The 104,658-nt window shown below is 41.6% G+C and carries 96 protein-coding genes, 1 tRNA gene, 2 rRNA genes and 1 pseudogene (2 of these 100 cut by a window edge); 35 read left to right on the forward strand and 65 right to left on the reverse strand.

Going from position 1 to position 104,658, the window contains the following annotated elements:
• Window positions 1-401, forward strand: partial view of a polyamine aminopropyltransferase gene (locus tag AC3KVK_RS14455; RefSeq protein ID WP_490311764.1) — the end only. It extends 1,114 nt beyond the left edge of the window; only the last 401 of its 1,515 coding nucleotides appear in the window; the start codon falls outside the window, past its left edge; its stop codon occupies window positions 399-401.
• A gap of 165 nt (window positions 402-566) precedes the next feature.
• Window positions 567-2,408 carry a cation:proton antiporter gene (locus AC3KVK_RS14460; RefSeq protein WP_490311763.1) on the forward strand — a complete coding sequence of 614 codons (1,842 nt, stop codon included), beginning with the start codon at window positions 567-569 and terminating at the stop codon, window positions 2,406-2,408.
• 62 nt (window positions 2,409-2,470) lie between these two features.
• Here the strand turns inward: AC3KVK_RS14460 and metL are convergent, their stop codons facing one another.
• Both metL and metB read right to left on the reverse strand, forming a co-directional pair.
• Complete coding sequence (gene metL, locus AC3KVK_RS14465; protein WP_490311762.1) at window positions 2,471-4,816, reverse strand: bifunctional aspartate kinase/homoserine dehydrogenase II; 2,346 nt, start codon at window positions 4,814-4,816, stop codon at window positions 2,471-2,473.
• Window positions 4,817-4,821: 5 nt separating this feature from the next.
• Window positions 4,822-6,081, reverse strand: coding sequence for a cystathionine gamma-synthase (gene metB, locus AC3KVK_RS14470; RefSeq protein WP_490311761.1), 1,260 nt, complete (start codon window positions 6,079-6,081; stop codon window positions 4,822-4,824).
• Window positions 6,082-6,318: 237 nt separating this feature from the next.
• Between metB and metJ the strand changes: the two genes are divergently transcribed.
• Window positions 6,319-6,642, forward strand: coding sequence for a met regulon transcriptional regulator MetJ (metJ, locus tag AC3KVK_RS14475; RefSeq protein ID WP_490311760.1), 324 nt, complete (start codon window positions 6,319-6,321; stop codon window positions 6,640-6,642).
• A 281-nt stretch (window positions 6,643-6,923) separates the two neighbouring features.
• Here the strand turns inward: metJ and AC3KVK_RS14480 are convergent, their stop codons facing one another.
• Window positions 6,924-7,766 carry a 23S rRNA (adenine(2030)-N(6))-methyltransferase RlmJ gene (locus AC3KVK_RS14480; RefSeq protein ID WP_490311759.1) on the reverse strand — a complete coding sequence of 281 codons (843 nt, stop codon included), beginning with the start codon at window positions 7,764-7,766 and terminating at the stop codon, window positions 6,924-6,926.
• 286 nt (window positions 7,767-8,052) lie between these two features.
• Between AC3KVK_RS14480 and AC3KVK_RS14485 the strand changes: the two genes are divergently transcribed.
• The 8 genes from AC3KVK_RS14485 to AC3KVK_RS14520 all read left to right on the forward strand — a co-directional run bounded on the left by AC3KVK_RS14485 (window position 8,053) and on the right by AC3KVK_RS14520 (window position 13,820).
• Window positions 8,053-8,283 carry a DUF904 domain-containing protein gene (locus tag AC3KVK_RS14485; protein ID WP_490311758.1) on the forward strand — a complete coding sequence of 77 codons (231 nt, stop codon included), beginning with the start codon at window positions 8,053-8,055 and terminating at the stop codon, window positions 8,281-8,283.
• Entirely contained in the window at window positions 8,283-8,567 is a 285-nt protein-coding gene (locus AC3KVK_RS14490; protein ID WP_490311757.1) for a cell division protein ZapA, read from the forward strand. The genes AC3KVK_RS14485 and AC3KVK_RS14490 overlap by 1 nt, the downstream gene beginning before the upstream one ends.
• Before the next feature lie 121 nt (window positions 8,568-8,688).
• Window positions 8,689-8,961, forward strand: coding sequence for a hypothetical protein (locus AC3KVK_RS14495; protein ID WP_490311756.1), 273 nt, complete (start codon window positions 8,689-8,691; stop codon window positions 8,959-8,961).
• 4 nt (window positions 8,962-8,965) lie between these two features.
• Window positions 8,966-9,991, forward strand: a complete 1,026-nt coding sequence (locus AC3KVK_RS14500; RefSeq protein ID WP_490311755.1) for an MBL fold metallo-hydrolase — start codon at window positions 8,966-8,968, stop codon at window positions 9,989-9,991.
• A 93-nt stretch (window positions 9,992-10,084) separates the two neighbouring features.
• Window positions 10,085-11,614 (forward strand): LysM peptidoglycan-binding domain-containing protein, encoded by a 1,530-nt coding sequence (locus AC3KVK_RS14505; RefSeq protein ID WP_490311754.1) that lies wholly within the window; start codon window positions 10,085-10,087, stop codon window positions 11,612-11,614.
• Between the two features lie 61 nt (window positions 11,615-11,675).
• A complete protein-coding gene (locus AC3KVK_RS14510) occupies window positions 11,676-12,155 on the forward strand; it encodes an FKBP-type peptidyl-prolyl cis-trans isomerase (protein WP_490311753.1) in 480 nt (159 codons plus the stop codon).
• Between the two features lie 62 nt (window positions 12,156-12,217).
• Window positions 12,218-12,946 carry an SDR family NAD(P)-dependent oxidoreductase gene (locus tag AC3KVK_RS14515; protein ID WP_490311752.1) on the forward strand — a complete coding sequence of 243 codons (729 nt, stop codon included), beginning with the start codon at window positions 12,218-12,220 and terminating at the stop codon, window positions 12,944-12,946.
• A 13-nt stretch (window positions 12,947-12,959) separates the two neighbouring features.
• A complete protein-coding gene (locus tag AC3KVK_RS14520) occupies window positions 12,960-13,820 on the forward strand; it encodes an amidohydrolase family protein (RefSeq protein WP_490311751.1) in 861 nt (286 codons plus the stop codon).
• 41 nt (window positions 13,821-13,861) lie between these two features.
• Here the strand turns inward: AC3KVK_RS14520 and AC3KVK_RS14525 are convergent, their stop codons facing one another.
• From AC3KVK_RS14525 to AC3KVK_RS14540, 4 genes are all read right to left on the reverse strand, one after another.
• Window positions 13,862-15,037 carry a mandelate racemase/muconate lactonizing enzyme family protein gene (locus AC3KVK_RS14525; protein WP_490311750.1) on the reverse strand — a complete coding sequence of 392 codons (1,176 nt, stop codon included), beginning with the start codon at window positions 15,035-15,037 and terminating at the stop codon, window positions 13,862-13,864.
• A gap of 49 nt (window positions 15,038-15,086) precedes the next feature.
• Window positions 15,087-15,854: a class II aldolase/adducin family protein gene (locus tag AC3KVK_RS14530; protein WP_490311749.1), complete on the reverse strand. Its 768-nt coding sequence runs from the start codon at window positions 15,852-15,854 to the stop codon at window positions 15,087-15,089.
• A gap of 163 nt (window positions 15,855-16,017) precedes the next feature.
• Window positions 16,018-16,341 carry a c-type cytochrome gene (locus AC3KVK_RS14535; protein WP_490311748.1) on the reverse strand — a complete coding sequence of 108 codons (324 nt, stop codon included), beginning with the start codon at window positions 16,339-16,341 and terminating at the stop codon, window positions 16,018-16,020.
• 220 nt (window positions 16,342-16,561) lie between these two features.
• On the reverse strand, window positions 16,562-17,098 hold the full coding sequence (locus AC3KVK_RS14540) for a DUF2058 domain-containing protein (RefSeq protein ID WP_490311747.1): 537 nt from the start codon (window positions 17,096-17,098) through the stop codon (window positions 16,562-16,564).
• Between the two features lie 171 nt (window positions 17,099-17,269).
• Here AC3KVK_RS14540 and AC3KVK_RS14545 point away from each other — a divergent pair, with 171 nt between their 5' ends.
• Window positions 17,270-18,412 carry an MFS transporter gene (locus AC3KVK_RS14545; RefSeq protein WP_490311746.1) on the forward strand — a complete coding sequence of 381 codons (1,143 nt, stop codon included), beginning with the start codon at window positions 17,270-17,272 and terminating at the stop codon, window positions 18,410-18,412.
• Here AC3KVK_RS14545 and AC3KVK_RS14550 read toward each other — a convergent pair.
• Window positions 18,370-18,873, reverse strand: a complete 504-nt coding sequence (locus AC3KVK_RS14550) for a YbaK/EbsC family protein (protein ID WP_490311745.1) — start codon at window positions 18,871-18,873, stop codon at window positions 18,370-18,372. The two genes, AC3KVK_RS14545 and AC3KVK_RS14550, sit on opposite strands and share 43 nt — an antisense overlap.
• Before the next feature lie 10 nt (window positions 18,874-18,883).
• On the reverse strand, window positions 18,884-19,087 hold the full coding sequence (locus AC3KVK_RS14555) for a hypothetical protein (protein ID WP_490311744.1): 204 nt from the start codon (window positions 19,085-19,087) through the stop codon (window positions 18,884-18,886).
• Between the two features lie 417 nt (window positions 19,088-19,504).
• Between AC3KVK_RS14555 and AC3KVK_RS14560 the strand changes: the two genes are divergently transcribed.
• Window positions 19,505-19,580, forward strand: a tRNA-Ala gene (locus tag AC3KVK_RS14560).
• A gap of 102 nt (window positions 19,581-19,682) precedes the next feature.
• On the opposite strand, the gene AC3KVK_RS14565 is transcribed toward AC3KVK_RS14560, so the two are convergent.
• From AC3KVK_RS14565 to AC3KVK_RS14575, 3 genes are all read right to left on the reverse strand, one after another.
• Window positions 19,683-20,285, reverse strand: coding sequence for a response regulator transcription factor (locus tag AC3KVK_RS14565; RefSeq protein WP_490311743.1), 603 nt, complete (start codon window positions 20,283-20,285; stop codon window positions 19,683-19,685).
• Window positions 20,278-21,375, reverse strand: a complete 1,098-nt coding sequence (locus tag AC3KVK_RS14570; RefSeq protein WP_490311742.1) for a sensor histidine kinase — start codon at window positions 21,373-21,375, stop codon at window positions 20,278-20,280. Before AC3KVK_RS14570 ends, AC3KVK_RS14565 begins: the two co-directional genes overlap by 8 nt.
• Before the next feature lie 88 nt (window positions 21,376-21,463).
• Window positions 21,464-21,793, reverse strand: a complete 330-nt coding sequence (locus AC3KVK_RS14575; RefSeq protein ID WP_490311741.1) for a DMT family transporter — start codon at window positions 21,791-21,793, stop codon at window positions 21,464-21,466.
• A 159-nt stretch (window positions 21,794-21,952) separates the two neighbouring features.
• On the opposite strand from AC3KVK_RS14575, the gene AC3KVK_RS14580 reads away from it, so the two are divergent.
• From AC3KVK_RS14580 to AC3KVK_RS14595, 4 genes are read left to right on the forward strand one after another with little or no spacing between them, the layout of a single operon-like run.
• Window positions 21,953-22,819, forward strand: coding sequence for a DMT family transporter (locus AC3KVK_RS14580; RefSeq protein WP_490311740.1), 867 nt, complete (start codon window positions 21,953-21,955; stop codon window positions 22,817-22,819).
• Window positions 22,816-23,538, forward strand: coding sequence for a glycerophosphodiester phosphodiesterase (locus AC3KVK_RS14585; protein WP_490311739.1), 723 nt, complete (start codon window positions 22,816-22,818; stop codon window positions 23,536-23,538). Before AC3KVK_RS14580 ends, AC3KVK_RS14585 begins: the two co-directional genes overlap by 4 nt.
• 60 nt (window positions 23,539-23,598) lie before the next feature.
• On the forward strand, window positions 23,599-24,114 hold the full coding sequence (locus AC3KVK_RS14590) for a hypothetical protein (protein WP_490311738.1): 516 nt from the start codon (window positions 23,599-23,601) through the stop codon (window positions 24,112-24,114).
• Window positions 24,115-24,165: 51 nt separating this feature from the next.
• A complete protein-coding gene (locus AC3KVK_RS14595) occupies window positions 24,166-25,371 on the forward strand; it encodes a methyl-accepting chemotaxis protein (protein WP_490311864.1) in 1,206 nt (401 codons plus the stop codon).
• 20 nt (window positions 25,372-25,391) lie between these two features.
• Here AC3KVK_RS14595 and epmA read toward each other — a convergent pair whose 3' ends face one another.
• Both epmA and efp read right to left on the reverse strand, forming a co-directional pair.
• Entirely contained in the window at window positions 25,392-26,360 is a 969-nt protein-coding gene (gene epmA / locus AC3KVK_RS14600) for an elongation factor P--(R)-beta-lysine ligase (protein WP_490311737.1), read from the reverse strand.
• A 60-nt stretch (window positions 26,361-26,420) separates the two neighbouring features.
• On the reverse strand, window positions 26,421-26,990 hold the full coding sequence (gene efp, locus AC3KVK_RS14605) for an elongation factor P (RefSeq protein ID WP_490311736.1): 570 nt from the start codon (window positions 26,988-26,990) through the stop codon (window positions 26,421-26,423).
• A 40-nt stretch (window positions 26,991-27,030) separates the two neighbouring features.
• Here efp and epmB point away from each other — a divergent pair, with 40 nt between their 5' ends.
• A complete protein-coding gene (epmB, locus tag AC3KVK_RS14610) occupies window positions 27,031-28,041 on the forward strand; it encodes an EF-P beta-lysylation protein EpmB (protein ID WP_490311735.1) in 1,011 nt (336 codons plus the stop codon).
• A gap of 4 nt (window positions 28,042-28,045) precedes the next feature.
• Here epmB and AC3KVK_RS14615 read toward each other — a convergent pair whose 3' ends face one another.
• A complete protein-coding gene (locus AC3KVK_RS14615) occupies window positions 28,046-28,249 on the reverse strand; it encodes a hypothetical protein (RefSeq protein WP_490311734.1) in 204 nt (67 codons plus the stop codon).
• A 69-nt stretch (window positions 28,250-28,318) separates the two neighbouring features.
• Here AC3KVK_RS14615 and AC3KVK_RS14620 point away from each other — a divergent pair, with 69 nt between their 5' ends.
• Both AC3KVK_RS14620 and AC3KVK_RS14625 read left to right on the forward strand, forming a co-directional pair.
• Complete coding sequence (locus AC3KVK_RS14620; protein ID WP_490311733.1) at window positions 28,319-28,621, forward strand: prephenate dehydrogenase; 303 nt, start codon at window positions 28,319-28,321, stop codon at window positions 28,619-28,621.
• Between the two features lie 90 nt (window positions 28,622-28,711).
• The gene (locus AC3KVK_RS14625) at window positions 28,712-29,029 is read left to right on the forward strand and encodes a hypothetical protein (protein ID WP_490311732.1); all 318 of its coding nucleotides are present in this window, start codon (window positions 28,712-28,714) and stop codon (window positions 29,027-29,029) included.
• 33 nt (window positions 29,030-29,062) lie between these two features.
• Here the strand turns inward: AC3KVK_RS14625 and AC3KVK_RS14630 are convergent, their stop codons facing one another.
• Both AC3KVK_RS14630 and AC3KVK_RS14635 read right to left on the reverse strand, forming a co-directional pair.
• Entirely contained in the window at window positions 29,063-29,551 is a 489-nt protein-coding gene (locus AC3KVK_RS14630) for a DUF3016 domain-containing protein (protein WP_490311731.1), read from the reverse strand.
• Window positions 29,552-29,692: 141 nt separating this feature from the next.
• Window positions 29,693-30,106 (reverse strand): hypothetical protein, encoded by a 414-nt coding sequence (locus AC3KVK_RS14635; RefSeq protein ID WP_490311730.1) that lies wholly within the window; start codon window positions 30,104-30,106, stop codon window positions 29,693-29,695.
• A 278-nt stretch (window positions 30,107-30,384) separates the two neighbouring features.
• Here AC3KVK_RS14635 and ahpC point away from each other — a divergent pair, with 278 nt between their 5' ends.
• A complete protein-coding gene (ahpC, locus tag AC3KVK_RS14640; RefSeq protein WP_086744077.1) occupies window positions 30,385-30,954 on the forward strand; it encodes an alkyl hydroperoxide reductase subunit C in 570 nt (189 codons plus the stop codon).
• A 56-nt stretch (window positions 30,955-31,010) separates the two neighbouring features.
• Window positions 31,011-32,572: pseudogene (gene ahpF / locus AC3KVK_RS14645) on the forward strand (alkyl hydroperoxide reductase subunit F).
• A gap of 53 nt (window positions 32,573-32,625) precedes the next feature.
• Here the strand turns inward: ahpF and AC3KVK_RS14650 are convergent.
• The 27 genes from AC3KVK_RS14650 to AC3KVK_RS14780 all read right to left on the reverse strand — a co-directional run bounded on the left by AC3KVK_RS14650 (window position 32,626) and on the right by AC3KVK_RS14780 (window position 63,255).
• Complete coding sequence (locus AC3KVK_RS14650) at window positions 32,626-33,054, reverse strand: hypothetical protein (protein ID WP_490311729.1); 429 nt, start codon at window positions 33,052-33,054, stop codon at window positions 32,626-32,628.
• A gap of 145 nt (window positions 33,055-33,199) precedes the next feature.
• On the reverse strand, window positions 33,200-34,642 hold the full coding sequence (tldD, locus tag AC3KVK_RS14655; protein WP_490311728.1) for a metalloprotease TldD: 1,443 nt from the start codon (window positions 34,640-34,642) through the stop codon (window positions 33,200-33,202).
• Window positions 34,632-35,459, reverse strand: a complete 828-nt coding sequence (locus tag AC3KVK_RS14660; protein ID WP_490311727.1) for a carbon-nitrogen hydrolase family protein — start codon at window positions 35,457-35,459, stop codon at window positions 34,632-34,634. The genes tldD and AC3KVK_RS14660 overlap by 11 nt, the downstream gene beginning before the upstream one ends.
• The gene (locus AC3KVK_RS14665; protein WP_490311726.1) at window positions 35,456-39,229 is read right to left on the reverse strand and encodes a YhdP family protein; all 3,774 of its coding nucleotides are present in this window, start codon (window positions 39,227-39,229) and stop codon (window positions 35,456-35,458) included. Before AC3KVK_RS14665 ends, AC3KVK_RS14660 begins: the two co-directional genes overlap by 4 nt.
• 32 nt (window positions 39,230-39,261) lie before the next feature.
• Complete coding sequence (gene rng, locus AC3KVK_RS14670) at window positions 39,262-40,734, reverse strand: ribonuclease G (RefSeq protein ID WP_490311725.1); 1,473 nt, start codon at window positions 40,732-40,734, stop codon at window positions 39,262-39,264.
• Entirely contained in the window at window positions 40,734-41,324 is a 591-nt protein-coding gene (locus tag AC3KVK_RS14675; protein WP_490311724.1) for a Maf family protein, read from the reverse strand. Before AC3KVK_RS14675 ends, rng begins: the two co-directional genes overlap by 1 nt.
• Entirely contained in the window at window positions 41,324-41,803 is a 480-nt protein-coding gene (mreD, locus tag AC3KVK_RS14680; RefSeq protein WP_490311723.1) for a rod shape-determining protein MreD, read from the reverse strand. The genes AC3KVK_RS14675 and mreD overlap by 1 nt, the downstream gene beginning before the upstream one ends.
• Window positions 41,796-42,635: a rod shape-determining protein MreC gene (mreC, locus tag AC3KVK_RS14685; RefSeq protein ID WP_490311722.1), complete on the reverse strand. Its 840-nt coding sequence runs from the start codon at window positions 42,633-42,635 to the stop codon at window positions 41,796-41,798. The genes mreD and mreC overlap by 8 nt, the downstream gene beginning before the upstream one ends.
• Window positions 42,635-43,678: a rod shape-determining protein gene (locus AC3KVK_RS14690; RefSeq protein WP_086744067.1), complete on the reverse strand. Its 1,044-nt coding sequence runs from the start codon at window positions 43,676-43,678 to the stop codon at window positions 42,635-42,637. The genes mreC and AC3KVK_RS14690 overlap by 1 nt, the downstream gene beginning before the upstream one ends.
• Before the next feature lie 161 nt (window positions 43,679-43,839).
• Window positions 43,840-45,804, reverse strand: a complete 1,965-nt coding sequence (locus AC3KVK_RS14695; RefSeq protein ID WP_490311721.1) for an SUMF1/EgtB/PvdO family nonheme iron enzyme — start codon at window positions 45,802-45,804, stop codon at window positions 43,840-43,842.
• Between the two features lie 146 nt (window positions 45,805-45,950).
• Window positions 45,951-50,078, reverse strand: coding sequence for a LamG-like jellyroll fold domain-containing protein (locus tag AC3KVK_RS14700; RefSeq protein WP_490311720.1), 4,128 nt, complete (start codon window positions 50,076-50,078; stop codon window positions 45,951-45,953).
• Window positions 50,053-50,529 carry an agglutinin biogenesis protein MshP gene (locus AC3KVK_RS14705; RefSeq protein WP_518526917.1) on the reverse strand — a complete coding sequence of 159 codons (477 nt, stop codon included), beginning with the start codon at window positions 50,527-50,529 and terminating at the stop codon, window positions 50,053-50,055. Before AC3KVK_RS14705 ends, AC3KVK_RS14700 begins: the two co-directional genes overlap by 26 nt.
• Before the next feature lie 7 nt (window positions 50,530-50,536).
• On the reverse strand, window positions 50,537-51,370 hold the full coding sequence (locus tag AC3KVK_RS14710; protein ID WP_490311718.1) for a prepilin-type N-terminal cleavage/methylation domain-containing protein: 834 nt from the start codon (window positions 51,368-51,370) through the stop codon (window positions 50,537-50,539).
• Window positions 51,370-51,957, reverse strand: coding sequence for a type IV pilus modification PilV family protein (locus AC3KVK_RS14715; RefSeq protein WP_490311717.1), 588 nt, complete (start codon window positions 51,955-51,957; stop codon window positions 51,370-51,372). Before AC3KVK_RS14715 ends, AC3KVK_RS14710 begins: the two co-directional genes overlap by 1 nt.
• The gene (locus tag AC3KVK_RS14720) at window positions 51,944-52,420 is read right to left on the reverse strand and encodes a type II secretion system protein (protein ID WP_490311716.1); all 477 of its coding nucleotides are present in this window, start codon (window positions 52,418-52,420) and stop codon (window positions 51,944-51,946) included. Before AC3KVK_RS14720 ends, AC3KVK_RS14715 begins: the two co-directional genes overlap by 14 nt.
• A 7-nt stretch (window positions 52,421-52,427) precedes the next feature.
• Window positions 52,428-52,922 (reverse strand): prepilin-type N-terminal cleavage/methylation domain-containing protein, encoded by a 495-nt coding sequence (locus tag AC3KVK_RS14725; protein WP_490311715.1) that lies wholly within the window; start codon window positions 52,920-52,922, stop codon window positions 52,428-52,430.
• 33 nt (window positions 52,923-52,955) lie between these two features.
• Window positions 52,956-53,537: a type II secretion system protein gene (locus AC3KVK_RS14730; RefSeq protein WP_490311714.1), complete on the reverse strand. Its 582-nt coding sequence runs from the start codon at window positions 53,535-53,537 to the stop codon at window positions 52,956-52,958.
• A 135-nt stretch (window positions 53,538-53,672) separates the two neighbouring features.
• Complete coding sequence (locus AC3KVK_RS14735; RefSeq protein WP_490311713.1) at window positions 53,673-54,176, reverse strand: hypothetical protein; 504 nt, start codon at window positions 54,174-54,176, stop codon at window positions 53,673-53,675.
• Between the two features lies 1 nt (window position 54,177).
• Entirely contained in the window at window positions 54,178-55,398 is a 1,221-nt protein-coding gene (locus tag AC3KVK_RS14740) for a type II secretion system F family protein (protein ID WP_490311712.1), read from the reverse strand.
• Between the two features lie 6 nt (window positions 55,399-55,404).
• On the reverse strand, window positions 55,405-57,123 hold the full coding sequence (locus AC3KVK_RS14745) for a GspE/PulE family protein (RefSeq protein ID WP_490311711.1): 1,719 nt from the start codon (window positions 57,121-57,123) through the stop codon (window positions 55,405-55,407).
• Window positions 57,120-58,205: a tetratricopeptide repeat protein gene (locus AC3KVK_RS14750; RefSeq protein ID WP_490311710.1), complete on the reverse strand. Its 1,086-nt coding sequence runs from the start codon at window positions 58,203-58,205 to the stop codon at window positions 57,120-57,122. The genes AC3KVK_RS14745 and AC3KVK_RS14750 overlap by 4 nt, the downstream gene beginning before the upstream one ends.
• Entirely contained in the window at window positions 58,202-59,104 is a 903-nt protein-coding gene (locus tag AC3KVK_RS14755; protein WP_490311709.1) for an ExeA family protein, read from the reverse strand. Before AC3KVK_RS14755 ends, AC3KVK_RS14750 begins: the two co-directional genes overlap by 4 nt.
• The gene (mshL, locus tag AC3KVK_RS14760; RefSeq protein ID WP_490311708.1) at window positions 59,105-60,796 is read right to left on the reverse strand and encodes a pilus (MSHA type) biogenesis protein MshL; all 1,692 of its coding nucleotides are present in this window, start codon (window positions 60,794-60,796) and stop codon (window positions 59,105-59,107) included. It lies immediately after the preceding gene.
• Window positions 60,780-61,109: a hypothetical protein gene (locus AC3KVK_RS14765; protein ID WP_490311707.1), complete on the reverse strand. Its 330-nt coding sequence runs from the start codon at window positions 61,107-61,109 to the stop codon at window positions 60,780-60,782. Before AC3KVK_RS14765 ends, mshL begins: the two co-directional genes overlap by 17 nt.
• Complete coding sequence (locus AC3KVK_RS14770; RefSeq protein WP_490311706.1) at window positions 61,087-61,737, reverse strand: agglutinin biogenesis protein MshJ; 651 nt, start codon at window positions 61,735-61,737, stop codon at window positions 61,087-61,089. Before AC3KVK_RS14770 ends, AC3KVK_RS14765 begins: the two co-directional genes overlap by 23 nt.
• Window positions 61,734-62,327, reverse strand: a complete 594-nt coding sequence (locus AC3KVK_RS14775; RefSeq protein WP_490311705.1) for a PilN domain-containing protein — start codon at window positions 62,325-62,327, stop codon at window positions 61,734-61,736. The genes AC3KVK_RS14770 and AC3KVK_RS14775 overlap by 4 nt, the downstream gene beginning before the upstream one ends.
• On the reverse strand, window positions 62,311-63,255 hold the full coding sequence (locus AC3KVK_RS14780; RefSeq protein WP_490311704.1) for a hypothetical protein: 945 nt from the start codon (window positions 63,253-63,255) through the stop codon (window positions 62,311-62,313). Before AC3KVK_RS14780 ends, AC3KVK_RS14775 begins: the two co-directional genes overlap by 17 nt.
• Before the next feature lie 108 nt (window positions 63,256-63,363).
• On the opposite strand from AC3KVK_RS14780, the gene AC3KVK_RS14785 reads away from it, so the two are divergent.
• On the forward strand, window positions 63,364-64,263 hold the full coding sequence (locus AC3KVK_RS14785; RefSeq protein ID WP_490311703.1) for a 1-aminocyclopropane-1-carboxylate deaminase/D-cysteine desulfhydrase: 900 nt from the start codon (window positions 63,364-63,366) through the stop codon (window positions 64,261-64,263).
• On the opposite strand, the gene AC3KVK_RS14790 is transcribed toward AC3KVK_RS14785, so the two are convergent.
• The 4 genes from AC3KVK_RS14790 to AC3KVK_RS14805 all read right to left on the reverse strand — a co-directional run bounded on the left by AC3KVK_RS14790 (window position 64,260) and on the right by AC3KVK_RS14805 (window position 69,053).
• A complete protein-coding gene (locus tag AC3KVK_RS14790) occupies window positions 64,260-65,957 on the reverse strand; it encodes an EAL domain-containing protein (protein WP_490311702.1) in 1,698 nt (565 codons plus the stop codon). The two genes, AC3KVK_RS14785 and AC3KVK_RS14790, sit on opposite strands and share 4 nt — an antisense overlap.
• 100 nt (window positions 65,958-66,057) lie before the next feature.
• Window positions 66,058-66,870, reverse strand: coding sequence for an ion transporter (locus tag AC3KVK_RS14795; RefSeq protein WP_490311701.1), 813 nt, complete (start codon window positions 66,868-66,870; stop codon window positions 66,058-66,060).
• 110 nt (window positions 66,871-66,980) lie between these two features.
• The gene (ssb, locus tag AC3KVK_RS14800; protein ID WP_490311700.1) at window positions 66,981-67,667 is read right to left on the reverse strand and encodes a single-stranded DNA-binding protein; all 687 of its coding nucleotides are present in this window, start codon (window positions 67,665-67,667) and stop codon (window positions 66,981-66,983) included.
• A gap of 18 nt (window positions 67,668-67,685) precedes the next feature.
• Window positions 67,686-69,053, reverse strand: coding sequence for an MFS transporter (locus tag AC3KVK_RS14805; protein WP_490311699.1), 1,368 nt, complete (start codon window positions 69,051-69,053; stop codon window positions 67,686-67,688).
• A gap of 283 nt (window positions 69,054-69,336) precedes the next feature.
• Here AC3KVK_RS14805 and uvrA point away from each other — a divergent pair, with 283 nt between their 5' ends.
• Genes uvrA through AC3KVK_RS14820 form a run of 3 tightly spaced genes read left to right on the forward strand, consistent with a single transcriptional unit; the run spans window position 69,337 to window position 74,064 of the window.
• Window positions 69,337-72,156 carry an excinuclease ABC subunit UvrA gene (gene uvrA, locus AC3KVK_RS14810; RefSeq protein ID WP_490311698.1) on the forward strand — a complete coding sequence of 940 codons (2,820 nt, stop codon included), beginning with the start codon at window positions 69,337-69,339 and terminating at the stop codon, window positions 72,154-72,156.
• 24 nt (window positions 72,157-72,180) lie between these two features.
• The gene (locus AC3KVK_RS14815; protein ID WP_490311697.1) at window positions 72,181-73,158 is read left to right on the forward strand and encodes a hypothetical protein; all 978 of its coding nucleotides are present in this window, start codon (window positions 72,181-72,183) and stop codon (window positions 73,156-73,158) included.
• 9 nt (window positions 73,159-73,167) lie between these two features.
• On the forward strand, window positions 73,168-74,064 hold the full coding sequence (locus AC3KVK_RS14820) for a TraB/GumN family protein (protein ID WP_490311696.1): 897 nt from the start codon (window positions 73,168-73,170) through the stop codon (window positions 74,062-74,064).
• Window positions 74,065-74,090: 26 nt separating this feature from the next.
• Here AC3KVK_RS14820 and AC3KVK_RS14825 read toward each other — a convergent pair whose 3' ends face one another.
• A complete protein-coding gene (locus AC3KVK_RS14825) occupies window positions 74,091-74,480 on the reverse strand; it encodes an acyl-CoA thioesterase (RefSeq protein WP_490311695.1) in 390 nt (129 codons plus the stop codon).
• Between the two features lie 23 nt (window positions 74,481-74,503).
• Here AC3KVK_RS14825 and AC3KVK_RS14830 point away from each other — a divergent pair, with 23 nt between their 5' ends.
• A complete protein-coding gene (locus AC3KVK_RS14830) occupies window positions 74,504-75,214 on the forward strand; it encodes a 2OG-Fe(II) oxygenase (protein ID WP_490311694.1) in 711 nt (236 codons plus the stop codon).
• A gap of 3 nt (window positions 75,215-75,217) precedes the next feature.
• Here the strand turns inward: AC3KVK_RS14830 and AC3KVK_RS14835 are convergent, their stop codons facing one another.
• Complete coding sequence (locus AC3KVK_RS14835; RefSeq protein WP_490311693.1) at window positions 75,218-76,168, reverse strand: tetratricopeptide repeat protein; 951 nt, start codon at window positions 76,166-76,168, stop codon at window positions 75,218-75,220.
• Between the two features lie 301 nt (window positions 76,169-76,469).
• Here AC3KVK_RS14835 and AC3KVK_RS14840 point away from each other — a divergent pair, with 301 nt between their 5' ends.
• Window positions 76,470-77,072, forward strand: coding sequence for a response regulator (locus AC3KVK_RS14840; protein ID WP_490311692.1), 603 nt, complete (start codon window positions 76,470-76,472; stop codon window positions 77,070-77,072).
• Between the two features lie 132 nt (window positions 77,073-77,204).
• Here the strand turns inward: AC3KVK_RS14840 and AC3KVK_RS14845 are convergent, their stop codons facing one another.
• Together AC3KVK_RS14845 and AC3KVK_RS14850 are read right to left on the reverse strand one after the other, a co-directional pair.
• Window positions 77,205-78,443, reverse strand: coding sequence for a cysteine desulfurase-like protein (locus AC3KVK_RS14845; protein WP_490311691.1), 1,239 nt, complete (start codon window positions 78,441-78,443; stop codon window positions 77,205-77,207).
• Window positions 78,444-78,455: 12 nt separating this feature from the next.
• On the reverse strand, window positions 78,456-79,088 hold the full coding sequence (locus AC3KVK_RS14850) for a 2OG-Fe dioxygenase family protein (protein ID WP_490311690.1): 633 nt from the start codon (window positions 79,086-79,088) through the stop codon (window positions 78,456-78,458).
• 314 nt (window positions 79,089-79,402) lie between these two features.
• Here AC3KVK_RS14850 and AC3KVK_RS14855 point away from each other — a divergent pair, with 314 nt between their 5' ends.
• On the forward strand, window positions 79,403-81,859 hold the full coding sequence (locus AC3KVK_RS14855) for an alpha/beta hydrolase family protein (RefSeq protein ID WP_490311689.1): 2,457 nt from the start codon (window positions 79,403-79,405) through the stop codon (window positions 81,857-81,859).
• Window positions 81,860-82,001: 142 nt separating this feature from the next.
• Window positions 82,002-82,709 carry a response regulator transcription factor gene (locus AC3KVK_RS14860; protein ID WP_490311688.1) on the forward strand — a complete coding sequence of 236 codons (708 nt, stop codon included), beginning with the start codon at window positions 82,002-82,004 and terminating at the stop codon, window positions 82,707-82,709.
• 29 nt (window positions 82,710-82,738) lie between these two features.
• Here the strand turns inward: AC3KVK_RS14860 and AC3KVK_RS14865 are convergent, their stop codons facing one another.
• From AC3KVK_RS14865 to AC3KVK_RS14900, 8 genes are all read right to left on the reverse strand, one after another.
• On the reverse strand, window positions 82,739-84,451 hold the full coding sequence (locus tag AC3KVK_RS14865; RefSeq protein ID WP_490311687.1) for a tetratricopeptide repeat protein: 1,713 nt from the start codon (window positions 84,449-84,451) through the stop codon (window positions 82,739-82,741).
• Window positions 84,452-84,524: 73 nt separating this feature from the next.
• The gene (locus AC3KVK_RS14870; RefSeq protein ID WP_490311686.1) at window positions 84,525-86,048 is read right to left on the reverse strand and encodes a YifB family Mg chelatase-like AAA ATPase; all 1,524 of its coding nucleotides are present in this window, start codon (window positions 86,046-86,048) and stop codon (window positions 84,525-84,527) included.
• Between the two features lie 34 nt (window positions 86,049-86,082).
• Entirely contained in the window at window positions 86,083-86,697 is a 615-nt protein-coding gene (locus AC3KVK_RS14875) for a trimeric intracellular cation channel family protein (RefSeq protein ID WP_490311685.1), read from the reverse strand.
• 94 nt (window positions 86,698-86,791) lie between these two features.
• A complete protein-coding gene (leuD, locus tag AC3KVK_RS14880; protein ID WP_490311684.1) occupies window positions 86,792-87,388 on the reverse strand; it encodes a 3-isopropylmalate dehydratase small subunit in 597 nt (198 codons plus the stop codon).
• Window positions 87,385-88,788: a 3-isopropylmalate dehydratase large subunit gene (leuC, locus tag AC3KVK_RS14885; protein WP_490311683.1), complete on the reverse strand. Its 1,404-nt coding sequence runs from the start codon at window positions 88,786-88,788 to the stop codon at window positions 87,385-87,387. The genes leuD and leuC overlap by 4 nt, the downstream gene beginning before the upstream one ends.
• A gap of 54 nt (window positions 88,789-88,842) precedes the next feature.
• Window positions 88,843-89,919 (reverse strand): 3-isopropylmalate dehydrogenase, encoded by a 1,077-nt coding sequence (gene leuB / locus AC3KVK_RS14890; RefSeq protein ID WP_490311682.1) that lies wholly within the window; start codon window positions 89,917-89,919, stop codon window positions 88,843-88,845.
• Window positions 89,916-91,463, reverse strand: a complete 1,548-nt coding sequence (gene leuA, locus AC3KVK_RS14895) for a 2-isopropylmalate synthase (RefSeq protein ID WP_490311681.1) — start codon at window positions 91,461-91,463, stop codon at window positions 89,916-89,918. Before leuA ends, leuB begins: the two co-directional genes overlap by 4 nt.
• Before the next feature lie 397 nt (window positions 91,464-91,860).
• Window positions 91,861-92,985 carry an EAL domain-containing protein gene (locus AC3KVK_RS14900; RefSeq protein ID WP_490311680.1) on the reverse strand — a complete coding sequence of 375 codons (1,125 nt, stop codon included), beginning with the start codon at window positions 92,983-92,985 and terminating at the stop codon, window positions 91,861-91,863.
• A 282-nt stretch (window positions 92,986-93,267) separates the two neighbouring features.
• Here AC3KVK_RS14900 and AC3KVK_RS14905 point away from each other — a divergent pair, with 282 nt between their 5' ends.
• From AC3KVK_RS14905 to AC3KVK_RS14920, 4 genes are read left to right on the forward strand one after another with little or no spacing between them, the layout of a single operon-like run.
• On the forward strand, window positions 93,268-93,573 hold the full coding sequence (locus AC3KVK_RS14905; RefSeq protein ID WP_490311679.1) for a winged helix-turn-helix domain-containing protein: 306 nt from the start codon (window positions 93,268-93,270) through the stop codon (window positions 93,571-93,573).
• Between the two features lie 6 nt (window positions 93,574-93,579).
• Entirely contained in the window at window positions 93,580-94,176 is a 597-nt protein-coding gene (locus AC3KVK_RS14910; RefSeq protein WP_490311678.1) for a PepSY-associated TM helix domain-containing protein, read from the forward strand.
• 9 nt (window positions 94,177-94,185) lie between these two features.
• The gene (locus AC3KVK_RS14915; RefSeq protein WP_490311677.1) at window positions 94,186-94,683 is read left to right on the forward strand and encodes a DUF2271 domain-containing protein; all 498 of its coding nucleotides are present in this window, start codon (window positions 94,186-94,188) and stop codon (window positions 94,681-94,683) included.
• Between the two features lie 8 nt (window positions 94,684-94,691).
• Entirely contained in the window at window positions 94,692-95,504 is an 813-nt protein-coding gene (locus AC3KVK_RS14920; RefSeq protein ID WP_490311676.1) for a DUF4198 domain-containing protein, read from the forward strand.
• A gap of 45 nt (window positions 95,505-95,549) precedes the next feature.
• Here the strand turns inward: AC3KVK_RS14920 and AC3KVK_RS14925 are convergent, their stop codons facing one another.
• From AC3KVK_RS14925 to AC3KVK_RS14935, 3 genes are all read right to left on the reverse strand, one after another.
• Window positions 95,550-98,660: an efflux RND transporter permease subunit gene (locus AC3KVK_RS14925; protein WP_490311675.1), complete on the reverse strand. Its 3,111-nt coding sequence runs from the start codon at window positions 98,658-98,660 to the stop codon at window positions 95,550-95,552.
• 9 nt (window positions 98,661-98,669) lie between these two features.
• Window positions 98,670-99,887 carry an efflux RND transporter periplasmic adaptor subunit gene (locus tag AC3KVK_RS14930; protein WP_490311674.1) on the reverse strand — a complete coding sequence of 406 codons (1,218 nt, stop codon included), beginning with the start codon at window positions 99,885-99,887 and terminating at the stop codon, window positions 98,670-98,672.
• A gap of 70 nt (window positions 99,888-99,957) precedes the next feature.
• On the reverse strand, window positions 99,958-100,314 hold the full coding sequence (locus AC3KVK_RS14935) for a hypothetical protein (protein ID WP_490311673.1): 357 nt from the start codon (window positions 100,312-100,314) through the stop codon (window positions 99,958-99,960).
• A gap of 210 nt (window positions 100,315-100,524) precedes the next feature.
• Between AC3KVK_RS14935 and AC3KVK_RS14940 the strand changes: the two genes are divergently transcribed.
• On the forward strand, window positions 100,525-101,424 hold the full coding sequence (locus tag AC3KVK_RS14940; protein WP_490311672.1) for a DMT family transporter: 900 nt from the start codon (window positions 100,525-100,527) through the stop codon (window positions 101,422-101,424).
• A 438-nt stretch (window positions 101,425-101,862) separates the two neighbouring features.
• Here AC3KVK_RS14940 and rrf read toward each other — a convergent pair.
• Window positions 101,863-101,977, reverse strand: a 5S ribosomal RNA gene (gene rrf, locus AC3KVK_RS14945).
• 130 nt (window positions 101,978-102,107) lie between these two features.
• Window positions 102,108-104,658 (reverse strand): 23S ribosomal RNA (locus AC3KVK_RS14950) (it continues 333 nt past the right edge of the window).

The raw sequence follows: 104,658 nt of genomic DNA on the forward strand, positions 1-104,658 counted from the left end.
CAATCAGCTTAGCACGCTTGTATAGTCAACAGTTTTACTTGCAACTTAAAAAGCGCCTACCCGATCATGGGATTTTGGTCACTCAAGCTACGAGCCCATTTTTTGCTAAGCAGGCTTTTTGGTCAATTAATAATACTCTTATCGCTGCGCAATTTGCCCGTGTGGCGCCTTACCATGTCAATGTGCCCTCATTTGGTGAATGGGGATTTGTCATGGCCTGTAAGCAACGTTGTCTTCCGCCAAAAACTCGTGATTTAACAACGCGCTTTTATCAACCCAAAATAGAACCACAATTGTTTATTTTCCCTACGGATTTGCAATCCGGTCAAGAAGCAATCAGCACCCTTGATGAGCCTAACGTTTTATACTATTACCTCAAAGGGTGGCGATATTGGAATTAATCACGCAAAAAGTGGCTTTTAAGTAAAAATACAATTTATTCTTCTAAGTAATGTGACTTTCGATTGCATTAAAACGTTATCTGAAGTAATTATTTTCCCATATTTTTCGCAGCCCTATCATCTGCGTCTATATTCAAAGTATATTAATTTGGAGTGTAAGTTTTAATGTCTGCCATTTACCTTGCTGGGATTGCATTGTGTTCTGTATTAGCACAATGGCTTGCTTGGACTGTAAAAGTTCCTGCTATCCTCTTTCTACTTCTAACTGGCTTGCTCTTAGGGCCGGTGTTTTCAGTACTTGATCCTGATGCAATATTCGGGGATTTGCTCTTTCCCGTCATATCACTTTCTGTAGCGGTTATCTTATTTGAAGGATCCTTAACACTTCACTTCAAAGAACTCAAAGGGATCGGCAAGGTTGTGCGCAACTTATGCTCGATAGGCATGATAGCAACCGCAATTATTCTTGGCTTTGCCTGTTATTTACTACTCGAGCTTGATTGGCGAGTGGCCGCTGTTATTGGAGCGGTGTTGGTTGTGACAGGCCCCACGGTTACTGCACCTTTGCTTAACACGATGCGCCCGACTATTGAAGTCGATAGAATTTTACGATGGGAAGGCATCGTCATTGATCCTATTGGTGCCTTATTCGCGGTCTTAGTATTTGAAGCTGTCATGCTAGCAGGGCAAAGTGGTGTATTCAGTCATACGCTCGTGGCATTAATTAAAACCGTTGGTGTTGGCTTATCCATTGGTATTGCTGCAGGACTCATTACGACGAATCTCATTCGCCGAGAATGGCTACCTTATGAATTACATAAATTTGGTGTACTTGCTTTAGTCTTAGTCAGCTTTAGTGTGTCTAATGCGCTAAGCCATGAGTCTGGCCTTTTAGCTGTAACTGTATTTGGTATTTACTTAGCGAATCAAGACGATCTTGAACTGGACTCTATTTTAGAGTTTAAAGAAGATTTATCTCAAATCTTAATTTCAACGTTGTTTATTTTATTGGCAGCGCGTTTACAACTTGCAGACTTAATGCTGTTAGGCCCAAGTGTCGTTATCTTTTTATTAATCGTTCTTTTTGTTGCTCGACCAATATGTATCGCAGTTTCAACCTATAACTCAGATCTTCCTTGGCGTGCGCGTGCTATTTTAGCGTGGATCGCTCCTCGAGGAATAGTTGCTGCAGCCGTCGGCTCTGTTTTCGCACTAAGTATGGCAAAAGCGGGCATTGCTGATGCTCAAAAAATAGTCCCTATAATTTTTACCGTCATTATAGTGACTGTTGTTTTACAAAGCCTGACCGCTGTCCCGGTTGCTAAATTACTAAGAATGCGTCAACCCAAGCCATCTACTGTATTAATAATTGGTGCAAACCATTTAGCTCGTGCGATTGCAAAAGGCCTCCAAGATCAAAAGATTGATGTGTATCTTTCCGATCCTGCTTGGGAAAACTGTCGTATGGCAAGAATGGATGGACTATCTTGTTATTATGGTAATCCGCAATCAGAGCACGCTGAGCGCTACTTACCTATGTCGAATTTAAAAACGGTGTTGGGACTGTCACCAAATCGCCACCACAATGCACTGGGTGTTCAGTACTTTTCTCACATGCTCGATGAGAAAAATGTCTACTCGCTTAAATCTTCTGATGTACATGCAAAGGCAAATAAAGACAGCGCAACGTTCTTGTCGAGACAAATTTTGTTTGGCGATCAAGCTTCTTATGCTCGATTAAGTAGCATGATTGCGAAGGGCGGAAAAGTAAGTGCAACCAAAATTGCCGAAGCCTTTTCTTGGCATGACTATTTAGAAATCAACAAAGAAGCAGTCCCATTGTTTATCTTACGCATCGATAGTGAAGAAGATATTCAGTTAATTCCTTTTACACCTAATATGGAGCGCTCGCCTGAAACCGGCGATATGATTGTAGCAATGCAACCTGCGAAAATGTCAATTTTAAAGGAACCAGTCAGCCGAACGCCTGTTAGTTCAGAGTCATAATAAAAAGCCCGCTTTATTAGCGGGCTATTTGCATCTCAATCAATGAGTTAATTGCATAGGCCTTATTTCGCTAACGATTTGCTCAACCAGTATAAATCTGAGTGGATACCCGCTGCTGTCACTTCCTTACCAGCTCCTGGACCTTGAATAACAAGAGGGTTGTCTTGATACCACTGACTATTAATAACAAAAATATTATCACCCGGTTTTAAAGTTGCGAGTGCATCATCCTTTACGACTGGCTTGAGCCCTACTTTGGCCACCCACTTATCTGCGGTTAATTCAAGCTCTGCAGCATAGCGTAGCACTTTATCTTGTGCCGCCGCCTGAGCGGCTAGTTCACTTACATATTCATCTAGTAGCGCTAAATTATTTATAAAGAAATCCCAATCACCATCAATTAATGCCTGTGGCATCAACGGGCTCAATTCAATATCATCTAGATTTAACGTTAATCCAAGTTCTCGAGCCAATATTAATAATTTCCGCTGTACATCACGGCCGGATAAATCTTCCCGGGGATCCGGTTCTGAATAACCCATCGCTTTAGCCTGCATAACCAATTCAGAAAATGCCTGGCTGCCATCATAATGTGCGCATAACCACGAAAGAGTTCCCGAAAAAACCCCAGTTAAACGTTCGACTTTATCACCTGAATTCAGCAAGTCATTCAAAGCAAAGTTTATCGGAAGTCCCGCTCCGACAGAGGTATTATAACGCCATTGTAAATTTCGCAGTTTTAAATTTTCTTGTAGTGCCTGATACCAAGTAAGCTCAGCTGTACCTGCATACTTATTTGCACAAATTAAATGGCATCCCGCATCAACAAATTGTGGATATAACTGGCTAAACGATTCACTGGCTGTAATATCGATGACGACTTTATGCTCGTAATCTAATTCAGCTAAGTGATTGACCAATTCAGCACTGTCAAATGCAACTGACTGACTTTGCCATATGTCAGTCCAATTTTCGGGGTTGAGTCCACTTGGATTAAATAGCATATGCTGACTACGAACCAGCCCCACTAATTTAACTGGTAACAATTGATTTAAGCGAAGCAACTGTTTTTCAAGCTGCTCTATAAACACAGCGCCCACATTGCCTAAACCAGCTACAACAACAGCAAGCTCTTGTGACACACTGACAAGCTGATCATGTAAAATCGTTAGCCTATCTGTATCGAGTGGCTGCTCACATAATAAAATACAGTATTCATCATGTGAAAACACAAAACGTAGCGTAACATTATTGTCGGCTAAAATTGCCTTCGCTTGTGTTGCTAGTGCATGACCTGCCCCTTGCTCACATACTATTGCGATACCTGATACGTTTGACTCCACCAAATTGCTTCGCCCAGAAAGCAACGCTGAGATTTGATTGCTATGTTGTGCAGGGACCAATAAAAACGTGTCTGCACCCTGCGTGAAATGATGTAATGCATGCTGGATAACACGGCTTAATTCACCCACTTCACCTTCATGTAGATCAGCTACTTTTAAGAGATCGTAATTATCAAGATTCGTTATAAATCGTTTTTGTTTCGCTAACCCTTCTGTGACGATTTCGGTTGCAGCACTACTACTATCAAAGCTGCTGCGAACAACTAATTTAATCGAAGTGCCTTTGAGCGGAGTTAAGGTTTTAGCATGAAGCACAGGATTTCCAAGCCGAGCGAGTAAATTAGCCTGAGCACGGCAAATTTTTCCATATCGGATCGCCCGTTTTACCTTACGAGGATCGGTCGAAAAGACTCCTTGAGTATCAGTCCAAATAGACACACTCTGTGCATCAATATAGCGAGCCAACAACGTCGCGCTGTAGTCACTGCCATTTCGCCCTAGCGTCACTGTATTCCCTGCTTCGTCCGCAGCAATGAAACCCGTAACAACATTGTACTGCGCTAATTCTAGTTGCTGACATGCTTGCTGATTTTTATCATGCTGTAGCTGGCCATCAACCAAAGTGAGTAACTGCCTTGCATCAAATGCTTGCGCGTTTGCATTTAGCTGCTTGAGATAGTGAGCCAGCAACCTTGCAGACCATAGTTCACCATGCGCTAAAAGTTGCGCTTCTTGTAGGTGTGCATTGCTGATTTTTTGAGATATTTCGCTTAATTCACTGGCCAATGCCACAAGGACAGGTTGTTGAAATGGCGCAACTAATAATTCTTGTATTAATTCACTTTGATGCTGCTCAAGCAGTGCTAAAATATCTGCTAACCCTTGCTGATCTTGTTGCACGTAACTTTGCCAAAGTTTAACTAAGGTATCCGTTGTTTTACCTGCTGCCGAGACGACAATAACATCTCCTTCAGATGCTTGGCTAAGAATAATATTTGCAACCGCATGATAACGATTAGCACTACTTAAACTCGACCCACCAAATTTATGAACTGCTCTACTCATTTTAATTACCATAATGCGACATGTGCAGGGCTAACAAAGTTAGCACAGTTATCGTCTGTTTGTTTGTTGTCTGAAGTTTCACCAATACGGGATGCTGGTTGATTTTCTCCTGGGCGAACTTGTTCAAAATTACGCTCAAGATCTGCCAATAGGTCATTAGCATCTTCAATCCCTACAGAAATACGGATAAGTGTATCACCCACACCAGCTTCAAGACGCGCTTTAGGATCCATACCGGCATGTGTCATAGTTGCAGGATGACAAATAAGGCTCTCTACGCCGCCTAAAGATTCAGCTAACGTGAAGTGCTCACAGTTTGTTAAAAACCGTGCTGCATCGTTAATATCGCCTTTTATATCAAAACTCACCATGCCACCAAAGCCTCGTTGCTGTTGCTTCGCTAATGCGTGCTGAGGGTGTGATTCTAATCCGGGGTAATACACGCTTTTGACGTAAGGGCTTCGCTCTAAATACTCTGCGATTAAAAATGCATTTTGTTCGTGTTGTTTAATACGAACATTGAGTGTACGGATGCCACGCAGTGTTAAGTAACTGTCAAAAGGCGCACCAGTAATGCCAATATTATTTGCCCACCAGGCAAGCTCTTCACCTAACTCGGCAGTTTTCGCAATCACTGCACCACCGACCACATCAGAGTGACCGTTAATATATTTGGTTGTTGAATGTACAACGATGTCGACGCCAAATTCGATTGGGTTTTGTAAAGCTGGAGATAAAAAGGTGTTATCCGCAGCGACTAATGCACCACTATTTTTTGCCGTCTCAACCACTTTGGCAATATCAGTTAACCTGAGTAATGGATTGCTAGGTGTTTCAATCCAAATCAGCTTAGGTTTAAGCGCTTCAATTTCTGCAAAGCTTTCATCAAGAGTAAAATTAACCACCTTTAATTTTAGGAGTCCGCGTTTTTCTAAACTTGTAAATAAGCGATAACTCCCACCATAACAATCATGTGGGATCACAAGCGTGTCATTGCTAGACAATAGTTGAGTTACCAAGTGAACTGCCGCCATCCCTGTTGCAGTGACGATCCCTTTCGCCCCACCTTCAAGCTCAGCCAACGTCTCAGCTAAAATATCGCGCGTTGGATTACCACTACGACCATAATCGTAAGCACGCTTAGTATCAAAATCAGCAAAAGAGTAAGTCGTTGATAAGAAAAGAGGAGGAACAACTGCGCCATGATGTTTATCGGCTTCAATTCCTTTACGGACTGCGATTGTCGCTTTTTTAGCTTTGTTCATTTTAAAACCTGCAAACAGTTAGATGTTTAGACGTCTAAAAGGTTAGAGCACCCAGGTCGAGAAGTCAAAACATTTATACGTCTAAATAGCTAAATAAATGATAATTGACTATATATTTTAAACCGATAAAATTTCGCCACGATAAAGCCAATAACTAAAAATTATAGATAATATTTTTATCTTCAGACTAATTCATTGGCAAACAGGCACGCAGTTATTAAAAGGCAATCTAAACTTATGGCAACAAAATGGAATGGTGAATACATTCACCCTTACGCAGAGCACGGTAAAAAATCAGAGCAAGTGAAAAAAATCACCGTATCTATCCCGCTAAACGTGTTAAAAGTATTAACAGATGAGCGTACTCGTCGCCAAGTGAACAATCTTCGCCATGCCACAAATAGTGAATTACTTTGCGAAGCATTTTTGCACGCATTTACAGGCCAACCGCTGCCAAATGATGAAGATCTTAGAAAAGACAACCCTGAGCATGTTCCAGCGGAAGTGCGCGCAATTATGACAAGCATGGGATTAGACTTGCCGATACTCGAAGATGAATAAAAAGCCTCGAAGTTAATTAATGCCATTTACTCTAGGTGAATGGCATCGTTTCTAAAAATAATCTCCTTATCTTTTCTTCAGCGTACGTAAAAAGTATTTTACAGTCTTGATTCTAAGATCAGGAATTAGCTCACTCTATTTTGGAATTGCGACATAGTTAGACGATGTCAATTCTACTTGAAACTCCATAAGTAGTTCAGAATCACCATAGAAATTCAATTGGTCAAGTGAGTTGTTAATTTTCCCCCCAAGCTCTGGAAGCTACTTTGCCACGTTAATGGTCACTCAACTACGAGCTGCTCTGAACGATAAAAGCCATCCTCATCACTGAGCAATTGAACCAGCTCTGGTAAAACTTCATCCATCGTCTTTTTAAGTGTCCAAGGAGGGTTGACTACGATCATTCCTGAAGCCGTCATACCAAATTCATCACTGTCGGCGCTGGTTGCCAACTCAAAAACACTAATATTACGGATCCCTGAATCAGCTAGGCGTTGCTCCATACGATCAATTCGTTCGCGTTGTACAACCGGATACCAAATCATGTAAGTGCCACTTGAAAAACGTTTATGCGCTTTAAAAATCGTATCGACAACTTTGTCATAATCAGACTTTATTTCATATGGAGGATCCATTAAAACACAAGCACGACGTGAAGCTGGTGGCACTAATCCAATCAGCCCTTTAAAACCATCTTCAAATTTTACTTTCACATTTCGTTTGCGATTAAGGTTTTCATCAAGGCGTTTAATATCTTGCGGGTGAAGCTCAAATAACCAAGATTTGTCGATTGATCTTAAGACAGCATCTGCCACCGCAGGTGAACCGGGGTAACATGTTAGGCTATCAGCTCCTAAGTTAAAGTTTTTAATTAAGCCGACATACTTTTCAATGGCTTTATTCACTCCTTGATAATGCCAAAGTTTTGCAATGCCTTGCTCAAATTCTTGCGTTTTTTGCGCCTCTTCAGAGGCAAGTGCATATAACCCAGCACCAGAATGCGTATCAATATAATCTAATGGCTTATCTTTTTGCGTTAAGTACTCAAGCACCTCCCGCAAAACCAAATGTTTAATGACATCTGCAGGGTTACCTGCGTGAAAAGAATGACGATAGCTCAGCACAATCAAACCCCATCTTAAAATCAATTTTGCGCAGTGAAACACATGGTCAAAACAATAGCAAATAAATGTCAGAAACGACGGCTAAAATGAAAATAAGCATATTACTGAGGGCAATTATCAACCAAAAAAAACTCGCCTCCCACTCTCTTATCATGAAATCAACCAAGTTGAGGTTGGGTTACAAAAAAAAGACTAATAATCCATGGATTAAAGGCAATAGCTGTAGTATTCGCTGCTTATTTAGATTAAATTGCACTTTTATTATAACCAGTTTAAAGAGCGCATTATGTCAGACAACACTCTTCACCAACTCGAACAACTGATCAACCAATTAATCGAGCAAAATAACACCCTTAAGCAACAGGTTGTGGATCTAAAGCAACAAAACACGCAACTTATTGATGAGAATGAAACCATGCAGCTTGAAGCTCTAGAAAGCGATGAAAAGCAAAAGCATGCAGCACATACATTAGAAAACCTGTTAACTAAACTACAAAACGCACAACAGGCTAACTAATGTCTGCCACCGATCCGAAAGGTATCGTGGTTGACTTAATGGGCCAGCAGCATCAGTTTGCTTGCCCTGAAGGCCAAGAAGATGCCCTTTTACAAGCAGCCAGTTTACTTAACGATAAAGTTGAGGAAATCAAGCAGCGTAGTGGGATCCGCAACAATGAGCGTGCTTTATTAATGGTCGCGCTCAATTTAAGCCATGAATTAATGGTCGCTAATACCGCGTTATCACAACACAATCAGCACTTAGCTAACCTCGTTTGCACTCTGACTGATCATCTTAAATAAATAATACTGGCAGATTATTTACTGGTAATTATTGTTCAATTAGTTTAAAAAAGAATCACTTATTCTTTCTCTCTACTAATCAATGGTCTCATCTAAACGCATCTTAGGTATAAAGTTCATTATGGTCAGTATTATTTTACTGACCATTTTGTTCAAAGATGCCACTTTTTTTGCCCACTTACTTAATTTCAAAGAAGCGGCTAATCTACGTAAGTTGCAACTATTTGGTGCCGTGCTCATTATGGGCTGTATTTTTCTCGGTTATTCATTGTTGAGCTTGAAACATCAAGATGCGAAACGCTTAACCTTGTACTTTTTCATGGCCGCGCTTTTTATTGTACTGCCACTCGTACTGGCAAGTTCACCATTTGCCATGTTACATTTTTTTGAATAACGCTATGGCCCATCTAATTTTAAGAGTCACAGCTGTGATTTTGATGCTTAACTCCTCTCTTAGTTCAGCCGATGTTCAATGGCACTCCCTGGATGACCATACTGTCTTCGTGCAACAAGCAGAGAGACTCAAGTATTTTGACTCGAATCAAGTCATCATCTCAGGTACGCAATGCCTCGCAATTTTCGATGCCAGCGGCGATTTTTATCAAGTCGAAATGATGGCCAAAAAGATTAAACAAAGCTTTAAACAACCCGTTTGTTACTTAATTGCAAGCCATCATCACGATGACCATTTATTAGGCATGGCCGTTTTACAAAAAGTTTTCCCAACTGCAAAACTGATCACCCACCAAACTCTAAAAGAGACCTTCTCCGTTTACCAAGCAGCCCTTGAAAAAAAGCTGACGACATACCAACAATCAATCTCTCTCAATGAGCAGCGCTTACAAACCCTTGAGCCCTCACTCCAAAGTGAATGGCAAGAAAAGTTACAACAAGCTAAACGACGCTTAAAACGTTGGCAAACACTCACACTAAACCTTCCTGATATTGCGATCAGCACCGACACTCAACTTGATTTAGGTGAGCTAATTATTCAAATCCAGCCAAAAACGACGCATACAGACGGAGATTTAATGGTGTATCTACCGCATTCTCACACATTACTTGCCTCAGACATTGGTGATTTACTTCCCTACCTTGGTGATGCCAACGTTCAGCAAACCATTAAAACCCTCAATACCCTTCTGAGTTCCGCTATCGAAATACTGATCCCGGGTCACGGTGATCGCGCTTCCAAAGAACAACTTAAGATAACCCTATCATTTTTAAACGCCATAAATGACCACGCCTTAGCTGCAGTTAACAAAAATCTCGATGAACAAACGATGTTAGACAGCTTTCCATTTGTACCATCCACAGAGCTCGTTAACACTCCCTTGGACGAAAAGGCTTATAAAATTTTTGTTGAGGCTGGATTAAAACAAGCATATTCACAACATAAAAGTCTGACGAATACAAAAACCTAACGATTCATTCATACTTTATATCAACACAAAAAGGAAAGTTGCCCTGTTTTAAACTAACCTTAAGCTAGCAATGCCCAAAAGAAGTACTCTCCTATGACTCAATTGCTACAAATGCGACACAACCTAACTTTAGTACTCTGTTTAATTTCACTTGCTGCATGCCAAAGCACACAATCGACTCATGATGCTTCACTCGCAACGACTCAGCCAACTTTAGAACCCGAAAGAGTTGCTATGCTTGTGCCACCAAAGATGCCAATGCCCGCTGTCACTTCACCGACTGACACAGCGAAACCTCCTAGAACTAAAGTAACAAAAATAAAAACAGTTCGGCCCTATGAGGTGAGTAACTTGTGGCAGCGCATAACAATGCAATTCAAATTAACGGTGCCAAGTAACAGCACAATCAAAAAGCGGATCAATTGGTATCGTCAGCATCCTAATTACATGGATACCATTTCAAAACGAGCACAACCTTTCCTCTATCATATCGTTAAAGAAATCGAACAACGCAAGCTACCACTTGAATTAGCTCTCTTACCTATTGTTGAAAGCGACTTTAATACTAAGGCCTATTCCAGTGAGGGAGCGGCTGGCATTTGGCAATTGATGCCAGAAACCGCCAAGCACTTTAAATTAAACCGTGAGACTTGGTACGATGGACGTTTAGATACTCAATTATCCACCCATGCCGCCCTTGATTACCTCGAATACCTCTATAAAAGGTTTAATCACGATTGGTTATTGGCCATTGCTGCCTATAATAGTGGCGAAAGTCGTGTCTTAGCGGCGATTAAAAAAAATCGTAAAGCGCGAAAAAACACTGACTTTTGGTCACTAAAATTACCAAAAGAAACCACGAACTATGTACCAAGGTTATTTGCATTAGTCGAAATCGCGAAAAAAGATGGGGCAAAAAAGTGGCCTGTTATTGCCAATAAAGCAAACACAGTAACGGTCGATATTGGCCAACAGTTTGATATGTTAATCGCCGCGAAACTGACTAAAACAAATATGAAAACCCTCTACCAGCTCAATCCCGCCATTTTAGGCGAAAAAAGCGCAGAAAACGGGCCGTACACCTTACAAATCCCCATCGAAAAAGCACGCTATTTTGACCAACGATACGTGCATCACTCAGAAATATTGGGCATCGACCATTATCAAGTGCAGAAAAAAGACTCGCTCTATCAACTCGCAAAGCGGTTTAATACGACCATTGAGCAACTTAAAGAGCTTAACCAACTCAACTCTGACGTAATCAAAATAGGTCAAACGTTAAAGCTTCCAGCCTTAGAACCCATTCCACTGACGATCAACTATCAGATTAGTCCGTTTATAATGAGAAGCGCCCCACCAGAAAAGATCAAAGTCAGTGTTAACTACACCGTTAAGCCCGGGGATACCCTCTGGAAAATAAGCCGCTTATATAATGTCAATCATCGAGAACTTGCAGAATGGAATCAGCTCAATAGCCAAGCCGCATTAAAGCTAGGCAAGACACTCACTATTTGGCTAGAGCAATCACCTTTAAGTTCACCGCCTGAACCGCCAACACAAAAAAGCCTCCTGACTGACCCAACATTATTATTACAAAAGGTAACCAGCATAAATCCAAGCTAGAGACTTCGTTATTTTTGGGCTTTCTTGTACACTACGCTCCTGTCCAACGAAGAGAATTAATATGTCTATTAGCAAAAATTCGGTAGTCGAATTTCATTACACCCTAAGCGAAGCCGGTCAAGAAATTGAAAGCAGTACGCAATCCGAACCTTTAACTTACTTACATGGCCATGGTGCGATGCTTCCTGGCCTAGAAAGTGCTATTGAAGGTAAATCAGTCGGTGATAAATTTGAAGTGACCCTTAGCCCTGAGGAGTCGTATGGCGAGCGCCGTGACGATGCAATCCAGCGCATCCCTCTTAAGCATCTCCAAGGTGCAAAAGTATGGAAGCCAGGAATGACTGCGCTCGTCGAATCTAATCAAGGTCGCCACCAAGTGACCATCGTTAAAGTAGGTCGCTTTAATGCTGATTGCGATTTAAATCATCCTTTTGCAGGAAAAACACTGACTTTTGCAGTTGAAATTGCATCAGTACGTGAAGCAACTGAGGAAGAACTAAGCCATGGTCACGTGCATGGTAAAGGTGGATGTGGGCACTAGATTCCGCATTCTTGGAGCCAGTATCGTGTATGCTGGCTTAAGTCTTACTGCAGAGAAAAAAAATGAAAAAAGTCGCGGTTGTTACAGGCGGTTCCAAAGGAATAGGCCTTGCCATTGTCGAAACCCTACTGGCTAAACACTTTCAGGTATTCAATCTAGATATCAGTGCGAGTCATTCTGGTCAATTTATCCACTGTGATGTCAGTGATATGACGCAAGTTGAGTGCAGTATTCAGCAAATTGTCGCTCAGACTGGGCGAATTGACTGCTTAGTCTCTAATGCCGGTATTCATATGAGTGCCAATATAGAAAATACCAGCGAAGAAGAATTAGATCGTGTTTTTGCCCTTAACGTTAAAGGTGCTTACGCTGCAATTAAAGCGTGCCTACCAACAATGAAGCAACAAGGCTCCGGCAGCATCATTTTAATTTCCTCTGATCAAGCTCTCATCGCTAAATCAAACTCCTTTGCTTATAACTTATCAAAATCAGCATTAGCTTCCATAGCAAAAACTACAGCGCTAGATTATGCCGCGTTTAATATTCGCGCCAATGCCGTTTGCCCTGGCACGATAGAAACACCGCTATATCATAATGCCATTGATAAATACTGTGCTCGTTCAGGTGCAGATAAAACTAAAGTTCACCAAGAAGAAGCGGCTCTGCAACCATTAGGTCGCCTAGGTCAACCTCAAGAAGTTGCTAACTTAGTTGCCTTTTTGGCCTCTGATGAAGCGAGTTTTATCACAGGCAGTTTACAGGTGATCGATGGTGGATATACCGCACAATAAGCAACCCAAAAAAATGGATTATCAATATATCATTGATCCTCACGTGCATTTTTTTGCACTTGAGCAGGGTGACTATCATTGGCTAAAAAGCACACATCCACCTTTTTGGCCTGATAAACACCTCATTCAAAAAAACGTGTCTGATATCAATCTCACTTTAGGCCCTGCATTACGAATAGCCGGCGTAGTGCATATTGAAGCTGGGTTTGATAACGAACACCCGGAACGTGAACTCACTTTTTTGAGCGATACAGTCAAATGCTTTTCTCATAAAGCCATCGCCTATCTCGATATCACTCTTGCGCCCGCTTTATTTAACGAAAAAATCACACGCTACAAAGCACATGATAATTTTATAGGGATCCGCGATATTACCGAGGGTAATGAAGCAATAAGGCTACATCATCCGAATGTACTGACAAACTTAACACTGTTAGCGCAAGAAAGACTGATCTTTGAAGCACAATTTGAAATAGCGAATTTAGCAACGACACAAAAGTTACACGCTTATTGCGTCGCACTGCCAAAACTGCAATGTGTCATAAATCACTGTGGCTTAGTGACACCTGATTCTTTTACATCATGGCAAATAGCAATTGTTTCTCTAAAAGAGCTCGATAATCTATGGATAAAAATCAGTGGCTTTGAGATGGCACAAAGGCAATTTATGCCAGCATGGGTGCAAACGGTCACCAATGCACTACTACAAACTATGGATAGTGAAAAACTGATGTTTGCCAGTAACTTTCCACTTTGTTTATTGAGTCAATCTTACCAGCAACTATGGCAACTTTACTCTGAACTAACCTTACCTGATCACGCATGGGCTTTGATGAGCTACCGTAATGCGCAGCGTCTTTACCAACTAGCATAAAAAAGCCAAACGCTAGGTTTGGCTTTTACAAAGTGAAATCTTTACTTAATTTCTACGCGCTGAGAGCGCATGACGACTTCGTCGTTCAGCTCAATCCCAATGCCTGGTTCTTCCGATACTTCAAAGAAGCCATTTTTCGGCTGTGGATCTTGTAGGCATAGCTCTCTATTCCACTTTTTAATGGCATAAGTGTGATGCTCATGAATCAAAAAGTTTGGTATGGCTGTTTCTAAATGCAGTGAGGCCGCTGTTGCGACAGGTCCACCACAAACATGCGCCTGAATACGCACATCAAAAATATCAGCGTAGTCACATACCTTTTTCGTTTCTGTAAAACCACCACACAAACCTAAGTCTGGTTGTAAAACATCGATACTCTGATCTTCTAAGTATGGACGTACGCCCCAACGGTTATATAAACGTTCGCCACCCGCAATCGGTACCGCAACTTTATCGGCGACTTTGGCATGCAAAGAATGGTTCAAATAATTCACCGGCTCTTCGTAATACATACAATCAAATTCTTCGGCAATTTCACCTATTTGAATCGCTGAGGTTGCACCAGGTAAGCTATGGCATTCGAAAATAATGTCGACTTCATCTCCAACCGCTTCGCGGATAGCTTGCATACGGGCACGATATAGCTTCATTTCTGCTCGAGAAATAATATTAGTACGATCGTAATAAGTATTTCCGTGTTTATCATATTGGATCGGATCAACTTTAACGGCATCGTACCCTTGCGCAATCGCCTTTAACGCTGCTTCAGCATATTCTTGCGGTTGAACCAAAGCTTTAAATTCGTCATCCCAGTCAAATTGAAGCTGCGAAGCATACGTACGCAGTTTATCATTAACTTTGCCGCCTAGTAGTTGATACACAGGTAAACCCAACGCTTTACCTTTGATATCCCACAAAGCGGTATCAATCGCACTCATCGCAGCGTACACCACCGGCCCACCGCCTAACCCCCAGAAGCTTTCACGCAACATACGCGACCATAACTTTTCAGTTTGAAATGGGTCATGACCAATTAAAAAGGCATCTGCCATTTCTTTAATCATTGCAGCAGCGGCACTATGACCTAAGTCATAGGCTAAGCCTGCTTCACCGACACCTGATATACCTTCATCAGTATGAATACGAACAAATACAGGGGTCCATGCAGGGCGATCTGGGCAATGGATATCAAACACTTCGACGCGATTAACTTTCATATCAACTCCAATTGGTGATATTTAAAAAATAAGGCTTTGAGTCATTTAACTAAGCAACAAAGCTCGGATCTAAACGGTATGCTTTTCTGAGCATAGCTGGCCAAGCTTTTTGGCCTCCGGTCGTGCCACTATGAACGACTTTGGCCTGTTTATAGATATTATCTAATATAGGCTCTGGAACACGAGTTGCTTCTTGACCGGTCGATTGCAATAACAATTGTACTTCACAGGCTTTTTGTAAATCATAAAAACGCATGAACGCATCGCCAATAGTCGGCCCAACCGTTAAGCCACCATGATTCACTAACAGCATGTGATTATTATCAGCTAAATCATCTTGCAAACGTTTACGCTCCTCATCATTCACCGCCAATCCTTCATAATCATGATAAGCAAGTGATGAAAGCGAAAACATCGAGTACTGACTATAAGGCTGTAGCCCTTCTTTTAATGTTGCAACCGCGATGGTCTCTTTGGTATGTAGATGAATGACGCAATGTGCATCTTCTCGCACTTCATGTATCGCACTATGAATGGTAAATCCAGCAGGATTAATCGTATACGGAGACTCATCGACTACATTGCCAGCTAAATCAACTTTGACTAAATTTGAGGCCGTAATTTCATCAAATGATAACCCAAATGCATTCACTAAATAATGATCTGTGCTCGGCAACCTAGCTGATAAATGCGTATAAATTAAATCACCCCAACCAAAATGTTCTACCAAACGATAACAAGCAGCCAAATCAACACGCAACTGCCACTCTTGTTCTGACACTTTGTTTTTTAAACTAAATTCAGGTAATTCAAACATAAATTGTTCTCGTTCTGCTGATTATTCTTGTAAGGATTATAACGTGATTGCTAAACCTTAAATAGAAGTGTAGAAGTCTAAATTAAGAAATGTGTGGATTCAATGATCTTCGACAATAAAAAAGCCGCAATTGCGGCTTTATATATACTTATGGTGTGAGCGTTTATTTTACTGCAGCCAAATACGCTGCAATTGCATCAATCTCGTCATCTGAGACATTAGCAACCATGGCTTTCATCGCTATAGACATGCCATTAGCACGCGCACCTGATTTAATATCTTTCATTTGCGCAGCTAAATACTCTTTATTTTGGCCATTTAGTTTTGGATACAAAGGCATAATTGGTGCTTTACCATCAGCACCATGACAAGCCATACAACCTTTAGATGTGTATAGCGCGGCACCATCTGCTGCAACAGCAGATTGCGACACTAAACCAGCTAAGGAAAAAGCTGTACCCGCTAAAATTTTTGTCATTTTTTTCATTGCTTTTTACTCTTCTGTTTGACGGAAATATGATGTATTAGAGTGTAGTCCAATACTTAAAACACAGTTAAGCATAGATAATAAAACTATACAAAAAATACCAACTTAACATGTGAAGACGCTTCTATTGGTATAGAAAAACGATATAAAACGCCCATCAATCATAAGTACTACCAAAGCACAGGGAGCCTGGTTTAACTCCCCCTCTTAATACAGCTCACTACCAAATAAGATCGTCTGGTACTTCAAAATCAGCATACGGATCATCTTGATTTTTTTCTTCGTTTTCGGTGACATGGAACACAATGTATTTCTCATCAACTTCAGCAATTTTACGCGCTGGTTCATCTTCTAGCACATAAAACTTGTCTTCAAAAACACAAATTGCTAAACGGCCACCCGCCAAAGCCTTTTGAGTAACCGCATTGACATCTAACTCTTTAATTTTATTTAAGTAGGTAAAATTAAAAGTCACTTCTCCGCGAATACTGTCTTGATTATTACGCTGCAAAATTTGCTTCACACGAGCTATTTGCTCTTTATCTTTTTGCTCGGCTAACTTCGCTTTATTGAGTTCTTCCGCTTTTTGCTGCTGCTCTTGACGTGTTTTTTGAATGTGTTTTTCTAGCTCTGAAGGGTTGCTAGTTGCCCCTTTTTTCTTCTTTTTTTGCTGTTTGCGTTTTTCAGTTTTAGCTACTTTCATTTTATGCTCAGTCGTCAGACCTGATTTTAGTAGCTGATCTTGTAATGAACCCATAACCGTCTCTCATCAACATCTTAATGACGTTTATTTTAATAATGCTCTATGCGAATGAACAGCTTTATATCGGCGATTTTTCATAAAATACTGATCAAAATCCAACCTAAAGAACAAATCTCGAGGCATAATGGCAAAAACCTTCACTTTCAATGTATCAAATGGGCTGCTATGCCGTTTTATCAGTTATTAATTAGTTCTGTGGTTATATTTTTTGTTTTGTATGCTCCGCAGCCTCTTATGCCGTTATTAAGTGAGCAATTTAAAGTATCAGCGGCATCTGCTGGCAGCTTAATGACCGCCACCATGATACCACTGGCGATTGCACCATTATTTTATGGTGTTTTACTTGCCAAAGAAAACCCATTAAAGATACTCAAACTCAGTATGATTGGCTTGGGTTTAAGCTGCCTATTCATCCCGTTTATTACTGAATTTAATCATTTATTTATTATTCGTGTTTGCCAAGGGTTAATACTTCCCGCAGCTTTGACATCCATGACAACCTATATCGCTTCCCGCTACAAAGGCTATGAGTTGCAAAAAAAAATGGGCATGTATATTGCCAGCACCATTGCAGGTGGTTTTTTTGGCCGAGTCATTTCAGCCAGCTTCGCTGAATTTTTTACCTGGCAGGATTTTTATACCGTCATTGCTTTTTCATTACTGGCGCTCGCGGGATGTACGGGCATGAGTAAACAACCTAAAATACAGGCAACAAGTTCCATTTTAGCCCACTTAAAAGACATTAATAACTCAATAATGCTAAAAACTTACAGCGCGGTTTTTTGTATGTTTTTTTGCTTCACCGCTATGTTAAATTATCTACCTTTTATACTTAGGGATAATTTTAATATTCAAAGTACGCAGCAAATTGGCTTCGTTTACATTGGTTACTTGCTTGGCGCACTCGCCTCTTTATTAAGCCCTTGGCTAGTCAAGATCAGTACAAATACTTTTAAGCTCTTAACCGGTGTTTTTATCTTTTATAGTTTTTCAATTTTATTAATGGTTCCGGCTCATTTTATAAGCTTTATGTTTGCATTTACCTTCTTTTGCGGTGCAATGTTTATCATTCATTCCACGGCAGCACCGTTAATAAATAAAATAAGTCGCGCCAGCCCAAGTGTTACGAATGGCGTCTATGTTTCTTTTTATTACAGTGGGGGAGCGTTAGGCTCTTATTTGCCTGGGTTAATATATCAGCATTGGGGAGGGAACTATTTCTTACTCGCTATTATGTTTATTTGTATGATTGGAGGGTGTTTGATTTACAGTGCACGCTCAGGCACAGAAATTTCCTCAACTACATGACCTGTAAGCGTAAAAATTTGCTCTAACTGCAATTTCGCGACAATCCAAGTTCGGTCATTCACAAAAGGATGACACTGAAATAAGTCATTATTGTGCCAAATCTCAGTATCGAGCAATACAATTACCGACTTGCTCGAATTATTCAACACCGCCAGCATCGATACACACCCAGGTTCAACACCTAAATGGCGCCATAAACGTTCAGCTGAAGCAAAACCAAGTCGTGATTGATCTATTTGCTTCGACAGCTTTTTCAAATCAACTTGTTTGTCTGGGCGCGTAATAAGTAAAAAGTGCTCACGACCATAGTTATCACGCAAAAACAAATTCTTTAATCGAGTTCCGGGGCGGTTCAACGCTAAAACATCAGCTTGCTTACAATCAGCTAACGGCGGGTGAACTATTTTTTCGCAATAAAATTGCTGCTGTTCAAAGAAAGATTCTAGATCGATAGGCTGCATATCAATGATATTACTTTAAACAGCGGCCACTTAAGCGAACACTATATTCTCGCCACAACACTTCCTCAATCGTATGCTTTGCCTCACAGTACTTTTGCGTTTTCAATTCTTTTTCGAGTAAGAGAACAGCTTCATCTTCCAGCTGCATTTTTAGCTCAGGCGAATCATCAAACACATCTCGACTCATCATTTTTTTGTATTGGCTGCGGGTCATGTCTTTATCAAACTTAATCAGCTCACTTGACGTTGGCTTAACCGACACCAAAAACGAAAAAAGTTTGTCACCCGATTCACTGGTCGCTGAAGCAAACTTCTGATTTTTAATTATAAAAGGTTCAGGCTCTACGTTATTAACGCAGGCAGTTAATAAAACACTGAGAAAAATAATAAAATATTTGATAACCCATCCCTCTCGACGCTTAGATATCCTTGTAATATTGCAAAATCCTACCACATGTTATCAGTCATAGCTTGCTTTGCCCTGAGAACTGCATAACTTTGTACATAAAAACAGCGAACAAACGTTATTTTAATATTTTTTACTTATTTGGATTAAAAACGGCTTGACGGTTTTTATAAACGTCATTATTATTCACCCCGATTTCGAGCAACGCTCGAAAGAAGGAAATGTGGGGCTATAGCTCAGCTGGGAGAGCGCCTGCCTTGCACGCAGGAGGTCAGCAGTTCGATCCTGCTTAGCTCCACCACTTTCTTTCTTATCTATAGTAAAATATCCAACCTTATTTATTCTCTTTGATTACACGCTTTCGTTAAAAATAACTTCGCATATGCAAGTTGATTTTCTGTGTTTAAAGCCAGCCTTTTTGCCTTGCAATACGCGCAGCATCTACGCGATTAGTCGCATTAAGTTTAGAAATAGCTTCAGATAAATAATTACGAACAGTCCCTTCAGATAAATACAACTGAGCGGCAATTTCAGCTGTTTTTAATCCATCTGCGGCCAATTTTAATGCCTTACGCTCTTTTTCTGTCAGTGGATCACGATCATCCAATGCATTTATGGCTAACTCAGGATCGATAACCTTATGCCCTTTCATTACCTTTTTTATCGCCTCAATTAAATACTCACTGGGCGCTTCTTTAAGCACAAAACCTTTAACGCCCGCCCCCAATGCTCGGCGAATATATCCAGCTCGAGCAAAAGTCGTCATTATTATGGTATTTAAATCCGGATGAGAGTGGGCCAACTTTTCAACCAGTTCGATGCCCGTGCATTTGGGCATTTCTATATCCGTTAAAACAAGATCTGGCTGTAACGTTTCAATTTTTATCAGCGCATCCAAGCCATTTTCGGCTTCTCCAACGACTGTAATTGTCTCATCCAACCCGAGTAATGCACTGATTGCACCTCGAACCAAAGCCTGATCTTCGACAACTAACACCTTAATCACTGCGTGCTCCTTGTTTTAAGCTCATCATCAACGTCATCCCATTAACAGTGTTAATTTCAACACGGCCAAAAAATTGCTGACAGCGTTCTTCAATGCCTTTTAGCCCATTACCTCTAATGAATTCTTCTACGATACCATCATCAGCAATCGATACATTTACTTCATTATTTTTGCTTTCAACATTAATCGTGACGGTATGACCATTGCTATGACGCAAAATATTCGTCACTGCTTCCCTTAAAATCAGAATCAAGCCCGATTCTAATTTAGCATCGCGAAGAACCCCTTTGGTAGTAACCTCAACCGCAAAACCTTCACTTTCTAATTGCAGGCGCAGCTTGTGCAATTCATCATTTAAACCTGTGAGCTTCAGCCCAGAAACAGCCTGCCTAACCTCACTGAGTACTTGGCGTGATAGTTCAGCTACGGCATTTATTTCAGTTTGTGCCAAATCGAACTTATTAGCTTGGCAAAACTTTCCAGCTAACTCGGCTTTTAATGCTATAGAAGACAAAGAGTGGCCGAGCAAATCATGTAAATCACGTGCTATGCGTTCTCGTTCTGCAATGGCGGCTAATTGTTCAATTTGCGATTCACTCTGAGCCTCTTTTAACTTATGGATCCGAGTTTGCCGCTCAGTCATACCAAAAAAGAATAAACCAATGCTCACAAGCAAGGACGAAAGAAGGAAAGGAGTATCATTAATGATAAATAAATTTGCCGCAGCGATAATACTCAGTACTACACCAACAAGACCTTGCCAAGCATGGCGTTTACTAAAGTTAAACCCGCAAAAATAAGCCGCGAATCCAAAGAAGGATTGTGTACCTGGTGTCACCACCGACCCAAAAACAGATACCATAAGAATTCCCACGATGGGAATAGACGCTTTCGTACCGCGACAGTATACGCCCCAACTATAAAAACCTAAGAAAAAACAGTAAATAACAATATTTAAGGCGAGCCCGATTGCATCAAAGTGCGACCAGTTGAATGCTAAAGGCAAAAAATAAAAACAAGAAAAAACCAATGAACCCCAATACCAGTAAGGGTTTCCATCATCGGCTAAGCTTTGATTGAAATTTTGCATAGTCAGTTACTCATCCTATATATTGCAGAAAGTTAAAACAAAATCTCTGCCTCACATAAAAATACCACAGCACCACATATACCAGCTATTAACTTTTACTCATTAGCTTCAAACCAGTAATCCCAATAATGATCAAGGCGATACATATAACCTGACCGAATGTCATCGCCTCTTTAAACCAAGTAAAACTAACGATAGCAACCCCTACCGCACCGACTCCTACCCAAATCGCATAACTTATTCCTAGCGGAAGAGTTTTCAGTGCATAAGATAGAAACGCAAAACTCAACCACATGGCGCCAAACGTGACAACAGATGGCCCAAGCTTGCTAAATCCATCGGAGTACTTCATAGCGATAACCCAAACAATTTCCAATAGACCCGCAATTAACAAACACACCCACGCGATTTGATTCATCTTAACTCTCCTTAACTAAGTAAGATGATTATCAGTACTCATAGCAGTTCTTGTTAGTCATAACTGTCATCATATTGTACTGACAAATGTCATAAAACAGCTTGGGTTCAGCTAACTAGATGATAAGATGATATCAACGACTTCAATTAGATAGCTAACATGCACGCTCAACAGCAAAGCTTACTTTTTTTACATATTGCCGTTTTTTTATTTGGTGGCACTGCCCTATTCGCCAAACTCATTAACTTACCCGCAATTGATATTACGGTTTATCGCACGGCTATCGCGAGCGTGAGCCTAATGCTTTTAATGTGGCTCACCAAAAAAAGAATCAAGCTCAATTCATCGTCAGACTATGGCATCGCTATTTTACTTGGAATTATCATTGGCTTACATTGGATCACTTACTTTGGAGGGATGCAGTTAGCTGGTGTGACTGTGGGGGTGATTGCCTTTTTTAGTTACCCTGTTATTACTGTTTTTTTAGAACCATTAGTAAATAAATCGACTCCTCGGCTAAGTGATTTATTAAGCGCTGCGGTTGTGATTGTCGGTATTTATTTGCTTATCCCCAGTGCTGATTTAGGCAACGATGTTACTTTTGGTATTATGCTTGGCGTCATTTCCGCATTCTTTTTTGCCACACGTAACATCTTACATAAAAACTATTTTTCTCAATATTCAGGTCCTCATACTATGCTTTACCAAACGTTAGTGGCCTGTTTGATGCTTTGCTTATTTGTTGAAGTGCCGCCAAGTGATGTTACGAACTATGACTGGCTACTCTTAATGCTTGTCGGCATCGTATTTACCGCCGCGCCGCACTCATTATTTGCTGCTAGCCTTCAAAACTTGTCTGCCACAACCGCAGGGCTAATTTCTTGCTTACAACCCCTATACGGTAGCGTGCTCGCCTTCTTAATCCTCAAAGAGCAAGCTAATTGGCAGACAATTGTCGGGGGCATATTAGTTATCAGCGCTGCATTTTATGAAACGTGGTCAGTCTCTAGGAATAAAAGAAGATGATGAAAGTGTTCGCTCACCGTGGTGCAAGTGGCAATCACCCTGAAAACACGCTAAGCGCATTTCGCCGCGCCCTTGAAATTGGTGTCTGTGGCATTGAAGTTGACGTTCAAAGTTGCCTCGATGATTATGTCATTATCCATGATGCATGGCTTGATCGAACCACCAATGGCACCGGTAGAGTGAGTGATAGCTCTCTAAAAGCAATCAAGAGTCTCGATGCAGGTTTAGGGCAACAAGTACCAACCTTAGATGATTTTATAAAATGCACTCAAAACCAAGTCATACTGAATTTAGAACTAAAAAATACGTTTCATTTAGATGTATTAGTTAATAAATTATTGGCTGCTGTTGATGCTCAATTAGTTAGCCAAGAAAATTTACTGGTGTCCTCATTTAATCACCACCACTTGAAAGAAATTAAGCAACAACTACCTTGGGTAAAAATAGGCGCCCTCACCAGCTCGCTCCCTCTAGGTTATGCTCAGTTTGCCAGTGAATTAGATGCATATAGTGTCCATGTCGATAAAGATTTTGTGAATGCAGAATTTGTTGCAGATGCCCACCAGCGAGGCCTTGCGATTTACGCATACACGGTTGATAAGTATGACGATGTAAAACGTATGTACCAATTAGGGATTGATGGCATATTCAGTAATTTCCCCAGCAAGACTAAATCATTTATTGAACTCACTAACTTGAATAATACTAAGCATGGCTAATACTTAAACTCAATGCATTAAAACCTTCAAAATAAAGAGGGTTACCTTATTGGAGTTTAAATGAATGAGCTTGATGATTTCTGCTTTCGTTTAGAAACACACCGCCTTCTTCAGCTTTGCCGAGCACAAATGAAACTCAGTTTACAACAAAGTGATACCGATGTTTCTCAATTGACAGATAGCTTTCAAAATTTAGTCAATTTGTGCCCACAATTAGAATCAATTGTTAAACGTTTAGATCTCTCTAGTGATGAAGAAATTGAAGCTCTACATAAAATAATGAGCACACAAGTAACGCAAAGTATCATTGCCTTCCAGTTTTATGACCGCCTTTCTCAGCAATTGAACCATGTCATTGATAATTTGGATTTACTCGGTAAATTAATTCAAGATAATGGTACTTTAGCCGATGATAATAAATGGCTAGAATTACGCACTCATATTCTAGCCAGCTACTCGATGGCATCTGAACATGTGATCCATCAAGCCATTATGTCAGGAAAAGGCATTGATGAAGCATTAAGCCTGCATCAAGCGTCTGTTGATGAACAAGACGATGAGATTGAACTATTTTAAATACACATCTCTGTTTTAGTAAAAATAGGTAATGAAATGGCAACGGGATTTATGAATTTGTATCAAAAGATAGAACAAACTTTTTTTTTCACCCTTTCACGAAAAATCTTTGGTAATCTGAGTTTTGTTTATTTTTTCCAACTCATTACTCTAGCCTGGCTGTACGATTCTTTACGTCAACAAAATGAATCTATGGTACTTTTTTGGCTACTCTGCGCACTTGTAGGTGGTGTCTTCTTTTTCACTCTTTTTTACTTACGATTCTTAATTGTTCGCCCAATTAAAGCCATGCGAGACGCTCTACAGAACATAAATAACCAACAAGCCGACCTTGCCAGCCATTTACCTCAATTTACTTTTGATGAATTTAGAGAGCTGAGTGAGCAATACAATACGTTTGTTTCACGGTTATCGGGCATTTTAAAAAATACTTATAAAACAGCCGAGTCGGCCACAAAAAGTAATTTAAGTGTTAATGAATCCATGGCTATTACTGCGCAACTTGGCGAACAACAAACACAAGTGAGCGAAGCGATTTTTGCAACCTCCGCTGATGTCACTCAAAGCCTCGAACAAATTGCAGGCAATACAGATCAAGTCTTCGGTACGAACAAAGCCAATCTAGCCCGTATTCATACTTCTGCGCATTCATTGCAAAGTATTGTCAGCCAAGTAAGTCAAATTACCCTATTGTTAAACAGCTTTTCTCAAACCATTGCGGGTTTAAAACAAAACTCAGAAAATATTCGCAGTATTTTGAAAATGGTTGAAGAATTTTCAGACCAAACCAACCTATTAGCATTAAATGCCGCCATTGAAGCCGCTCGTGCTGGTGAAGCTGGTCGAGGATTTGCTGTCGTCGCGGATGAAGTCCGTACATTATCAGTGAAAGTAAACGACGCAACTCGTCAAATTAGTGAATTTATCAATCAAATGAATCATCTAGTAAGTGAAACAAATCAAGAGTCAGAAAAGTTAATTGCGCAATCAAGTGGGGCCGAGCAAGCCATCGCTGATACTTCAGCTGTCTTTGATGAGATGGTCATTGAGTTTGAAAATAGCCAACTACAATTGCAAAACATTGTCGATGCGGTTCATTTACTAGAACAAACTCAACATCAAACTCACCAACATGTTGAGCAAATAGTCTCATTACGTCAAGAGGCCAACCAACAAATCGCGGCTACAGTGGCAGATAACCAACTCCTGATGAAAAAGACAAGTGAAACACAACAAGAGCTGCAACAGTTTATCTAAATTGTTGCTGCTCTTGAGTACTAGGCGCGAGTCACATCAAAGCTCAATACTTCTTTGATATCTGTACATTCTAATGCGAGCATTATTAACCGATCGACCCCAATGGCCACACCTGCGCAAGGTGCTACACCGCTTTCAAGGGCTGCGATTAAGTTGTGATCAATCGGCACTTCATGAATTCCAGCAGCACGGCGTTTTGTGTTATCGGCCTTAAAACGCTTTAGTTGCTCGGCGGCATCAGTTAATTCATGAAACCCATTGGCCAATTCCATATTTTTATAATAAAGCTCAAATCGCTCAGCAACTTGATTATCTTCTGGGCATAGCTTTGCTAATGCCGCTTGTGAAGCTGGAAAATGATAAACAAAACACGGGACTGTTTGCCCTATTTGTGTTTCGACACACATGGAGAATAACAGCTGCAACAAGATATCGCGATCTGTTTCATTTTCAGCGATTTCAGCAAAACCTTGTGCTCGGCATATCTGCTGTAATTGAGCCAAATCCGCACTAAGAGGGTCAATATTTAAAACGTGCTCAAACGCTTGCTTGTAAGTGAGGCGCTCGACCTTTTTTGTGCCTAATACCACGGTTAGCAACTCTGAAATTTCATCCATCAAATCAAAGTGATCAAACCCAGGCCGATACCATTCAAGCATCGTAAATTCAGGGTTATGGTGGCGACCCGCTTCTTCGTTGCGAAAGGCTTTGCACAGTTGGTAGATCGCGCCAAGGTCTGCGGCTAATAACCGCTTCATAGCAAATTCTGGCGACGTTTGTAAATACAGAGTCAGACCTTGGGCAAATCCAGGCCCTACAAATTCTGTAGAGAAACTACTCAGGTGCACATCTGTAACACTCCCCTGAGAAAGGAGCGGAGTATCGACCTCTAATACATTACGCTGATAAAAGAACTCTCTAATTTGACGGATAATCGCTGCACGCTGTCGTAAATGCTGATTTGAACTACTTGGTTGCCATTGCTGCATAAACTGCTTCCATAAAAAATCCCAGCCAAAGCTGGGACTTGTTATATCAAATAATGAGGTTTATTTACCTACGCGACTCACATATTCACCACTGCGAGTATCAACTTTAATCACTTCGCCAATCTGCACGAATAATGGTACACGTACCACTGCACCTGTGCTTAAAGTAGCCGGTTTACCACCTGTACCTGCGGTATCACCTTTAAGGCCTGGATCAGTTTCTGTGATTTCTAATTCTACAAAGTTAGGTGGAGACACTGCGATTGGACTGCCATTCCACAACGTAATTGTACAAACGTCATTTTCGACTAACCATTTAACATTATCACCTACAGCTTTTTCGTCAGCTGCAATTTGCTCGAATGTCTCATTGTTCATGAAATGCCAGAATTCACCATCTGTGTATAGGTAACCTAAATCGGTATCCATGACATCAGCGCCTTCGACAGAATCACCCGACTTAAACGTTTTTTCTAACACTTTACCAGAGATCAATTTACGGATCCGCACTCGGTTAAACGCCTGACCTTTACCAGGTTTAACCATTTCATTTTCTAAAATGTTGCATGGCTCACCATCCATCATTATTTTTAGACCAGCCTTGAATTCGTTAGTGCTATAATTCGCCATCGTGTCCTCTATCAATAAAATTCGAGTAATATACCGGCCTATGATACAAACAATTGAAGCAAATTTGCATACTGACTGGCAAAAAGAATTAAGTTTAGCTGTTTCTGAGCCTAAAAAGCTATTAGAAATGCTCGATATTGACAGTAATATGTACTTAGAAGATGCTGAGGCACGTTCTTTATTTGCTATGCGAGTCCCCCTTCCCTTTATTGCCAAAATGGAAAAGGGAAATTTTAACGACCCCTTATTGCAGCAAGTACTACCATTACGCCAAGAGTTTCTTAAAAAAGAGGGGTATAGCGCCGATCCACTCAAAGAACAACAAAATGAAGTGCCAGGCTTACTCCATAAATATGCTTCGCGGGTACTGATTATTTTTAGGACTGGTTGTGCGGTCAATTGCCGTTATTGTTTTAGACGTCACTTTCCGTATCAGGATAACCATTTGAACAAACGCGCGATGCAAGAACCCCTTAATTACATCGCTGCTCACCCGCAAATTAATGAAGTGATATTAAGCGGTGGCGATCCATTGATGGCTAATGATGAGCAACTGGGTTGGTTTATCAGTGAATTAGAAAAAATCAGCTCAGTGACACGATTACGAATTCACACACGACTTCCTGTTGTCATACCTAATCGCGTCACAGAACAGCTTTGCCAACTACTCAAATCAACACGCTTAAAGACCGTATTAGTCACGCATATCAATCATGCCAACGAAATTGATACAACTCTAAAACACAAGCTCGCAAAGTTGAAACACGCAGATGTGACTTTGCTCAATCAAGCTGTTTTGCTCAAAGATATAAACAGTACCGTTAACTCGCAAGTCGAGCTAAGTGAAGCGTTATTTAGTGCGGGGGTACTACCTTACTACTTACATTTACTAGATAAGGTTGAAGGCGCCAGCCATTTTGAAATAACTGACGAACAAGCAAAACAATTAATGAGAGATTTATTAACTCAACTACCTGGTTTTTTGATCCCAAAATTAGTGAGAGAAATAGGGGGGGAAAAAAGTAAAACACCGATAGATCTAGGACTTTAATACACTAAACCCATACATCAACATTTGCACCGAGCGTTGCTGAAGGTGGACTACTTGGCATATTAGCCATTGTCTGAGCTGACGCTTGAAGCAAAGCCAGAGCCGCTTGACCTTCAAGTTTCTGGTGAGATTTACTCAAAGCTGCGGTATAAACTGCCGCTCCTTCAGAGTTATTCATCGGTACCAAAGAATTTGAATTAATATTCATATCACACTGACTTTTTAGTTCTTAACCTTTATTATAGCGACCGATTTCAAACAAACTTTAGGGTTAATAATGGATTCCATCATTGAGCAGTTAAATAACAATTTAAAGATTGTTTATCGTCAAGCGTTAGACGCAGACCTACAATTAGATGAGCTTGCAAAACAAGGTAAAGGGAAGTTTGCAGCTTTATTTGCAAAAGATTCAGCGTTTACCGTCGAAGCCAAACGCTTTAAGCCCTACGTACTTGATGTTGCCACTGATGTCGAAGCATTGAGCCAGCAAGAAATGCTCGATCAGGAACAGTTAAAAACTGCGGTATTGAAATTACAACAATTACACCGTCTGCTGAGTGATTTTAAAACGGGTCTATGATTATTTTTGAACTTTCATGGCAGTAATGACATTTACTGCCTATACTTAGCTTCACTTATACGAGAGTCTTAATTCGTGTAGGAGGCTCAAATGAACACCTCTATTTCTCCTAATAGCAACACTGCACAAAGCGTCACTTCTGAGCGTTTGTCACTCGTTAAGAATGAAGTTACCACTTCGCTCAAGGACTCCAAATCATTAACTACTGATACAGTCTCCATTTCTGAACAAGCGAGTGATTTACAACGCCTCCCCCAAGAAATACCCTCTTCAACCAATGACAACAATTCAGAACCAGGTAATGAAGTTGTTAGGGTCAGCTCAACCATTGGGCAATCGAGTACTCAAGGACAGCTCAATACAGATCAAGCAACTAAGCTCTACAACGAAATAGCGGCACTGTTATAAGTGCCGCTATTTCGTTGTAGAGCTAAAAAGCTGTTATTGAGCTTTAGGTAAAAGTTCCGCATCAAACCACTCGGTTATCAAACGCTTCTCATAATAAAACTCTTCGTCTCTACCACGTTTAGTTTTATCCATAAAGCTCATATCTTTAAGTGATACATCAGCTTTATCAACCAATTTTCCAGCACTATCAGTCAGCACATAATTAAAATCAACTCGAGGAAAAAAGATGGGCTTCACTATACGTAGCTCGCGACTGCCAGAAAAGTTCACATCACCAGCTAGGTCGATATCTGTTACTTTAACCCCCAACTTATATCCTTCAGGTAGTTGCTCAGATAATTTCATAAAGTGCTTCTCAAACTGGCTTTGAATACGCTTGTGATAAGAACCACGTACTTCATTACTCGGTCTAACATCTCGGAAATCTTTTAAATCTCCCCAAGAGACCGACGCCTCACCGGCATTAACAAAAAATGGGCTAGACATCGCAATCACACAGAATAATTTTTTTAAACCTGTCATGTTTATCTCCAATCACTTTAAATCTTATCAATACTATAAACTCAATTAACTTAACAGCTTCTGAATAAATAAGCATCCGTCAATTCTAAGCATAAAAAAACGGATCAACGATCCGTTTTCAGTGCAGGCTTTTAAGGTACATTAGTTCAGCGCTAAAGGAAACAGCTCTGCAATCGACTCTTTTAAATCACCTGTCATATCACCAATAAAGCAAACTTTTGATTGCTCTGGGACTTTCGCTAAGATCTCTTCTATTTGGTCCTTAATAGGGCCATTCTCGATTTTAAGTTCTTCTGCAAAATATTGCTCTTGCTCAGGTTTGATGCGTGTTAACGCTTCAAACGCGCCTAAACCGATGGGTGTAAACATAATCTCATTATTTTCAACCACCCCACCAGATAAACAACAATACACTTCTTTGTCATCCGCAATCGTATGATATACATGATATTGAATATCACCCTGATGCTCTTGCATACCTAGCATGGTGAGTATTTCTTGGTTTGTCTCTTGACTTGCAGTTACGCCAGTCATTAATTCACTGTTAATTTGCATATTGCCTCCACTTGGCCAATTTATTGTCACTCTCATTTTATTAAACAAGAAGTATGCCAAGAGTATTTTTTGAACAGGTTGGTTTTGTAAGTATAGTATTTTTAAGCAAGCTGACCAGAAAGAAGCCATTATTTAGCCACTCTCGCTATAAACCATCAATTTTTTAGAACACAACGATTCAATCAATCAATTTTACCAAGCAAACTAAATCTCATATTCTTTTCATCACAGCAGCACAACTGCTTCACAATTTAATAAACCTTGAAAAGGATAAAACAATGAATACAACTTTAATCAATACAAAGCTTCTACCATTTAACGCTATGGCTTATCACAATGGTGATTTTAAAGCCCTTACTGAGCAAGATTTATTAGGAAAATGGTCAGTCGTGTTTTTCTACCCAGCTGATTTCACTTTCGTTTGCCCTACTGAGTTAGGTGACTTAGCTGACAACTACGCAAAACTGCAAGAGCTTGGTGTTGAGGTTTACTCGGTTTCAACCGACACCCACTTTGCACACAAAGCATGGCATGACTCGTCAGACACAATCGGAAAAGTGCAGTTCCCGATGATTGGCGACCCAACAGGACGCATCACACGCAACTTCGGCGTAATGATTGAAGAAGACGGTTTAGCACTTCGCGGTACTTTTGTACTTAATCCAGAAGGTGAAATAAAAATCATCGAAACTCACGACTTAGGCATTGGCCGCTCTGCTACTGAGTTACTTCGTAAAATTCAAGCAGCACAGTATGTTGCCGGCCATGACGGCGAAGTTTGCCCAGCATCATGGCAGCCAGGCGAAGAAACTCTCGCTCCATCATTAGATCTAGTTGGCAAAATCTAACTTAACATATGCAGCCAAGTTGGCTTGGCTGCGCTTTTTCTCTCAAGGAGGTCATCATGTTAGACACTAAGATAAAATCACAACTTCAAACTCATTTTTCGGCTATTTCACACCCTGTTCAATTGGTGATTAATCTTGATGAGAGTAAAAAATCCATTGAACTACAACAATTAGCAACGGAGCTCAGTGAGCTCAATTCATTTCAATTTCAACAACACAGCACTCTGATCGACGCGCGCCGATGCTCTCGGTTTTAGGGCAACACAGTGAAATTAATTTTGCGGGTGTCCCTATGGGCCACGAGTTTACCAGTTTAATTTTGGCCATTTTGCACAGTGGTGGCCATATCAGCAAATTAGAGGCCGATCAGATCGCTCAAATTCAATCTCTTAAAGAGGAATTGAACTTTGAGGTATATATTTCTCTCAGTTGCCAAACATGCCCAGGTGTAGTCCAAGCGTTAAACAGCATGGCAGCAATCAACCCAAAAATTAAAGCCACCATGATTGATGGCGCTCTTTTTCAGGATGAAGTACAGCAACGCAACATATTATCTGTGCCTGCAGTGTACTTAAATGGTCAACCTTTTAGCCAAGGAGCCATTTCTATGACTGATATTTTAGTTAAAGTCGATTCATCCAGTGCAGAAAAAACCGTTGAGAAACTTAATCAGAAATCGCAATACGATGTGCTTATTGTAGGCGCCGGCCCAGCAGGTGCAGCGGCAGCGGTATATTCTGCGCGTAAAGGTCTCAAAACAGCCCTAGTAGCAGAAAAGTTTGGTGGTCAAGTGACTGAAACATTAGGTATTGAAAACTTTTTGTCCGTAAAAGCAACTCAAGGCCCTCAATTAGTTGCTCAACTTGAAGAACATGTTCGCGATTATGATGTTGATTTAATTACACACCAAAAAGCCCAAGCGCTGCGAGCTGAAAACGGTTTGACTCTTGATCTAGAAAGTGGCGCGCAGCTAACGGCTAAATCAGTTGTTGTAGCAACAGGTGCGCGGTGGCGTGAAATGAATGTGCCCGGTGAAAAAGAATACCGAGGACACGGCGTTGCATATTGCCCTCATTGTGACGGCCCTTTATTCAAAGGAAAACGTGTCGCCGTTATAGGTGGTGGTAACTCAGGCATTGAAGCTGCGATTGATTTAGCCAATATCACTGATCATGTCACTGTTCTTGAATTTGCCGCTCAACTGCGTGCCGATGCCGTATTGATAAAAAAAGCACGGAGTCTAGGTAACATCACCATTATTACTCAAGCACAAACGACTGAGGTCTTAGGTGATGGTAATAAAGTCACTGGCTTAGCGTATCTTGATCGCGCAACGCAACAAACACACCATCTTGAGCTTTCTGGTATTTTTGTACAAATTGGTTTATTGCCTAATACAGACTGGCTAAAAGGCACTCTGACACTTTCTCCACAAGGGGAAATAATAACCGACAACCATGGCGCAACTTCTATGCCTGGAGTTTTTGCAGCTGGAGATGTCACCGATACACCATACAAGCAAATTATTATTGCGATTGGCAGCGGTGCAACAGCCAGCTTAGGTGCCTTTGACTATCTTATTAGGCACGATGGAAATACAACTGAATTCGCAGCTTGATGTTTAATACACCCAATCAAGCTGAGTCTCCAAAGCCGCAATAGCGGCTTTTTTTACAGCACTACACTCGCACTATAGGCCACGCCTTCACAGCTCAATTGCCGCTGGCAGCCACTCTTGCGCAGTTGGCTACAGTGCTCGAGTACCAACGCATTTGCACCAAGATTGTACGCTTGTATCTTGAGCTCTTTAATCAACTTATTTTGGACATTATGCACACGTTGTGCCGAACTTAAACACGCCTCAGTCGCGATAAACCCCATTTTTATCGCACCAAGCTGCTGTGCGGCATACGTATCAGGCAACACAACTAAATTAGATGGCTTAAACACCACCTTTATGCTCTTTTTCGGCTTAGAAATAGACTGCTTAGAAGGCTGTTGGGTTGGTAATACCTGACCTTTTGACTTTGGCACACTTGGGGCTACGCACGCAGATAAACTCAAGAAACTAATACCCGTCCATCCCCATCGATACCACATTTTGACTCTCTTTTATTTAAAAATCATATGGTAACAAAAGAGATAACCCTTGTACTATATTGGTTACAAAATAAATCCCACAAAAAAACGACCGATATTTACGGCCGTTTCTCATTAAGATCTAGGGTCTGAGTTAAACGTGCAATTAAGCCGTTCCACCCACTGTTAATTCATCAATGCGTAAGCTGGGCTGTCCGACACCAACAGGGACACTTTGCCCATCTTTACCACAGACCCCCACGCCCTTATCTAGCGAAAGATCATTCCCCACCATGGAGATCTTCTGCATGACTTCTGGGCCATTCCCAATCAAGGTTGCCCCTTTAATTGGCTGTGTAACTCGACCATTTTCGATTAAATAAGCTTCGGAAGCCGAAAAGACAAATTTCCCTGAAGTAATATCCACCTGCCCACCACCAAAGTTAGCAGCGAAAATGCCTTTTTTAACACTTGAAATTATCTCTTCTTGACTACTTTGCCCAGCAAGCATGTACGTATTAGTCATGCGAGGCATAGGTAAATGCGCATACGACTCGCGACGGCCATTTCCTGTTGGAGCCACTCCCATCAGTCGGGCGTTGAGTTTATCTTGCATGTAACCTTTGAGGATACCATTTTCAATCAATACATTATAAGCTGCTGGCGTCCCTTCATCGTCGATATTAAGAGAGCCGCGACGATTTGCGAGTGTGCCATCATCAACCACAGTACATAATTGCGAAGCAACTTTTTTTCCCACTCGACCACTAAATGCAGACGCTTCTTTTCGATTAAAGTCACCTTCTAAACCGTGACCAACAGCTTCATGTAACAGCACTCCCGGCCAACCGCCACCCAACACAACTGGCATTGCACCTGCTGGCGCATCAATCGCATCCAAATTAACTCGAGCTTGGTGAATAGCATCTTCTGCGTATCCCATCCAGCGCGGCTTACCTGCGTCTAATTCATAAAAATATCCGTAATCTAATCGTGCACCACCACCAGCTCCTCCTCGCTCACGGCGTCCATTTTTTTCTAATAACACCGAACAATTTAAGCGAATTAAAGGGCGCTGATCAGTAGCAAACGTACCATCACTGGCTGCAACCAGTACTTCTTCATAAACGGCAGATAAAGACGTCACCACTTGACTTGCTTCTGGGGCCAGCTGACGAATATATTGCTCAATTTCTCGGAGTAATTCGACTTTTTTGTCATCCGACATGCTTGAAATAGGTTTTGCAGCAGCAAATTGTAATGGGCTTTCGATTTGAGAAAAAACTTGTACGGTTTTATTTTGCCCTGCTTTTGCAATACTTCTTGCCGCTGCTGCGGCTTGATTAAGTGCCTCTAAATTGATCGCATCAGAATACGAAAACCCGGTTTTCTCACCACTCACCGCGCGCACCCCTACGCCGCGCTCAATATTGTAGGAGCCCTCTTTAACTAAGCCATCTTCTAACATCCATGATTCGTGATAACTCGATTGAAAATATAAATCTGCATAGTCAACCTGATGCTGATGAATAAACGCTAAGGTTTTTTCTAAGTCTTCACGGCATAGCGAACTATTTTTTAACAGGTTATTTTCGACTTCAGAATTCATTTTTTAACTCACATGTGAACTTAGTGTGTGAAATTATAGGCATTTTTGCTCGAACTTGCTCTAGCATTGTCCTATCTAGGGTATGGTAAATTAAACCACGTTGTGTTTTATTTTCTGCCACGATGTCGCCCCAAGGTGAAACAATAACACTGTGACCATAAGTATGACGGCCATGGCCGTGATCGCCAACTTGCGCAGCAGCCACAACGTAACATTGAGTCTCAATCGCTCTAGCACGCAAGAGTGTATGCCAGTGAGCTTCACCTGTCGGGCATGTAAATGCACTTGGCACCAACAAAATTTCAGCTCCTTGTACGCGCATTTTATTATATAGCGCAGGAAAACGAACATCATAACAAACAGAAAGCCCGATCTGGCCAAAAGGAGAATCAACGACCACCACATCCTTTCCTGCCGCGGTATAGCGCGATTCAAGATACTGACCTGTGCCATCAGCCACTTCAACATCAAACAGATGCATTTTGTGATAACGACCAACGATTTCACCCTGCGAATTAAATAACAAAGAAGCCGCCCAATGCTGCGTATTAGAAGCGGATAGAGGGAGTGTTCCTGCTGACAACCAAATATTGTGTTGTGCGCAGAGTGCCGCTAACTGTTCAATCAATTGCTCAGCTTGCCCACTGTTGGCTAACTGCAGGTTTGCATCAGCAGCTCCAGCAAAGCAGGCAAAACCCTCGGGTAAACAAAGCAGCAAAGGTCGCTCAGTCGGCAAGGTTAAACATTGCTGTTTTAGCTCGTCGATATTTTGTAACACATCCGGGCCCGATGTCATTTGCAGACATGCGATAATCATGGCTGATTCTCTATCATTGTTGGCTCGTTTGCAGCCTGTGGCAACGCCACTTCACGGCTTTTTCTTCCAAGCTCGGTGACGATTGGATCGTCCATCGTGCCGTTAATTTTAAAGTTAATCTCAGAAATAACTCGCGCAGAATGAATGACTTTATCAATGGCCAACGCCGCCAGCCCAGTGACTGGGTTCACCATCCAAGCAACAATAACCGGAATACTTGATGTCACTTCTGGGGCTACAGCCAGATCATAATCAATCTTTTTAGTGTTAAGGTCTGCATAGCCTTGTATGCTTATATCTGCAGGGACACCATCAATCTTAGTATCTGAAGTTCGGGCTATGCCCTTCTCTATCTGCAAGCTTCCTTTTAAGCTGTTATAGAAAAACCCTTTAGCAAACACATCTCTAAAATCTAGCTTCAGCTTACGCACCAAAGAATCGAGGCTTAACAATGAAAACACCCGCGCTCCGCCATCGCTGACTTCACTTAAATGCCCTTCACCTAAATCAAGCTTTAAATCGCCAGACAAACTTGCGGTATTAAATTCATAAGGCGTTCCTAGCCAGCTTAGATTCAGCGATGCTTGTGCACGAGAATCTTTAATAGATGATGTTAAGTCAAATTCATCAAACAGCTCACCAATATCATTACTCGAAAATTGCCCTGATATCGAGGTTTTACCGGCACGCCACTCGCCTTTTGCATTCAAGGAATGCTCTGTTTTATCAATAATCAAATCACTAATTAAAATACCATCTTCACCAGGATCTAAATTTAAAATCACTTGATCGAGTTGATAGTTATCCACTTTGCAATCCGCGCAATTAAAACGAATCGAGGGCAGTGATTTTAACCAGTCTGTATTGGTATCTAGTGGTTGTGGCGTCTCAGTGCTTGGTAAATTAATCCTCAAATAATCTGCTTCTACATAAATTGGGCGCTGGGCGAGTACTTTTGGCATGCTCACCTCAGCACGCAGCTCTTTTGCCATCAGCTTTAACTGTGTCGATTGGTCAAAATTATCTAACTTAAAATCCAACTCGTTAAAAACAATCCCAGATAAATCGACAACTCCAACATTACCTTGAATTTTACCTAAGCTTGGCATAAACGAGCCTTGCTCTGAGCCTTGACTCATTTCTATTAAGTGATCAATAAACGGGATCCACTGGTTCAAATTTGCATGAGGTAATGCAACAGTGACATCAAAATCTTGTTGATTAATTCCTAAATCATCTTGCGCGACCACTAAATGGGCTCGAGTAATTTTACCTGTATCATTAGCTAAAAAGCCGTTGAAAAATAGTTTGTCATCGAGACCTATTCGAATGAGATTTGAAATTTCATCACCAATAATAGTGCCATTTAATTGCCACTGTTGATCCGATGATTTTGCATACGGCGGGGGCAATAAACTGGTTAATCCCTCAAGGTTTGAATGTATCGTCGCTTGATAATTAAACCCTGACTCTGGAAAAGTTAGATCTAAGTTAGCTGACAAAGGTAACTGATCTGTCAAATAACCCGAAAGTAAACCACTGCCTTTACTAATAAACTGCTCAACAGGCCAATTTGCTTGCAACCCTACATTTAATTGATACTCCTTACCCTTTTGCTCTCCATTGACAGAAAACGCTACAGGTAAACCCAGCCAATTCGCAGTGGCATCAAGTAATGTAATCTGATCATTTTCAAATCTAAGATTACCCTTCACTTGGGTTAAAGGTAATCCAGGTTGGCTGATATATATATCTGCCGCATTGAGGTCAACAGTCCCGCTTGCGATGACTTGCGGATTGTTTAAACCTATTGCTAAATGCACATTACCTTTAACGACCCCCTCTCCTTGGACAATGTTTAACACTGAACTTAACGGGTTTGCTAATGGAGTTTCATCAAAGAAAGGAGCCAATTTTTGTGCTTGTGTCTGTGTATTAATATCCACCGTTAATAACGATGCATTGGCCAAATCAGCAAGACTAACAGTGACTGATTGGCCGAGCGCTAAATTGACCAGTTGCCCTTGCTGACTATAAATATCCATTCGCTCGCCAGTAAACACCAACTCAGCGACTAAATCAGTTATGGTGGGCCAATTTGGCTGGAACTTAAACGCTCCGTCAATCACTTTAGCACGTACCTCAAACTTGCCGTTATTGTCTGTATAAGGGAAGTCCGTGAGCAGGCCTTGCCATAACAATCGCGCTTTTTCGACTTGTCCACCTTTTATGGCGCCATTTAAGTAGTCAATTGTGCCTTGAGGCATGTAACCTCGCGGATAATACTGCCGCGCGAATGTCGCTTTCGGGCCCATCAATTCAAGATATAAATCAATTTCTTTTTCTTGGCCCAAATATAAAGCGAGCTCAGCTCCTAATGATAAATCTGCATTATGTAACCAAATATTGTCACTTTTAACATGCCACCCGGTTATTTGCTTATGTAGATCAAAATCTAGATTCAGTTGCTGATAAGCAATCGCTTGGCTAAAGATATTACCCGTTAATAAATAATTGTCTTCGCCACTTATTTCGACTCGACCTCGGTTTGGGCTAAGGGTTAGTTGAAGTGATAAGCCTTGCATGCCCGGAATATCATCCACATTATTCCAACCGAGCTCGGCTCCCGTTAGGTGCGCCAGCCAATCCGATTCATTTTTAAATCGCAAATACGTTTGCTCAAGCATACCGCTTGGTTGACGGGCTATGATTGCTTGTAAACTATTGCTCGGCTCAAATTGCGCTACTTGACGGAGTAAAGCCAAATTTAAATGACTGACTTGTGCTTGAAAACCTTGTGGAGATTTCGCTAGGTGCCCCCCTAAATCTGGCCACGCTTTTTGATTCGTGCTGAGCTTTAAATGTGAGCTATCGAGCTGCCACCCACCTGATTTAGGTTGCCAACGAAGGCTTCCTGATTCAATTGCTAAACGCTGTTCTTGCTTTTGGTATTGCCAAGCAAGGCTGCTTGGTTGCCATTCAAGTTGTAATGACTTAACCATTTGCTCATCAATTCGCGCCCATAATTCAAAATTAACATCTGATTTGAGTTTAGTTATATGCTCTGGTGTAATTTCAGTTAACAAAGGCGCAAGGCTCAACGCTTTTCCGGCAATATATAGCTCACCAAAAGCAGTGGAAAATTGCTCGCCATATAAATCGAAAATCACATCTAAGGAGTTTTCAGCGATACCAGGCAGACTAATTCGACCTTGCCCTTGGTGTTTTTGATCTTTATTTTGCCAACTTACTTTTTCTATCGCGATGGACCGTCTCTGGCCATTTTGTAAATAGATTTCTAATAAACTATTTTCTAAAGCAAAGTGCCCAATATTACCGAGAAATAGTCCTTCAATTAAATCGAGCTCAGAAGAGCCACTCACATCTGTCTTCTCAGACTGCTGTTTAAGTAACTCAGCAGTATTAACAGAAGCTGTCACCCCGTTTAAAACAAAGTAACTTGAACGGACTTGACGATCGAGCAAAGACTGCCAAAGATTAATATGTAATCGAGTTTCAGCGATCAACAAATCAACTGGGGCAATGTCGTTGGGTTGGAAAGAAATATTTTCCAATACCAGTGCTGGTCCTGTATTTTGCCATGCAGCAGTAATACGGCCAATATACAATTCGACTCCAAACTGCTGAGCAATTAACGCCTCAAAGTCTGATTTATATTGGTTAGCATAAGGTAAACTGTATTTCAAAATGGACAGCAGTACAGCCAGCAACACCAAAGTGATTGCTGTCACTTGCCAAATTTTTCTCAAACAAAAAAAACACCACTTTGAAATTTTTTGCACTACATCATTACCACATCAAATTGCTCTTGATTATACAAACTCTCAATCTGTATTTTGATAGGCTTACCGATAAATAGTTCAAGTTCAGCCAAATTGTGATACTCATCATTCAACAATGCTTCACTGACCGCCTGCGAGGCATATACAACAAATTTATCGGCTGCATACGCTCGATTGACTCGGACTATCTCACGTAAAATTTCATAACAAACGGTTTCGACTGTTTTAAGCGCTCCGCGGCCGTCACATACCGGACACACCCCACATAAGATATGCCCTAGGCTTTCACGGGTACGTTTTCGAGTCATTTCAACTAAACCAAGTGCAGAAAAACCATTGATATTCGCTTTTGCACGATCTTTTTGCAAAGCAACCTCGAGAGAGTGCAACACTCTACGTTTATGCTCTGCTGTGGTCATATCGATAAAATCGATAATAATAATGCCGCCTAAATTGCGCAATCGTAATTGACGGGCGATTGCTTGAGTGGCTTCAGTATTGGTATTAAAAATCGTTTCTTCTAAATTACGATGGCCTACAAAAGCTCCTGTATTGATATCAATGGTCGTCATCGCTTCGGTTTGATCGATGATCAAATACCCACCAGACTTTAATTCAACTTTACGTTTAAGGGCTTTTTGTACCTCATTTTCCACATCAAAAAGATCGAAAATGGGTCGCTCACCTGGGTAATATTCTAAGGTCGGGGTCAGCTCAGGGACGAACTCTTCAGTAAACTCTTTGAGTTCCATAAAGGCAAGTTTTGAGTCAACACGGATGCGCTCCATATCTTCACCGACATAATCTCGTAAAGTACGAAATGCTAAGGTCAAATCACCATGAAGTAAAACTTCTTTACGGGCCGCTTTGCGTCTAGTGACAATTTTTTGCCACAGTTTTTTCAAAAACTTCGCATCATGGGCGAGTTCAACTTCACTCGCCCCTTCCGCTGCAGTGCGAACAATAAAACCGCCTTCTTCATCGTTGTATTCGGCGACAATCTCTTTTAAGCGTTTTCGTTCTTCATCCGTTTCTATTCGCTGACTCACACCAACATGTGTTGCATCAGGCATAAAAACTAAATAACGTGATGGAATAGTAATTTCAGTGGTTAAACGCGCTCCTTTGGTACCGAGCGGATCTTTAACTACCTGCACTAGAATGTGCTGCCCTTGACGAACTAACTCACGAATATCTTGAACTTTTTTTATTGGTTGCTCATCAACACCCTCAACAATTGAGGCACTATTGACGATATCAGAAGCATGTAAGAAAGCAGCTTTATCGAGACCAATATCTACAAATGCAGCTTGCATACCCGGTAAGACTCGACTCACTTTACCTTGGTAGATATTACCGACAATCCCTAAATTTCCAGCTCGTTCATGCTCAACTTCTTGTAGTACACCATTTTCAATCAGCGCTACCCGTGTTTCATTTGGCGTGACATTAATTAATAACTCACTGCTCATTACTTAGCTCCTACCAATGATGATGTCTGTTCAAAGCGAAGTAACAATTGCTCAGTTTCATATAAGGGTAGACCGACAACAGCAAAATAGCTCCCATTTAGCTGGCTTACAAATCGCCCACCTAACCCTTGGATACCATATCCACCCGCTTTATCTTGCGGCTCACCTGAATGCCAATACTCGGCAACTTCAGTATCCGATATAGCTCGAAACGTCACGTCCGTGACCACAACATCTGTCAAAGCAAGTTCACTGTTCGCTACTGAAATAGCGGTCATGACTTGATGAGTTTTTCCAGCTAACAACGCCATCATTTTCGCTGCATCTTGCTGGTTTTTTGGCTTACCTAAAATAAGGTTATCCACTACGACAATGGTATCCGACCCTAAAACAGGGCGATCATCATACCCCAATTCCACCCCTGTTTGTGCTTTCAACTGAGCTAAACGCGCCACATGATCATGAGGAGTTTCATTGGGTAAAGCTGATTCATCCGCGTCGACACTAAATTGCAAAAACTCAACATTAAGTTGAGTAAGGAGTTCCCGACGACGAGGTGAAGCTGACGCTAAATAAATAGGTTGAAGCATTAACGGATCCTAAAATTACGTCGATATTTACGCAACAACAAGAATATCCATGGCCAACAAAGTGCACCTGTTAGCACGGGCCATAAGTATTGCGGTAAAAAATAAATATCAATCAGAAAGTGGCTTAACCAAAATTGAATCAAGTGATAAAGCGCTAAAAATAAGGCGATTAAAAAAGCTTGCTGCCATACTGAAAAATTGCGAATTTTTTGATAATTACTGGCTGTTATGTAAATGGAAATCGAATAGGCCATCGAATGCACGCCAAGTGGTGAACCCAAAGCTAAATCCATCAGTAGACCAGTTAACCAAGCGACTCCAATATTGACCCGATGCGGTAACGCAATAGACCAATACATAAGCACTAATAAAACCCAATCAGGCCGAAAAGCTTCAAACGCAATTGGCAATGGTACCAAAGCCATCACTAAAGCAGAAAAAATTGAAAAACTGATCAGCCAAAAATGTCGACTAGTCATTTAATTCGGCCTCATCAGATTGCCATAGCAATACCAGTAAACGTATACGATCTAATTGCGCCACGGGTTCTGCAAACACCTGAGCAAAAGGTTGCCCTTCATCTCGAGTAATCTTAGTCACGGTAGCGACAGGGTAACCTTCAGGAAAAACACCGCCTAAACCCGAACTGTATAAGATATCACCAATCCGGATATCCATACTGTGAGGTACATGCGAGAGCTTAACTTGGTTAATTTTACCGATACCTTCAACCACAGTACGCACATTATTTCGCAAAATTCGAACCGGAGTTGCATGCATAATATCAGTCATCAACAATACCCGGCTCGTGGTACTCCCAACCTGCGTCACTTGACCCACAATACCCATTTCATCAACCACAGCGACACCCTCAATCACCTGATCAAGTAACCCTTTATTAATGACCACTTGATGGCTATATGGATTGGAATGAACCGACAATACTTGTGAAACGAGCTTTTTATTCTCTTGTACTTTTGATGAGCCCAACAAAGCTCTTAACTTACGATTTTCTTGCTCAAGAAAAGCAAATTGTTGCAGTCGTTCACTTTGTAGCAGTTGCTGAGTTTTGAGTTGTTCGTTTTCTTGATTTAGAGATCGGCGGCTTTGCAAGTTTTCCGATCCCCAACTAAAAAGTTCGTAGGGAAGATTCGCGAAATAAAACAGCGGACTTACAATGGTATTGAGACTGGTCCGAATGGCTGAAGCACCGTCAGTATAACGATCGCCAAACATTAAAGCCGCACTCAAAACAACTGCGATAATTAATCGCAGATGTAAAGGTGCGCTTCTTCCAAAAAGTAAATTCATCAGTCGTAACTAAAAACATCACCACCATGCATATCTATCATTTCGAGTGCTTTACCACCACCACGCGCAACGCATGTAAGTGGATCATCGGCAACCACAACTGGGATCCCTGTTTCTTCCATTAATAAGCGATCAAGATCTCTTAGTAATGCTCCGCCACCTGTTAATACCATACCGTGAGCAGAAATATCTGAAGCCAACTCTGGCGGTGACTGTTCAAGTGCCACCATAACAGCACTCACAATGCCTTGTAACGGCTCTTGCAATGCCTCTAAAATCTCATGCGAATTAAGCGTAAATGAGCGAGGTACACCTTCAGCTAAATTACGACCTCGGACTTCAATCTCTTTGATATCATCAGTCTTAAACGCTGAGCCAATTTCATGTTTAATACGCTCAGCCGTTGCTTCACCAATTAAACTACCAAAATTACGACGTACATAGTTAATAATCGCTTCATCAAACTTATCACCACCAATACGCACTGATGATGAATAGACAATTCCATTAAGCGAAATAATTGCCACTTCGGTGGTACCGCCACCAATATCAACAACCATAGAGCCCGTTGCTTCAGAAACGGGTAGACCAGCACCGATTGCCGCAGCCATTGGCTCTTCAATTAAATAGACTTCTCGTGCTCCAGCACCCATGGCTGACTCACGAATGGCTCGTTTTTCAACTTGAGTTGCGCCACAAGGAACACAAATCAATACTCGAGGACTTGGACGCAAGAAATTATTGTTATGAACTTGTTTTATAAAGTGTTGTAACATTTTTTCAGTTACATAAAAATCTGCAATAACCCCATCTTTCATCGGGCGGATTGCTTTAATATTGCCCGGCGTTCGCCCCAGCATTTGTTTCGCTTCATGGCCAACAGAAGCGACGCTTTTTGGACCGCCAGGTTTGTCATGGCGAATTGCAACCACTGAAGGTTCGTTAAGAACAATCCCCTGCTCTTTGACATAAATTAACGTATTGGCTGTACCCAGATCTATGGATAAATCATTTGAAAAAATACCGCGTAGTTTTTTAAACATGGAACTGGCTAATCCTTGTATTTTCTTGTTCTTAGTGTCTGCGCTAACTCTACCAACGACTCTTTAAATCAGCAAGAATTACTACCAAGTTAACACTATTTTTTTGAAATATGAGTGCTCAATCGCAACAAAAAGAAACGGGAGGCTTAGCCTCCCGTCTTTTAGCGTTCTCTGACTAGTCGAAAGCCAATATAATTGGCCCTAAAATCGGTCGATAAAATAAGGCGTGTGGATGAGCGAGCTAAACTCGGTGCAAAATTCCATGCCCCACCCCGAACAGCAACATCGGATTGTGCTGCCGTTTTTTGGGTCCACTCCCAAACATTGCCAACCATATCGTATAAGCCGTATTCATTTGGTTGAAACGAACCAACTGGTGCAGCACTTTGGTTCGACCATGCACTGCCACACCATCCGCAATTGGCTAAATTACTGCCTATATCATTTCCCCAAGCATAATCACTACTAGACCCCGCACGCGCTGCATATTCCCACTCAACCTCAGTAGGCAAACGATATTGCTGTCCTGTTTTAGTGGTCAACCAATCAGCAAATGCTTTTGCATCGTTATACGTGAGGCAAACAACCGGAAAATCATCACTTTGTTCATAACCTGGGCTTTTCCAGTTTAATCCAGGTTCCCATACAGGCTCACCATTTAAGTAATATGCGCAACCTTTACCAGTCTCGGCTTCAGTGGTGTAATTAGATTCAGCGATAAATGTCTGATATTGCCCAACTGTTACTTCTTTTTTATGCATCACAAACGAATCACTGAGGATTTTGTTTGCTACCGGCTGCTCATTCGCTAATCCATTTCCGGTTAAATCACCCATTTCAAATTCACCCGCAGGGATCACCACCATATCAGATGAAGTATCTGCAACAGCATTCAATACAGCTGGGGCAGCAACGACCTGAGTGAGTTCAGAAGATTCTTTGCGAAGGTTTGCACGAATGGTGCGGGTACTGCGTAAATTGACCGTTTGGCGAAATGGCTGATAACCCACTTTACGGATTTCAACTTCATGTAAACCTTGTGGCAATTCAACTTGAAGCTTAGTCGAGCCATAACTGACGCCACCGATAAACACTTCATCATCAAATACATTAGAGCGCAATGTTAATTCATGGCGAAGTGACTGTTCTGGCTTCGGTAATACAGAGATTTGAGGTTGCGCGTAACTTTCTTGCGATGCTTCAGCAGGCATATCGCTAAAGCTTACGACTGGAACTGAGTAACTTTGCCCGACAGTTTGCTGATAAGTGTTCCCAATAGAAGCCGCGCCGTATTCACCACAAAAACGATTGTCTAAGTTTAATAGTTGGCATAACCGGCCATTATTAACCGTACCTCGCATTGCAACGCTCAAGTTAACGTTATAGTTTCCTTGCCCACTAAACTCACTCGACACAACATGACTACTTAATACTTGCGCTTGCGCTCCTGCCATGTTTCGTTTGGGTTCAACCGTTCTAATTTCGCTTAGATTAGCAAAGATTTGATCCATAAAACGCTTGGTTGCTTTTTGTAACCCTAAATGCTGGCCTCGCTGCTCACAGGTTGCTAACGTTTCGGTACGTTTACAGTTAACTGTGTGAGTCACCTCAACGGTGCCTTCTCGAGTAAACTCGTTGCGTAAGCGCTCAATTCTCGCGGTATTACGCTGCTCTTTAAGGCCTTCTAAAACGTTCAAAAGAGCATGTTTCGATACGCGTATTTTTTCTATTTCTTTACGGTGAGATGCTATCGCCGACAATTGCAGCGCGATATCATCTTTATTCTGTTTATGCTGTCCAATTGCATCTTGATAACGCGTTTTCGCCTCGCCAATATCGATAGAAGGATCTTCAATCATACGACGATACATATCATTCATTGCATCAAGCGCTTGGTTTTTTTCTTTATCAAGCTTACTTGAACGGGCTCTTAGCAGATCCAATTGCTGCTGCAATTGACTCTCTTCTTTTAAGTGCTTTTCTAGTACATCTGTAAAGTTGTCAAATTCAGTTTGCTTAATAGAGATATCAGATTCAATACTAGAAACTGTATTCCCATCCTGAGCTTGAACATTCAATGCTAATAAACTGATTGATATTAATATAGATAAAGGAGCTAGTCGCATACATTCCATTCCCAAAACGGCCGATTTTTGGTTCTTATTGTTTTTTATTCTAAATTGCCCTTTATGCTATGGAGTTGCAAGGCAAAATACAAGCATTGTTCAATTTTTCAATTAATTTTAGCTAGCATGTAGTTATACCACGAGATTTAATTAGTTTCACGCCAATAAATCACTCGGTCATTCCCTCGGTATCGTCCAAACTGAATTTGGCTTCGTGGATTTAGCTGAGAGTTATCACCTAACCAGTCATACTGCAGCCATACAGGCGGGCTGGCATACTCTAAAATAAACACACCTCCTTGGTCTTGCGAAAGCGGGGTCACAAAGATGCCTTGACCGGCCTTATATTTCCCCGAAACAAGCTCATAAGGACTTACTCCTTGAAGGGAAAAAGAAAGCGTGGGGCTTACTGGTGATATTTGGCTTATATTTTGTTGGTATACGCTACAGTTATCATCTAGATTAAGTCGCCATTGTGTTGTATCCCAATATTCTGCTTTAAGAGGAATTTGTGTTGGATTGAATGCTGACCCATACGTATCTTCTAATACCAAACGGCCATATTTAAACTCAAGCGGATCTTCATTCAACTTAACGCTGTTGCAAGTACTGGGCACATTTAAATGACATGGTTGTCCGAAGTCATTTGTTTCATAATCTTCATCCAGCCCCTTCAACTCTGTGAATGAAGAGGTTTCATTGTCTTGAACCGTGATAACAAACTGCACAGCTGTAAATGGCCCATCGACGACTGAGTCTCGCTTAAGTACAAAGTCACTTTGATCCAGTAGATACTCACCTGAAATCCAACTACCTTGATCTGCTTTATCCACTAAGCGACTTACATTACTGCTATCCTCGAAATCACTGTGAGATTTATACTGAGGAGTAAGCTCATTATTTTCTAGTTTCATTGTCACATCAGCTTTAGCAAGTGTACTCGTATAATTTTTGGTCACCAATATATTATTTGCAGCATCACTAAGTGCTTTAACTTTAAACGCCGCTCTAAAAGGCTGCTCTAAATAAGTAAACTTCGAGCTGCACATAGCTATTAGCTCGACAGAGCTACTTTCAAGGTAAAATGCAGCTGGAACAAAACGCCCGACATGATCAACGCCACCACTTATCACATCTGCATGTCCTAAATATCCTGCACTAGCAACAGCTGCATCTAAGCCAATGATCCCAACCTCACTCCAAGTTGCATTAAACGCAGCTTCGCCATTATTAAACACAACACCGGTTGCGTCAGGACTAAAGCTGCCAAGCTCTCCAGCATTTGGAAACTCCAAATTATGATTCAGACTAAGCAAACCTGGAGTAATATCGGATGAATGAAAGTTTTGTGTCGTCACACCATTTTTATTAACCGCAGCAATCGTCACAGGAAACGCTTGATTGGTTTTTTTAAAAACAGAACTACTTGCATCGACTGCATATGAATTATCAGAGGGAGTGTGCCCATCTTCTAGGCTAAATTCAAAACGATCAGGTCGCACTACAAATTCGTTTGACGTGCCTTGCAGCACAGCGCCATTAGCAACCGCTTTTTGCACATCAAGACTAATTTCACCAGCATCAGGATAAACATTGCTAAGCATCGCCAAATTGTTATTTGAGGGATCAAAATTAACTGACACTGTCACAAACGTTGAGTCATTTAAACTGACCCCATTACTCTGGAAATTCATCGCACTATCACTACTACATGCGCTGGGCGTCGTACAATTTACTTTCAACTGCACTTGTTCAGGCCCACTCAATGCCGACTGGCAAACGCCAGTCGTGGTATTTTTTTCAACAACTTTTAAATAACTGGTAAAATCATATCCAGCAATTTGGTTCGGTAATAAGCTATTATCATTACCGTTCACAAACTTAAATCCAGAGTCCTTAAACTCAGTCGCACACTGCGATGTTTCACTCCCAGCTATAAAACAACGTACATCTGATGTCGGCTGCAAGTTCGTCAAGGTGTAAACCACACTCTGTGGTTGCAGGTAATTAATCGCTAAATTAGTCTGATCGGAAAATGAAAAAGCATCAGATGGCGTCCAAGTAGCGTGGGTATTTGGGGTTGCTACGATTTGACCGGTAACATTATTTGCATATGGCGTTGTACATGTTGCATCTGCGCATGCTTTGAGTACAACATTCGTCGCTTCACAGGTTAACCCTGCCGCGCTGGCCAACTCAATCCGATAATGATCTATAGACGGATTAAGGCTGCATGCATGAACTTTTCGCATATCTTCTTGTACTTTTACTTGCGTTAATGCACTTGCATATATTTTTACTTCGTCGATTTTCCCTCTAAAACGGCGGTTATTCAGTACGCCGCCACATGAGTTACTACCTGCTGTTGCTGTATCAATTCCTATATAAAAGTCACACGGTGTTTCAAATAAGCCATCGGACCAACTACTTGATGCGACTAAATTCCCATTGATATACATACGCTGCGCGCCTGCTTGGTATGTGACCGCCACGTGAGACCAAGCATTTAAACTTAAAGGGACATTACTCGTCAGTGTATGGGATTGCCGATTATCATTAGTCCACCACCAAAATAGTCGCTCTTGGTTGTTCATATGAAACTCAAAGTGTTCATCTTTTGAAACCAAAGTTTGCAACTCATTTTGCTCTCTAGTTGGGTAAACCCAGGCACTGACGGTTAGTTTTTCTTGGTTATAGTCATTGCTATCGTTGACTCGAGCATAACTACTACCATCTAATTCTAGGTACTTACAGGTGCTGTCAGGTGCTTCTGTATAAGCAGGATCAGGATTGGTCTGACTATATGTTAACGTGCCAACCCCCGTTAAATTATTGATTAACTCTTGAGATGAATCATTTAAGTTATCTTCGAACTGATACCAACCAATCAAACATTCTGGCGCTTGATGTGCTGTAGTACCATCATAGCTATTTCCTACACTTTGATTATCAAAAACAAATGCCGCCTCAGCTAGAGAAAGTGAATCATCAAAAAAGACCACTTCATCGATAAAGCCGATATAGTTTTGCCCACCGATCACCCCACTGGATGAAATCGTTTGACCTAATGTCATTTGGTTGATTGAAAGTGGGCCTGCAGTTAAGTCGGTGCATTCCGATATTGCGCCGTTGATATAAATACACACATTTTGCTGTTCGACTGACACAGCTAAATGCTGCCATCCATTTGTACTTATTGGATTGAAGTACCAGTATGATTGACCATTCAAAGTTATTTGCGGATAAAAAGAATTTTGCCATTGTCTTAATTCAATTTTAAATTCCGAACCATTGGCAGGGTTCGTTGCGGCAAGCACCGTCTGCAATGCTTGTGTATCAGAAAAATCTAACCACATAGAGACCGCAAAACTACTTCTTCCTTGCAACATGTCTACATCTTGAAAAGCAAGATAATCACTACTGGTATCAGCACTCATATCAGCACTGTAATGGATCACACCATTACTATTTTCTCCAACATTAGATAATTGTCCCAGGTAACCATTAATCAAATCTGTCACCGTTGAGCTGCCCACATCAAAGCACAAATCAAGTGGATAATGCGCATTGGCAACACCACCTCCATGAACAACCGCAGGCACATCATCACAATGAGGAGAAACAGCCCAACTTGACCCAGGATTTAAATAAGTAATCGTGGCGTCTTGCGCTATATTAATCCCGCCACCAGCAACAACACTGCCAGTGATTTGAACATTTTCACCTAAACTTACTGCGCCTGTTGCATAAATAAAAACATTAGGCTCAATCACCACATCACTGTTAATTGAAAGTGAACCATTAACATAAATAAATAAATCAAAGGCTCCATTTTGATTATTAATACTATTGTTAATAATAAATGACCCGAATGAATAAATTCTCGAGTCCTCTCTAATTCTGAAGGTTTGATTTGGGTTAGCAGATAACCCTCCACCACCATTATAGAAATACTCCCCTTCTATGCGTCGATTATTACCGACCACTCTCGCCGGGGGATAGCTAAAAGGCTCAATTAATTCAGAATTAGTACCGGTAGCTGTACATGTCGCATTATCACAGCGAGCACTCGAATGGGCGCTGATATTGACTGTTGTTAAGGGGTTTGAATTTACAACAGTCACATCGCTGCTTAAGGTAATTGTCTGATTATTAAAAGTGGCTAAACCTGAAGGAAATAATGCATCACATTGTGGCAATGCAAAAAGGAGCCCACTAGCTAAACTCGAAAAAATGAGCAATGAAAGATTAATTAATCGTTTTAGCTTCAACACTTAACGCCCTCTGAGTTTGCCAAAAGTCTTTCCGACAAGCTTGTCCTATTGCACAATCATTCACTTTACACGTCGCTGTACTTGTAAGCCGGTAAACAGTCACTTGAGAAAGCGAAAGATTAAAATCGTCCACTGGGCCCACTTGCTCGCACGCTAATACGACATGACAGTTTGCTAAGGCCGGTGAAGTCAAATCAAAATTTGTTGTCATTGGGCAGCTCCCTGATCCAGAAGGCCCTCCTAAGGGAAACATCTCATTCAAACCTCGTTCCAACCCACTTTGCGCCGCTAAAAAAGCTCGAGCACCATAATATTCAACTGCATTATTATTCGCAGAGTTAGACATGATTTTCACAATTGCCAACCCAAGACCCAGCATTAATATAGCGATAAACATTGCTGTCAGTAACATACTTCCACGATGCTTAGAGAGCAATTTTGAATAATGCATAGTCTGATTATGGCACATTAGGCAAATGGATCTCATGGTTAAATGATACTGGCTCTGAATTTGAAAACCCCATTTCAACCTGAATATTAACGATCGAATTACGGGTTAAGCTCGCCGTTTCATATTTGAATACAGGGTTCAACGATACCGTATTTCGAATATATTGAGCTAAAAAGTTCCCTTGGACTCCATTTAATGTATGAGTGACGATATTTGGAACAGGTTGAGTATTACTAAAACCATACCCTTGATAACGATATATTTTTTTATCTTCTAAACAAAACGACACAGGCCCACTACTTGGTAAAACATACACACGTTTAGCTGGTGAGCTAGCACTAAATCCAAAGTCAACTTGCCACTTATCTGGTTTTGTCGAGACTGTTTCTTCCGTTACTTGGATAATTCTCCGACGCTTTCCCTGCGAGAGGTCAAACACATCATCCGCTGTTAACGCATATATACTGGCCCAATCATTAACGCTTGGACTTTGCGCTGCATCAACGACCGTCATCTCACCACTTTGAGACGTATCCATCGGTAAGTTATTGGTGTAAATAGTACTACTTGAAAACGGAACAAACTCTAAGCATTGTGTGCTAATACAAAGATCTCCCGGTTGGTTCGTACAACTTAACCTCACCGAACCAGGTGCAGCATGGCGTAACTCTTTGCTCAAACGCGTCATTAAAAAACGAGCCTGAGACACGACTTCGTCACGTTCAGTGCTATCTGCATAAATTTGCGCCCCAAAGCTCAAATACTGCACAGTCCCAACAGAGATAATGCCCAATATCACAATTACTAAAATAAGCTCAACTAATGTAAACCCTTTGGTCATCAGTAATTCCCCCTATACGCAGAAAACTGATACAACTGGTTATTACTGGCTAGTATCTCAATAGTGATTAACTTCGCTATTTTACTACTACTGCTCCCTGTATTGTTATAATTATCATCATAAGCAACTGATACAGATAAACTGAACCCTCTGTAATAATCATCAGGAAGACTAAAGAAAGCGGCAAACTCAGCATCAGAGCCTAAAGATAAATTGTGATAGTCATCAACATCATTAAATGTCGTACGATCCTCTATGCTGGTACCAGAACAAGCAGGCGCTGCTTGTGTGGCATCGACACAATCAGGACCAAAGCTAACAGATTCAGTACACATAATTGCTTGCTCACCACATCGAAACCAAGGTGAATTGCGCTGCGAGCGTTGATCAAACGACTTAGCTAATATTTCATTCATCAGCGCTTGGCCTAATGCAGTCGCCCTGATTTGTACGACGGGATCTGCGCTCTGCCTAGCTTGAGGGGCAAGCAAACCTGTAATAATTGTCAAAGATGTAGTCAGTACCACGATACCGATAATCAGCTCAACCAAGGTAAATCCGGTATTTTGATGCTTATTCACAGCCATAGATCGCACCTTCACTATTGATACAGATGTCAGCTTCACCCATATCGATACGGCATCCATTGTCACAACTTGGGCTTGCGTTTGTTCGCCCTAAACTATCAAACTCTATCACAGTAAATGAGTTGCTATTGGTATCGGTTGTTACAAATCGGACATCCGTTCGTGCAACATCAAGTTCAACAACTAAGTAATCGGTATTGTTTTTATCTGCTGTATTTGTACATGTATCAACAGGTGGGGGAGCCATTAAAGTTGGCGTAATAATAATTTTATGGCAAGTGGCACCAGTATTTTGCATGGCACGGAGTTGCATAGTGCGCAATACCGAAAGGCCTTGATCGCGAGTAGTATAAGAATCAAAGATACTTGGACCAAAAAATTTGGGCAGCACCGTCACCGACAGTGTGCCCAAAATAACTAACGTAATGATCAGCTCAACTAACGAAAAGCCGCGAGCTTTCATTGGTACTCTAACAACCTGTATATGTACCAGTCACAGTCGCTTTAGTTGTTGCGTTTAAAGCTGCTGTATAGGTGATATAACAAGTGCCTGCTGGCGTGTCATCAGATGCAGTTAAACCGTTTGGAAAAATTTCAATTTTCGCCGCTGCACCACCAGCTGCCGCTGTCGCTTTAAAATCAAAGTCCCCATTTATTCCATCAGCGTTCAAGTTTATTTCCATCGCAGCTTCTAACGCTGCTTCTGTAGCTTGAGGGTAACCAAAGTCTGTCGTAATCCCTTCTACTGTTTGCGCCGCTAACTTATGTTTGCCTGCTATAACGGCTTTACCATAAACGATATTGATTGAACCATCTAACGCGCCTTTAACACCTTGAAGAGCTGACTCTTGGGCATCGCCCTGAATGTCTAAAAACTTAGGAGATGCTGTGACAGCTAAAATACCTAAAATAACAATCACAATGATCAATTCGATCAGAGTAAAACCTTGTTGCTTCTTATTCATAACGACCTCTAATTAAAATTTAACTGTTACTAATTATTGATTAAAAACGGTGACTTGTCCTGTTGAAGGCAAATATGTAAAGCCTCTAAAATTTCCTGCTGCAGGTAAGGGTCCATTCGGTGGAATTGTGGTATCAATTGAACTGCTTAAGTAGTAGATACATGTATCTGTTGCACCATCTGCGCGGACAAAATAGCGATTTGCTTGAATGTCAGTCAAAACAGCGCTAGTCGTATTAGGTGGTGTACTTTGTAAAATAGTATCAAATACTTGCTTACACTTTGTAGCATTCATTTGATTAGCTCGAGTATCTGTCTGTGTGCTGTCTGTAGTCGGGTAACCTATGGAATTATCAATACCAATTGTTACTGTGTCATAAGTTATAAATGCTGCGTTCCCTGTACCCTGCGGACGTCCATCTAACTCCCATTGAGAGCGCACAAGCCCTACCGCCGCAGCAAAACCACCTGCCATCCCTTCAACAGAAGCATCCTCTGCTTGCTCTGTTACATCCAAAAAGCGCGGTAATGCGGTTGCAGCTAATAACCCAAGAATAATGACGACTATGACTAACTCAATAAGGGTAAAGCCTGATTGTTTATTCGTTGTTTTCATAACATTCCTATTAATAGAATACAGTGTCTTATATTAAATCTAACTTAAAGACTGTGTTTAGTTCAATTACTTATTATAAGTTATTAGTTTAAATTACTTTTATTTCTACTTTCTTTAGAAGATTCTAACTTACTTTCACGGTATTGGTAATAAAAATACATTTCCAGCAACACTGTCATAGACTAGAAAGTGGTGCTCAGTCACTTTGTATCGACAACCAACGGCTTCTCCTTTAATTTGCATGACATTCGCTAACAAAGATACACTCCATGGCTGCGATTGCACACTCACCCATAACTGTTGGCAGTTAAAGTTCTCTCCTTCGAGTAAACCAATCACATAACCGCGCTCATTGACCCGAAAACTTATGGAGCCCTTTTTATCTAATTGACTCCCTTCAACAATATCTAATGTGACGCTCGCGCGTTTAGCTTGCAACCATTTACTTCGAATCGCACTCACTGTCTGTTGAAACTCAGCTACAGACCTATCACGATTAACGACATCGATTGATTCCATCAATGACGTCACTTTATCTGCGAAAGCACCAAAAAAAATCGCAAATATAATCAATAAAATAACCACATAATACAGCTTAGCATTTGACGTTTGCTTTTCGTCATTATCACTTCGCTTCATATTAACGCCCTTTGATTGCAGACATCATATCCCACATTGGCGTAAAAATACCCAAAGCTAAAACCAACACCATCACAGCCACGGCAGAAATAAGAATGGGCTCTATTTTGGCCGTCAGGCTTTTTAAATCAAAATCCACTTCTCGCTCATAAAACTCAGCTGACTCTTGGAGTAATTCGTCCACTTGACCCGTTTCTTCACCTACGGAGACCATTTGTAAAACTAGCTGTGTAAACAAGCCACTATTGCGCGAGACCCGTAACAAGCTTTCGCCTTTTTCAATCCCACGGCGCATGTCGATCACTTTAGACTCCATGTAGCTATTATCAACCGCCTCAGACACTAAAGTTAGCCCGGTCGTCATAGGTACCCCTGCTTTTAAAATCATGGCAAAGCTGCGGCTGTAGCGAGCTAAAAGTGAACGCTCTATAATTGACCCTACTAAAGGTAGTTTTAGTTTTATTCGATCCCATTTCAAACGCCCCGCTGATGTCCGAATATAATTTCGGATACCTAAAGCGCTCGCTAACATCGCGATAATCAATAAAAGCCAATAATTTACAAAGAAATCAGATGTATTTATCAATATGCGGGTCATTAAAGGCAACTCAGCATGGAATTTACTAAACATGTCGGCAAAAGTCGGAATTACAAAAATATTTAAAATAAACATCGCCGCAACCAATGCGAGTATCACAAAGGTGGGATAACGCATCGCCGATTTAATTCGTTTACGGGTTTCTTGCTCTCGTTCAAAATATGTTGCCAGCTGTAAAAATGCATCTTCAAGCTTACCGGTACTTTCTCCCACCACGACCAACGATATCATTAAGCGACTAAATATTTTCTTGTGGCTAGCCATTGCACTGGATAAATTACGGCCTTGTTCTAATTGTTTAGCCAAATCATTGAGTGCTTCAGAGAAGCGTTTATGGGTGGTGGTATCGGCCAAGCCAACTATTGCACGAATAATCGGAATGCCAGCCTTAAGCAGTGAGTACATTTGCCGGCAAAAAATAATCTGTTCATCAAGCCCCACTTTTGGCTCAAAGTACTGCATGAAATCAAACGCATCACCATCGCCTTTAGTTTCAACAATACTCATAGGAATAAAGTCTCGCTTGAGGATCGAATCCGCTGCAGCTGTTTGATTGCTAGCCTCAACCACCCCTTGATGTAACTTTCCTTGGCGATCTTTAGCTTGATATTTGAACATTGGCATCGACGATTAATTACCTATTATTTCAGGTAGACCTTCTGAAACCCTAAAGACCTCATCCAGTGTCGTGATCCCTTGTGCTGCATAATCAAGTGTCATCAATGCCAGCGGTTCAAAATCAGGGTTATCTTTAGCAGCTTGTGCAAAAGCTTGTGTATCAGCAGCTCTAAGGGCATCCATCATGGGCTCATTCATTTCTAACAACTCAAAAACACCAATTCGCCCTTTATAACCGGTGTAATTACAGGTTGAGCAACCTTTACCAACACTAAAAGTTAAGGGTTCTGCCGTGCCTCGTTTTAAATACTTCACCCAGGCGAGTTCTTGCGTATCTGGTGTGTATTCTGTGCGACAATTTTCACATATCCGTCGCACTAATCGCTGGGCAATGATAGAACGTAATGAGCTCGCAACTAAATATGAAGGAGCCCCCATATCGATTAAACGCATCGCACTGGTAATTGCATCATTAGTATGCAGCGTAGAAAGCACTAAATGGCCGGTTAATGCGCCCCTTAAGCCAATCTCGACCGTTTCCTGATCGCGCATTTCCCCAACCATAATCACATCAGGATCTTGTCGAAGCGTGGTACGCAATACGTTTGCAAAGTGCAAACCTATTTTAGGGTTAACTTGCACTTGATTAATCCGCTTTAAACGATACTCGACGGGATCTTCAACAGTAATAATTTTTGTACTCGGCTGATTGAGTTCGCTTAATGCACCATATAGCGTCGTTGTTTTACCTGAACCTGTCGGGCCGGTAACCAAAATCATGCCATGCGGGCGCTTTAGGGTTTCACGCATTCTGCGCAACATTTTTGCTGGCATGCCTGTTTGATCTAAAGTCAGTAATCCAGCAGATTGATCCAACAATCGCATTACTACAGACTCGCCATTTTGAACTGGCATCGTCGACACACGAACATCGATACTGTGATTTTTAACCTTAATATTAAAGCGCCCATCTTGCGGCATTCGTTTTTCAGAAATATCTAGCCCTGACATAAGCTTAAGTCTTAAAACTAACGCAGCTGCAATCGCAACTTGGTCAAGGGTATTTTCATGCAAAATGCCATCGATCCGCTGACGAATACGCAGTAACCCTTCATCAGGCTCAATATGGATATCGGAGGCGCGCATTTGCACAGCATCTTCAAAAATTGATTGCAGTAATTTAACAACGGTGACATCGGATGCATCATCATCTAGGGCATTAAGATCAAAGTCTTCACCTTCTTGATATTCCTCTTCAAGCTGTGAAGCGAAGTTTTCAATGTCTTGAGTACGACGATATAAACTATCAAATGCTTCCATCATTTGACTTTCTTGAACCACTGCCAATTCGATTTGCTTAGGCGCAATAATTGGCGCGATCTGATCCAGGCCGCTTAAGTCAGCGGGATCACTCATCCCTAGTAAGATCGATTCGCCACGATCTTCAATCACAAGAGCACGGTAACGGCGGGCATACACTTCGGGTAATATTTTGGCAACCTCAGGGGCTATACGCTGCTGAGAGATATCCAAAAATGGGACATTTAATTGCTGAGCCAAAAAGCGCAAAAGTTGTGGCTCGCTCAGCATTTTCAGTTCAATTAATGTCGATCCTAGCTTACGACCTGAGGACTTTTGCGCCTGCAAAGCAGCTAACAACTGATGCTCTTCAATAATGCCTTCATGGACAAGCAAATCACCCAATCGCATTTTCAACCTTGGTCGAATCATAATCGTCCTCCTAAATACTCAAGACGTTTTTCAGCGTGACTGCGTGAGTTTGGAGATAACCCCCCTAACTCTAAAGCCGTCATATAAAAACGTCGTGCATTACTTTGCTCTCCAGCCGCATCAGAAGAACTGGCTAATGCAAGCCACCATTTTGCCTGATCGGGTTGAAGCTGAGTTAACTTGCGAAAACTAGACAATGCAATCGCGTTTTCATTCAATTGCTGTGCAGCTGTACCTTTTAGAATCCAATAATCTATATTCGCATGAGCGTCATAAGAAGAACTTAAAATAGACATTACTGACTCATAACTTTGCCGTTCGACTAGAATTTTTGCTAATAAAATACGCCAGCGCATCACATCAGGATTCAGTGATAATCCATGCCTTAAAATAGCATCGGCTTGGGCTAATTGTCCCCGACCATAATAAGCTGCTGCCAATAAACTTCGGGCATCGATATGCATGGGCATCAGTGTTAACGATTTATCTAAATCTCGGATCGCATCATCGACTAAACCAAATTTGAAAGACTCTTTTCCTTGAGTAAACCACTCTTCAGCCCGTTCTCTTGTAGTTAGGCGAGTAACTTGAATGCGAGCTTCGGGTTGCGGCGTAAGTTGTTGAATGTGCGCTGCAATGGCCGCGGTCTGTTTTTCTTTGCTAGGCACAGTTGGTACATTTTTCGTTTTAACAATCTGTTCTGCTGAGCTCAAGTTGGTTTGCACATCTGAAGTTTCGAGCACTACAGTATGGTTAGGCTCTTTCTCTACCTTGCTGGATGACAATATTAATGTAGCCGGTTCTGATTGTTCCGCTTCTAAGGCTGGTTTCGCTAAAGTCTTGGGTGCTACTTGCTGCACAGCTTGAGATAAGCCAATTACTTTAGATGATTCTGAAAGCTTACTTGGAATAAATAAATAGGCCAAAATTAAACAAGCAAATAAAAACGTCCCGAGAAGACCCACTTTTATCCAGAGTTGTGTATCGACAATATTCGCCACCTCAACTGTCGGCCCAATTGGCAATTGAGTCGTGTCTTCGCGTTTCTCAATATCTTTGAGCATTTTATTAATCACACTCATAGCATTTGCCTCCAAAACCAAAGACCTGCTATCGCAACTACAACACAACCGCTTGCCATTAGCCCCCACTTAAAATGTGATGATGTTTGCGTACAATCTTCTGTATCAGCAATCGCATGGTTAACATGCTTTATCGTCAATTGTTCTTCACCTTGACCAAAAGCCTGTAACAGCACCTTATGGCATAACAAGTTAACCAATCTCGGAATCCCTCGGCTTGCTTTTGCAATCTCTAGTGCACAGCGTTGATTAAAAAGTGAGGCTTTAGTCGCTCCCGCCACTTTCAAGCGGTGCTCTATGTAGTACACCACTTCAGCTTTGGTCATTGGCCGTAATTGATATGAAAAACTAATACGCTGACGAAGCTGGCGTACACGTTCATGAGACAAGCGTTGATCAAGTTCGGGTTGTCCAAATAAAACCACTTGTAAGAGCTTCTTTTTTTCTGTTTCTAAATTAGTAAACAAGCGCAACGCTTCTAAGGCATCCCAACTTAAGCTCTGCGCTTCATCGATGATCAAAATAACGCTTTTCCCTGCCCCTTGTAGCTGAAGCAATTTATGCTCTATTTTTTGGGTCAGTGCTTGCTGATCTAGATTTGAATCGTTGGTTAGCCCAAGCTCTGTTGCAAATGCCCAACGCAACTCATCAGGATTTAAATAAGGATTAGGTAAATAAGCAACAACAGCGTCGCTTGGTAAACTATTAAGTAACTTGCGGCATAATAAGGTTTTACCTGTGCCGACCTCCCCGGTTACTTTGATAAACCCTTCTCCCATTTTCAATGCTGTAAGTAACACTTGCATGGCTTCATTATGAGGTTTTAAAGCACAAAAAAACTGCGTATTCGGCGTCAGCGAAAATGGCATTTCATGTAAAGAAAAAAACGTTAAATACATTTAATTTGAATACCAACTTTTAAGCAGCTTCATTGAGCGCTGCTGTTGCTGTTGCCAGGTGTCAGCCATCACAACGGTGGGCTTAATTAAAATAACTAACTCTTTTTTATTTTGACGTTTGCGAACACTTTTAAATAAGTTGCCTAACATCGGAATATCTCCGAGCAACGGTGTTTTTGATTCTTCATCACTGGTCACGGTTTGCATTAACCCTCCGATGACGACTATTTCACCACTACCCGCTCGTATAACTGTATCTGATTCTCGGATATTGCTTTGTGCAAGCGGTAAAACAAACTCTTCATTGTTAAGTGTAATTACTTTGCGCTGCTCTTCCGTTTCAGTGACCGATGGGTGGACATGTAAAATAACCGAACCAAACTTATCGATTTGTGGAGTAACATCCAAGGCAATCCCCGAGAAAAATGGCGTCAGAGAAATTTCGGGTGTCGTGGTTGTCGCATTGCCCGTTACCGTTGTACTAGAGACTTCGGTCACAAAATATTCATCTTGCCCAACTTTTATGACCGCTTTTTGATTGTTTGTTGCTGTCACGCGCGGGTTTGACAACATTTGCACATCGCCTTGTGTTGAAAGTAAATTTACAACACCTGAAAAATCTGCATTTTTAAAAACAACATTAGTAATACCACCCAAACCCGCAGAAATCGTGTTACCGATTTGACCTGCAGCCGAGGTACTAAAATTAAAGTCTGTACTGCCTATATGACCTAGCACTTCACTCCAATTAACACCTTGTTGATAGTCGTCTTTTAAAGTTACTTCAATAATTTTAGCTTCAAGAATCACTTGTCTTTGCAGGCTTTCTTCACTTTGGCGTAAAAACTCTTTCATCGCCGCTATTTCGCTTGGTAAAGCGTGTACAGTCACTAAACTAGCCTGCGGGCTGACGATAATATATCGCCCTTTGTCTTTACCAACGAGCGATTCGAGTGCTTTTTTCAAATCGGTCCAAAAGTCAGACTCTGAAGAAGTTTGAATACTGGCACCATTGATCTGCATATTATTGCCGCCACCAATGCTGTTACCATTACTACCATTATTGTTATTACTATTATTTTGGTTAAACCCTTGTGAACCAGAGTTTGAAGAACCACCATTACCGCCTTGATCAAATTGGCTTACGCCACCAGCAACCACACTGACAGTCGAAATACCCGTTCGCTTCATCATCAAATAATTGACTGGTATCGACTCTGTTCGCATTCGAGCAGGCAACACCTGAATAATTTTTCCTTCTCGGAAGACATCAAGTGGATACATCCGAGTAATAATTTTAATCACTTCGTCGATTGTGACATCTTTCAGGTTCAAACTGATATTGCCTTCGACTTCAGGGTGCAGTGCCACACTGTAAGGAGTACCATCTACAAGACTGGTAAAGAAATTGCGCACGTCAATTTCATTCGATGCTATTTCAAACCGCTTTAGCTGTAATTCATTTGGCGCAAATAAATCTGAATTCACCGACGAGAGCAATTCAGCCGTTAGCCCGTCAGGCATCGCATTAGAACGTGTTTCAATGGGAGGTTGCTGTGGATCAGCTGTGAGTTCTTCGCTGATATGAGGGCGAATATCTTGCTCTTTCTCTGTCAATTCACATGCCGAGAGAAATGACAAAAGTAAAGTGGCACTCGCAAGCTTAAATGATTGATTAACGTTTAATTTCATGAGGATATAATTCTAATTTTAGTTGTTCGTTACCACGAGTTAAATAAACAGCACGCTGAGTGATTTTAGCGACCACATAGTCACCTAGCTGTTCCCCTTGCTGATAAATTGTCCCTGACACAATCGCTTTATAATGGCCGTTATGATGTATCAAAGACTCAAGCCGCCATGTCGTTTTGCCTTTATTGACTAGCTGCTTGCCCACTCCTTGAGATAAAAAGCGCGGTTGCGTAGGATCAGCTAAGTTCTGTGCGCTTAATGGAGCTGACATCAACAACATGACTGATACACTAAATAGAAATAAATTTTTCATCAGCACTGACCGTTGCAATAATTAATGTAAGTTGCGCATCTGGATGCTCTAGCACCTTGTACTCAAAATCTTTGATAAATAACTTTTCTTCCACATTTTGAACCTGTTCAACATATTTCAAAAGAGAGAAAAAGTCGCCCTGTAAACTAAGTACCATAGAGTGCTCATAAAACACGTTAACGGACTGTTCGCCTTCACCCACCGTAATACTCTTTACGGGTTCCAACTTAAATGACACTAGCGATACTTTGCTGTTGTTTACTAATATTTTTTTCAGCACCTTTGCCATTTTATAAGGAGGAATAAACCCTTGGCTAAAAACCTGTAGTTGCTGGTCAACTTTACTTAATTGCTGCTTAGCTTCTTCAATTTTAGTCCGTATTTGTCTGGTATAATCCTGTAGTAAAGCATTTTCAAACATTTCTATTTGTTGACGATTATTTTCAATAGCCTGCTTAGTAACCACCAAGCTTTTTGATGTTTGAACATATTCTTGATACATCGGATTGATCAGAAAAAAGCCGAACAGATAACAAATCAAAAACAACCCAACACCTAAAAATAGATACTTCTCTCTTAACTGTAACTGCGAAAACTTATCAGACCATGCTATCCATTGCTCTTTCATGGCTCAGCCTCATGCTCATTACCGGCAACTGTAAACGATGCAGCGCCATTTTGTTGCTCAAACTCCATCACTGAAAATGATTGACCAGAAAAAAAGTCTGATTGTTTTAAGTTATCCAACCAATGTGGCAGCGCGCTTGCGTTTTTCGCAACCCCTGCCAACTTAACATTGCCATGACTAATCTTAAATTCAGTTAACCAGATACGATTATCATGAAAACGAGCTAAATCAGTCATCACATTCGCAAAATAAACGGCATCAGCCTCACTACGCTGCGAAATAAAATCAAACATTAGTTTTTTCTGTTCGATTTCATTTTCAATAATATTGAGCTCCTGAGCTAATTTACTTTTATTTTGCTTTTCATCTAATTGAGCTTGAAGCTGGCTTAATGATGTTTGTTGCTGATCAGCGATCACTTGCTCAGCCTTGTGTACTTTTTTTATCTTTAAAACCTGAGTTGTTAATATTGAACTCATCACAGACATAATGACCAATACAACAGCGCAAATAATCAATAACTTTAAAAGAGAAAGCGGATCTTTTTGAGGTCTTAGCTCAGGCAAATATAGATTAATGCGACTCTTCATTACCACCCTCGATTAATTCCGCCGCTGCGGCAATTGCAAAATGATACAAGTCTTCATGCCCTTGGCATATTGGTAACTCAGATTTAAAAACATGCACTTTGACTGGGAAATATTGACCTAATTGCGCCACAATGTCAGCTAAGCAGGCACTGGGTAAACGAATTAAAATCGACTTCAACGGTGGTTGTTTTAATTGACTCTCAAAAAAATCAATTGAACGCTGCACCTCTAAACTGAGCGAGTCTAACATCCCATGAGCTAAGTCTTCTAAGTTCATGTCACTTAAACGGCTAAATCCACGTAAGCGACGAGAAAACAAAACACTTCCATCTCGAATAATTAATAAACTAGGTTCTTGACCACTCTCTTGGCAAATAATCAAATTCGCAGCACTTTGCCTCCCCACTAAGGCTGCTATAATCATTTCTTCACAAGTCAATAAAGCTAATGGCACATCAGATTGGTTCACCACATCAATTAGTGGCGAAATTAAACTGCGGTTACTCACAAAAACGCTTATTTTTTCTAAAGCGCCTTGTTTAATGGGGTTATCAATATAGTCAGCAACAATATCTGCAGGGCTAATAGTGACTAAATCTTTCACCATCCACTGTAATGATTGTTGAATTTCACTTTCTGTCAGCTGAGGTTTATCTATCTGCACTAATTGATACATATGGCTAGGCAATACCACTGCCGATTGCCCCTGATATTTATTGAGTTGCTGCAAACAGTCAGACATGGCTGTGAGTAAATCAGCCTCACTTTGAAAAGTTTCAGTAACTTTTTGTTCAACCACCCATTGTTCTTGTGTTTGTACTAAACACACAGCACTGATTTGTAGATGTTGAACAACCAAGCCAACCATCGCTTCAGGATGTTTATTGATCTTCAAAAATGGTAAGCGGTTTAGCAGAGTTTTTATCATATAATTATTATAAAATATGCTGATATCTTAAATTATCAGTTATTTAGCACACTTAGCAAGTTTATTACCGTGTTAAGTGCATTAAGCCATCCAGAGTCAGTGCAATTAATGAATATTAGTCTTCCAGAGTCCCCATTACAAACACTTAAACATCCTCTCTTAACACACCATAACGTAACACTCAGCGTGAAAAGAGATGATCTGCTCCATCCCATCATTAGCGGCAACAAATGGCGAAAACTTAAATATAATTTAATCTCAGCACAAAATGAGGGCGATAAACATCTACTCAGCTTCGGTGGCCCTTTTTCTAATCATTTACATGCATTAGCCGCAGCAGGACGAATATTTGGCTTTAAAACTACAGCGATAATCAGAGGCCCAGAACTCGATCATCACAACCCGACAATCCGATTTTTACGCGCATGCGGTATGCAATGCTACGCCATTGACCGACAGACCTACAGATTACGCAATACACCAGAATATCTATCGCAACTAAAAGAGCAATTTGGACCTGTCTTTATTATTCCTGAAGGTGGCAGTAACCACTTTGCGATACAAGGGGTCAAGGAACTGGCAGCTGCACTCCCACAATTTGATCACCTTCTTACACCAGTTGGCAGTGCGGGCACTCTTGCAGGGTTAATCGAAGGCGCACATCATGAGCAGTACGTTTTAGGTTTAGCTGTTTTAAAACAAGCTGATTATTTAATTGAGACAATCAAGACGCTAAGCCCTAAGGCACACGCACAGTCAAACTGGCGCTTAATCACTGATTATCACGGAGGTGGGTACGGACGATTCACTCCTGAACTATGGCAGTTTTGCCAACAAATGCGGAGCGACTATTGTTTGCCACTGGAGCCCATCTATAGTGGCAAACTGTTTTATGGTCTATTTCAATTGATTGCACAAGGCTATTTCAAATCTGGCAGTCAATTATGCGCAATACACACTGGTGGATTACAAGGCTTAGCAGGACTGAGATATTGCCAACGGATCTAAACCTGACTGAATAACGCTAATTGTTGCAAAGGCTCTGAAAAATAATGCCCTTGTGCGCCCGTTACTCCTAGCTTAGTTAAAATATCTAATTCAGCTTTAGACTCAACGCCAGTGGCATACACTGGTATATTCTGCTGAAGTGCCACTGCAATAATTTTTTTCACACTATGTTGTTTTAATACATGGTGTTCAATTTGGTGTATCAAGCTCAAATCCAGTTTTAACCCTATCACATTTAACTGGGTCAATTGGGTCTTATATTTAAACTCACACTCAATATTATCCAGCACAATCGCTACTTTAGCTTGCGCTAATAGCTGAATTGCTTTTAACAATTCGATGGATTGCCCTGATAAATCCTGTAAACTTATTTCAAATGCCACACGGTGTTCAACACGCTCAGTAGCGAGCATGTTTAGCAACTGACTTAAATGAGACACATCAAGCAAACTCGCATGATTAATATTAATACTCACTCGATTGTATCCAGGTTCATTTTCTATAATTTTTATTGCATTGCTCAGTACCTTTAAATCTAACGCCCGTTGATCAGTTAAAGATACGACACTCGCCAAAAACTGCTTGGCACACAGCAAACCTAATTCTTTATGCCTTAACCGCAACAACGCTTCATGTTGTAAAATTTCACCATCCGCAATAGAAAAAACGGGCTGAAACAAAAATAAATACTGCTTTTTATCAATGATTTCCATCACTTGTTTAGCACAAAGCGTTAACAAGTGATTATGGGTATGGTTATAGGTCAAGCGATAATAATGTTGCCACGAATTAGTACGGCTAACCGCTAGTGCAGCTTCAGCCAACTGATAAACCAATGCTTGATCAATCGTTTCATGGGCTTCAGTTCGGTAGTTGCACAAGCCCAGTTTCACATCTGCGCCTAACAACTCTTTGTTATACCCTCCCGCTATATGCGAAATTAAACCATGCAATTTCTTTTCAATATTATTCAGTAACACTAAGCTAATTTTCGCTAATGTAAGAGTTATACGGCCAGAGGGTAGACACTTCATTGACACTAAACTCATACCATCAAACTGTGTTTTTATTGCTTGCTTTATTTGCAAACACATCGCCTTTGTTTGCGATGCGGTCAATGTTTTGGCCTGGCGATATTCAATAATTAAAAACGCTTTATAATTAACTTCACCTAAACCTAATAACGTTGTATTTAATAAAGGCTCAAATGCAGGTTTTGGAAACTCGTCAACCTGATAAGGGGGGAGTAAGCGTTCAAATTTCACCGGTTTTGCCGATTCTTTAATAAGCTGCACTGATTTTTTAAATTTTTTCTGTTGTGCTTTGATGTACACCACCAACATAAAAAAGAGCCCAATGCTCACAGTATTCAACAAAATAAAGTAATAGCTTTTGCTCAGCCAAACCGGAGGGACTAAAAAACCAAGTCCATTACTATAATGAATATTTCCGATTTGAGCCGATTCTAAACCTGCGTTAGCGCTTAATAATACAAAGTCATAAGAAAGGATCTCTTTTTCGAGTTCAGTAACTGTTAACGAGGCGCCTTGTTCAAGCAATACAGAAATGGCTAATTGGTCTTGACCCTGAAAATGACTATAAAGAAGGTAATTACTTATGAAAGTGAAAAAGCATATTCCTGCAACTAACGCATAACTAAAAATGGATTGATAACGACGAGAAATGAATTTCATTAACAACCTTACGCAGAATAAGCCAGTATCTGCATTAAGTGTTGTTCAAATCGCAAGGAATACAAGCTATGCAGTAAAGAAACTGCATAGCTCAAAGTGCTTATTTTGACTGTCTCTGCTCTAAGTGCAGACTCAACTGAGCAATTTGCTTTTGCAGTTCATCAAGTTGAGAGCGAGTCGCCGGTTTATCTCCATCTGGAGTCTGCTCAGAAACAAATGCTTGATGCTCATTATTCATCACCTCTAATATAACTCCAACCATCATATTCAAGAAAATAAAAGCAGTTAAGAAAATAAAGGTTAAGTAATATAGCCAACTTAAAGGGTGCACAGCCATCGTTTCATACATTACATCCGTCCAATCTTCGAAAGTCGCAATGCGGAACAGTGTTAACATCGCAATCGACACATCGCGCCATAATTCTTCATTGATGTGGCTGAACATCATACTGCCTACTGCGGCATAAATATAAAAAATTACAAACATGAGTAATGCAATATGGCCCATACGAGGGATTGCCTTAAGGAGTGCATTAACCAACATTCGCAGTTCCGGCACCATTGAAACCAAACGCAACACCCTGAAAATACGTAATAAACGAGCAATAAAGACTGAAGAACCAGCGAGTGGTACTAAACTGCCCACCACAATGACCACATCAAAAATATTCCACCCCTTAGAGAAAAACGCTTTAAACCCTTTAGAAGCCATATAGCGAATGATAATTTCAATTAAAAAGAAGAGCGTAATAGCACGATCTAGCACCAACAATAAATTTTCTAACCAAACAGGGAGTGCATAAGTATGTGCACCCACACTTATGGCCGAGACAACAATAACGAAAATCACAAAAGACTGAAATAATTTACTATTATCAATACGTTGAAATAGCAACTGCAATGATTCAAACATCAATTTAAAACCTCAAAATATCAAAAAGCCCCAATAAAATGGGGCTTTAAATTCAATTATCAATACCGGCATAGGCCACGTGACTCACCGTATTAATATTTTGTCTTGAATTAGAATGGAATGTCATCATCGAAATCGATGGGAGGTTCCATTGGATTTGAAGCACCACCTTGAGGGGCATTTTGTGGTTTAGGTGCAAAGCCACCTTGTTGGCCTTGTTGTGGATTAAATCCACCTTGCTGAGGTGCTTGCTGTTGTGGTGTAAAGCCGCCTTGCTGTTGCGGTGCAAAGCCACCTTGTTGTGGAGCAGCTTGTTGCGCATATCCACCGCTTTGTTGCGGAGCTTGTTGTTGCGGCGCAAATCCACCTTGCTGCGGAGCTTGCTGTTGAGGTGCAAAACCGCCTTGCTGTGGTTTTTGCTGGTAACCACCTGATTGTGCTCCATCATTGCGACCACCAAGCATTTGCATCTGACCAGTAAAACCATCAACAACGATTTCCGTGGTGTATTTTTCTTGCCCGTCTTTATCAGTCCATTTACGTGTTTGCAATTTACCTTCTACGTAAATTTGTGACCCTTTACGAACATACTCACCCACAATTTCTGCTAACTTGCCAAAAAAGACCACACGATGCCATTCAGTTTTATCTACCATTTGGCCGGTATTTTTGTCTTTATAACTCTCTGCTGTTGCTAAACTCACATTAGCAACCGCATTACCATTTGGCATATATCTTACTTCTGGATCTTGGCCTAAATTACCTACCAAGATAACTTTATTTACACCGCGTGCCATGGCACCTCTCCTTTAAACTTAATTCAGACCAGCAACCTGACGAGCTTGTTCCAGGTTAAACGTTTTATCATTTACTTTTAAATAGGTGCGACTTTCTTCCCACACCACCGTTGCCTCAATGACGCCTTCAAGGTCAACGAGTCGAGCTGCAAGCGCTTCAGCTTGCTGCTCAGTATCAATGTCAGTAAGTAAACTAATTAATTTACTTCGTGACGGGATCTGCATGCCCCAAGCGATAGCTAACCATATTACCCCAATCAATGCAGCTGCGGCAAACACTGCTTGCCCTGATTCGACCGAGGCAATAAAACCGCCCAATATCCCACCTAAAAACGCACCAAAAAACTGTCCTGATGAGAACACCCCCATGGCTGAACCTTTTTGATTGGCTGGTGCCATTCTTGAAACCATAGCGGGCATCGTGGCTTCTAAAAAATTAAAAGCGATAAAATAACCAAGCATCGAAATACCAATGCCCCACACTGAATTTGCCGCCAAAGTCAACGTCATTAGGCTCGCAACCAACAATGCAATCGAAGCTATAAATGCTTGTTTTTCTTTTTCTTTTTTAATAGAAATTATCATAATTGGCACCATTAAAATAAATGCCAGTACCAAAACCGGAATATACAGCTGCCAATGTTGCTCAGCGGCAAAGCCATCTGATATCAGCTTACTAGGCAATACCACAAATACCGCGGTTAGAGTTAAATGCAACAACATCACTCCGATATCTAAACGTGCCAGCTGTGGATTTTTAATCAGCTTTTTAATATCACTGAACACAGCTAACGTCTCACCTTTCGGAGCACGGTTAACCGCTGTTGGGACAATTGTCAGTACAATCACAATTCCACACAACGCTAAAGCGGTTGTTAACCAAAAAATACCACTAATGCCAAAGCTAGCTGCAATCATCGGCCCCAATAGCATCGCAAAAGCAAAACTTAGGCCGATACACATTCCTATTACAGCCATGACTTTAGGGCGTTGCTCATCACGACTTAAATCAGCAGCTAAAGCCAATACAGCACTGGCTATCGCCCCCATGCCTTGTAAAGCGCGCCCCAGTGTCATCATATAAATAGAGTCTGCCATAGCAGCAATTAATGAACCCAAAGCAAACATTAATAAACCAGCAACAATGACTCGTTTACGCCCAAATTTATCAGATAACCACCCCATAGGGATTTGCAACAATGCTTGTGTCAGGCCATAAGCACCGATCGCTAGCCCGACCCATAGCGGAGAAAAGCCTTCTAACTCTTGGCCATAAATTGCCAAAACAGGCATGAGCATAAACAAACCCAGCATCCGAAATGCAAAAACACTGGCCAAAGAAACCGCTGTACGTTTTTCTAAATGATTGAGTGATGATGAAGACATAGCACCTAGTCGCGTGTTCAATTTGTGCAAAAATTAGGGCGGCTATATTAACACAGATAATTCGATCCCGTCTAAAACGGATTAACGGTTTGAGGCTAAAAATGATCCCCTTATTTCCTTATTTTATACACGCTGTGCATCTATCTAAGTAAAACTATTCCATTTCGTTAACACAACACCAAACCACAAACAGTGCTCAACTTTTTTTCAAAGTATGCGATACTGGCAGCTAAACCTGATCGAACGTAAATCAGCCACCGTACAATCAAGATTTAGAGAACTCATGGATAATATCGAAGTAAGAGGGGCTCGTACCCACAACCTTAAAGACATCAACCTCACCATTCCTAGAGATAAACTCATTGTTATTACAGGGTTATCTGGCTCAGGAAAGTCCTCTTTAGCCTTTGATACTTTATATGCTGAAGGACAGCGACGTTACGTCGAATCCTTATCATCCTATGCACGTCAGTTTCTATCGCTAATGGAAAAACCTGATGTCGATCATATTGAAGGATTGTCACCCGCTATTTCGATAGAGCAAAAATCAACGTCGCATAACCCGCGCTCAACTGTCGGCACAATCACTGAAATTTACGACTATTTGCGTTTATTATTTGCCCGCGTTGGCGAACCGCGTTGCCCTCACCATGATCTACCGCTTGCAGCGCAAACGATCAGTCAAATGGTTGACCAAGTGCTGGCACTTGAAGCCGATACCAAAGTGATGCTTCTTGCTCCTGTGGTCAAAGAACGTAAAGGGGAGCACGTTAAAACCCTTGAGTCCCTTGCTGCACAGGGTTACATCCGCGCCCGTATTGATGGTCAAGTGTGTGATTTATCTGATCCACCAGAACTCGAACTTCATAAAAAACACACCATTGAAGTGGTAGTCGATCGCGTCAAAGTCAAAGATGGCTTACAACAGCGATTGGCTGAATCGTTTGAAGCCGCATTAGGGCTCTCTAATGGCGTAGCGCAAATTGCCTTTATGGACGAACCTGAACGCGAAGAAATCATTTTTTCTGCCAATTTTGCTTGCCCGACCTGTGGTTATGCCATGGTCGACTTAGAGCCGCGACTTTTCTCATTTAATAATCCTGCGGGAGCCTGTCAGAGCTGTGATGGATTAGGTGTTCGTCAATATTTTGATCCAAGCCGCGTAGTCCAAAATACCGAATTGAGCCTTGCTGGCGGCGCAATCAAGGGGTGGGATAAACGCAGTTTGTATTATTTCCAAATGCTGCAAGCTGTGGCAACCCATTATAAATTTGATATCGAAACCCCGTTTAATCAATTGCCCGCAGATGCGCAGCGCGTGGTACTTGAAGGCTCAGGAACAACAGCGATTGAATTTCAATACCGCAATGATCGTGGCGATGTAGTGGTGCGAAATCACACCTTTGAAGGTGTGCTCAATAATATGAACCGCCGCTATAAAGAGACTGAATCTAGCTCTGTGCGCGAGGATTTGGCCAAATACCAAACCAGTCAAGATTGCCCGAGCTGCCATGGTTCGCGTTTACGAGAAGAAGCGCGCCATGTTTTTATTGGTCAAACAAACCTGCCCAATGTCACGCGAATGAGCATAGGCGAAGCCACTGAGTTTTTTGCAAACTTGTTACTGACAGGTCAAAAAGGCCAAATAGCCGAAAAAATATTAAAAGAAATTCGTGAGCGTTTATCTTTCTTAGTCAACGTGGGTTTAAATTATTTATCACTTGAACGCAGTGCTGATACGCTTTCTGGCGGTGAAGCCCAGCGCATTCGTCTCGCCAGCCAAATTGGTGCAGGCTTAGTCGGTGTAATGTACGTGCTTGATGAACCATCAATTGGTTTACACCAACGCGATAACGATCGCCTACTTGGTACCCTTACTCATTTGCGCGATTTGGGGAACACTGTAATTGTTGTTGAGCACGATGAAGATGCGATTCGTGCAGCCGATCACATCATCGATATTGGCCCTGGCGCAGGTGTGCATGGTGGCTATGTCATAGCCGAAGGCACTCGGGATGACATTATGACTAATGAAAAATCCGTCACCGGTCAATATTTAAGTGGTGCCCGAAAAATTTCCGTACCCGAAGTGCGCAATCCAACCAACGACAAATGGCTCGAAGTTTTCGGCGCTACGGGTAACAACCTAAAAAATGTCGACTTACACATTCCATTTGGCTTAATGACCTGTATTACCGGCGTATCCGGCTCAGGTAAATCGACCTTAATCAACGATACCTTATTTAAAGTCGCCCATACGGCCCTCAACGGCGCAACCACCGCCGAGGCTGCACCTCATAAAGAAGTAAAAGGACTCGAGCATTTCGATAAAGTAATCGACATCGATCAAAGCCCGATAGGCCGCACACCACGTTCAAATCCTGCAACTTATACCGGTATTTTTACAGCCATCCGTGAATTGTTTGCAGGTACGCAAGAAGCTCGTTCTCGTGGCTACAAAGTGGGTCGTTTTAGTTTCAACGTTAAAGGCGGCCGCTGTGAAGCGTGTCAAGGCGATGGCTTAATCAAAGTCGAAATGCACTTTTTGCCTGACGTCTATGTACCGTGTGATGTGTGCAAAAGTAAACGCTATAACCGAGAAACACTCGAAGTCACTTATAAAGGTAAAAATATCCACCAAGTGCTCGAAATGACTGTTGAAGATGCCCACGCTTTCTTTGATAAAATTCCTGCCATTGCCCGTAAACTACAAACCTTAATGGACGTGGGTTTATCATATATTCGCCTCGGACAAGCAGCGACCACACTATCGGGTGGTGAAGCGCAGCGAGTCAAATTAGCCCGAGAGCTTTCGAAACGAGATACTGGCAAAACTCTTTACATTCTTGACGAACCAACCACGGGTTTGCATTTCCATGATATTCAACAATTGCTATTGGTACTGCAGCGCTTACGCGATCACGGCAATACCATCGTCATTATTGAACACAATCTAGACGTGATTAAAACCGCTGATTGGATTGTCGATCTCGGCCCTGAAGGCGGTGCCGGTGGTGGTGAAATTCTCATTGCGGGCACCCCCGAAGATGTTGCACAATGCGAGACATCACACACAGGCCGATACCTTAAACCTCTGCTTTAGCAGAGGTTTTGTTTTGGAGTATTCATGGAACGACTTACTTTTTTAAATAACCCGATTAGTCATCGCCTCGCTCATTTAAAAGTAAAATTGCAACAAGTCTGGTTTTCACTCAACACAGCACAACGCTTTTATTTGTTAGCCTGCTTAATGCTCCCCACCGAAAACCTAGTTTTAGTCAGTATTCCTGCAGCAATGGCGCTATGTATCGAATTTTGGCCGCGCTTTGTAAAATGCTGGGATTCCATCTTAGGCAAAGCGTTGATCTTATTGGTCTATGCCATTATTGCTAATTTTTCTCTGGTCAGCGCTTCAGGCATTGTTAACGAAATCACCACCGTCTCGGCCACGCATTTCACGTACGGCCATAATTTTGCCATTTTATTATTTCTACCAAGTTGGATCATTGGTATTTCTTTTATATTATTGCTCTTATTTCAAATTGTTATGCCATTTTATCTAATGGCTATCTTATTGCTCAAACCGTTTGGTTTAAAAGGCGTGCGTTTAATTAGCCGCTGCGAATACCCATTGATTACTGCCTTAGTACGCTTTATTGTTGCTATGGTGCTACTCGTCCAAGTGGTGGCACTCTCTGATGTCGGATTAAACCGGCAAGCACAATCATTTATTAAAGGTGTTGAGGAAGGGTTTAACGAAGGGCACCTAGTTCCATCCCCTACAGCGAGCGAGACAAACAGCCAAAATAATGAAAATCAAACCTTATCGATTGGTATTATTGATGAAAATGCCGATAGTCCACAGGACTCCAGCATTAACATTGATCTCACTAAAAATTACCCGAGCATCGCCAAAAGGTTAATTGCTGAATTTATTTATGAACTTGAGGCAGATGAGTACTCTCGCTGCAAACTGCCTGAAAACGTAAAAGTAGTCGAGCTCAATGACTATGAAATTGTTGAAATTAGTAAAAGTGATACCGCCCTATACGGTTATCAATTTACGGTGAAAAAATGCATTTCGCCAGCCTTTCCAGCCAATTAAAAGAGTTTAATGATGAACAAAATAACGACATGGATTACCTACCTCACACTGGCCATTACCGTCAGCATTCTCAGTTTAAGCAACCTTGCACTGGCTGCAACCACTTCGCTTTGGCAGGTTAGTAAAAATGGTGATTCGATTTATTTAGGCGGCACTGTGCATGTCCTTCCTCCCAGTGAGTTTCCGTTACCAAAAGGGTTTGATCAAGCTTATAAAAAGACCAATGTGCTAATGCTCGAAGCCCAACTACCTGATGCAAACGATGCCACAGCACAATTAACAATGATGCAATCACTCACTTACCCTGCAGGGCAATCGCTAAAAAGCCACTTATCTCCAAAGGTCCACCAACAACTTAGTCAATATTTCACCCAGTTAGGGGTTGATCTTGCAATGTTTGAGCAGTTTAAACCAGGATTAGTCACTATGATGCTGCTGACATTCGAGCTTCAAAAAGCCCAATTGCAAGGAGAAGGTGTCGATGCCTATTTTGCTCGCTTAGCGAAGCAAGACGGAAAAAAAACACTCTATTTAGAAAGCCTTGATTTTCAACTTTCGTTGTTTTCCGCTTTTGGGGAAGACAATCCCGATGCTTTTATTAAAAGTAATTTGGCACAAATGAAAGACTTTAAAGCAAGCTTTGAAAAAATGCTTAACGCTTGGCGCTCGGGAGACTTAAGTGACATTGAGTATCTGATGACCACTGAGATGCAACAAACCGATCCTAAAACATACGATATCATGTTTACCCAGCGCAATCGTGATTGGTTACCAAAACTCGAAGCATTATTTGGCAACCAAGATAAAGAGCTCGTTCTTGTTGGCGCAGCCCACTTGGCAGGAAAAAACAGCGTCTTAGATTTATTAAAGTTACAAGGGTATACCGTTAAGCAGGTTCAATTTTAAGCTAAAAGCGGCGAGTGCCGCTTTATTTAGATTAAATGTTCAGATAAAGCTTCGCGTTCTTGATCATTTAAGACTTGCGCGCACTTGTTCGCAAAATCATAGCGCACCATCACTGTTTTGCCTTCTGCGCAGCATTTCCCATGCTGCCAAGCTTGTTGAGCAATGACAAATGAGCTACCGCCAATTTTTTCTATCATGGTTTTAATTTCCACTTCTTGGCCATAAAAAAGCTCACCTTTAAACGTGACTTCAATTTTAGCGACAATCAAACGCCACTGATGCGGATCGAGGTTTGGAGTGAAAAACTTAAAAATAGGCACACGTGCTGCTTCAAACCACACCGGCAATACGGTATTGTTGATATGCCCTAAAACATCCGTTTCTGAGAATCGAGGGGCGATTTTTTCAATAAACATAAGAATCCTTATAAGGAACGACCATGACGGACTTTATCCGAATTTATGATGGCGCGCTAAGTCCTGACTTTTGTGAGCACTTTATCAAATTATTTGAACAAAGCCCGCATTTAAAACCCGGTACCACCAGCGGCGGTGTCGATTTAGCAAAAAAAAATAGCCGCGATCTGTACTTAAATATGCACCCTGAATATGCAGAGCAACTAAAGCATATTCAACAAACCACCGCAAAACACTTATTTAATTACCTAGAAGAACATTTTTTTATTTTAATTGGTGCGTTTGGTTTAAAAGTTTATCACCCTAAAACCGGCGAGCCTGTCGATTTAACCGTTGAAAACTTCGCCGAAGTTGGCAAGCCTCAATTACATGTACTGGTACCCCAGTTATTTCGTTTAGGTAATATTCAAGCACAAAAATATCAAGTTGCCGAAGGCGGCTACCCTTACTGGCACAGCGAAGTTTACCCACAAGTTGGGCACAACGAAGCACTACACCGCATCTTGTTATTTATGTTTTATTTGAATGATGTCGAAGAAGGGGGTGAAACTGAGTTTTATTATCAGGAACGTAAAATCAAACCTAAAAAAGGTGATATGGTTATCGCCCCCGCATATTTCACGCATACCCATAGGGGCTGTGTGCCTAAATCTAACGACAAATACATTCTTACATCTTGGGTGTTATTTAATCGGGCAGAACAGATTTATGGTCAGCCACACGAGCAAAAATAGCCGTTAGAGCGATCCACACAGCGCATGTTCATCGCACAGTTTTGTCACTTGAATTTGCGCTTTTTGATGCCCCTGCGCTGCAGCTTGTTGAAACCAATACAGGGCTTGAGACAAATCAACTGCCACACCTTGACCATCGCGGTACATATCCGCAAGATTTGCTTGACCATGCATATCACCTTGCTCTGCAGCTTCTGTGAATTTAACTAAAGCGTCCTCGAATAACCCTTCTTGGTATAAATAAAGTCCTTCTTGATTGGCTTTATTTTGTTTAAAGCCTTTATAAAGTGGCTCTGGCCGGCTTGGCATTTCCACGATACCACCAAATAAAGTTAATCCTTCAGCACGTAGCACTTGATAGATCGCTCCTTGCTCTAATAATTCACTCAGCGTATCACGCGAAACAAACTCTCGTTCTGTGCTGAAGTAATCAGATTTGATTAAATTATCGAGTTTAATAGCCTTAATCACCTGATTTTGGCGCTGATATCGATAATTAGCGAGCAAAATTGATACCTTGCTATGATCGACAGCGACCACTTTTGCCACTAAAAACTGCTTTTGGTAAAAACTCTCATTGCGGAACAAACTATAATCTATCAAATAAAAATCATGTACTTGGGGTGATTGGAGAAGGGCCATTTGCCGTGCTTTATCAGCTTTAAAATGCATATAACCAAGCATCAGTGCAATAAATAAAACCACTAAACCCTTGCATTTAAAAGCAACTTTCCACCAAGAGAAGGGTTCTGCACTCCCTTTAGATAACCACTGTTTTTGACAAGTTAAACAAGCTTTGTTGCGACGTAACCGATAAGGAAAAATAGGCACGATGCCAAAACTAACGTAATCGATCCAAGTAAAACATAGGTTATCTGAGGAATGACCACATTGACACTGCGAGTCTTGCGCAGGCGAAATAAACATTTGCTGTTGCAATGAAAAAAAGAGCATTTTGTTTCCTTTTGGGGCTTTCTTGTATCATCACGTAACCAAAACAGAAATAAAACGAGGTAAATGTAACAGGATGTTTCAACAGCACTTTTTTTGGTTACAGCACTTAATGCCCGAGCCAATAAACGCTGCTTACTATTAAATGCGGTAATTTTATCTTCCTTCAACCAAAAGAGCTGCGCTTGATGTCTTTGTTACTTAAGTCTTTACGTGAAGTTTGCGTATCCGTCAATCTGTGCTTAATTCTAATACAGGGTCTACCGAAATAAATAATCGTCATTAAATAATTGAGATAAAACGAATGCTTACGAAAAAAGAATGCATGCTCACCTCGGCTCTTTTAACTGCAGAAATAAAGAATCATCGCACAAAGCTTGAAACAAGTGAAAATGATGAAGCTCGTGCAGAGACAGAAAAAAACCTGATCAGTTACGTTTCAGCCTTAAACAAGCTCAGACATCAGCTCGATAAATTTTCGAAAAAAAAAGCAACTCAATCTATGCCCCGGATTTTATTGGTCGATGATGCCCCATCCATGTTAGGCGTGGCCTCAAAGCTTTTATCCGAAATTGGCTTCTCTAAAATAGACACGGCACCCGATGGCGATAAAGCCTTTAAAATGCTACTCGCGGCAGCTGAAGAAGATAACCCATTTAATATCGTGGTAACGGATTGGGAAATGGAAGGTAAATCAGGTTTAGATTTGTTAAAGGTAATCAGGACAACCGAATCATTAATGAATACCGATGTATTTATGCTGACTTCACACTCAGAGCAAGTCAATATTCTCAGTGCCATTGAAGCAGGCGTTACCGGTTACATGCTCAAGCCTATCAACTTTAAAATGTTGAACAGTAAATTACTGGAATATTTACCCGAAAGTGAAGATGAACCAGTTCCCTAAACCAGATTAAAAACCACTTGTGGTCTCTCATTATTTAACAAACTGACAGCCAAACAAGGTGGCATTTATAGCCACCTTGTCGTATCAGTCACACCAACCTTTATCTGTTCAGTTCGAACAATCGCTCGTTGGTTAACAGCTCAATAATTCAGCGAGTTTATCAAACAAACCATCGATTTCAGCCACCGTGTTGTAATGCATACAACCAATCCGCACAACACCACCGGTTTCTAAAACACCAAGTTGCTGACACAAGCCTTGCGCATAGAAATGGCCATCCCAGACACAAATTGCCGTTTGACCTAAAAAGCGCGACACTTCATTGGGGGTATGATCCGCAAACCTAAGCGCAAAAGTGGGTGTACGCTCATTGAGCCTCGATTCATCATTAATACCGAATAATTTAATCTGTGGGAACTGTGCTAAACGCGATAAAAAGTGCTGACTTAAAGTCATCTCATGCTGTTTGCTCAGTGCAAAGGCATCAACTAATCGCTGTCGTCTAGGCGTGCTTTGAGGTAACTGACTAATGGAAGCAATATAGTCAATCGCAGCCACAACTCCCGCTAACCCTTCAAAACTTTGCGTACCAGTTTCCCAGCGACCTGGAATCACATCTTTGGCAGGCTCAACTTTATAAGGTGTAAACCCTTCTAAGTGCTCACGTTTACCATACACAATGCCAACATGTGGGCCAAAAAATTTATAGGCTGAGCAAGCTAAAAAGTCACAATCAAGTGCTTGTACATCAATCAGCTCATGCGGGGCAAAATGCACGGCATCTACATAGACTAATGCACCGACTTGATGAGCCGCTTCAACAATACGCTTGATGTCATTAATTGAGCCTGTTGTATTTGAAGCATAAGTGACAGCGACCAATTTGGTTTTTTCGTTTAGTAGACTTTCAAAATGTGCATAGTCTAAGGTGCAATCGGCTTCATTTATTTGCGCTGTATTGACTGCCACGCCTTTATCTTCAGCGGCCAATTGCCACGACGACACATTCGAAAAATGATCAGCATTAGTGACAATAATCTCATCACCTGCTTGCCAGTCTCGTGATATCGCACGACTAAAGCTAAACGTCAGGCTGGTCATATTGGCGCCAAACACAATTTGATCTGAGCTCGGCGCATTGAGCAAATCAGCAACCGCTTGACGCGCCTGTTGCATTAATTCAACGGTTTTATCACTTGAGAAAAACGCCCCACCTAAGTTTGAATTGTAAAACCCTAAGTAAGCATTCATTGCTTCGAGCACACGCTGTGGCACTTGAGAGCCACCGGGGCCATCAAAAAAAATCGGTGTTTGATCATTAATGCTTTGATTTAAAGCCGGAAACTGTTTACGTAAAGCCGCTACATTCATTGACTGAGTCTCTTAAGCTGTTAATACAAAACAATCTAAATAGCCGATTTTATCAGCATCAATTTTATTCATCGGTGTGGCGTTGTGCCAAACATGACGATCATTGATCAGTGCAAACATGCCATCTTTAATAGCCATTTTAAAACAAGGATCCACATCACGGTTTTCGTACACTAATAACTCGCCACCTTCGATATTTTCATGGGAGACACCGCAAACACAAACATGATCAAACCCATCTTGATGGATCCCTTCAGGAGCCGGTGGTGTGTCGCTATCGATTGCGAGCATTCTAAACTGATGAATTTCGATTTCAGAATCAGAAGCTATATTACTCAATTGACAAAATTCGCTGACAATATGTTTCATACCCTCAGTAGCCAGCAGCTGCTCTGATAAATTTTCATAGACACGCTCAACATTACCCTGAAAGGTATTTATGTCATCATTTTGCACAAATGCTTTAGCGGCTTGTAATGTTAGCTGGCCATCAATCATTTTAATGACAGAATAACGGCGAAGACGAAATGCGCCATCTGCATAAGGGTTCGTTGGCAGCTCATCGAATGAGGGTTTAACTTGCGCTATGGTCTGCTGATTTAAAAAGCGTAACTGTAATAAATTCTGGTTGTTTAAAAGGGTCATAACATTCCTATCACAAGGCTCAATTAAGTGTGAGGATTTTAATGCATTTAAAATGCAGAATCTTAGCATTTAACACAAAATCACCCCCTACAAACGCTATTTATATCCAATTAAAGCCATTAATAGGATTTTTTATTTAAACGAAAACTAATTTACATCTTAATAACACCAAGCTGGACTGACCAGATGAATCCCTTATCAAATCTAGAGGAGGTCACAAATAGTCGGATTTAACGCTCTATTTATCGCACAAAGGTGCCGTCCAAAAGCAAAAATGTTTATATTAGAGTCAATTGAAACGATGGAATTAAGCGATGTTAAGAACAATTTTAGCCAGTGCATGTGCAGTGGCATTCAGTGCGAACCTTCAAGCCGTTGAATTAGATAAAAAACACATTAATTATTTAGGCCCGATTGCAGAAAAAAATGCACTCAAGCCTTATGAAACAGCCCAACAAAAAGAAATTCTCGCTAATTTTGCTGCCACACTAAGCAGTAACAGCAAAAAAGTGACAGTGTTTGGTCAGTCGTTAACTTGGGAACCATTCGATCAAGTGAATGAACTCACAGTGGCAGGTTTGCAAGCCCTGAAGTTTAATGTCTCTGTTGAGCGTTTTACCCAAGGCACACTGACTTTTAACGGAGTTGATAATGCTTCACTCTTTATCAATGGTAAAAGCCATGCTTTAAACAAAGATAAACTCGAAGTGAGCTTAGCAACTGGCCAGCATCAATTTGTGCTCCTAGCTGAACAAGTGGCTGATTGGAAAAAAGTGAAGATCGATTTCACAGGTAAAGCTGAGCACGACAACGTTCAGCTCATTGAGGCAATAACCACACTCTCCGCACAACAGCTTTTTGATGCCGCAACCATCACGGGCTTAAGCTTATCTCCAGACAGTAAAGAAATGATTATCACCACCAGTCACTACAGTGATAAAGGCGGCGACAAAGCAATCAGTACCACTCAGCTACGCGATCAGCAATATCAAGTCAGATACAGCTGGGATAATGCCAATGCGAGTGGCTTTGCATGGAGCCCTGATAATCAAAAACTCATTTATAGCGTTGATGGTCAGTTACGCATGCTCGACCGAAAGACCCTACACAGTAAAATCGTGAGCGATAAACTTGACGGCGCCAGTGGCTTTGAGTTTTTTGACAACAACACACTTATTTTCTCATGGTATAAAGCCGCAGATGCCAATACAGGTTTAACCAAGCATTATCAAGGGTTAGAAGATCGTTGGTCGTATGCGCGTAATAGTAATCATGTGTACCTACTTGATATTCACTCAGGATTAGCGCGCCAAATTAGCCCAGCAACACACAGTCACTCATTACAAGATTTCGACAGTAAGCGTAATAGCGTTTTATTAAGCCGAAATTTAAAAGACTACGCTGCACCTCCGCATATGCTCACCGAACTGGTTGAAGTTAACTTAGCTGATAACAAAGAAACCTTAATTGGTCAGTATCGTACCTTTAATCAAGCTAAATACCATGATGACGGCTTATACATCACTGCAGGTCCAGCGTTTAAAAATGGCGCTGGGCTGGCAATAAAAGAAGGTTTATTGCCGAATAACTATGATGGGCAACTCTACTCTGTCAGCTTTGATGGTAAACAAGTGACCGCTCTATCGAAAAATTTTGATCCAGCCATTGCCAGCATTACGCCACTTAGCAATGACGACTTAGTTTTGAGCGTTACTGAAAAAGACACCAAACAGCTGTATTTATATGATGAAAGTAAAACTCGCTTTACCAAGCTGAAAACGCAACTTGACGTTGTTGATCGCTTTAGTGTCAGTGATAACAAAAAACCTCACTTAATTGCAGCCGGCACCAATGCCAGCCAGCCACAACGATTGCAATCTCTTGTTATCACAAAAAATAAAGCCAGCACGTTATGGGATTCAGCCAATGAGTATTATGCCAATACTGACATTCCAAAACTCGAAGAGTTTAACTTCACCAATAAAGACGGTGTGGAAATCAATGGCCGTGTATATTTGCCTAATAACCTAGACAAAACCAAGCAATACCCTGCGCTGGTTTATTATTATGGCGGCACGTCTCCTGTTACCCGTGGTTTCACAGGTCGCTACCCATTTAACTTTTGGGCAGCCAATGGATATGTCGTTTATGTAGTACAACCAACAGGTGCAACAGGTTTTGGCCAAGAGTTTTCAGCCAAACACGTCAACGCTTGGGGCGAACACACCGCAGAAGATATTATGCAAGGGACACAGGCATTTCTGAATGCTTACCCATTTGTCGATAACAAAAAAGTCGGTAATTTAGGTGCGTCATATGGCGGCTTTATGACCATGTTACTCGCCACTAAAACTGATATGTTTAGCGCATCCATTGCTCATGCCGGTATTTCAAACATTACCTCTTACTGGGGGCAAGGATGGTGGGGCTATTTATATTCTGGCGAAGCATCTAAAAACAGCTTCCCATGGAATAATTCAGCTTTGTATAGCCAACAAAGCCCCGTTTTTCATGCCGATAAAGTGAAAACGCCTTTGTTATTAATTCACGGTGATGCAGATACGAATGTGCCTAAAGGCGAAAGTCACAATATGTACACGGCACTGAAGCTCCTAAATCAGGATGTTGAACTGGTTGAATACAAAGGCGCAGATCATCAAATTATTACCCGCGAGCAACGTTTCCATTGGTGGAATACTATGCTTGCCTATTTTGATGCTAAGTTAAAAGATCAACCACAGTGGTGGAATAGTCTATATTCTAATAAATAGATGAAAAAAGGAGCTAATGTTACGTTAGCTCCTATCTACTTGTTGTGTTTACATTTACATACAAAATTAGTATCGCCTTCCTTTTCTCAACTTGATAGTTTGATGGTAGTATTGGCGGCCAAAAAAATTGTGAAAAAATAAAATGACGGTTAGAGTTTTATTAGTAGAAGATGACGAATTATTAGTTAAGCGCATTGAGTCACATTTTGACGACAGTGGTTTTAGCTTTGTGACCGACATCACGGGTGCAAACGCGATGGACATAGTACAAAGCCGACAAAGCGATCCTTCACAAGCCATTCAATTGGCCATTGTTGATATTGTCCTACCTGAAAAAGACGGCTTACTCCTTGCCAAAGAACTCAATACCTTAACTGATATTGGCGTTATTGTTTTATCGAGCCGTGATTCACAATCAGACCGCATTGCAGGCCTTGCTCAAGGGGCTGATGATTATATTTGCAAACCAGTGGATTTACTGGAATTAGAGCTGCGTATGCGCGCTTTATGTAAGCGAATTGTGGTCGAAGCCCAGGATGATTCAGATGATTACATTGAATACGCCGACATAAAAGTTCACCCAGAGCATCGCACTTTAATCTGTGGTGACAGCGAAGAAATGCGCCTCACTGAAGCTGAGCATAAAGTATTAATTTGCCTAATCTCGAATGCAGGTAAAGCCACTTCGCGTGAAAAACTCTCAGAAGAAATTGGTCAAACAGATTGGAGCCCAGCAGATCGAACTGTTGATGTATTGATTGGTCGTTTGCGTAAAAAACTGAGTGATGAAAAAGATCAAAAGCGCATAGTCACTGTGCGCGGTAAAGGTTATATGATCTCGTTAGCCTAATGGCTAGGCTAACGTATTCTCCGACAAAATTACCAAGGTGCAAGCTCTGAATTCTCATAAGATAACAAGCGCTGTTCAAAGGGCTCCATAAAGTAGTCTTTACTCCATGCTTGTTTCACTGCTTGTTTTTGTTTATCAACCGCCTCATCAAATTGTCCCAACTTGGCATACGCTGCTGCAATATACTCTAACGCCCACGGATCATCTTGCTCATCGATGACTTGCTCACCTAAACTAATCGCCAACTCTAAATCACTTCTCATATTGGAAGTTCGCGCATAAATCCCAGCAAGCTCTCGCTTAGCAATCATATTACCTTGAGAAACCGCCATTTCTAACCAAGCTTTCGCTTGATTCTGTGCATCACTGGATAAATTTTGATCATGTAAAAGACATTTTGCGGCTTGAACTTGTGCTGGAACATACCCATTTTCCGCCGCGATACTCAATAGTGGCACATTACAGTTTGCACCGAGTAAGAATAGGCTCTCAGCATGTCCACCTTTAGCCGCTTCTTTACGCCAATAATCTGCTAAAAGCTCTTTCGGGGTATTAATTATCGACTTAATCGTTGCATGACTGCGGGTTAGGTAATTTGAAAAGCGCTGATTGCGCGGTTCATTGTTATAGAAAAACTCAACTAAATAAGGCCCCTGCTCTGACGTGGCTTTTTGTGGCTCTATAAATGATAACTGCCAGTTATCCAATGTTTTTTCCGCATTCAACTTGAGTGATTCAGCTACGGGATGCTTTGAATGCAATACTTTTCTAGATATTTTAGCAGAGGAATCTAACCAGACTAGGTAGCTAAAATTATGAAAACGTCCGGCTAACTCAGGCTGATATTCAAAAGATGGGATCATGCCCTCTTTTAAAAAAACACGCTGCGGTGGCGTTGCAGATGCAATGACTCGTTCTTTAGGTAGTGCGGCAACATGTTCAGGCAAATCACTCATTAACGAAAGTAAGCTGGCTAATTCCGCTTGCGCATTGATATCTCCTGACTTTGCTTGCCCAACAAGTTGCTTTTGCTTAGTCGAAATACTGGCTTTAATTTCTGGTGGTAAGACATTGCTTTTGAAAAGACCACTAAATTGAGCATTACTAAACGTGCGCAGCGTTCCGCCTACTTTTAAAATTTGGTAACGGGAATTTTCGAGTTTTTCTTTCACGCTTTCAGCGAATTCAGGGCTTGGGTATGACTGAAGTAATACCAAATCACGGGCAACACCATTACGGTCAATATCAAAAATGAATGAAGCAAAACCTGGCACCCCATCACGGGCTAACCCTGATGGGTATTCAGCATCTGGATTAATGGTTCGTTTAGGCGTCGGATTGTGACTACGCACGGATGAGAATTTATTATCTAAGTTATCACTGCCTTGGGCACCGTATAGTTGAATGAGTTGTGCTGCCTTGGCTTCGGCTTGCGTAAGCTGCTCGGGGCTCAACCGCTTCATTACTGACATTCTAGCTTGACGAGCCATTTTAAATCCATTGTCGAGCGCCAAGGTTAAATAGCTATACGCCATTACCGGATCCGCTTTCACGCCTTGGCCACGCAAATACTGCACACCAATATTAAACTGGCTTTTAGCATGCCCTAAGTGGGCGGTATCTTGGAAAATTCGAAAGGCTTGTTGATAATTTTGATTGAGGTAAAGATCCATCGCTTTATTGGCATCAGCAAATGCTGACATGCTTAACACTGAACTAATTAAAAGCGCTAACCTTTTCATCTCACAATCCTTATTTTACTCAACTCATAGCATGTTAACAGTTGGTAAATTAAGGTGCAAACCACTCTTATCATTAATACTGAGATAATTGATTTAAAAGCCTTTCTAATGCTCGATAACCAATCGATTCTTTCAAATGAGTCAAATTTATTTGCGACTGGGCAGATAAATCAGCAATCGTACGCGCGACTTTTATGATTCGATGATACGATCGGGGCGATAATCCGAGCTTTTCACTCACTTGTGCTAAAAATGCTTGCTCTGCAGAGCCTAACTGACAATACATGGCTATTTCTTTATTACCTAGCTGGCTATTGAGTTTACCTTGGCGTTTCATTTGCAACTCATACGCTTTAGCAACTCGCGAGCGTACATCAGCACTTGATTCACTGCATTCTTGGCTTTGGAGTTGAGAGGCAGGCAAGCGCGGTAACTCCACTTGCAAATCAATCCGATCTAAAAAAGGACCTGAAATTTTACTTAAATACTTCAATACTTGGTCTGGCGTTGAACGTTTATCGGTGTGACAACCGGTCGGACTAGGGTTCAATGCCGCTATCAGTTGAAAGTTAGCCGGAAACTCTGCTTGCCTTGCCGCACGTGAAATCACCACTTTACCGGTTTCCATAGGTTCACGTAAACTATCGAGCACTTTGCGCTCAAACTCCGGTAACTCATCCAGAAATAAGATCCCGTTATGTGCCAAGCTGATTTCGCCAGGGCGAGGATTAGACGATCCCCCCACCAGCGCAACCGCAGAGCAGGTATGGTGCGGGTTCCGATAAGGCCGCTTTCGCCAATTATTTAAAGCTATCGCTTGCCCGGTAATAGAATAAATTGCCGCTGTTTCAAGTGCTTCATCAGCTGTCATCGGCGGCATAATACTAGTCATTCGCTGCGCTAACATCGACTTTCCTGTGCCCGGAGGCCCAACAAAAAGTAAATTGTGCTGTCCTGCAGCGGCAATTTCTAGCGCACGCTTACCTTGCTGCTGACCTTTCACCTCATTGAGATCGAAGGCATCATCACTGCTATCGGGTTGTTCTGCAAGATCAGGTTGATACGTGCAATTTAGCGCTAACGGCATCTGGCCACTTAAATCTAACCATACTTGTTGCAGGCTAACGCAGGCTTTTCGATTAGCGCTATCAATAAGGCTTGCTAAAGGATCATCCACTTGTGCCAGTACACAGCAGCGCTTGGCTTGAGTCGCCGCCATAACACTCGGAACAATAGCAGGAACCCCGCGGATTTCACCACTTAAAGCCAGCTCACCAAAAAATTCATACTGGCTAATATCGGGGCAATGAAGCTGCTCTGACGCGACTAAAATACCAATCGCAATGGCTAAATCAAACCGCCCGCCTTCTTTAGGTAAGTCTGCTGGAGCAAGGTTAACTGTGATACGTTGATCAGGAAAAGAAAATTGTGAATTAATGAGTGCACTACGGACGCGATCTTTGGCTTCTTTCACGGAGGTTTCGGGCAAACCGACAATACTGAATGAGGGTAAGCCATTTCCTAAATGGACTTCGACCATCACTTCTGGTGCTTCAATCCCAACTTGCGCACGAGAAAAAATACGAGCTAAAGACATTCCCTGTCCTTTTTTTAATAAACGTTATCCAAGTTTAGTTTGGATATTTGAAAACATGTAAGCTCCAGCGCCATTTTATTGCCGCAGCCCTTAAAGATAATGTCGCCAACATACCTGCTATCATTGCGATTTCTTTAGCTATACCGAAGTTTAAACTCTGCGTATAAACCACCCCACCTAAAATACAGGTGGTCGCGTACAGTTCACTTTTAAGCACCATTGGAGTTGAACGAGCAAGCACATCTCGGATCATGCCACCAAAACAACCTGTTATCACACCCATTACTACCGCTGTAATATCGGGCATGCCGTAATCAAGCGCCTTTTGCACCCCCATCACCACAAAAAACGCCAACCCCAGCGCATCAGCACTCTCAATAATAATTTTACGCATCTCACCGCGTTTATTTAACCAAAGTATTGTCAAAAACGATGCACCTAAAATGGAATACAAATAACTCGGATCATGTAACCAAAAAACTGGGGCATCGAGGATGACATCACGAATGGTTCCCCCACCAATTCCAGTTACGGCAGCCAGCACGACCACGCCAAATCCATCGAGTTTTTTCCTGTGTGCGACTAAAGCACCTGAAATAGCAAAAACAGCGACACCGATTAAATCAAACCAATGAAACATAGAATCCATTTACAACCCACCTCGGGTAACTCGGTTAAAACAAAAAAGGCCGAGTATAATAACTCGGCCTTTTAACTTAACAAACTATTTTAATATGTGCGAATTACTGCCAAGGGCGATCACGTTTAAGCTGATCTTCAAATTGCTGAATATGAGCATTCAGAGTTTCTGTCACACCAATAAAATCCAAGCCACTTAACAGGCGCTCCTTAATATCGGCTCGCACTTCAAAATGAATATCAGCAAACGCAGCACTTCTTAATGTTTGCGCGGCTAAGTCGACATCAATGTGTAGTTCTTGCTGCTGTGCTAATGCAAAGAGCTGATCAAGCACTTCACACGGTAAAGCAATTGCGAGCATTTGATTATTAGCACAATTGTTGAAGAAAATATCAGCAAAGCTCTCAGCCAAGATGACTTCAAAACCATATTGTTTTAATGCCCAAGGCGCATGTTCACGAGAAGAACCACAGCCAAAATTATCGCGAGTTAGTAAGACACTCGCTCCTTGATAACGGCGTTCATTTAGAATGAATTCAGGGTTGAGCGCGCCATTATCTAGGTAGCGCCAATCATAAAACAGTGCCTTGTCAAATCCATCACGACTAGTCGAAGTTAAAAACTGCTTTGGAATAATTTGGTCGGTATCGACATTATTTTTATCTAAAGGTGCTAATAAACCTTGATGAAATACGCTCATGACGCCTCTCCTCTAATGTCAACAAAGTGCCCATATACAGCTGCTGCGGCAGCCATGGCTGGACTAACTAAATGCGTACGACCACCGCGACCTTGACGCCCTTCAAAATTACGATTTGAGGTAGACGCACAACGTTTACCGGCTTCCAGTCGATCATCGTTCATTGCCAGACACATCGAGCACCCCGGTTCGCGCCACTCAAACCCTGCGGCTTTAAAAATATCGGCTAACCCTTCCTCTTCGGCTTGTTTTTTAACTAAACCCGAGCCCGGCACAATCAGTGCTTCAATGCCATTTACAACTTGCTTTCCTTGCACAATCGCAGCTGCGGCTCGTAAGTCTTCAATGCGGCTATTAGTACATGAACCAATAAATACGGTATCAACTTTTACATCTGATATTTTTTGCCCAGGCGTTAAATCCATATACGCTAACGCACGACGAATCGCATCAGCTTTAATCAAATCAGGCTCTAAAGTTGGATCTGGAATAATGCCATCCACACCAATCACTTGCTCCGGACTCGTCCCCCAGGTGATTTGAGGCTGGATCTCACAAGCTTCAAATTCCACTACATGATCAAACTCTGCATCATCGTCTGATTTTAGAGTTTGCCAATAAGCAACCGCTGCATGCCAATCCGTACCTTTGGGTGCAAATGGCCGACCTTCTAAATAATCATAGGTAATTTGATCGGGGGCAATTAACCCGGCTTTGGCGCCCATCTCGATACTCATATTGCATAAGGTCATGCGCGCTTCCATCGACAACTCACGAATAGCTTGACCACAAAACTCAGCAACGTAACCATTACCACCAGCCGTGCCTAATCGACCAATGACAGCCATAATTAAATCTTTTGCTGTGACTGTGGGCTTTAAAGAACCATTAATTTGAATTTTTAATGAGCGGGCTTTTTTCTGCTGTAGCGTTTGAGTGGCCAATACATGCTCCACTTCCGATGTGCCAATACCATGAGCCAACGCACCAAATGCACCGTGGGTAGAGGTATGACTATCACCACATACAATCGTTGTACCAGGTAGTGTGATCCCTTGCTCTGGGCCCATTACATGTACTATCCCTTGATTAATTGAGTTCAAATCGTATAAAGGCACGCCAAACTCTTTACAATTTTCGGTCAACGCATTCAACTGATTTTGCGCAACTTTACTGGCTGCGGCCAGTGAACGCTCTTTCGTCGAGATGTTGTGGTCCATCGTAGCAAAGGTTTTATCTGGACGACGAACGAGTCGTTTTTTTTCTCTTAAGCCCGCAAATGCTTGCGGTGATGTTACTTCGTGTACTAAGTGGCGATCGACATACAGCAAATCTGTTTGTTCATTAATCGCTGCTATTTTATGTGCTTGCCAAATTTTGTCATATAAAGTGTGAGCCACAATGCTTACCTCTTTAACGCGGCACTCGGTGACGGTGAGTGCTACTAAATGAATTTAAATACGAGCCACAATTGCTGCTGCAACATCTGATGTGGTGTAACCTGCTTGTGGGTAAATATCTGGCGTGCCTACCCCTGCCGCAACGGCTTCTGCGACTGCTTTTTCAATGGTGCGCGCGGCTTCTTCTTGCTTTAGTGAATAACGTAGCATTAATGCAGCACTGAGAATTTGCGCTATCGGATTTGCGATTCCTTTACCCGCAATGTCTGGCGCTGATCCGCCTGCAGGCTCGTATAAACCAAAACCTGATTCATTCAAACTGGCCGATGGCAGTAATCCCATAGAACCAGTGATCATGGCGCATTCATCAGACAGGATATCGCCAAATAAGTTATCGCACAGTAATACGTCAAATTGAGCTGGGTTTTTAACAAGCTGCATGGCCGCGTTATCGACATAAATATAATCTAAAGTAACGTCTGGGTATTGTGGTGCGATTTCAGTCACCACTTCACGCCAAAGTACACTCGATGCTAAGACATTCGCTTTATCCACAGAGGTGACTTTATTACCGCGTAAACGCGCTGCTTTAAAAGCAAAATGTGCGATACGTGCGATTTCTTTGCGCGAATAAGTTTGAGTATCGAACGCCGCTTCAGCCTCTCCCTCTCCACTGCGACCCTTTTCGCCAAAATAGATACCACCGGTCAATTCTCTAACACATAAAATATCAAAGCCTTGTTCGCTAATATCAGCTCGAAGCGGAGAAGCAGCACTTAATGCAGGCAATAATTGCGCAGGTCGTAAATTACAAAATAAGCCAAAATGTTTACGCAATGGTAAAAGAGAAGCACGCTCTGGCTGCTCAGCGGGCGGTAAATTTTCCCATTTAGGGCCCCCTACTGAGCCAAACAAAATGGCATCGGCCTGCTCACATGCTAGCAGTGTTTCTTGAGGTAAAGCTTGACCAAACTGGTCAATCGCAGCACCGCCAATGGCATGTGCGGTACGGTTTAAAGAAAAACCAAATTTATCACACACAGCATCAAGTACTTGATTCGCCGCAGCCATTACTTCAGGGCCGATACCATCACCGGCTAGTACAGCGACATTATAATTTGATTGACTCATCCTGCTTTCCTTTGTTGTTTGATATCTGACACTTGCTGTGCCCGATAAATTAAGTTACATACTCGCACCATAGCGCGCACTGAAGCTTCAACAATATCAGCGGCTAAACCAGCACCGTGATAAAGCTTGCCATCAAACTTTGCAATCACATCGACTTGACCTAAAGAGCTTTCACCCGCACCCGTTGCATCTAAGTTATATTCAATCACTTCGATATCCATGCCAGTGATCCGCTTGATTGCTTTATAAGAGGCTTCGACGGGCCCATTACCTGTCGCAGCTTCAGAAGTTTGTTCGCCACCAATACTTAACCCTACGGTGCTGCTGGCGACTGATTGAGAGTTTGAAGTGGAATTAACAAAATCCAATTGATAGTGATCATCTTTATCAGTGATCTTATTGAAATGGATCATTGCTTCTAAGTCATAGTCATAGACTGTGCCTTTTTGGTCAGCTAAGGCTAAAAAACTTTCATACAAACTTTCAATATCGTAATCACCCGACTGATAACCTAACTCACTCAAACGATGTTGAATTACATGGCGACCAGAGCGTGAGGTCATATTCAGTTGATTACTTGGTACACCGACCGTTTCTGGCGACATAATTTCATAGGTGTTTTGCGCTTTGAGCACGCCATCTTGATGAATGCCTGAACTATGCGCAAACGCATTCTCGCCAACTATGGCTTTATTTGGCTGCACCGGCATATTACAAATTTGGCTAACTTGGCGCGAAGCACGATAAATTTCTTCGGAGTTAATATTGGTGTATAAATTCAAATGGTCTTGGCGCATTTTTAAGATCATCGCCACTTCTTCCATTGAGCAATTACCCGCTCGCTCACCAATCCCATTGACGGTACATTCAATTTGACGCGCTCCGGCTTGTACCGCTGCAATTGAATTAGCAACCGCTAAACCTAGATCGTTATGGCAATGTACACTGAGGCGTGCTTGATCGATATTTGGCACATTGTTCATCAAATGGTGGATCATCGCTGCATATTCATCTGGTGTCACATAACCCACTGTATCTGGTAGATTGATGGTCGATGCACCAGCTTTGATCGCTTGCTCAACGATGCGGCATAAGTCACCATGTGGTGTACGCCCTGCATCCTCACACGAAAACTCAACATCATCGGTATAGTTTCGCGCCAATTTAATCGACTTCACCGCCATTTCAGTCGCCTGATCTAAGCTCATGCGTAACTTATGCTCTAGATGAAGTGGACTGGTGGCAATAAAAGTATGAATACGACTTTGCTCTGCTGGACGTAACGCCTCACCACAAGCTTCGATATCTTTAGCAACCGCCCGTGCCAAACCACAAATAATGGGGCCTTTCACTTCGGTGGCAATTCTCTGCACAGACCGAAAGTCGGCAGGACTTGAAACTGGGAAGCCCACTTCCATTACATCAACATTGAGTCTGCTGATGGTATGAGCGAGCTGTAATTTATCATCTTCAGTTAAACTTGCTTTTAACGCTTGCTCACCATCTCTTAAAGTGGTGTCAAAAATCCATACTTTGTCGCTCATAACTTAATCCTATCTAACTTTCATTAGGCATAAAAAAACCCCGACTTGAGCGGGGTTTTTAACGTATTTTTCTCAATGCAAATACAATTAAACCCCAGTCCCGGTATGTAGGAGTAAGAGTTCAATTTTTAGTATGTTTAATTGCTTAATGTGCATTGCGATTAGTATTCTTTAAATAATATGCTTACTTTTTAACACTCAAAGAACCGCAAATCAAGCATAAAAAATTCAAATAAATAACTTAACAATGAAACAAATAACAAATAACAGCCAAAAAACCTGCTGATTTAGGATTATTTATCCAAGCCGTAATTTATATTAGCTTGGATATGAACGATACGTCATGTGAATGACAAAACTTAGTTTTAACAATTAAAGTTTAAATAGTCATCGAATGTTAATGTATCTGTAGCTCTGCGACCTCATTTAAGCCGACAGGTGGAGCCAGATAATACCCTTGTAAAATGGCTTCCGAAGACATTTTTTGTGCTCGTTTAAATTGTTGATATTGCTCTATCTCTGCAAAAACGATGCGCGTTCCTATATTTTTTGAGATGGGGATAATATTATCTAAATCAGGCAGCACAAACCCCCCTGTTGTTTTTCTCGCATGGCTGACCGATAACTTCACTTCATCAATCATTAAGGGAAGGCCTTTAAGATTGTTTAAATCACCTTCATAACCATCAATAGCCATATCAAACCCCAATGCTTTTAACTCACATAGCAATGTAATAGCCTGAGCAGATGAAGAAAAATAAGCCGAGGCGTTAAATTCTAATGTTATTTTATCTGCTGAAATGTTCGTTTCACTGAGCATTTTCTGAACCACCCCCAACAAATCATACTTTTCAATATTATAAAGCGATAAATTCAGCGACAGCCGAGTTTGTGTAAAGGCAGGTAAAACCTCGGTTAAACGTTTAAAAAACACTTGGCTAAATTTATCCATTAAACCATGTAGCTCTAAAGCATCGATGACTTTTTTAGTATCAAATTTTTGCCCGTTGTGTTGAAAACGCGTCAAACACTCAAACCCCCATAATTTTTCACTTCTAGCTAAATATTGTGGTTGGAACTCGATTGACAATGCATCGCGCCTGCTAAGTAACTCAGTCAAAAAAGATGCATCAAATGCTTTATCTGATCGGCAACTGGCCTCTATTGCGCACGTTTTTGTAAAGTCTGTTAATTTAACAGGCCGCTGTAACGTGGTCAGTTGTTCACTTGGTATAAAACTAGGCAAAGTGTCATCTTCATTTTTAATCAATACCAAATGACCTTTGAAACCTGTACCTAACAGCCAACTAGCCAAATCGATATGAGCAAACTCGGCCAAAGCGACAATAAAGATATCAATCAACTGTTCATGGTTTGCAAGCACTTCTTGTGCACGCAATAGTGTTGTTGACTGTTCGATATGCCCGGACCAAATATAATGCAAGCATTTCACTGTATTATTTAAGCTCACAGCGTCACTATCGCAGACCAAAATTCCCTTATTTTGATTGTGCTTACTCATTTTTATCACCCGTAATTGATAAAGTTTCCTCCTTTAGGCTTAGCAGATCTTGACCTGATTTCTAGTGGATATGTATGGCGATTTTCGCGCCGATTGACATTTAAAAGCCCTAATGAAATAAATTAAATAAAATCAGTTGGTTAATAACACCTTTCATTTTCTCAATTTAGAACTGTTTGCAGAAATTTAGAGTGAGTTTTTTAAATTTAAAATAAAAAAATGCATGCAATTACATATAAAAAACAATACAATCAAATAAAAATAATTATCAGTTAGATTATCATGCAGGATAATTTTACATTGCACACCTTAGCTAAGCTGCAGCAATGTCCTTTCACCCTAACAGAATCACGATTGCTTGATTGCTTGATTGCCAACAAAAACAATGTTGTCAGTAAGGCTGTCTTACAAAAGCGCGTGCTTGAAAAAGAATTCAATCTTTTAGATCGCAATTTAGACATGCACATTTCGAACATTCGCAAAAAATTGGCTGCCGAAGGAATTGAAAAAGGAATAATTAAAACCATCAGAGGAATTGGATACAGCCTAACCATTGAGCAACACACGCATTTCAACCCAAGAAGCTAAACCTACATGTCCAAAAACAAATTTAAACTCAGTAAAAAAACACTGACCCTTTTGCGTGCTATTCATGTTTATGTTTCGATGGCGCTGTTAATGATGATGATCTTTTTTGCAATCACAGGCATTACTCTCAATCACCCACAGTGGTTTAACAGTGATGGTGTCACTCATACAAAGCAAGTGTCTTTGCCAGCATATTTAGTGTCTTTACCAGCGATAGAGCAACCTCTAGCGCTGTCGCATTATGTGGCCAGTACGTTCAATATGGATTTTAGTAAAGCCGAAATTAGTGACGAAGAAATTTCTTTAGTCCATAAGGGCCCGGGCACTTACAAATCGCTTTTAATCGATTTAGTAGAAGGTGAAAGTTATTTTGAGTCTATAGATTACGGTGCTATCGCTATTCTTAACGATCTGCACAAAGGACGGAACAGCGGTATTGTATGGTCTTGGGTCTTAGATATTTCAGCAGTACTTATGCTGTTATTTTCAATTACTGGCGCATTACTTTTGATCCCCCAGCAACGAAGAATGAAGAAATCTCTTTTTTACATGAGCTTGGCTTCTGGTTGCTGCGTAGCAATTTTCTTTATTTTTACCCCTTAGGAAATCAACATGAAACCCTCACTCTCGTTAATCTTTTTTTGGTGTTTAGGTATGAGTTTTCATGCCAACAGCGCCATGCAAATGAACATCGACCTGACCTTACCTGAAATTACACAAGGGCAATATCACCGCCCTTATGTCGCAGTTTGGGTAGAAGACAGCCAAGCAAAACATCAAGCCACAGTTGCACTCTGGCGAGAAGATAAAGGCTTTAAATGGCTTAAAGATATTCGCAGATGGTGGCGAAAAGCTGGACGTGATGACAAGGCACTAGTTGATGCAATGACATCTGCAACTCGCCCTGCAGGCCAATACCAATTGTCATGGAATGGTTTATCGCAAGATCTCAGCCCACTTAAACCAGGCGATTATACATTACTTGTAGAAGTTGTTAGAGAACACGGTGGGCGAAACTTAGTCAAATACCCATTTACTCTCAATAAACCTTTTAATGCTCAAATTTCACCCACTGCTGAAACTGGCACTATCACACTTACCTATCAATAAGGATCCCCATGAAAAAGTCTTTAATTTTACCCCTATTCGTTCTGATTAGCAGCCAAGCAAACGCGCATGATCGCTGGATTTTGCCGAGTCACTTTAACGTTTCATCAGATAAAGGATCGGTATGGGTGACCTCCGACACAAGTGCAAGTAATCAAATTTTTGAATACGATAAACCTTTCTCTGCTGATGCGGTAATCATTCAAACGCCAAACGGTAAAACAGATAAGCCTGCATCTATTTACACCGCTAAACGCAAATCTGTATTTGATTATCAACTTACCGACGATGGTACGTATAAGTTTGAATATCCGGTTAAAGCTGGCAGCTTTACTCGCTACAAAGTAAAAGGTGAGGAAGGTGTTAAACGCCAAAGAGCAGATAAAGCGACGACGCAAGCTGAGGCCCCTAAAGGTGCCTATGATTTTTATACCAAACAGTTTGTATCTCGAGTTGAAACTTATGTCACGCTTAACCGCGCTACGCGCAATACATTAGCACCTTCAGGTCAATACCTCGAGCTCACACCGATCACACATCCAGCTGATATTGTGCAAAATGAACCTACGATTTTAAAATTCACTTACAATGGTGAGCCGGTAGAGGATTTAGAAGTTGAAATCGTTGCTGACGGCACACTTTACCGCAATCAACTTAACAAAATATCATTAAAATCTGACGCGCAAGGCATGGTGCAGTTTACTCCTGTTGAAGCCGGACGTTACTTACTTCACGCAGAGCACAGCATTAAGTTCGATAACAATCAAGAAGTCGATGAGCTAGGTAGCTCTATCTTCTTAACTTTTGCAGTCGGTTTAGAATAATCCAAGCGCATTTAGCCAGCTCTGCAATGAGCTGGCTAAATGCATTTATTTGCTCGAAGGTGAGCGATAAAGTAAATAAAAGACCGCAGGAATGAGCAGCATAGAGATAAGCGGACTCAGAATCATCCCACCAATCATTGGCGCAGCTATTTTTTGCATCACTTCATTACCAGTTCCCACTCCTAACATAATAGGCAACAATCCGACGACTATCGTGATGACTGTCATTGCTTTTGGCCGGACTCGTTGCACTGCTCCGACTTCAATGGCCGTTGTGATATCAGATGAATGCTGTTTCATCGCCTGATTCAGATAAATCAACATAACCACACCAAACTCAGCCGCAACTCCAGCAAGCGCGATCATACCGACCGCTAAAGCTACGGAAAACTGATAGTCCAAGTAATATACAAACCACACTGATCCAGCAAGAGCCACAGGCAAAGTCAGCATCACTAACATCGCTTGTGCTACCGATGAAAAAGCCAGATGTAGAATCACAAAAATAATCAACAAAGTTATCGGCACTACATAGTGAAGCTTCGCTTCAACACGCTGCATATATTCAAATTGCCCTGCAAATGAAATGGTGTATTTTGCTGGCAACTCGAGCTGCTCATCCAGTAAAAGCTGTGCACTCTCAATATATTCGCCAATCACCACATTTGGGGCTAAATCGATAAATGTCCATGCGATTGGCCGACCATTTTCGCTTTTAATCATTGCCGGGCCTTCTTTAATTGCGATATCTGCAATTTGATCAAGTGTCACCCACGCTCCCGTTGGTGTTACAAAGGGCAAACGGGCTAGATTTTCTAACTGATCTCGATATCGCCTCGGATAACGTAAATTGATTGGGTATCGTTCTGAACCTTGAATCACCTCACCAATATTTCCGCCACCCAGCGCATATTTTATGACTTGCTGAATATCGTTGATGCTTAAACCATATTTCGCTGCATCTGATCTTCTTGGCATAATATCGATATAGCGGCCCGACTGTGAACGCTCCGAGTAGACAGAACGAGTACCGACTAATGGCGATAATATGCCTTCAATTTTCTGCCCTATTGCTTCTATTTGGGCAATATCTTGCCCTGATATTTTTATACCTACAGGAGTTTTAACCCCTGTTGAGAGCATATCAATACGGGTTTTGATCGGTTGAACCCAAGCATTGGTTAATCCTGGAAACGTAATTTTATTCTCGAGCTCCTCAATTATTTTGTCGAGTGTCATCCCTTCTCGCCATTGAGACTTTGGCTTTAGCGCAATCGTCGTCTCAAGCATAGTGAGTGGCGCTGGATCAGTGGCCGTTTCTGCTCGACCGACCTTCCCAAATACACTCGCCACTTCTGGCTGGGTTTTTATTAGCCGATCGGTTTGTTGTAAAATTTCCCCGGCTTCGGCAATTGAAATTCCAGGTAAAGTCGTCGGCATATACAATAAATCGCCTTCTTCAAGCTCAGGCATAAACTCAGAACCCATTTTAGAGATGGGATAATAACTAGAAATAGCAATCAAAATTGCAAATAACACAACTAGCCTAGGCGCTTTTAAACAAGCTCTTAACACAGGTTTGTAAAGAAAAATAAGTATCCTATTAACTGGATTACTGGTTTCTTTAGGAATTTTACCTGTAACTAAATAACCCATTAAGACTGGAACAAACGTAATTGATAATAAAGCGGCAGCGGCCATCACGAAGGTTTTTGTGTAAGCCAAAGGCGCAAATAACTTTCCTTCTTGAGCCTCCAATGAAAACACCGGAATAAAGCTCAAGGTAATTAACAGCAACGATAAAAATAAAGCCGGCCCCACTTCAAGCGAAGCATTTTTTACTAACTGCCAATGCACAACCCCCTTAGCTGGCTGACCATACTGCTGTTGATGCTCATCTAAGTGTTTGTGTAAATTTTCAACCATGACAATGGCTGCATCGACTAAAGCACCGATAGCAATTGCTATGCCTCCTAAGCTCATGATATTGGCATTAATGCCCATCGCACGCATTGCAAGAAACCCTAACAACACTGCAATAGGTAAACAAATAGCCGCGACAAGTGTCGAGCGCACATGAAGCAAAAAAATAAAGCAAACAAGTACAACGACAATAATTTCTTCTATCAATTTGGTTTTGAGTGTGTCGACAGAACGCTCTATCAATAAGCTACGATCGTACACAGGCACCAGCTCAACCCCCTTTGGCAAACTAGCTTGCAGTGAGGCCAATTTTAGTTTAACTGCTGCAATCGTCTTCAGCGCATTTTCGCCATGACGCATGACGACTATTCCACCAACAACTTCGCCCTCACCATTGAGTTCAGCAATTCCCCTGCGCATTTGTGGCCCCATCCGAATCGTGGCGACATGCTCTAGCAATAATGGGGTTCCTTGCTCACTCATTAGGCCTAATGGAATTTTTTTAAAGTCGTTAAGTGACTTTAAATAACCTTGACTACGAACCATATACTCAGCTTCAGCCATTTCTAATACTGAGCCTCCGACTTCTTGGTTTGCTTGCTCTACAGCTTGCTTTACTCGGCTTAAAGTCAAACCATATTGCATCAATCTTCGAGGTTCGATCACTATTTGATAAGTGTTTTCCATTCCGCCAACAGTCGCCACTTCGCTGACACCAGCCACTGATTGCAATTCAAACTTAATGAACCAGTCTTGCAATGCTTTTAAATCTGCCAGATGATGTTGACCACTGGTATCTTTAAGTGCGTATTGATAAATCCAGCCAACCCCGGATGCATCTGGCCCGAGTACAGGTTTAGCCCCTTGAGGCAATTTTGCCGAGACTTGATTCAAATATTCCAACACACGCGAACGTGCCCAGTATAAATCGGTATCATCTTCAAAAATAATATAGACATATGAATCACCGAAAAACGAAAACCCTCTAACGGTTTTCGCTTTTGGAACCGCCATTAAGCTACTTGCTAGTGGAAACGTGACCTGCTGCTCAACGATTTGTGCTGCCTGCCCAGGAAAGCTCGTTTTTACGATAACTTGTATATCAGATAAATCAGGAATAGCATCAAGTGGAGTATCTTTAATGGCTTTAACCCCCAGTACCACACTTAATATCGCAAGCAAGACGACCAACATTTTATGCTTTAAACTTAAGCTAATAATTGATTGAATCATTGGTAGTCCTTAATGCTGATGCGCGGTGGGGGCTGGTGTGCTCATCTTAAAAATGGTTGAGCGAATATTGGCTTCAGAATCAATTAAGAATTGACCAGAAGTCACGACTTCATCCCCTTCCTTTAACCCTGAAATCACTTGAGCTCGCCCCTGGGTGATCATTCCTATTGCTACCTCAACAGCACTAAAACCCGTGTCTGATGTTTTTACAATCACTCGGTTTTGTTTTTCTGTTCTAATTAGCGCTTCTACTGGAATGTTTAATACATCTTTTTTAGGCCCACCATAAATACGAACATTAGCGATCATTGCAGGTTTAAATAAATGATTGGAGTTATCGAGTGCCAAGCGGACTTTCAATGTACGTGTTGTTTCATCTAATGCTGGATAGATATATTCAATTTGTCCCTCTGCACCATAAACATCGATGGCAGGTAAATCAAACTCAGCCCATTTTCCTGTTTTAACCCAATCCATTTGATGTTCAAAAACATCCGCGAGCACCCATACCCGATCCAAATCAGATAACGTCATCATGCGATTTTCAGGCTTAACAAACATTCCTTCACCAATACTCAACTCTGTAACAACAGCGTCATACGGTGCATAATAGGGTACTTGAAAGAAAGATTGTTTACGTGTTTCGAGCTGGTCGATAAGCTTGTCCGCCATACCCAATAATTTTAGGCGTGTACGCCCTCTTTGTTTTAACTGCTCTGTAACTTGCTGGCGATTTTGAAACATCGAAATATAATCATCTTGCGCAACGACCAAATCCGGTGAGTATATCTCGTATAACAGCTGGCCTTTCTTTATTTCCTCCCCTAATGTCTTCACTTGGAGATTTTCAATCCAGCCAGATGCACGAGGATGAATGTGATGAATTCCATTTTCGTCATAGTTAATTTCTCCAAAAGTTTCAATGTAACGCCATAGTGTACTTTTAACCACCTTCGCTGTTGTCAACGCCATGCTTTGCTGCATCTGACCAGATACACTGACACTCACATCATTACTATCAGTTTCGGTCTGGTTGTCTATTCGCACGAGATCCATCCCGCAAATTGGGCATTTACCCGGATGAGTTTTAACAATATGACTATGCATTGGACATACATAATGGCTTTCTTTTACGGTACTAAATAAGTTTTCTGGTTTAACTTGTGTCGAATCAGCCCAAATTAAAGTCGGCAAAAACACCAATAGGATTAATGTAAATAATTTCATTTCACTTTCTCAATAAATAAAAATACACCACCTAACTAGGTGGATGGGTGGGACCTTGCAAAAATATTTATTAAGTGATTGGGGGGATTAACCAGCTTTGCTGTGGTTTCGGGTAATGGAATAGGGTGTAGAGATGTTGATCTTGTAAATGCGGCATGCCATCAAGCTGTAAATTTACCGGCAAGATAACGAAGGTTATGTGGCAATGTGTTTGGCACTGCGCGCAGTCACCATCACAATCATGGCTAATCAAAGGCAGCTGAAGTTCATCGCAACAGTCATGAGTCGACGTAGGCATCTCTTTTACATGTTCTTGTTGCATCATTTCATGATTCATCGGGCAACCTTGTGCCTCAGCACTTGCTGGTGAAGCAAAGCCGATGTTTAATGAGACAAGAAAATAAATGACATATTGAATAATCTTCATAAGCACGAGTCTACGCCAATATTAATAGCTGTACCAGTAAAGATTGAATCAACATCTCGCAACATAAAGACTCAGCATAATTAGAAAAACTGCATTCAATAAAGGGCAATCTAACAGTAAATAAAATTGTATATTGTTTACTGTCATTAATAGCTAAATATGCTATTTTGAGCGCCCTTTTAAATATGTGTATTCTTTAATCGAACAAGTATGATTAAAAACCAACGTCACGCGATTTATTATGGCTTAGCTGCTGTATTACTCTGGTCAACTGTCGCGACCGCTTTCAAACTTGCATTAAGCGAACTTAGCTCATTACAATTGCTTTTTTTTGCATCATTCTTCAGTTGGAGCTTTCTCGCTTGCTGTTTGATTAAAGAAAAGCAATATTTATTAGTAGTGCCTTCATTCAAAGCTCATCCATGGCGATACCTGAAACTCGGTAGTATTAACCCTTTTTTGTATTATCTAATTTTATTTAAAGCCTATGAGCTACTTCCCGCACAACAAGCTCAAGCACTCAATTATACTTGGGCTATTACATTGAGTATTTTAGCTGTGCCATTACTTGGTCAAAAACTTAGAAAAGCAGATATTCTATCCTTAGTATTTGCTTACTTTGGCGTACTTATCATTAGTACTAAAGGCCAAATTACAGAACTAAATTTTGAAAGTCCGCTCGGTGTCTCACTCGCACTTTTAAGCACATTGCTTTGGGCTCTCTATTGGATTTTTAATACTAAAAACACCGATAAACCAATTATCAGCCTATTTATCTGTTTTACAATTGGCCTACCTTTAATTGCTGCAGTAATGAGTTGGCAATCTGCTTGGCTGATGCCAAGCACAACAGGCATTTTAGCGGCTCTTTATGTCGGTTTATTTGAAATGGGAATTACATTTGTTTTATGGTTAATTGCGATGAAAAAGGCGGAAAACACTGCGAAAGTGAGCAACTTAATCTTTATCTCGCCATTTTTATCTCTAGTCTTTATTTATACTTTTTTAGGCGAAGAAATTCACCCTACCACCCCAGTTGGCCTCGCACTCATCGTCACAGGTTTGATCATTCAGAAAGTAGCGACAAAAAAACCAAAACAAAACTTATAGTCGAGAATTATTAGTAACAATGAAGACTTAAACTATATACGAACAAAAAACCTGATTTCATATCAGGTTTTTTGTTCGGTATCACGCAGCAATATTTACTTGGTTTGGCTTTACCAATACCCATCTTTCCATGGGCTAGACTCGTTACTTCGAATTCATGATGCTCAAACACCATTAGCCTATAAATAATCACTCACTGGGCAAACTCACCAAACCTATAATGGTTTTAACTAGCGGATCAAGCTGAACAATACAACATCCACCTTAGTTAACAACTTTTGATAAGAGATAAACATGTTTAATATAGTATTGGTTTAGGCTGAAAAACTGTTGCAGTACACTTGAAAATATCTAAAGATTAAACTGCTGCATTCTACAAAAATAAAAACGCAGACAGCAAAAAGCCCGACTCAATGAGTCGGGCTTTTCTTAATAGGAGCCTGGCGATGTCCTACTCTCACATGGGTAATCCCACACTACCATCGGCGCTGTTTCGTTTCACTACTGAGTTCGGAATGGGATCAGGTGGGTCCAAAACGCTATTGTCACCAAGCAAAATTTTGCCGTTTTACCGCTTTCGCCGTAAAACTAAATTCGGAACGCTGATTTTAAAATTGTCTACTTCAGTCTATCTAACTTCTTGCTTATTCATCAGTGCTTCATACAAACCACTTTGGCGTTGTATGGTTAAGCCTCACGGGTAATTAGTATAGGTTAGCTTAACGCCTCGCAGCGCTTCCACATCCTACCTATCAACGTTGTAGTCTCCAACGGCCCTTTAGTGGAGTTAAACTCCAAGTGAGAACTCATCTCGAGGCTCGCTTCGCGCTTAGATGCTTTCAGCGCTTATCGATTCCGAACGTAGCTACCGGGCAGTGCCATTGGCATGACAACCCGAACACCAGCGGTTCGTCCACTCCGGTCCTCTCGTACTAGGAGCAGCCCCTCTCAATTCTCAAACGCCCACGGCAGATAGGGACCGAACTGTCTCACGACGTTCTAAACCCAGCTCGCGTACCACTTTAAATGGCGAACAGCCATACCCTTGGGACCGACTTCAGCCCCAGGATGTGATGAGCCGACATCGAGGTGCCAAACACCGCCGTCGATATGAACTCTTGGGCGGTATCAGCCTGTTATCCCCGGAGTACCTTTTATCCGTTGAGCGATGGCCCTTCCATTCAGAACCACCGGATCACTATGACCTACTTTCGTACCTGCTCGACTTGTCCGTCTCGCAGTTAAGCTTGCTTCTACCATTACACTAACCGTACGATGTCCGACCGTACTTAGCAAACCTTCGTGCTCCTCCGTTACTCTTTGGGAGGAGACCGCCCCAGTCAAACTACCCACCAGGCACTGTCCGCAACCCCGATTAGGGGCCTACGTTAGAACATCAAAACTACAAGGGTGGTATTTCAAGGACGACTCCACAACAACTAGCGTCGCTGCTTCAAAGTCTCCCACCTATCCTACACATGTAGGTTCAATGTTCAGTGCCAAGCTGTAGTAAAGGTTCACGGGGTCTTTCCGTCTAGCCGCGGGTACACAGCATCTTCACTGCGATTTCAATTTCACTGAGTCTCGGGTGGAGACAGCGTGGCCATGGTTACACCATTCGTGCAGGTCGGAACTTACCCGACAAGGAATTTCGCTACCTTAGGACCGTTATAGTTACGGCCGCCGTTTACCGGGGCTTCGATCAAGAGCTTCTCCGAAGATAACCCCATCAATTAACCTTCCGGCACCGGGCAGGTGTCACACCGTATACGTCATCTTTCGATTTTGCACAGTGCTGTGTTTTTAATAAACAGTCCCAGCCACCTGGTTACTGTGACTGCCAACAGCTTAAGGAGCAAGTCCTATCACCGTCAGCAGCGTACCTTCTCCCGAAGTTACGGTACTATTTTGCCTAGTTCCTTCACCCGAGTTCTCTCAAGCGCCTTAGTATTCTCTACCTGACCACCTGTGTCGGTTTGGGGTACGATTCAGCATGAACTGAAGCTTAGAGGATTTTCCTGGAAGTATGGCATCAACAACTTCACTACCGTAGTAGCTCGTCTCGTATCTCAGTCTTAAGAACCCGGATTTGCCTAAGTTCTCAACCTACTTACTTTCACATGGACAACCAACGCCATGCTTGCCTAGCCTGCTCCGTCTCCCCATCGCATTCATGCCGAGTACGGGAATATTAACCCGTTTCCCATCGACTACGCGTTTCCGCCTCGCCTTAGGGGTCGACTCACCCTACCCTGATTAACATGGGATAGGAACCCTTGGTCTTCCGGCGTGCGGGTTTTTCACCCGCATTATCGTTACTCATGTCAGCATTCGCACTTCTGATACCTCCAGCAAACCTCCCGGTTCACCTTCAACGGCTTACAGAACGCTCCCCTACCCCGCATACATAAGTACGCAGCCGCAGCTTCGGTGGTATGTTTAGCCCCGTTACATCTTCCGCGCAGACCGACTCGACCAGTGAGCTATTACGCTTTCTTTAAAGGATGGCTGCTTCTAAGCCAACCTCCTGGCTGTCTGGGCCTTTCCACATCGTTTCCCACTTAACATACACTTTGGGACCTTAGCTGGCGGTCTGGGTTGTTTCCCTCTTCACGACGGACGTTAGCACCCGCCGTGTGTCTCCCGGATAGTACTTTACGGTATTCGGAGTTTGCAAAGGGTTGGTAAGTCGGGATGACCCCCTAGCCTTAACAGTGCTCTACCCCCGTAAGTATTCGTCCGAGGCTCTACCTAAATAGATTTCGGGGAGAACCAGCTATCTCCCGGTTTGATTAGCCTTTCACTCCTAGCCACAAGTCATCCCCTAACTTTTCAACGTTAGTGGGTTCGGTCCTCCAGTTGATGTTACTCAACCTTCAACCTGCCCATGGCTAGATCACCGGGTTTCGGGTCTATACCTTGCAACTATACGCCCAGTTAAGACTCGGTTTCCCTACGGCTCCCCTAATTGGTTAACCTCGCTACAAAATATAAGTCGCTGACCCATTATACAAAAGGTACGCAGTCACCTAACTAGTAGGCTCCTACTGCTTGTACGTACACGGTTTCAGGTTCTATTTCACTCCCCTCACAGGGGTTCTTTTCGCCTTTCCCTCACGGTACTGGTTCACTATCGGTCAGTTGGGAGTATTTAGCCTTAGAGGATGGTCCCCCTATATTCAGTCAAGATAACACGTGTCCCGACCTACTCGATTTCACTTACTATAGATTTTC

This window comes from Pseudoalteromonas sp. J2K-J979 (genome assembly GCF_058169715.2).

Coding starts and splice junctions, on each gene's coding strand:
- metJ (WP_490311760.1), top strand. CDS start 6,319: ATGGCAACAAAATGGAATGGTGAATACATTCACCCTTACGCAGAGCAC.
- AC3KVK_RS14695 (WP_490311721.1), bottom strand. CDS start 45,804: ATGCGACTAGCTCCTTTATCTATATTAATATCAATCAGTTTATTAGCA.
- leuB (WP_490311682.1), bottom strand. CDS start 89,919: ATGAGTCAATCAAATTATAATGTCGCTGTACTAGCCGGTGATGGTATC.
- efp (WP_490311736.1), bottom strand. CDS start 26,990: ATGGCGAATTATAGCACTAACGAATTCAAGGCTGGTCTAAAAATAATG.
- uvrA (WP_490311698.1), top strand. CDS start 69,337: ATGGATAATATCGAAGTAAGAGGGGCTCGTACCCACAACCTTAAAGAC.
- AC3KVK_RS14865 (WP_490311687.1), bottom strand. CDS start 84,451: ATGAAAAGGTTAGCGCTTTTAATTAGTTCAGTGTTAAGCATGTCAGCA.
- tldD (WP_490311728.1), bottom strand. CDS start 34,642: ATGAATTCTGAAGTCGAAAATAACCTGTTAAAAAATAGTTCGCTATGC.
- AC3KVK_RS14925 (WP_490311675.1), bottom strand. CDS start 98,660: ATGATTCAATCAATTATTAGCTTAAGTTTAAAGCATAAAATGTTGGTC.
- AC3KVK_RS14740 (WP_490311712.1), bottom strand. CDS start 55,398: ATGCCAATGTTCAAATATCAAGCTAAAGATCGCCAAGGAAAGTTACAT.
- metL (WP_490311762.1), bottom strand. CDS start 4,816: ATGAGTAGAGCAGTTCATAAATTTGGTGGGTCGAGTTTAAGTAGTGCT.
- AC3KVK_RS14830 (WP_490311694.1), top strand. CDS start 74,504: ATGACGGACTTTATCCGAATTTATGATGGCGCGCTAAGTCCTGACTTT.
- AC3KVK_RS14515 (WP_490311752.1), top strand. CDS start 12,218: ATGAAAAAAGTCGCGGTTGTTACAGGCGGTTCCAAAGGAATAGGCCTT.
- AC3KVK_RS14460 (WP_490311763.1), top strand. CDS start 567: ATGTCTGCCATTTACCTTGCTGGGATTGCATTGTGTTCTGTATTAGCA.
- AC3KVK_RS14910 (WP_490311678.1), top strand. CDS start 93,580: ATGTCCAAAAACAAATTTAAACTCAGTAAAAAAACACTGACCCTTTTG.
- AC3KVK_RS14750 (WP_490311710.1), bottom strand. CDS start 58,205: ATGAGTGTGATTAATAAAATGCTCAAAGATATTGAGAAACGCGAAGAC.
- AC3KVK_RS14675 (WP_490311724.1), bottom strand. CDS start 41,324: ATGCTTCAACCTATTTATTTAGCGTCAGCTTCACCTCGTCGTCGGGAA.
- AC3KVK_RS14690 (WP_086744067.1), bottom strand. CDS start 43,678: ATGTTTAAAAAACTACGCGGTATTTTTTCAAATGATTTATCCATAGAT.
- AC3KVK_RS14785 (WP_490311703.1), top strand. CDS start 63,364: ATGAATATTAGTCTTCCAGAGTCCCCATTACAAACACTTAAACATCCT.
- AC3KVK_RS14540 (WP_490311747.1), bottom strand. CDS start 17,098: ATGGGTTCATTACAAGATCAGCTACTAAAATCAGGTCTGACGACTGAG.
- AC3KVK_RS14620 (WP_490311733.1), top strand. CDS start 28,319: ATGGATTCCATCATTGAGCAGTTAAATAACAATTTAAAGATTGTTTAT.
- AC3KVK_RS14495 (WP_490311756.1), top strand. CDS start 8,689: ATGGTCAGTATTATTTTACTGACCATTTTGTTCAAAGATGCCACTTTT.
- AC3KVK_RS14775 (WP_490311705.1), bottom strand. CDS start 62,327: ATGAAGAGTCGCATTAATCTATATTTGCCTGAGCTAAGACCTCAAAAA.
- AC3KVK_RS14555 (WP_490311744.1), bottom strand. CDS start 19,087: ATGACCCGCAGCCAATACAAAAAAATGATGAGTCGAGATGTGTTTGAT.
- AC3KVK_RS14845 (WP_490311691.1), bottom strand. CDS start 78,443: ATGAATGTAGCGGCTTTACGTAAACAGTTTCCGGCTTTAAATCAAAGC.
- AC3KVK_RS14840 (WP_490311692.1), top strand. CDS start 76,470: ATGCTTACGAAAAAAGAATGCATGCTCACCTCGGCTCTTTTAACTGCA.
- AC3KVK_RS14710 (WP_490311718.1), bottom strand. CDS start 51,370: ATGACCAAAGGGTTTACATTAGTTGAGCTTATTTTAGTAATTGTGATA.
- AC3KVK_RS14720 (WP_490311716.1), bottom strand. CDS start 52,420: ATGAAAGCTCGCGGCTTTTCGTTAGTTGAGCTGATCATTACGTTAGTT.
- mreC (WP_490311722.1), bottom strand. CDS start 42,635: ATGAATTTACTTTTTGGAAGAAGCGCACCTTTACATCTGCGATTAATT.
- AC3KVK_RS14790 (WP_490311702.1), bottom strand. CDS start 65,957: ATGAAATTCATTTCTCGTCGTTATCAATCCATTTTTAGTTATGCGTTA.
- AC3KVK_RS14940 (WP_490311672.1), top strand. CDS start 100,525: ATGATTAAAAACCAACGTCACGCGATTTATTATGGCTTAGCTGCTGTA.
- ssb (WP_490311700.1), bottom strand. CDS start 67,667: ATGGCACGCGGTGTAAATAAAGTTATCTTGGTAGGTAATTTAGGCCAA.
- AC3KVK_RS14595 (WP_490311864.1), top strand. CDS start 24,166: ATGAATTTGTATCAAAAGATAGAACAAACTTTTTTTTTCACCCTTTCA.
- AC3KVK_RS14505 (WP_490311754.1), top strand. CDS start 10,085: ATGACTCAATTGCTACAAATGCGACACAACCTAACTTTAGTACTCTGT.
- AC3KVK_RS14935 (WP_490311673.1), bottom strand. CDS start 100,314: ATGAAGATTATTCAATATGTCATTTATTTTCTTGTCTCATTAAACATC.
- AC3KVK_RS14635 (WP_490311730.1), bottom strand. CDS start 30,106: ATGCAAATTAACAGTGAATTAATGACTGGCGTAACTGCAAGTCAAGAG.
- AC3KVK_RS14850 (WP_490311690.1), bottom strand. CDS start 79,088: ATGACCCTTTTAAACAACCAGAATTTATTACAGTTACGCTTTTTAAAT.
- AC3KVK_RS14815 (WP_490311697.1), top strand. CDS start 72,181: ATGGAACGACTTACTTTTTTAAATAACCCGATTAGTCATCGCCTCGCT.
- AC3KVK_RS14795 (WP_490311701.1), bottom strand. CDS start 66,870: ATGTTTGAATCATTGCAGTTGCTATTTCAACGTATTGATAATAGTAAA.
- AC3KVK_RS14870 (WP_490311686.1), bottom strand. CDS start 86,048: ATGTCTTTAGCTCGTATTTTTTCTCGTGCGCAAGTTGGGATTGAAGCA.
- AC3KVK_RS14735 (WP_490311713.1), bottom strand. CDS start 54,176: ATGAAGCGAAGTGATAATGACGAAAAGCAAACGTCAAATGCTAAGCTG.
- leuA (WP_490311681.1), bottom strand. CDS start 91,463: ATGAGCGACAAAGTATGGATTTTTGACACCACTTTAAGAGATGGTGAG.
- AC3KVK_RS14510 (WP_490311753.1), top strand. CDS start 11,676: ATGTCTATTAGCAAAAATTCGGTAGTCGAATTTCATTACACCCTAAGC.
- AC3KVK_RS14835 (WP_490311693.1), bottom strand. CDS start 76,168: ATGCTCTTTTTTTCATTGCAACAGCAAATGTTTATTTCGCCTGCGCAA.
- AC3KVK_RS14780 (WP_490311704.1), bottom strand. CDS start 63,255: ATGATAAAAACTCTGCTAAACCGCTTACCATTTTTGAAGATCAATAAA.
- AC3KVK_RS14765 (WP_490311707.1), bottom strand. CDS start 61,109: ATGAAAAATTTATTTCTATTTAGTGTATCAGTCATGTTGTTGATGTCA.
- AC3KVK_RS14545 (WP_490311746.1), top strand. CDS start 17,270: ATGCCGTTTTATCAGTTATTAATTAGTTCTGTGGTTATATTTTTTGTT.
- metB (WP_490311761.1), bottom strand. CDS start 6,081: ATGAACAAAGCTAAAAAAGCGACAATCGCAGTCCGTAAAGGAATTGAA.
- mshL (WP_490311708.1), bottom strand. CDS start 60,796: ATGAAATTAAACGTTAATCAATCATTTAAGCTTGCGAGTGCCACTTTA.
- epmB (WP_490311735.1), top strand. CDS start 27,031: ATGATACAAACAATTGAAGCAAATTTGCATACTGACTGGCAAAAAGAA.
- AC3KVK_RS14770 (WP_490311706.1), bottom strand. CDS start 61,737: ATGAAAGAGCAATGGATAGCATGGTCTGATAAGTTTTCGCAGTTACAG.
- AC3KVK_RS14615 (WP_490311734.1), bottom strand. CDS start 28,249: ATGAATATTAATTCAAATTCTTTGGTACCGATGAATAACTCTGAAGGA.
- AC3KVK_RS14585 (WP_490311739.1), top strand. CDS start 22,816: ATGATGAAAGTGTTCGCTCACCGTGGTGCAAGTGGCAATCACCCTGAA.
- AC3KVK_RS14820 (WP_490311696.1), top strand. CDS start 73,168: ATGATGAACAAAATAACGACATGGATTACCTACCTCACACTGGCCATT.
- AC3KVK_RS14920 (WP_490311676.1), top strand. CDS start 94,692: ATGAAAAAGTCTTTAATTTTACCCCTATTCGTTCTGATTAGCAGCCAA.
- AC3KVK_RS14930 (WP_490311674.1), bottom strand. CDS start 99,887: ATGAAATTATTTACATTAATCCTATTGGTGTTTTTGCCGACTTTAATT.
- AC3KVK_RS14650 (WP_490311729.1), bottom strand. CDS start 33,054: ATGTGGTATCGATGGGGATGGACGGGTATTAGTTTCTTGAGTTTATCT.
- AC3KVK_RS14705 (WP_518526917.1), bottom strand. CDS start 50,529: ATGCATTATTCAAAATTGCTCTCTAAGCATCGTGGAAGTATGTTACTG.
- AC3KVK_RS14915 (WP_490311677.1), top strand. CDS start 94,186: ATGAAACCCTCACTCTCGTTAATCTTTTTTTGGTGTTTAGGTATGAGT.
- AC3KVK_RS14755 (WP_490311709.1), bottom strand. CDS start 59,104: ATGTATTTAACGTTTTTTTCTTTACATGAAATGCCATTTTCGCTGACG.
- AC3KVK_RS14580 (WP_490311740.1), top strand. CDS start 21,953: ATGCACGCTCAACAGCAAAGCTTACTTTTTTTACATATTGCCGTTTTT.
- AC3KVK_RS14485 (WP_490311758.1), top strand. CDS start 8,053: ATGTCAGACAACACTCTTCACCAACTCGAACAACTGATCAACCAATTA.
- AC3KVK_RS14630 (WP_490311731.1), bottom strand. CDS start 29,551: ATGACAGGTTTAAAAAAATTATTCTGTGTGATTGCGATGTCTAGCCCA.
- AC3KVK_RS14525 (WP_490311750.1), bottom strand. CDS start 15,037: ATGAAAGTTAATCGCGTCGAAGTGTTTGATATCCATTGCCCAGATCGC.
- AC3KVK_RS14860 (WP_490311688.1), top strand. CDS start 82,002: ATGACGGTTAGAGTTTTATTAGTAGAAGATGACGAATTATTAGTTAAG.
- rng (WP_490311725.1), bottom strand. CDS start 40,734: ATGAGCAGTGAGTTATTAATTAATGTCACGCCAAATGAAACACGGGTA.
- AC3KVK_RS14550 (WP_490311745.1), bottom strand. CDS start 18,873: ATGCAGCCTATCGATCTAGAATCTTTCTTTGAACAGCAGCAATTTTAT.
- AC3KVK_RS14570 (WP_490311742.1), bottom strand. CDS start 21,375: ATGCAAAATTTCAATCAAAGCTTAGCCGATGATGGAAACCCTTACTGG.
- AC3KVK_RS14660 (WP_490311727.1), bottom strand. CDS start 35,459: ATGATTATCGCATGTCTGCAAATGACATCGGGCCCGGATGTGTTACAA.
- AC3KVK_RS14715 (WP_490311717.1), bottom strand. CDS start 51,957: ATGGCTGTGAATAAGCATCAAAATACCGGATTTACCTTGGTTGAGCTG.
- AC3KVK_RS14490 (WP_490311757.1), top strand. CDS start 8,283: ATGTCTGCCACCGATCCGAAAGGTATCGTGGTTGACTTAATGGGCCAG.
- AC3KVK_RS14825 (WP_490311695.1), bottom strand. CDS start 74,480: ATGTTTATTGAAAAAATCGCCCCTCGATTCTCAGAAACGGATGTTTTA.
- AC3KVK_RS14535 (WP_490311748.1), bottom strand. CDS start 16,341: ATGAAAAAAATGACAAAAATTTTAGCGGGTACAGCTTTTTCCTTAGCT.
- AC3KVK_RS14730 (WP_490311714.1), bottom strand. CDS start 53,537: ATGAAAACAACGAATAAACAATCAGGCTTTACCCTTATTGAGTTAGTC.
- AC3KVK_RS14905 (WP_490311679.1), top strand. CDS start 93,268: ATGCAGGATAATTTTACATTGCACACCTTAGCTAAGCTGCAGCAATGT.
- AC3KVK_RS14855 (WP_490311689.1), top strand. CDS start 79,403: ATGTTAAGAACAATTTTAGCCAGTGCATGTGCAGTGGCATTCAGTGCG.
- AC3KVK_RS14520 (WP_490311751.1), top strand. CDS start 12,960: ATGGATTATCAATATATCATTGATCCTCACGTGCATTTTTTTGCACTT.
- AC3KVK_RS14745 (WP_490311711.1), bottom strand. CDS start 57,123: ATGATTCGACCAAGGTTGAAAATGCGATTGGGTGATTTGCTTGTCCAT.
- AC3KVK_RS14575 (WP_490311741.1), bottom strand. CDS start 21,793: ATGAATCAAATCGCGTGGGTGTGTTTGTTAATTGCGGGTCTATTGGAA.
- AC3KVK_RS14625 (WP_490311732.1), top strand. CDS start 28,712: ATGAACACCTCTATTTCTCCTAATAGCAACACTGCACAAAGCGTCACT.
- AC3KVK_RS14500 (WP_490311755.1), top strand. CDS start 8,966: ATGGCCCATCTAATTTTAAGAGTCACAGCTGTGATTTTGATGCTTAAC.
- AC3KVK_RS14530 (WP_490311749.1), bottom strand. CDS start 15,854: ATGTTTGAATTACCTGAATTTAGTTTAAAAAACAAAGTGTCAGAACAA.
- leuD (WP_490311684.1), bottom strand. CDS start 87,388: ATGAGCGTATTTCATCAAGGTTTATTAGCACCTTTAGATAAAAATAAT.
- epmA (WP_490311737.1), bottom strand. CDS start 26,360: ATGCAGCAATGGCAACCAAGTAGTTCAAATCAGCATTTACGACAGCGT.
- AC3KVK_RS14805 (WP_490311699.1), bottom strand. CDS start 69,053: ATGTCTTCATCATCACTCAATCATTTAGAAAAACGTACAGCGGTTTCT.
- mreD (WP_490311723.1), bottom strand. CDS start 41,803: ATGACTAGTCGACATTTTTGGCTGATCAGTTTTTCAATTTTTTCTGCT.
- AC3KVK_RS14725 (WP_490311715.1), bottom strand. CDS start 52,922: ATGAATAAGAAGCAACAAGGTTTTACTCTGATCGAATTGATCATTGTG.
- AC3KVK_RS14900 (WP_490311680.1), bottom strand. CDS start 92,985: ATGAGTAAGCACAATCAAAATAAGGGAATTTTGGTCTGCGATAGTGAC.
- AC3KVK_RS14590 (WP_490311738.1), top strand. CDS start 23,599: ATGAATGAGCTTGATGATTTCTGCTTTCGTTTAGAAACACACCGCCTT.
- ahpC (WP_086744077.1), top strand. CDS start 30,385: ATGAATACAACTTTAATCAATACAAAGCTTCTACCATTTAACGCTATG.
- AC3KVK_RS14875 (WP_490311685.1), bottom strand. CDS start 86,697: ATGGATTCTATGTTTCATTGGTTTGATTTAATCGGTGTCGCTGTTTTT.